General features: G+C 59.4%; 102 protein-coding genes (2 of these 102 running past the window's edge). 67 read left to right on the plus strand and 35 right to left on the minus strand.

Annotated features, from left to right (window positions below; genetic code table 11):
- Together ACZ0A4_RS00260 and ACZ0A4_RS00265 are read right to left on the minus strand one after the other, a co-directional pair.
- On the minus strand, window positions 1-174 hold the 5' portion of the coding sequence (locus tag ACZ0A4_RS00260) for a transporter associated domain-containing protein (RefSeq protein ID WP_463572603.1). The gene continues 1,068 nt to the left of window position 1, outside the view; the window shows 174 of its 1,242 coding nt (coding positions 1-174); the start codon lies at window positions 172-174; its stop codon lies off the left edge, out of view.
- Window positions 175-186: 12 nt separating this feature from the next.
- A complete protein-coding gene (locus tag ACZ0A4_RS00265) occupies window positions 187-999 on the minus strand; it encodes a cytochrome C assembly family protein (RefSeq protein WP_034154823.1) in 813 nt (270 codons plus the stop codon).
- 210 nt (window positions 1,000-1,209) lie between these two features.
- Here ACZ0A4_RS00265 and ffh point away from each other — a divergent pair, with 210 nt between their 5' ends.
- From ffh to ACZ0A4_RS00295, 6 genes are all read left to right on the plus strand, one after another.
- Entirely contained in the window at window positions 1,210-2,586 is a 1,377-nt protein-coding gene (gene ffh / locus ACZ0A4_RS00270; protein ID WP_007908988.1) for a signal recognition particle protein, read from the plus strand.
- A gap of 311 nt (window positions 2,587-2,897) precedes the next feature.
- Window positions 2,898-3,149: a 30S ribosomal protein S16 gene (gene rpsP / locus ACZ0A4_RS00275; protein WP_003185073.1), complete on the plus strand. Its 252-nt coding sequence runs from the start codon at window positions 2,898-2,900 to the stop codon at window positions 3,147-3,149.
- Between the two features lie 5 nt (window positions 3,150-3,154).
- Window positions 3,155-3,691, plus strand: a complete 537-nt coding sequence (rimM, locus tag ACZ0A4_RS00280) for a ribosome maturation factor RimM (RefSeq protein ID WP_463556940.1) — start codon at window positions 3,155-3,157, stop codon at window positions 3,689-3,691.
- A gap of 2 nt (window positions 3,692-3,693) precedes the next feature.
- Complete coding sequence (trmD, locus tag ACZ0A4_RS00285) at window positions 3,694-4,446, plus strand: tRNA (guanosine(37)-N1)-methyltransferase TrmD (RefSeq protein WP_008081628.1); 753 nt, start codon at window positions 3,694-3,696, stop codon at window positions 4,444-4,446.
- A gap of 45 nt (window positions 4,447-4,491) precedes the next feature.
- The gene (rplS, locus tag ACZ0A4_RS00290; RefSeq protein WP_003175895.1) at window positions 4,492-4,842 is read left to right on the plus strand and encodes a 50S ribosomal protein L19; all 351 of its coding nucleotides are present in this window, start codon (window positions 4,492-4,494) and stop codon (window positions 4,840-4,842) included.
- A gap of 150 nt (window positions 4,843-4,992) precedes the next feature.
- Complete coding sequence (locus ACZ0A4_RS00295) at window positions 4,993-5,406, plus strand: acyl-CoA thioesterase (RefSeq protein WP_038357747.1); 414 nt, start codon at window positions 4,993-4,995, stop codon at window positions 5,404-5,406.
- A gap of 118 nt (window positions 5,407-5,524) precedes the next feature.
- Here ACZ0A4_RS00295 and ACZ0A4_RS00300 read toward each other — a convergent pair whose 3' ends face one another.
- Window positions 5,525-7,333: a cation:proton antiporter gene (locus tag ACZ0A4_RS00300; protein WP_463572604.1), complete on the minus strand. Its 1,809-nt coding sequence runs from the start codon at window positions 7,331-7,333 to the stop codon at window positions 5,525-5,527.
- 108 nt (window positions 7,334-7,441) lie between these two features.
- Between ACZ0A4_RS00300 and xerD the strand changes: the two genes are divergently transcribed.
- The 7 genes from xerD (at window position 7,442) to ACZ0A4_RS00335 (ending at window position 14,746) form a co-directional block, all read left to right on the plus strand.
- Window positions 7,442-8,338: a site-specific tyrosine recombinase XerD gene (gene xerD, locus ACZ0A4_RS00305; protein WP_463572605.1), complete on the plus strand. Its 897-nt coding sequence runs from the start codon at window positions 7,442-7,444 to the stop codon at window positions 8,336-8,338.
- A 255-nt stretch (window positions 8,339-8,593) separates the two neighbouring features.
- On the plus strand, window positions 8,594-9,325 hold the full coding sequence (dsbC, locus tag ACZ0A4_RS00310; protein ID WP_007908974.1) for a bifunctional protein-disulfide isomerase/oxidoreductase DsbC: 732 nt from the start codon (window positions 8,594-8,596) through the stop codon (window positions 9,323-9,325).
- Between the two features lie 131 nt (window positions 9,326-9,456).
- A complete protein-coding gene (locus ACZ0A4_RS00315) occupies window positions 9,457-10,761 on the plus strand; it encodes a homoserine dehydrogenase (protein ID WP_007908972.1) in 1,305 nt (434 codons plus the stop codon).
- Between the two features lie 109 nt (window positions 10,762-10,870).
- Window positions 10,871-12,280 (plus strand): threonine synthase, encoded by a 1,410-nt coding sequence (gene thrC, locus ACZ0A4_RS00320; RefSeq protein WP_463572606.1) that lies wholly within the window; start codon window positions 10,871-10,873, stop codon window positions 12,278-12,280.
- Window positions 12,281-12,400: 120 nt separating this feature from the next.
- On the plus strand, window positions 12,401-13,774 hold the full coding sequence (locus tag ACZ0A4_RS00325) for a transporter substrate-binding domain-containing protein (RefSeq protein ID WP_463572607.1): 1,374 nt from the start codon (window positions 12,401-12,403) through the stop codon (window positions 13,772-13,774).
- Window positions 13,775-13,890: 116 nt separating this feature from the next.
- Window positions 13,891-14,298, plus strand: coding sequence for a response regulator (locus ACZ0A4_RS00330; RefSeq protein ID WP_463572609.1), 408 nt, complete (start codon window positions 13,891-13,893; stop codon window positions 14,296-14,298).
- 166 nt (window positions 14,299-14,464) lie between these two features.
- A complete protein-coding gene (locus tag ACZ0A4_RS00335) occupies window positions 14,465-14,746 on the plus strand; it encodes a DUF3509 domain-containing protein (protein WP_122598066.1) in 282 nt (93 codons plus the stop codon).
- Between the two features lie 176 nt (window positions 14,747-14,922).
- Here ACZ0A4_RS00335 and ACZ0A4_RS00340 read toward each other — a convergent pair whose 3' ends face one another.
- Complete coding sequence (locus tag ACZ0A4_RS00340; protein WP_463572611.1) at window positions 14,923-15,903, minus strand: TIGR02285 family protein; 981 nt, start codon at window positions 15,901-15,903, stop codon at window positions 14,923-14,925.
- On the minus strand, window positions 15,830-17,029 hold the full coding sequence (locus ACZ0A4_RS00345) for a CaiB/BaiF CoA transferase family protein (protein ID WP_463572612.1): 1,200 nt from the start codon (window positions 17,027-17,029) through the stop codon (window positions 15,830-15,832). Before ACZ0A4_RS00345 ends, ACZ0A4_RS00340 begins: the two co-directional genes overlap by 74 nt.
- 146 nt (window positions 17,030-17,175) lie before the next feature.
- On the opposite strand from ACZ0A4_RS00345, the gene ACZ0A4_RS00350 reads away from it, so the two are divergent.
- From ACZ0A4_RS00350 to ACZ0A4_RS00360, 3 genes are all read left to right on the plus strand, one after another.
- Window positions 17,176-17,718 carry a YaeQ family protein gene (locus ACZ0A4_RS00350; RefSeq protein ID WP_007908961.1) on the plus strand — a complete coding sequence of 181 codons (543 nt, stop codon included), beginning with the start codon at window positions 17,176-17,178 and terminating at the stop codon, window positions 17,716-17,718.
- A 55-nt stretch (window positions 17,719-17,773) separates the two neighbouring features.
- On the plus strand, window positions 17,774-19,483 hold the full coding sequence (recJ, locus tag ACZ0A4_RS00355) for a single-stranded-DNA-specific exonuclease RecJ (RefSeq protein ID WP_463572613.1): 1,710 nt from the start codon (window positions 17,774-17,776) through the stop codon (window positions 19,481-19,483).
- Window positions 19,484-19,767: 284 nt separating this feature from the next.
- On the plus strand, window positions 19,768-20,874 hold the full coding sequence (locus ACZ0A4_RS00360; RefSeq protein WP_150792447.1) for an NADH:flavin oxidoreductase/NADH oxidase: 1,107 nt from the start codon (window positions 19,768-19,770) through the stop codon (window positions 20,872-20,874).
- A gap of 111 nt (window positions 20,875-20,985) precedes the next feature.
- On the opposite strand, the gene ACZ0A4_RS00365 is transcribed toward ACZ0A4_RS00360, so the two are convergent.
- Window positions 20,986-22,614 (minus strand): glucan biosynthesis protein D, encoded by a 1,629-nt coding sequence (locus ACZ0A4_RS00365; protein ID WP_116028700.1) that lies wholly within the window; start codon window positions 22,612-22,614, stop codon window positions 20,986-20,988.
- A 400-nt stretch (window positions 22,615-23,014) separates the two neighbouring features.
- Between ACZ0A4_RS00365 and ACZ0A4_RS00370 the strand changes: the two genes are divergently transcribed.
- Window positions 23,015-23,200 (plus strand): hypothetical protein, encoded by a 186-nt coding sequence (locus ACZ0A4_RS00370; RefSeq protein WP_007908956.1) that lies wholly within the window; start codon window positions 23,015-23,017, stop codon window positions 23,198-23,200.
- Between the two features lie 49 nt (window positions 23,201-23,249).
- On the opposite strand, the gene ACZ0A4_RS00375 is transcribed toward ACZ0A4_RS00370, so the two are convergent.
- Window positions 23,250-23,762, minus strand: a complete 513-nt coding sequence (locus ACZ0A4_RS00375; protein ID WP_463572614.1) for a BRO-N domain-containing protein — start codon at window positions 23,760-23,762, stop codon at window positions 23,250-23,252.
- Between the two features lie 347 nt (window positions 23,763-24,109).
- On the opposite strand from ACZ0A4_RS00375, the gene ACZ0A4_RS00380 reads away from it, so the two are divergent.
- Complete coding sequence (locus ACZ0A4_RS00380; RefSeq protein WP_007908952.1) at window positions 24,110-24,691, plus strand: ComF family protein; 582 nt, start codon at window positions 24,110-24,112, stop codon at window positions 24,689-24,691.
- Window positions 24,692-24,696: 5 nt separating this feature from the next.
- Window positions 24,697-25,254 (plus strand): hypothetical protein, encoded by a 558-nt coding sequence (locus tag ACZ0A4_RS00385; protein WP_007908951.1) that lies wholly within the window; start codon window positions 24,697-24,699, stop codon window positions 25,252-25,254.
- A gap of 58 nt (window positions 25,255-25,312) precedes the next feature.
- Here the strand turns inward: ACZ0A4_RS00385 and ACZ0A4_RS00390 are convergent, their stop codons facing one another.
- The 8 genes from ACZ0A4_RS00390 to ACZ0A4_RS00425 all read right to left on the minus strand — a co-directional run bounded on the left by ACZ0A4_RS00390 (window position 25,313) and on the right by ACZ0A4_RS00425 (window position 35,411).
- Window positions 25,313-26,797 carry an APC family permease gene (locus tag ACZ0A4_RS00390; protein WP_463572615.1) on the minus strand — a complete coding sequence of 495 codons (1,485 nt, stop codon included), beginning with the start codon at window positions 26,795-26,797 and terminating at the stop codon, window positions 25,313-25,315.
- A 225-nt stretch (window positions 26,798-27,022) separates the two neighbouring features.
- A complete protein-coding gene (locus ACZ0A4_RS00395; protein ID WP_463572616.1) occupies window positions 27,023-28,447 on the minus strand; it encodes a gamma-aminobutyraldehyde dehydrogenase in 1,425 nt (474 codons plus the stop codon).
- Between the two features lie 167 nt (window positions 28,448-28,614).
- Window positions 28,615-29,424, minus strand: coding sequence for an ABC transporter permease (locus ACZ0A4_RS00400; RefSeq protein ID WP_158955870.1), 810 nt, complete (start codon window positions 29,422-29,424; stop codon window positions 28,615-28,617).
- Window positions 29,414-30,334: an ABC transporter permease gene (locus ACZ0A4_RS00405; protein WP_400754107.1), complete on the minus strand. Its 921-nt coding sequence runs from the start codon at window positions 30,332-30,334 to the stop codon at window positions 29,414-29,416. Before ACZ0A4_RS00405 ends, ACZ0A4_RS00400 begins: the two co-directional genes overlap by 11 nt.
- 16 nt (window positions 30,335-30,350) lie before the next feature.
- A complete protein-coding gene (locus tag ACZ0A4_RS00410; protein WP_463572618.1) occupies window positions 30,351-31,388 on the minus strand; it encodes an ABC transporter ATP-binding protein in 1,038 nt (345 codons plus the stop codon).
- A gap of 284 nt (window positions 31,389-31,672) precedes the next feature.
- Window positions 31,673-32,824, minus strand: coding sequence for a putative ABC transporter substrate-binding protein YdcS (gene ydcS, locus ACZ0A4_RS00415; RefSeq protein WP_463572619.1), 1,152 nt, complete (start codon window positions 32,822-32,824; stop codon window positions 31,673-31,675).
- Between the two features lie 83 nt (window positions 32,825-32,907).
- The gene (locus tag ACZ0A4_RS00420; protein ID WP_186612452.1) at window positions 32,908-34,365 is read right to left on the minus strand and encodes a gamma-aminobutyraldehyde dehydrogenase; all 1,458 of its coding nucleotides are present in this window, start codon (window positions 34,363-34,365) and stop codon (window positions 32,908-32,910) included.
- Window positions 34,366-34,496: 131 nt separating this feature from the next.
- Complete coding sequence (locus ACZ0A4_RS00425; protein ID WP_007967749.1) at window positions 34,497-35,411, minus strand: LysR family transcriptional regulator; 915 nt, start codon at window positions 35,409-35,411, stop codon at window positions 34,497-34,499.
- Between the two features lie 176 nt (window positions 35,412-35,587).
- Here ACZ0A4_RS00425 and ACZ0A4_RS00430 point away from each other — a divergent pair, with 176 nt between their 5' ends.
- From ACZ0A4_RS00430 to ACZ0A4_RS00500, 15 genes are all read left to right on the plus strand, one after another.
- Complete coding sequence (locus ACZ0A4_RS00430; protein WP_463572620.1) at window positions 35,588-36,310, plus strand: tellurite resistance TerB family protein; 723 nt, start codon at window positions 35,588-35,590, stop codon at window positions 36,308-36,310.
- 298 nt (window positions 36,311-36,608) lie between these two features.
- On the plus strand, window positions 36,609-38,231 hold the full coding sequence (locus ACZ0A4_RS00435) for a methyl-accepting chemotaxis protein (RefSeq protein ID WP_463572622.1): 1,623 nt from the start codon (window positions 36,609-36,611) through the stop codon (window positions 38,229-38,231).
- Window positions 38,231-38,767, plus strand: coding sequence for a chemotaxis protein CheW (locus tag ACZ0A4_RS00440; protein WP_141128858.1), 537 nt, complete (start codon window positions 38,231-38,233; stop codon window positions 38,765-38,767). The genes ACZ0A4_RS00435 and ACZ0A4_RS00440 overlap by 1 nt, the downstream gene beginning before the upstream one ends.
- Window positions 38,764-40,035 (plus strand): CheR family methyltransferase, encoded by a 1,272-nt coding sequence (locus ACZ0A4_RS00445; RefSeq protein ID WP_463572624.1) that lies wholly within the window; start codon window positions 38,764-38,766, stop codon window positions 40,033-40,035. Before ACZ0A4_RS00440 ends, ACZ0A4_RS00445 begins: the two co-directional genes overlap by 4 nt.
- Window positions 40,032-40,715, plus strand: a complete 684-nt coding sequence (locus ACZ0A4_RS00450) for a chemotaxis protein CheW (RefSeq protein WP_463572625.1) — start codon at window positions 40,032-40,034, stop codon at window positions 40,713-40,715. Before ACZ0A4_RS00445 ends, ACZ0A4_RS00450 begins: the two co-directional genes overlap by 4 nt.
- Window positions 40,712-43,000, plus strand: a complete 2,289-nt coding sequence (locus ACZ0A4_RS00455; RefSeq protein ID WP_463572626.1) for a response regulator — start codon at window positions 40,712-40,714, stop codon at window positions 42,998-43,000. The genes ACZ0A4_RS00450 and ACZ0A4_RS00455 overlap by 4 nt, the downstream gene beginning before the upstream one ends.
- Window positions 42,997-44,007: a chemotaxis-specific protein-glutamate methyltransferase CheB gene (cheB, locus tag ACZ0A4_RS00460; RefSeq protein ID WP_463572627.1), complete on the plus strand. Its 1,011-nt coding sequence runs from the start codon at window positions 42,997-42,999 to the stop codon at window positions 44,005-44,007. The genes ACZ0A4_RS00455 and cheB overlap by 4 nt, the downstream gene beginning before the upstream one ends.
- Window positions 44,008-44,055: 48 nt before the next feature.
- Window positions 44,056-45,057, plus strand: coding sequence for a response regulator (locus ACZ0A4_RS00465; protein ID WP_141128853.1), 1,002 nt, complete (start codon window positions 44,056-44,058; stop codon window positions 45,055-45,057).
- Between the two features lie 348 nt (window positions 45,058-45,405).
- Window positions 45,406-46,501 (plus strand): peptide chain release factor 2 gene (gene prfB / locus ACZ0A4_RS00470; RefSeq protein WP_102900567.1). Its coding sequence is split into 2 segments (ribosomal slippage): window positions 45,406-45,477 and window positions 45,479-46,501, totalling 1,095 coding nucleotides; the frame shifts between segments, so codons are not numbered across the junction.
- A 113-nt stretch (window positions 46,502-46,614) separates the two neighbouring features.
- Window positions 46,615-48,117 (plus strand): lysine--tRNA ligase, encoded by a 1,503-nt coding sequence (lysS, locus tag ACZ0A4_RS00475; RefSeq protein WP_016983551.1) that lies wholly within the window; start codon window positions 46,615-46,617, stop codon window positions 48,115-48,117.
- A gap of 105 nt (window positions 48,118-48,222) precedes the next feature.
- The gene (locus tag ACZ0A4_RS00480) at window positions 48,223-48,936 is read left to right on the plus strand and encodes a TetR/AcrR family transcriptional regulator (RefSeq protein ID WP_463577467.1); all 714 of its coding nucleotides are present in this window, start codon (window positions 48,223-48,225) and stop codon (window positions 48,934-48,936) included.
- A 162-nt stretch (window positions 48,937-49,098) separates the two neighbouring features.
- Window positions 49,099-49,653: a hypothetical protein gene (locus ACZ0A4_RS00485; RefSeq protein ID WP_463572629.1), complete on the plus strand. Its 555-nt coding sequence runs from the start codon at window positions 49,099-49,101 to the stop codon at window positions 49,651-49,653.
- A gap of 51 nt (window positions 49,654-49,704) precedes the next feature.
- Window positions 49,705-50,955 (plus strand): flavohemoglobin expression-modulating QEGLA motif protein, encoded by a 1,251-nt coding sequence (locus ACZ0A4_RS00490; protein ID WP_171057349.1) that lies wholly within the window; start codon window positions 49,705-49,707, stop codon window positions 50,953-50,955.
- A gap of 164 nt (window positions 50,956-51,119) precedes the next feature.
- A complete protein-coding gene (locus tag ACZ0A4_RS00495) occupies window positions 51,120-52,025 on the plus strand; it encodes an alpha/beta hydrolase (protein ID WP_463572630.1) in 906 nt (301 codons plus the stop codon).
- On the plus strand, window positions 52,022-52,351 hold the full coding sequence (locus tag ACZ0A4_RS00500) for a hypothetical protein (RefSeq protein WP_016983545.1): 330 nt from the start codon (window positions 52,022-52,024) through the stop codon (window positions 52,349-52,351). Before ACZ0A4_RS00495 ends, ACZ0A4_RS00500 begins: the two co-directional genes overlap by 4 nt.
- A 278-nt stretch (window positions 52,352-52,629) precedes the next feature.
- Here ACZ0A4_RS00500 and ACZ0A4_RS00505 read toward each other — a convergent pair whose 3' ends face one another.
- The 3 genes from ACZ0A4_RS00505 to ACZ0A4_RS00515 form a co-directional block, all read right to left on the minus strand.
- Window positions 52,630-53,418, minus strand: coding sequence for a lipotoxin F family OmpA-related protein LptF (locus tag ACZ0A4_RS00505; RefSeq protein ID WP_038357819.1), 789 nt, complete (start codon window positions 53,416-53,418; stop codon window positions 52,630-52,632).
- A 54-nt stretch (window positions 53,419-53,472) separates the two neighbouring features.
- The gene (locus tag ACZ0A4_RS00510) at window positions 53,473-53,877 is read right to left on the minus strand and encodes a DUF4398 domain-containing protein (protein ID WP_463572631.1); all 405 of its coding nucleotides are present in this window, start codon (window positions 53,875-53,877) and stop codon (window positions 53,473-53,475) included.
- Window positions 53,878-54,255: 378 nt separating this feature from the next.
- Complete coding sequence (locus ACZ0A4_RS00515; RefSeq protein ID WP_016983304.1) at window positions 54,256-54,600, minus strand: hypothetical protein; 345 nt, start codon at window positions 54,598-54,600, stop codon at window positions 54,256-54,258.
- 213 nt (window positions 54,601-54,813) lie between these two features.
- Between ACZ0A4_RS00515 and ppc the strand changes: the two genes are divergently transcribed.
- The 7 genes from ppc to ACZ0A4_RS00550 all read left to right on the plus strand — a co-directional run bounded on the left by ppc (window position 54,814) and on the right by ACZ0A4_RS00550 (window position 62,141).
- Entirely contained in the window at window positions 54,814-57,444 is a 2,631-nt protein-coding gene (gene ppc / locus ACZ0A4_RS00520) for a phosphoenolpyruvate carboxylase (protein WP_463572632.1), read from the plus strand.
- Window positions 57,445-57,744: 300 nt separating this feature from the next.
- A complete protein-coding gene (gene adk, locus ACZ0A4_RS00525; protein WP_463572633.1) occupies window positions 57,745-58,395 on the plus strand; it encodes an adenylate kinase in 651 nt (216 codons plus the stop codon).
- Window positions 58,396-58,488: 93 nt separating this feature from the next.
- Window positions 58,489-59,163, plus strand: coding sequence for a tRNA (adenosine(37)-N6)-threonylcarbamoyltransferase complex dimerization subunit type 1 TsaB (gene tsaB, locus ACZ0A4_RS00530; RefSeq protein ID WP_463572634.1), 675 nt, complete (start codon window positions 58,489-58,491; stop codon window positions 59,161-59,163).
- A gap of 257 nt (window positions 59,164-59,420) precedes the next feature.
- Window positions 59,421-59,732 carry a hypothetical protein gene (locus ACZ0A4_RS00535; protein ID WP_102900558.1) on the plus strand — a complete coding sequence of 104 codons (312 nt, stop codon included), beginning with the start codon at window positions 59,421-59,423 and terminating at the stop codon, window positions 59,730-59,732.
- On the plus strand, window positions 59,732-60,592 hold the full coding sequence (locus ACZ0A4_RS00540; protein WP_463572635.1) for a DUF72 domain-containing protein: 861 nt from the start codon (window positions 59,732-59,734) through the stop codon (window positions 60,590-60,592). Before ACZ0A4_RS00535 ends, ACZ0A4_RS00540 begins: the two co-directional genes overlap by 1 nt.
- A 32-nt stretch (window positions 60,593-60,624) precedes the next feature.
- Window positions 60,625-61,446 carry an isocitrate lyase/PEP mutase family protein gene (locus ACZ0A4_RS00545; protein WP_463572637.1) on the plus strand — a complete coding sequence of 274 codons (822 nt, stop codon included), beginning with the start codon at window positions 60,625-60,627 and terminating at the stop codon, window positions 61,444-61,446.
- 2 nt (window positions 61,447-61,448) lie between these two features.
- Window positions 61,449-62,141, plus strand: coding sequence for an extensin-like domain-containing protein (locus ACZ0A4_RS00550; RefSeq protein ID WP_463572638.1), 693 nt, complete (start codon window positions 61,449-61,451; stop codon window positions 62,139-62,141).
- 3 nt (window positions 62,142-62,144) lie between these two features.
- On the opposite strand, the gene ACZ0A4_RS00555 is transcribed toward ACZ0A4_RS00550, so the two are convergent.
- Entirely contained in the window at window positions 62,145-62,765 is a 621-nt protein-coding gene (locus tag ACZ0A4_RS00555; RefSeq protein WP_455807622.1) for an energy transducer TonB, read from the minus strand.
- 92 nt (window positions 62,766-62,857) lie between these two features.
- On the opposite strand from ACZ0A4_RS00555, the gene ACZ0A4_RS00560 reads away from it, so the two are divergent.
- Complete coding sequence (locus tag ACZ0A4_RS00560; protein ID WP_463572640.1) at window positions 62,858-63,640, plus strand: class I SAM-dependent methyltransferase; 783 nt, start codon at window positions 62,858-62,860, stop codon at window positions 63,638-63,640.
- Window positions 63,641-63,772: 132 nt separating this feature from the next.
- On the opposite strand, the gene ACZ0A4_RS00565 is transcribed toward ACZ0A4_RS00560, so the two are convergent.
- On the minus strand, window positions 63,773-64,408 hold the full coding sequence (locus ACZ0A4_RS00565; protein WP_463572641.1) for a TetR/AcrR family transcriptional regulator: 636 nt from the start codon (window positions 64,406-64,408) through the stop codon (window positions 63,773-63,775).
- Window positions 64,409-64,502: 94 nt separating this feature from the next.
- Here ACZ0A4_RS00565 and ACZ0A4_RS00570 point away from each other — a divergent pair, with 94 nt between their 5' ends.
- The 3 genes from ACZ0A4_RS00570 (at window position 64,503) to ACZ0A4_RS00580 (ending at window position 69,976) form a co-directional block, all read left to right on the plus strand.
- Window positions 64,503-65,603 carry an efflux RND transporter periplasmic adaptor subunit gene (locus tag ACZ0A4_RS00570; RefSeq protein ID WP_463572643.1) on the plus strand — a complete coding sequence of 367 codons (1,101 nt, stop codon included), beginning with the start codon at window positions 64,503-64,505 and terminating at the stop codon, window positions 65,601-65,603.
- Window positions 65,604-65,609: 6 nt separating this feature from the next.
- The gene (locus ACZ0A4_RS00575; protein ID WP_463572645.1) at window positions 65,610-68,678 is read left to right on the plus strand and encodes an efflux RND transporter permease subunit; all 3,069 of its coding nucleotides are present in this window, start codon (window positions 65,610-65,612) and stop codon (window positions 68,676-68,678) included.
- A gap of 1,040 nt (window positions 68,679-69,718) precedes the next feature.
- On the plus strand, window positions 69,719-69,976 hold the full coding sequence (locus ACZ0A4_RS00580; protein WP_463572647.1) for a DUF6124 family protein: 258 nt from the start codon (window positions 69,719-69,721) through the stop codon (window positions 69,974-69,976).
- 60 nt (window positions 69,977-70,036) lie between these two features.
- Here the strand turns inward: ACZ0A4_RS00580 and ACZ0A4_RS00585 are convergent, their stop codons facing one another.
- From ACZ0A4_RS00585 to plsB, 3 genes are all read right to left on the minus strand, one after another.
- Window positions 70,037-70,726, minus strand: a complete 690-nt coding sequence (locus ACZ0A4_RS00585; RefSeq protein WP_122843237.1) for a DUF4197 domain-containing protein — start codon at window positions 70,724-70,726, stop codon at window positions 70,037-70,039.
- A gap of 40 nt (window positions 70,727-70,766) precedes the next feature.
- On the minus strand, window positions 70,767-71,165 hold the full coding sequence (locus ACZ0A4_RS00590; RefSeq protein ID WP_016985112.1) for a YbaY family lipoprotein: 399 nt from the start codon (window positions 71,163-71,165) through the stop codon (window positions 70,767-70,769).
- A gap of 133 nt (window positions 71,166-71,298) precedes the next feature.
- Window positions 71,299-73,800, minus strand: a complete 2,502-nt coding sequence (gene plsB / locus ACZ0A4_RS00595) for a glycerol-3-phosphate 1-O-acyltransferase PlsB (RefSeq protein ID WP_463572648.1) — start codon at window positions 73,798-73,800, stop codon at window positions 71,299-71,301.
- A gap of 237 nt (window positions 73,801-74,037) precedes the next feature.
- Here plsB and ACZ0A4_RS00600 point away from each other — a divergent pair, with 237 nt between their 5' ends.
- On the plus strand, window positions 74,038-74,247 hold the full coding sequence (locus tag ACZ0A4_RS00600; RefSeq protein ID WP_007908870.1) for a cold-shock protein: 210 nt from the start codon (window positions 74,038-74,040) through the stop codon (window positions 74,245-74,247).
- 127 nt (window positions 74,248-74,374) lie between these two features.
- Here ACZ0A4_RS00600 and ACZ0A4_RS00605 read toward each other — a convergent pair whose 3' ends face one another.
- The 4 genes from ACZ0A4_RS00605 to ACZ0A4_RS00620 form a co-directional block, all read right to left on the minus strand.
- A complete protein-coding gene (locus ACZ0A4_RS00605; protein ID WP_007908869.1) occupies window positions 74,375-74,752 on the minus strand; it encodes a hypothetical protein in 378 nt (125 codons plus the stop codon).
- 75 nt (window positions 74,753-74,827) lie between these two features.
- The gene (locus tag ACZ0A4_RS00610) at window positions 74,828-75,637 is read right to left on the minus strand and encodes a putative RNA methyltransferase (protein ID WP_400755049.1); all 810 of its coding nucleotides are present in this window, start codon (window positions 75,635-75,637) and stop codon (window positions 74,828-74,830) included.
- On the minus strand, window positions 75,637-76,788 hold the full coding sequence (dapE, locus tag ACZ0A4_RS00615; protein WP_463572649.1) for a succinyl-diaminopimelate desuccinylase: 1,152 nt from the start codon (window positions 76,786-76,788) through the stop codon (window positions 75,637-75,639). The genes ACZ0A4_RS00610 and dapE overlap by 1 nt, the downstream gene beginning before the upstream one ends.
- Before the next feature lie 238 nt (window positions 76,789-77,026).
- A complete protein-coding gene (locus ACZ0A4_RS00620) occupies window positions 77,027-79,618 on the minus strand; it encodes a glycosyltransferase (RefSeq protein ID WP_463572651.1) in 2,592 nt (863 codons plus the stop codon).
- A gap of 219 nt (window positions 79,619-79,837) precedes the next feature.
- Here ACZ0A4_RS00620 and tcdA point away from each other — a divergent pair, with 219 nt between their 5' ends.
- Window positions 79,838-80,650 carry a tRNA cyclic N6-threonylcarbamoyladenosine(37) synthase TcdA gene (gene tcdA, locus ACZ0A4_RS00625; protein ID WP_371857765.1) on the plus strand — a complete coding sequence of 271 codons (813 nt, stop codon included), beginning with the start codon at window positions 79,838-79,840 and terminating at the stop codon, window positions 80,648-80,650.
- Window positions 80,651-80,767: 117 nt separating this feature from the next.
- Here tcdA and ACZ0A4_RS00630 read toward each other — a convergent pair whose 3' ends face one another.
- The 4 genes from ACZ0A4_RS00630 to ACZ0A4_RS00645 all read right to left on the minus strand — a co-directional run bounded on the left by ACZ0A4_RS00630 (window position 80,768) and on the right by ACZ0A4_RS00645 (window position 83,954).
- Window positions 80,768-81,172 carry a SufE family protein gene (locus ACZ0A4_RS00630; RefSeq protein ID WP_463572653.1) on the minus strand — a complete coding sequence of 135 codons (405 nt, stop codon included), beginning with the start codon at window positions 81,170-81,172 and terminating at the stop codon, window positions 80,768-80,770.
- Window positions 81,169-82,374, minus strand: coding sequence for an aminotransferase class V-fold PLP-dependent enzyme (locus tag ACZ0A4_RS00635; RefSeq protein WP_463572654.1), 1,206 nt, complete (start codon window positions 82,372-82,374; stop codon window positions 81,169-81,171). Before ACZ0A4_RS00635 ends, ACZ0A4_RS00630 begins: the two co-directional genes overlap by 4 nt.
- Before the next feature lie 149 nt (window positions 82,375-82,523).
- Window positions 82,524-83,558 (minus strand): 2,3,4,5-tetrahydropyridine-2,6-dicarboxylate N-succinyltransferase, encoded by a 1,035-nt coding sequence (dapD, locus tag ACZ0A4_RS00640; RefSeq protein ID WP_141128834.1) that lies wholly within the window; start codon window positions 83,556-83,558, stop codon window positions 82,524-82,526.
- A 33-nt stretch (window positions 83,559-83,591) separates the two neighbouring features.
- Window positions 83,592-83,954 (minus strand): ArsC family reductase, encoded by a 363-nt coding sequence (locus ACZ0A4_RS00645; RefSeq protein WP_003222107.1) that lies wholly within the window; start codon window positions 83,952-83,954, stop codon window positions 83,592-83,594.
- A gap of 292 nt (window positions 83,955-84,246) precedes the next feature.
- Between ACZ0A4_RS00645 and ACZ0A4_RS00650 the strand changes: the two genes are divergently transcribed.
- On the plus strand, window positions 84,247-85,878 hold the full coding sequence (locus tag ACZ0A4_RS00650) for a Na+/H+ antiporter (RefSeq protein ID WP_463572655.1): 1,632 nt from the start codon (window positions 84,247-84,249) through the stop codon (window positions 85,876-85,878).
- Here ACZ0A4_RS00650 and ACZ0A4_RS00655 read toward each other — a convergent pair.
- The 4 genes from ACZ0A4_RS00655 to map form a co-directional block, all read right to left on the minus strand.
- The gene (locus ACZ0A4_RS00655) at window positions 85,871-86,563 is read right to left on the minus strand and encodes a M12 family metallopeptidase (protein WP_463572656.1); all 693 of its coding nucleotides are present in this window, start codon (window positions 86,561-86,563) and stop codon (window positions 85,871-85,873) included. The genes ACZ0A4_RS00650 and ACZ0A4_RS00655 overlap by 8 nt on opposite strands.
- 205 nt (window positions 86,564-86,768) lie before the next feature.
- Window positions 86,769-87,968 carry a succinyldiaminopimelate transaminase gene (dapC, locus tag ACZ0A4_RS00660; RefSeq protein WP_463572658.1) on the minus strand — a complete coding sequence of 400 codons (1,200 nt, stop codon included), beginning with the start codon at window positions 87,966-87,968 and terminating at the stop codon, window positions 86,769-86,771.
- 44 nt (window positions 87,969-88,012) lie between these two features.
- On the minus strand, window positions 88,013-90,715 hold the full coding sequence (locus tag ACZ0A4_RS00665; RefSeq protein ID WP_463572660.1) for a [protein-PII] uridylyltransferase: 2,703 nt from the start codon (window positions 90,713-90,715) through the stop codon (window positions 88,013-88,015).
- A gap of 41 nt (window positions 90,716-90,756) precedes the next feature.
- Window positions 90,757-91,539, minus strand: a complete 783-nt coding sequence (gene map / locus ACZ0A4_RS00670) for a type I methionyl aminopeptidase (RefSeq protein WP_016985097.1) — start codon at window positions 91,537-91,539, stop codon at window positions 90,757-90,759.
- 373 nt (window positions 91,540-91,912) lie between these two features.
- On the opposite strand from map, the gene rpsB reads away from it, so the two are divergent.
- From rpsB to ACZ0A4_RS00765, 19 genes are all read left to right on the plus strand, one after another.
- Window positions 91,913-92,650, plus strand: coding sequence for a 30S ribosomal protein S2 (gene rpsB, locus ACZ0A4_RS00675; protein ID WP_003222119.1), 738 nt, complete (start codon window positions 91,913-91,915; stop codon window positions 92,648-92,650).
- Window positions 92,651-92,842: 192 nt separating this feature from the next.
- On the plus strand, window positions 92,843-93,706 hold the full coding sequence (tsf, locus tag ACZ0A4_RS00680; protein WP_007908856.1) for a translation elongation factor Ts: 864 nt from the start codon (window positions 92,843-92,845) through the stop codon (window positions 93,704-93,706).
- A gap of 209 nt (window positions 93,707-93,915) precedes the next feature.
- Complete coding sequence (pyrH, locus tag ACZ0A4_RS00685; protein ID WP_003222124.1) at window positions 93,916-94,659, plus strand: UMP kinase; 744 nt, start codon at window positions 93,916-93,918, stop codon at window positions 94,657-94,659.
- Window positions 94,656-95,213 carry a ribosome recycling factor gene (frr, locus tag ACZ0A4_RS00690; protein ID WP_007908855.1) on the plus strand — a complete coding sequence of 186 codons (558 nt, stop codon included), beginning with the start codon at window positions 94,656-94,658 and terminating at the stop codon, window positions 95,211-95,213. The genes pyrH and frr overlap by 4 nt, the downstream gene beginning before the upstream one ends.
- A gap of 14 nt (window positions 95,214-95,227) precedes the next feature.
- Window positions 95,228-95,983: a polyprenyl diphosphate synthase gene (uppS, locus tag ACZ0A4_RS00695; protein ID WP_034156332.1), complete on the plus strand. Its 756-nt coding sequence runs from the start codon at window positions 95,228-95,230 to the stop codon at window positions 95,981-95,983.
- Window positions 95,983-96,789: a phosphatidate cytidylyltransferase gene (locus ACZ0A4_RS00700; RefSeq protein WP_038357900.1), complete on the plus strand. Its 807-nt coding sequence runs from the start codon at window positions 95,983-95,985 to the stop codon at window positions 96,787-96,789. The genes uppS and ACZ0A4_RS00700 overlap by 1 nt, the downstream gene beginning before the upstream one ends.
- On the plus strand, window positions 96,786-97,976 hold the full coding sequence (ispC, locus tag ACZ0A4_RS00705; RefSeq protein ID WP_463572661.1) for a 1-deoxy-D-xylulose-5-phosphate reductoisomerase: 1,191 nt from the start codon (window positions 96,786-96,788) through the stop codon (window positions 97,974-97,976). The genes ACZ0A4_RS00700 and ispC overlap by 4 nt, the downstream gene beginning before the upstream one ends.
- Before the next feature lie 54 nt (window positions 97,977-98,030).
- Window positions 98,031-99,383 (plus strand): sigma E protease regulator RseP, encoded by a 1,353-nt coding sequence (rseP, locus tag ACZ0A4_RS00710; RefSeq protein ID WP_463572663.1) that lies wholly within the window; start codon window positions 98,031-98,033, stop codon window positions 99,381-99,383.
- A 74-nt stretch (window positions 99,384-99,457) separates the two neighbouring features.
- Window positions 99,458-101,833 carry an outer membrane protein assembly factor BamA gene (gene bamA, locus ACZ0A4_RS00715; protein ID WP_141128828.1) on the plus strand — a complete coding sequence of 792 codons (2,376 nt, stop codon included), beginning with the start codon at window positions 99,458-99,460 and terminating at the stop codon, window positions 101,831-101,833.
- 45 nt (window positions 101,834-101,878) lie between these two features.
- Complete coding sequence (locus ACZ0A4_RS00720) at window positions 101,879-102,382, plus strand: OmpH/Skp family outer membrane protein (RefSeq protein WP_007908849.1); 504 nt, start codon at window positions 101,879-101,881, stop codon at window positions 102,380-102,382.
- Between the two features lie 3 nt (window positions 102,383-102,385).
- Window positions 102,386-103,441 carry a UDP-3-O-(3-hydroxymyristoyl)glucosamine N-acyltransferase gene (lpxD, locus tag ACZ0A4_RS00725; protein WP_463572664.1) on the plus strand — a complete coding sequence of 352 codons (1,056 nt, stop codon included), beginning with the start codon at window positions 102,386-102,388 and terminating at the stop codon, window positions 103,439-103,441.
- 106 nt (window positions 103,442-103,547) lie between these two features.
- Entirely contained in the window at window positions 103,548-103,988 is a 441-nt protein-coding gene (fabZ, locus tag ACZ0A4_RS00730; RefSeq protein WP_003222142.1) for a 3-hydroxyacyl-ACP dehydratase FabZ, read from the plus strand.
- On the plus strand, window positions 103,985-104,761 hold the full coding sequence (lpxA, locus tag ACZ0A4_RS00735) for an acyl-ACP--UDP-N-acetylglucosamine O-acyltransferase (RefSeq protein ID WP_141128826.1): 777 nt from the start codon (window positions 103,985-103,987) through the stop codon (window positions 104,759-104,761). The genes fabZ and lpxA overlap by 4 nt, the downstream gene beginning before the upstream one ends.
- Window positions 104,762-104,763: 2 nt before the next feature.
- Window positions 104,764-105,894 carry a lipid-A-disaccharide synthase gene (gene lpxB, locus ACZ0A4_RS00740; protein WP_463572666.1) on the plus strand — a complete coding sequence of 377 codons (1,131 nt, stop codon included), beginning with the start codon at window positions 104,764-104,766 and terminating at the stop codon, window positions 105,892-105,894.
- Window positions 105,895-105,905: 11 nt separating this feature from the next.
- On the plus strand, window positions 105,906-106,532 hold the full coding sequence (gene rnhB / locus ACZ0A4_RS00745) for a ribonuclease HII (protein ID WP_007908845.1): 627 nt from the start codon (window positions 105,906-105,908) through the stop codon (window positions 106,530-106,532).
- A 76-nt stretch (window positions 106,533-106,608) separates the two neighbouring features.
- A complete protein-coding gene (gene dnaE / locus ACZ0A4_RS00750; RefSeq protein ID WP_463572667.1) occupies window positions 106,609-110,130 on the plus strand; it encodes a DNA polymerase III subunit alpha in 3,522 nt (1,173 codons plus the stop codon).
- A 139-nt stretch (window positions 110,131-110,269) separates the two neighbouring features.
- Window positions 110,270-111,217 (plus strand): acetyl-CoA carboxylase carboxyltransferase subunit alpha, encoded by a 948-nt coding sequence (locus ACZ0A4_RS00755; RefSeq protein WP_158960639.1) that lies wholly within the window; start codon window positions 110,270-110,272, stop codon window positions 111,215-111,217.
- A 147-nt stretch (window positions 111,218-111,364) separates the two neighbouring features.
- The gene (tilS, locus tag ACZ0A4_RS00760) at window positions 111,365-112,693 is read left to right on the plus strand and encodes a tRNA lysidine(34) synthetase TilS (protein ID WP_463572669.1); all 1,329 of its coding nucleotides are present in this window, start codon (window positions 111,365-111,367) and stop codon (window positions 112,691-112,693) included.
- Window positions 112,694-112,967: 274 nt separating this feature from the next.
- Window positions 112,968-113,468, plus strand: the start of a protein-coding gene (locus ACZ0A4_RS00765; protein WP_463572671.1) for a CTP synthase. Its footprint extends 1,131 nt past the window's final position; the window shows 501 of its 1,632 coding nt (coding positions 1-501); it begins with the start codon at window positions 112,968-112,970; its stop codon lies off the right edge, out of view.

A 113,468-nucleotide genomic window follows, 5' to 3' on the forward strand; every position in this document is an offset into this window, starting at 1 on the left:
GATCAGGCTGGCGAGCGGGAAGCTCAGCTTCGCCAGCGGTTTATCACTGGCGCGCGAGGCGGTGCGTTGCGCGAGCAGGTGCTGCTGCGCGATTTCGACGGCGGTAAACAGCCCCGACCATAAAATCAGCAGGACAAATACCGCGAGCATCGGCCCTATGGGCAAACCGTCCATTTATGCCGCCCGTCAGATGTGCAGGATGTATTCACGAACCAGTTTGCTGCCGAAATACGCCAACATCAGCAGGCAGAAACCGGCGAGGGTCCAGCGAATCGCCTTGTGGCCGCGCCAGCCAAGACGATTACGGCCCCAGAGCAGTACGCTGAAGACGATCCACGCCAGGCAGGCCAGCAGGGTTTTGTGCACCAGATGCTGGGCGAACAGGTTCTCGACGAACAGCCAGCCAGAGATCAGCGATAGCGACAGCAGCGTCCAGCCAGCCCAGAGGAAGCCGAACAACAGGCTTTCCATGGTTTGCAGCGGCGGGAAATTCTTGATCAGCCCGGACGGGTGCTTGTGCTTGAGCTGGTGGTCTTGCACCAATAGCAGCAAGGCCTGGAACACTGCGATGGTGAACATGCCGTAGGCGAGGATCGACAACAGAATGTGCGCGAGGATGCCCGGCTCTTCGTCGATGATCTGCACCGTGCCGGTGGGCGCGAACTGCGCCAACAACACCGTGATCGCACCGAGCGGGAACAGCAGCACCAGCAGGTTTTCCACCGGAATGCGCGAGCAGGCGATCAGCGTCAGCGCGATGACCGCCGCAGCGATCAGGCTCGAGGCGCTGAAGAAATCAAGGCCCAGACCGATCGGCGTCAACAAGTGAGTGAGCAGGCTGGCGGCGTGGGCCACTACGGCGAGCGCGCCGAGGCTGACCAGCAGGCGCTTGTTCGCCTTGGCGCCGGTGGCCAAGCGGGTGCTCTGATAAAGGGTCGCAGCGGCATATAGAAGGGCGGCGGCGAGGGTGGTCAATAAGCTGGGTGACAAGGGGAGCATAAATCCTGTTAGGCAAGCCCGAAAGGGGCTGAGTTTGGCATAGAACCGCCATCGCACGAAAGACTCAGGAAGCTGACAGCGAGGTGTCCGCCAGCCGCAGTCTTCGCTATAATCCGCGACCTGCCCACGCCGCAGGCTCGCCGAGCACATGTTGATTCCGGTCTGGGCCGCCATTATCCCGGTCTACACAGGGCCTGAAAGGATCGCGCAATGTTTGAAAACTTAACCGACCGTCTCTCGCAGACGCTGCGCCATGTCACCGGCAAGGCGAAGCTGACCGAGGACAATATCAAAGACACCCTGCGTGAAGTGCGCATGGCGTTGCTCGAAGCCGACGTCGCCCTGCCGGTGGTCAAGGACTTCGTCAATTCGGTCAAGGAGCGCGCTGTCGGCACCGAGGTGTCGCGCAGCCTGACGCCGGGCCAGGCGTTCGTGAAGATCGTCCAGGCTGAACTCGAAAGCCTGATGGGCGCGGCCAACGAAGATTTGAACCTGAGCGCCGTGCCACCTGCCGTGATTCTGATGGCCGGTCTGCAGGGCGCCGGTAAAACCACCACTGCCGGCAAACTGGCGCGCTTCCTTAAAGAGCGCAAGAAGAAGTCGGTCATGGTCGTGTCGGCGGACGTTTACCGTCCTGCGGCTATTAAACAGCTGGAAACCCTGGCCAACGACATCGGCGTGACGTTCTTCCCGTCCGACCTGAGCCAGAAGCCGGTGGACATCGCCACCGCCGCTATTAAAGAAGCAAAACTGAAATTCATCGACGTGGTCATCGTCGATACCGCCGGTCGTCTGCACATCGACGAAGAGATGATGGGCGAGATCAAGGCGCTGCACGCCGCGATCAACCCGGTCGAAACCCTGTTCGTGGTTGACGCCATGACCGGTCAGGACGCCGCCAACACGGCCAAGGCCTTCGGTGATGCACTGCCGCTGACCGGTGTGATCCTGACCAAGGTCGACGGCGATGCCCGTGGCGGTGCCGCTCTGTCGGTGCGCGCCATCACCGGTAAGCCGATCAAGTTCATCGGTATGGGCGAGAAGAGCGAAGCGCTTGATCCGTTCCACCCTGAGCGTATCGCCTCGCGCATTCTCGGCATGGGCGACGTGCTCAGTCTGATCGAACAGGCCGAAGCGACCCTCGACAAGGACAAGGCCGACAAACTGGCCAAGAAGCTGAAGAAGGGCAAGGGCTTCGACCTCGAAGACTTCCGCGATCAGCTGCAACAGATGAAAAACATGGGCGGCCTCGGCGGGCTCATGGACAAACTGCCGAGCATCGGCGGCGTCAACCTGTCGCAAATGGGCAATGCCCAGAACGCCGCAGAGAAGCAATTCAAACAGATGGAAGCCATCATCAACTCCATGACCCCGGCCGAGCGCCGCGACCCTGAGCTGATCAGCGGTTCGCGCAAGCGCCGGATCGCCATGGGTTCCGGCACGCAGGTGCAGGACATCGGTCGCTTGATCAAGCAGCACAAGCAGATGCAGAAGATGATGAAAAAATTCTCCGCCAAGGGCGGAATGGCGAAAATGATGCGCGGCATGGGCGGAATGTTGCCCGGCGGCGGCATGCCAAAGATGTGAGGTGTCCCGTCTCACCCATTCTGCTCACCAAAAGTGAGCGAAATGGGTGAGACAGGACACCAAGACTTCGCCGGTCGTCGCACCGGCGTAGACCCTGCAAGGACGCAGGATCAACAGCAAACCCGCACTCGGCGGGAGCTGACTGGCCGTTTTCATCGACGGCTCTATATGCAGATCTGCACGGCATGCCATAGGCGCCGGAAAAAGTCATTTGCAAAAGTCCGGATATTCCTTAGAATATGCGGCCTTTCGGGCACCCATGCCCGCTGTGCATTTAGATTTGCAGCACCGACTACAGGAACGATGTTCACATGCTAACAATCCGTCTTGCCCTTGGCGGCTCCAAAAAGCGCCCGTTTTACCACCTGACCGTAACCGACTCGCGTAACCCGCGTGACGGCTCCCACAAAGAACAGGTTGGTTTCTTCAACCCTGTTGCCCGTGGTCAGGAAATCCGTCTGTCCGTGAACCAAGAGCGCGTAGCCTACTGGCTGAGCGTTGGTGCACAGCCTTCTGAGCGTGTTGCTCAGTTGCTGAAGGAATCTGCAAAGGCTGCGGCCTGAGCAATATGAACGCGACGCCTGCTGTTGCCGATGATTTGATCGTTATTGGCAAAATTTATTCTGTTCATGGCGTTCGCGGCGAAGTGAAGGTTTATTCCTTTACTGATCCGACTGAAAACCTGTTGCAGTACAAAACCTGGACGCTCAAGCGCGAAGGCAATGTCAAACAGGTCGAGCTGGTCAGTGGACGCGGGAGCGACAAGTTCCTGGTCGCAAAGCTCAAGGGTCTCGATGATCGTGAAGAAGCTCGTCTTCTGGCCGGTTATGAGATCTGCGTGCCGCGCAATCTGTTCGCTGAATTGACCGACGGTGAGTACTACTGGTACCAGCTGGAAGGTCTGAAGGTTATTGATCAACTGGGGCAATTGCTCGGGAAAATCGATCATCTTCTGGAAACCGGCGCCAATGATGTAATGGTAGTCAAGCCTTGCGCTGGCAGCCTGGATGATCGCGAACGCCTGTTGCCCTACACGGAGCAATGCGTGTTGGCCATCGACCTGGAAGCGGGCGAGATGAAGGTGGATTGGGACGCGGACTTCTAAGCGTGGCTAACTTGCGCGTAGAAGTGATCAGTTTGTTTCCCGAGATGTTTTCCGCCATCGGCGACTACGGCATCACCAGTCGTGCGGTCAAACAGGGGCTCTTGCAGCTGACCTGTTGGAATCCGCGAGATTACACGACGGATCGGCATCACACTGTCGACGATCGCCCGTTTGGCGGTGGTCCGGGCATGGTGATGAAGATCAAGCCCCTGGAAGATGCTCTGGTTCAGGCCAAGGCAGCAGCCGGGGAGGCGGCGAAGGTGATTTACCTGTCCCCCCAAGGCCGTCAACTGACTCAGTCGGCGGTACGCGAGCTGGCACAATCGGATGCATTGATCCTGATTGCCGGCCGCTATGAAGGCATTGACGAGCGCTTTATTGAGGCTCATGTCGATGAAGAGTGGTCGATTGGCGACTATGTACTGTCTGGCGGCGAGCTGCCGGCCATGGTCCTGATCGATGCGGTTACACGACTGCTGCCTGGAGCTTTAGGGCATGCGGATTCCGCTGAGGAAGATTCCTTTACGGATGGTCTGCTGGATTGCCCGCACTACACCCGACCTGAGGTGTATGCGGATCAGCGTGTTCCCGACGTGTTGCTGAGTGGCAATCACGCGCATATCCGGCGTTGGCGTTTACAGCAGTCCCTTGGTAGGACCTTTGAACGACGCGCCGATCTTCTGGAAAGCCGCTCGCTTTCTGGAGAAGAGAAGAAGCTGCTCGAGGAATACATCCGCGAGCGGGACGATAGTTAACAACGTATCGATGGTAGATCGAACGATTTACCTTAGGAGCACAGCATGACCAACAAAATCATCCTTGCACTCGAAGCAGAGCAGATGACCAAAGAAATCCCTACCTTCGCCCCAGGCGACACTATTGTCGTTCAGGTGAAAGTGAAGGAAGGCGATCGTTCCCGTCTGCAAGCGTTCGAAGGCGTTGTAATCGCCAAGCGTAACCGCGGCGTGAACAGTGCGTTCACCGTTCGTAAAATCTCCAACGGTGTTGGCGTAGAACGTACTTTCCAGACCTACTCCCCGCAGATCGACAGCATGGCTGTTAAACGTCGCGGTGACGTACGTAAAGCCAAGCTGTACTACCTGCGCGACCTGTCGGGTAAAGCAGCTCGCATCAAGGAAAAACTGGCTTAAGTCCAGCTTCCGATGCAGAAAAAAGCAGCCTACGGGCTGCTTTTTTGTTGCCCAAAATTCCCCCCTGTAGGAGCTGCCGAAGGCTCGGGCTGCGATCAGACGATCTTTTGATCTTGCTTGTATTCGGCAGCCAGATATCGAGTCTATTTCATGACCACCCGCGACCAGGAAATCGAACGCCGCACCGAACTCTCGGTGACCCGCGTGACCAAGGCTGTCTTCCCGCCGACCACCAACCACCACAACACCCTGTTCGGCGGCACTGCGCTGGCGTGGATGGACGAAGTTTCCTTCATCACCGCCACTCGTTTCTGCCGTTTGCCGCTGGTAACCGTGTCTACCGATCGCATCGACTTCAACCACGCGATCCCGGCGGGCTCGATCGTTGAGCTAGTGGGGAAAGTGATCAAGGTCGGCAACACCAGCCTCAAGGTCGAGGTGGAAGTGTTTGTCGAGAGCATGAGTTGTGATGGTCGCGAGAAGGCGATTCATGGGCAGTTCAGCTTTGTCGCCATTGATGATGACAAGCGGCCGGTGCCGGTGCTGCCGGGTTTTGCGGCTTGATCTGATACCGGGTCGCGCCATTCGCGAGCAAGTTCGCTCCCACAGGTTTTGTGTTGGACACAAATGTTGTGTTCACCCCGATCACTGTGGGAGCGAGCCTGCTCGCGAAAGCGTCAGATCAGGCGCCACTGGCCTCAGGCTGAATCAACGCCAACAGCGTCCACCCCGACCCCGGCTTCACCGCCGTCTCCGGCGTCACCACGTGCACCCAACCACTGTCATCACGCATGAACAGCAACGTCGCACGACTACCATGCAGCGCCTGGTAGTCCTCCCAGCCAAAACCATCAGTCAATGTCGTGCTGTACAACTCGGCGCCCTGGCCCATCTGACTGGCCAGTTTCGCGTAGGTAAACGCCTCGCTACCGAGCTGATTGCCTCGATGTTCCAGACTCGCCCGATGTTTATCGCTGCGCCGACTCTCATGACCACTGGCCAGACCAAACAAGCGCTGATGGCCGAAGTCATGACGAAAGCGCATCGCTGCCAAGGTATTGAGTTCACCCGACGGCGACAGCGCCAGCAAATGCCCCAGCCCGACCAGATCCAGATGGGCATCGGCATGCTGCGAAGCCGGGTTGCCGAAATACGTCGGCAAGCCTTCCATGCGCGCCACACGAATGTTTTCCCAACTCGAATCCGTCAGCAGCACGCGGCTGCCCAGCTGCTGCAGCGACTTGCCCAGCTCCCTTGCCGGGCCGTTGGCGCCGACGATCAGGAATCCACTCGGCGCCGGTTCGGCGACCTTCAGCAGGCGTGCCAGCGGTCGCGCCGTGGCGCTTTGCAGCACGACGGTGCCGATGATCACGGCAAAGGTCAGTGGCACCAGCAGCAGCGCGCCTTCATGTCCGGCTTCGTGCAGGCGAATCGCGAAAATTGCCGATACCGCGGCCGCAACAATCCCCCGTGGCGCAATCCAGCACAGCAACGCACGCTCCCGCCAGCTCAGGCTTGAGCCAGTCGTGCTGAGCAACACGTTCAGTGGCCGGGCGATCAGCTGAATCACCAGCAGCAGAATCAACACCAGTGGCCCGAGGCCGATCAAGGCGTACAAGTCCAACCGGGCCGCCAGCAAAATGAACAAACCGGAAATCAGCAGCACGCTGAGGTTTTCCTTGAAGTGCAGGATATGCCGCACATCCACGCCCTTCATGTTCGCCAGCCACATGCCCATCAGCGTGACCGCCAGCAGGCCGGACTCGTGCATCACTTCGTTGGCAGCAATGAAAATCCCCAGCACCGCGGCCAACGACGCAAGGTTGTGCAGGTATTCCGGCAACCATTGCCGACGAATAATCGTCCCCAGCACCCAGCCACCGACAATCCCGAACACTGCGCCGCACAGAATCACTCCGCCGAATGTAAACAGACTCTGCTTGAGCCCATGGCCCTCGGCGCTGGCAATGATGAAGCTGTAAACCACCACGGCGAGGAGGGCGCCGATCGGATCGATGACGATACCTTCCCAGCGCAGAATATTGGCGATCGAGGTTTTCGGCCGTACCACACGCAGCATCGGCACGATCACCGTCGGGCCGGTCACCAGCGTCAGGCTGCCGAAGAGGATGGCCAGCATCCAGTCGAATCCGAGCAGATAGTGAGTGGCGACCGCGATAACCACCCAGGTCGAGATCGCGCCAAGAGTCACCAAACGATGAACGACGCTGCCAATCTCCTTCCATTCCGACAGGTGCAGGGTCAGGCTGCCTTCGAACAGAATCAGCGCCACGGCCAGCGATACCAGCGGCATCAGTAGCGGCCCGAACATTTCCTGTGGGTCGAGCCAGCCCAACACCGGGCCGACCAGAATGCCGGTCAGCAACAGAAACAGAATCGCCGGCAGCTTCAGGCGCCAGGCCAGCCATTGGCACCCCAGCGCCGCCGCGCCTATCCCGCCAAATGCCAATAGAATTTGCTGCTCGTTCATTGATGCTCCCTGTTCCTTGAAATTGCGGGCTATGAAAGACTAGCGCCCATTCCTACAGTTCACTCTACATTTGCGCACAGTCCATGAGGCTGTGTGTCTTGAGCGCCCATGCCTGCTATCGACAATCCACTGATTGACCAATTCCTCGACGCGTTATGGCTGGAAAAAGGCCTGTCCGACAACACCCGTGGCGCCTATCGAAGCGATCTGGCGCTGTTCAATGGCTGGCTGCAGGAGAAAAACCTGGAGCTGATCAACGCCGGCCGTGAGCTGATCCTCGATCATCTGGCCTGGCGCCTGGAGCAGAATTACAAACCGCGTTCCACGGCGAGATTTCTCTCCGGTGTGCGTGGCTTTTATCGCTATCTTCTGCGGGAAAAGATGATCATCGTTGACCCGACCTTGCGCGTGGATATGCCGCAACTGGGTCGGCCGTTGCCCAAATCCTTGTCGGAAGCCGACGTCGAGGCGCTGCTCAAGGCACCCGATCTGAGCGAAGCCATCGGCCAGCGTGATCGCGCCATGCTTGAGGTGTTGTACGCCTGCGGTTTGCGGGTGACCGAACTGGTCAGCCTGACACTGGAACAGGTCAATCTGCGCCAGGGCGTGCTGCGGGTGATGGGCAAGGGCAGCAAGGAACGGCTGGTGCCGATGGGCGAGGAGGCGATTGTCTGGATCGAGCGCTACATGCGTGACGGTCGCGGCGAATTGCTCGGTGGCCGCCCCAGCGATGTACTGTTCCCCAGTCAGCGCGGCGAGCAGATGACCCGCCAAACCTTCTGGCACCGGATCAAGCATCAGGCCAAGGTCGCCGGGATCGGCAAGTCACTGTCGCCGCATACCTTACGTCATGCGTTTGCCACACACCTGCTCAACCACGGCGCGGATTTGCGTGTGGTGCAGATGCTGCTCGGCCACAGCGACCTTTCCACCACGCAGATCTACACCCACGTCGCCCGCGCCCGTTTGCAGGATCTGCACGCCAAACACCACCCGCGCGGCTGAACAAGAATTCCTGTGGGAGCGAGCCTGCTCGCGAAGAGGGCGTGTCAGTCAGCGTTCATTTAGCTGACACACCGCTTTGGCGAGCAGGCTCGCTCCCACAAGGATCTGTGCAGTCCTGAAAGTGTGGCGACAGGCGCATTCGGCCACCGTGGGCTTATGTGTTAGGCTTTGCCGGTTTGCACGATGGACGGTTATGACCCGGTGTTCCGGCACGGGCGTTCTGATCGTTCCATTTGTCCGCCTTCAGGAGTTCTCATGCGTCTGACCCAGATTTTCGCCGCCGCAGCCATTGCGTTGGTCAGCACCTTTGCCGTCGCCGATGACGCGGCCGACAAAGCCATTCGTCAAAGCCTGGAAAAACTCGAACTCGAGGTTCCGGTCGAAAGCATCAGCGCCAGCCCGTTGCCGGGCATGTACGAAGTCAAGCTCAAGGGCAGCCGCGTGCTATACGCCAGCGCCGATGGCCAGTACATCGTGCAGGGCTACCTGTTCCAGCTCAAGGACGGCAAACCGGTCAACCTGACCGAGAAGACCGAACGCCTGGGCATCTCCAAACTGATCAACGCTATCCCGGTGGCCGAAACCGTGGTGTACCCGGCCGTGGGGGAGACCAAATCGCACATCACCGTGTTCACCGATACCACCTGCCCGTACTGCCACAAGCTGCACGCCGAAGTGCCTGAGCTGAACAAGCGCGGCATCGAAGTGCGTTATGTCGCGTTCCCGCGCCAGGGTTTGAACTCGCCGGGTGACGAGCAACTGCAAGCCGTGTGGTGCTCGAAAGACAAGAAAGCGGCCATGGACAAAATGGTCGATGGCAAGGAAATCAAGGCCGCCAAGTGCGATAACCCGGTTTCCAAACAGTTCGCCCTCGGTCAGTCGATCGGCGTGAACGGCACACCGGCCATCGTTTTGGCTGACGGACAAGTGATTCCGGGCTACCAGCCTGCGCCACAAGTCGCCAAACTGGCGCTGGGCGCGAAGTAAATTCGCATCGTCACGGTCAGCCGTGACGATCATGGTCCGGCAGCCACATTGCCGGGCCATTAATAGAGAGCCGCGAGCACGCGGTTGTTTTCCGGCCGACCCCGCGTCGGCCGTTTTATGGGGAGTTCACAGTGAATCCGGTCAAAGTAGGCATCTGTGGGTTAGGGACCGTCGGTGGCGGTACCTTCAACGTACTTCAGCGCAACGCCGAGGAAATTGCTCGTCGTGCCGGGCGTGGAATCGAAGTGGCACAAATTGCCATGCGCACGCCAAAGCCTCAGTTCCAGACGACCGGTATTGCGATTACCAACGATGTCTTCGAAGTGGCCACGAACCCTGAGATCGACATCGTCATAGAGCTGATGGGCGGCTACACCGTTGCCCGCGAGCTGGTACTCAAGGCCATCGAGAATGGCAAGCATGTGGTCACCGCGAACAAGGCTCTGATTGCCGTTCACGGTAATGAAATTTTCGCCAAGGCTCGCGAGAAAGGCGTGATCGTGGCGTTCGAAGCGGCCGTGGCCGGTGGCATTCCGGTGATCAAGGCGATCCGTGAAGGCCTGTCCGCCAACCGCATCAACTGGGTGGCCGGGATCATCAACGGTACCGGTAACTTCATCCTCACCGAAATGCGCGAGAAGGGCCGTACCTTCGAAGACGTGCTGGCCGAAGCTCAGGCACTGGGTTACGCCGAAGCCGATCCGACCTTCGACGTTGAAGGCATCGACGCGGCGCACAAGCTGACGATTCTGGCCTCCATCGCCTTCGGTATTCCGCTGCAATTCGACAAGGCTTACACCGAAGGCATTACCAAGCTGACCACCGCTGACGTCAACTACGCCGAAGCGCTCGGCTACCGCATCAAGCACCTCGGCGTGGCGCGCAGCACTGCCGCCGGCATCGAGTTGCGCGTGCACCCGACGTTGATCCCGGCTGATCGCCTGATCGCCAACGTCAACGGGGTGATGAACGCGGTAATGGTCAACGGTGACGCCGCAGGTTCGACGCTGTTCTACGGCGCTGGCGCCGGCATGGAGCCAACCGCTTCGTCGGTGATCGCCGATCTGGTCGACGTAGTTCGCGCCATGACCTCCGACCCGGAGAACCGCGTGCCGCACCTGGCCTTCCAGCCGGACTCGCTGTCGGCCCACCCGATCCTGCCGATCGAAGCCTGTGAAAGCGCTTACTACTTGCGCATTCAAGCCAAGGACCATCCGGGCGTACTGGCTCAGGTGGCGAGCATCCTCTCGGAGCGCGGCATCAACATCGAGTCGATCATGCAGAAGGAAGTCGAGGAACACGACGGTCTGGTGCCAATGATCCTGCTGACCCACCGCGTTGTCGAGCAGCGCATCAACGATGCCATTGCCGCCCTCGAAGCGCTGGCCGGCGTCAATGGTCCGGTTGTACGGATCCGCGTCGAGCACCTGAACTAAACAGAAGCAGCTGCAAGCTTCGAGCTGCAAGCGGCAAGAGAAAAGCGGTTTGGCTTTTACTTGCAGCTTGTAGCTCATAGCTTGAAGCTCAAACCGAAGGTTTGAAATCATGCGTTATATCAGTACCCGCGGCCAGGCACCGGCCCTGAATTTCGAAGACGTCCTGCTGGCCGGTCTCGCGACCGACGGCGGTCTGTACGTTCCGGAAAACCTGCCACGTTTCACCCAGGAAGAAATCGCTTCCTGGGCCGGCCTGCCGTATCACGAACTGGCTTTCCGTGTCATGCGCCCGTTCGTCACCGGCAGCATTCCGGACGCCGATTTCAAAAAGATTCTCGAAGAAACCTACGGCGTGTTCTCGCACAGCGCCGTGGCGCCGCTGCGTCAGCTGAACGGTAACGAATGGGTGCTGGAGCTGTTTCACGGCCCGACCCTGGCGTTCAAGGACTTCGCCCTGCAACTGCTCGGTCGTCTGCTCGACTACGTGCTGGAAAAGCGCGGCGAGCGCGTAGTGATCGTCGGCGCCACCTCCGGTGACACCGGTTCGGCTGCTATCGAAGGCTGCAAGCACTGCGAAAACGTCGACATCTTCATCCTGCACCCGCACAACCGCGTGTCCGAAGTGCAGCGCCGGCAGATGACGACGATTTTCGGCGAGAACATCCATAACATCGCCATCGAAGGCAACTTCGATGACTGCCAGGAAATGGTCAAGAACAGCTTCGCTGACCAGAGCTTCCTCAAAGGCACGCGCCTGGTCGCAGTGAACTCGATCAACTGGGCGCGGATCATGGCCCAGATCGTTTATTACTTCCATGCGTCCCTGCAGTTGGGCGGCCCGGCGCGTTCGGTGTCGTTCTCGGTGCCTACCGGCAACTTCGGCGACATCTTCGCCGGTTACCTGGCGCGCAACATGGGCCTGCCGATCAACCAGTTGATCGTCGCCACCAACCGCAACGACATCCTGCACCGCTTCATGAGCGGCAATCAGTACGTCAAGGAAACCCTGCACGCCACGCTGTCGCCGTCGATGGACATCATGGTCTCGTCGAACTTCGAACGCCTGCTGTTCGACCTGCACGGTCGCAACGGCGCAGCGATTGCCGGCCTGATGGACTCGTTCAAGCAGGGCGGCGGTTTCAGCGTCGAACAAGAGCGCTGGACTGAAGCGCGCAAACTGTTTGACTCACTGGCCGTGGACGATGCGCAGACCTGCGAAACCATCGCCGAAGTTTACGAGCAGACCGGCGAAGTGCTGGATCCGCATACCGCCATCGGCGTCAAGGCTGCACGCGAATGCCGTCGTAGCCTCGATATCCCGATGGTGATTCTCGGCACCGCGCACCCGGTGAAATTCCCGGATGCGGTGGAGAAAGCCGGTGTAGGAAAAGCGCTCGAACTACCTGCACATCTTTCTGATTTGTTTGAGCGAAACGAGCGTTGCACCGTTCTGCCAAACGAGCTGAAAGCCGTGCAAGCCTTTGTCAGCCAGCATGGCAACCGCGGCAAGCCGCTTTAAGCCACCAAAAGCTGTCACATTTTGAAGCCCGTCTCCTGACGGGCTTTTTTGTTTGTGCTGCCACACTGCTCGGGTTTTCACCCACGAAGGACGGGTGAGTCGATCACGAAGGAAGTGGCAATGCTGTTTTATAGAGGTTTGAAACCGGCACTGGGTGTGTTGTTTATGTTCGGATTATTGGCGTTGGTGCGCTGCAGCGTGGCGGCGCAACTGGCGCTGCACGACGATGCCGGGGGGGCCAGAATCCAGCCCATCGAACTGGCTGCACACGAGCGTCAATGGATTCGCGACAACCCCAAAGTGACGGTGACGTCGGTGCAGTATCCGTTGTATCTGTTTCAGGATGAGCACGGGCAGTGGAGCGGCTTGAACAACGACGTGCTCAAGCGCGTGACGGCGATGACCGGGCTGCAGTTTGTGCATCAGGAGTCTTTTTCCACCGATCACATGCTTGAACGTCTGGAGAGCGGAGCGGCCGATATCAGTACGACCCTGGCCATGAGCGAGGAGCGCAAGGCATTCCTGGATTACAGCCACGCGTTCGGTGGTGCGGGCTGGGTGTTTGTCGGCCGCGCTGACGCACCTCGGCTGGATGCCTTCGAGCAGTTGAGCAAACGGGTGCTGGTGCTACCGGCCCGGCATGCGCTGGAAGACATGATCAGGCGTGACTTTCCCTCAATCGAGATTCGCTCTGTCAAGACCTACGCCGAAGCGCGGGCGCTGGTTGAAAGCGGTGAGGCCTACGCCACCATCGAAAACGAAATTGGCGCGCAGCTTTACCCGCTGGGTTTGCTCAAGGTCGGCGGTCTCGTCGAAGGCAAATGGGAGGCGGATAACCTGGCCGTGCGCAAAGGCATGCCAGTGCTGCTGAGTATTCTCAACAAGGCCCTTGAGGCGTTTCCCGCAGCCGAATTGCGGGCGATCCGCCTGAAATGGCTGGAAGGTATTGCACCGGCGCCCGTACCCTCAGTCTGGCAGCAGATGCTTGAATGGGGTTGCTGGGGCATGGGCGGGCTTGGCGTGTTCGGTCTGTTGTCGTTGATATGGAATCGGCGTCTGACCGCCGTGATCAAACTGCGGCGCGCGGCGGAAAAGGATCTGGGCGATCAACTGGCATTTCAGCATGCATTGATCGACTCCATGCCGGATCCTGTGTTCGTCCGTGATCTGCAAGGGCGGCTGATCATGTGCAACCGCAGTTATGAGGAGGCGCTCTCGGTTCGACTGGATCAGGTGCTGGGGCGGCTGCTGATTGAAGTCAACGCGTTGCCCGAAGCCACGGCGCTGATGTTGCACGACGAGTTCATGATGCAATTGCGCACGCGCAAGTCGCGCTTCAGCAAGCGACGATTGCAATTCAACAACGGCCCCCGCGAGGTCTATCAGTGGACGGTGCCGTTCTACAGTGCCGACGGCAAATTGCGTGGGCTCTTGGGCGGCTGGACGGACATCACCCAGCGTCGCGCAGAGAGCGGGTGCCGATGTCCGCATTGAAGATGGGAAATGTCCTATACGACGCGGCTACTTTTCCGATGGGAGGCTTAGGACGGCTGCCCTAGAGTGACAACCACTGCGGTGAGAATCCGCGATTGTCGCTTCAGAGGTCGCTCATGCGCTCGCTTAAAGTCCTGATACTTGAACCCAATCCGTTCCAGCTGATGGCATTGCATCAAATGCTCAATGCCATTGGTATCTATGACGTACTGACGGCGCCGTCGCTGGCCTCGGCCCTGTCTTCACTGGGCCATCGCGGCGTGGTCGATATCGCCATTTGCGATCCGCAGCTCAAGGGCGGCGATGGCCTGGCGCTGATCCATCATCTGGCGATTCAGCAGGAGGCACGCGCGCTGATCCTGCTGGGAACGGTCGCGCCAAGCCTGCTGAACGATCTTGAACCCTTGCTGAGCGAACACAGAATGCGGCTGTTGGGCCGCCTGCAAACCCCGGTGTCGGCCGTACTGATGCGCGGTTTGCTCGACAGCTACCTGATCGCCGCGTCGCCATCCGTGCGGGTTTGACGGGGACGGTTATTTTTCTGTCATCTTCGCCGTGCATGCTCTGACAGACCGGTGACACTCCAGGAACGGGGCAGTCGGTATGCAGAACTTTCTTCTCGGGCCGGTGGTCATTTATTGTGAACACGCCCCAGGCACACAGTTTTCGGACTATTGAGTGGAGATCGAGATGGAAAGTATCAGTCTATTGCTCGGTGAGGCTCTGAGCCCGTATCAGGTTTCGTTGTCTCCAAGCGGTTCCCATGGCGAATGCCTGGTGACCTTGAAGAACAGTCACGGCGCCATCGTGGTGGAACGCGAATTCAATCAGGCACAGTTGACCGACAAGCGCCAGTTGACCGATGTCGTCGACGGTTTGCATCGCGACGTTCTGATCGCTGAAGGACGGCTGGAGCCTTGTGTGATCGCGGCCTTGCGCAACGCAGCACTGGACAAACGTGCGGCGCTGTAAAGATGAAATATTTTTTGTGGGAACCTTCCTGCATCCCTGTCAGTCAGACCACGTAACAGCAGGATCAAGCATTGTGCTCCGGTGCTTGTCGCTTGCTGCTACGGGTCTTTTTATAGGCCACGTTTAACCCCGAGTCGTCTCCCCACTTCTCGGGGTTTCTTTTGTCCGGCGTTTGCTTATTGCGCGGCCTGATGTTCGAAAAACCTGCGGGCTTCCTGCAGATAATCCTCACGTCTGTCAGGATCCAGCCATGCAGCGTAGAGCTGATTCAGGTGTTCATGCGGCAGGGTGCGCAGCAGATGATTGATCTCGCTGATCGCCTGACGGCCTTGCGTGGTGTCGGAACAGGCGACGTAGCCTGACAAATACTTTCCGTTGCCCTGAATCGGATAGAACTCCAGTTCATCTTCATTGATCTGTGCCTGTTTCGCCTGATAGCGAATCTCCGGCCAATAGCCCAACACCACCTGCAACCGACCGAGGCGCTGCATCGACAGAAGATTGCTCAGCGCATCGTTGCCGTAATGCGCCGTCAGCGCACCGCTGGGCGCTTGATGCAAAAGGGTGTCGATGAACTCGCCGTAGCTGCGTTCCGCCACCACACCGACTTTGCGCTCCGTAGCGGCCAGCAGCGCCGACAGATCCACTTCACCGTCGACCAGATACGGTTCGAGCACCGAGCGATCTTGCTGGCGCACCACCAGGCCGTTGCTCACGGCGCGAATCGCGGGGATCGAATACGCCACCCACTGCGCGCGCTCCTTGTTCCACAGCAGCGCGGGGTCACAGGCAAACGGGTTTTCATGGAGCATCTGCAGACCACGGGCGCGATTGACCCGCATCAGCGTGTGTTCGTATTGCGGCATGCCGGCGATCAACAACGGCATCAGTTGGTCGATCACGCCCTGGCCCTTTTTCGGGCCTTCGAAAATGGTCAGTGGCGGCAAGTCGCGCAGCAGCCAGATCAACGTCGGTTTAGCCTGCGCCTCGGTCGACACTGCGAGCAAAAACAATAAGCCAAATAGCCGCCACGTCCACCAATGGTGGGCGCGGTTGGCGTGCGATGTCTGCCGGTGTTTCAGCTTAAATGGCTCCGTCTTCGCGCAGCTTGGCGATCTGTCTCTCGTCGTAGCCAAGGTCGTGAAGTACCTGCGCATTGTGTTCACCCAGTTGCGGTCCGACCCATTCTGAACTGCCCGGTGTCTCAGAGAGTTTCGGCACGATGCCCGGCATCTTGAAATCTTTGCCGTCGGGCAGCTTGGCGTGCAGGAACATCTCTCGGGCCAGGTACTGCGGATCGTTGAACATGTCCTCGGCACTGAAGATCCGGCTGGCCGGGACATCGGCCTGATTGAGCAGGTCGAGCACGCTTTGCAGCGGCAGCGAATGGACCCAGCGATCAATCACGCCATACAGTTCGTCGCGGCGATTATCGCGCCCGTCGTTGCTGGCCAGTGTCGGATCATTGGCCAGGTCTTCGCGGCCGATGATCAGCATGAAGCGTTTGAAGATCGCGTCACCATTGGCGCCGATCTGCACATGCTTGCCGTCAGCGCTGGTGTGAATCGAAGAGGGCGTGATGCCGGGCATGATGTTGCCGGTGCGCTCGCGGATAAAACCGAACACGTCGAATTCCGGCACCATGCTTTCCATCATTGCGAAAATCGCTTCATACAGCGCCACATCGACTACTTGGCCGAGACCACCGTTGACCTCGCGATGACGCAGGGCCATCAGCGCACCGATCACGCCCCACAGCGCGGCTATCGAATCGCCGATGGAAATGCCGGTGCGCACCGGCGGTCGGTCCTCGAAACCAGTGATGTAGCGCAAACCGCCCATGGACTCCCCCACAGCACCGAAGCCCGGCTGATCCTTCATCGGCCCGGTCTGGCCGAAACCGGACAGACGCACCATCACCAGTTTCGGGTTCAAGGCGTGCAGGGTTTCCCAGCTCAGGCCAAGCTTTTCCAGTACGCCGGGGCGGAAGTTCTCGATGAGGATGTCGGCTTCGCTGAGCAGTTTTTTCAGGATCGCCAAGCCGTCAGGGTGTTTGAGGTTTAGCGTCAGCGACTTTTTGTTGCGCGCCTGGACAAACCACCACAGCGACGTGCCTTCGTACAGTTTTCGCCATTTCCGTAGGGGATCACCGCCGTCTGGCGACTCGATCTTGATCACTTCGGCACCGAACTCGCCGCAAATGCGCGAGGCAAACGGCCCGGCAATCAATGTACCCAATTCAATGACTTTCAGACCCGAGAGCGGTTTGCTGGTGAACGGCATGCGAAATCCTGTAGGGCAAGGCTGAACGGATACAGCGTTTTAACATAGCCGGCTGTCAGACGCCGCAGGTTGATCGCCATCAATTCGATGATTGCCTACCGCATCGGTTAGACTTGCCGACTTTCCTCGTATCAAGAAGCCCGTTCATGGCCCAGCCGTCCACTACCTACAAGTTTGAACTGAACCTCACCGACCTCGACCGCAGTGTCTACGAGAGCGTCAAGCAGACCATCGCCCGTCACCCTTCGGAAACCGAAGAGCGCATGACCGTGCGACTGCTGGCCTACGCGCTCTGGTACAACGAGCAGTTGTCGTTTGGCCGTGGTCTGTCAGACGTGGACGAACCTGCGCTGTGGGAAAAGAGCCTGGATGATCGTGTTCTGCACTGGATCGAAGTCGGCCAGCCAGACGCCGATCGTCTGACCTGGTGCTCGCGTCGTACCGAACGCACCAGCCTGCTCGCCTACGGCAGCCTGCGCGTTTGGGAAACCAAGGTGATCCCGGCGATCAAGAATCTGAAAAACGTCAACATCGCTGCGGTTCCGCAAGAAGTGCTGGAAACCCTGGCCAAGGACATGCCCCGCGTTATCAAGTGGGACGTGATGATCAGCGAAGGGACGATCTTCGTCACCGACGATCGTGGTCAGCACGAAGTCCAGTTGCAATGGCTGCAAGGTGAGCGCGGCTGATCCCGCGTCACCACCGCAATAATCCCACGTAATCAAGAGAAGTCTCCGTCACCCCATGCGTATCGAACCTCGTCAACTGCCTGCCACTCTGCCTTTTCTCGGTGATCTGCCGCCGCTGCTGACCCGCTTGTACGCGGCGCGGGGCGTGCAGTCCGAGGCGGAGCTGGACAAGAGCCTGGCGCGATTGATTCCGTTCCAGCAACTCAAGGGCATTGATGCGGCTGTGGACCTGCTGGTGACGGCGCTGGAGCAACGCCAGCGCATTCTTATCGTCGGCGACTTCGATGCGGACGGCGCGACGGCCAGCACCGTTGGCATGCTCGGCTTGCGTTTGCTCGGTGCAGCGCATGTTGATTATCTGGTGCCGAACCGTTTCGAATATGGCTATGGCCTGACCCCGGAAATTGTCGAGGTCGCACTGACCCGCGAACCGCAATTGCTGATCACCGTCGACAACGGCATCTCCAGTGTCGAAGGCGTGGCAGCAGCCAAGCGTGCGGGCCTGAAAGTCTTGATCACCGACCACCACTTGCCCGGCGATGAACTGCCACTGGCCGATGCGCTGGTTAACCCGAACCAGCCCGGTTGCGAATTTCCGAGCAAGGCGCTGGCTGGCGTCGGGGTGATTTTCTACGTGTTGATGGCGTTGCGCGCGCGTTTGCGCAGCCTCGGCTGGTACGAGAGCAAGCCGCAACCGAACATCGGTGAACTGCTTGATCTGGTAGCGCTGGGCAGCGTCGCTGACGTGGTGCCGCTGGACGCCAACAACCGGATTCTGGTGCATCAGGGCCTCGAACGAATTCGCGCCGGTCGCGCACGGCCGGGGATCAAAGCGATTCTTGAAGTGGCCAAGCGTGACGCTGCACGCATTACATCCACCGATCTCGGTTTCATCGTCGGCCCGCGCCTGAATGCTGCCGGACGGCTGGATGACATGAGCCTGGGCATCGAATGCCTGCTCACCGCCGACGCCAATCAGGCCCGGGAAATGGCCGCACAACTGGACGGCATGAACCAGGATCGTAAATCCATCGAGCAGGGCATGCAGCGTGAAGCGTTGGCGCAGCTCAAGGACTTGCCGGTCGAGTCGATGCCGTTTGGTTTGTGCCTGTTCGATCCCGAGTGGCACCAAGGCGTCATCGGCATCCTCGCCTCACGTATGAAAGAGCGTTATTTCCGTCCGACCATTGCCTTTGCCGATGCGGGCGATGGTTTGCTCAAGGGCTCGGGGCGTTCGGTGCAAGGCTTCCACATTCGTGATGCCTTGAGCGTGGTAGCGGCGCAGCATCCAAACCTGATCGCCAAGTACGGTGGCCACGCGATGGCGGCCGGTCTGACCTTGCCGCAGGAGAATTTTCCGCTGTTCGCCGAGGCTTTTGACGCTGAAGTGCGTAGGCAACTTCGCGAAGAAGACCTCACCGGACGCATGCTGACCGATGGCACGCTGGCGGTTGAAGAGTTCCACCTCGAACTGGCGCGCGCCCTGCGCCACGCCGGGCCTTGGGGACAGCACTTTCCGGAGCCGCTGTTTCATGGGGTGTTTCAGTTGGTTGAGCAGCGCGTGGTTGGCGAGCGGCACCTCAAAGTGGTGCTGAAGAGCGAATGTGGCTCGGTAAAACTGGATGGCATTGCGTTTGGCGTTGATCGCGATATCTGGCCGAATCCGACGATTCAGTGGGTTGAGCTGGCTTATAAGCTCGACGTTAACGAGTTTCGGGGCAATGAGACCGTTCAATTGATGATTGCCCACATCGAACCGCGTTGACGCCATTCGCGAGCAGGCTCGCTCCCACATTTTGGAATGCATTCCCCTGTGGGAGCGACGGTGCGACGATTCGACTTGCTCGCGAAAGCGTCCGTTCACACACTGAATCACTCTGAACCCTCCCTCATCCCCGGTTGTCGACTAGGCTCTAAGCACTGCTTGATTGGCCTTGTGACGTCTTGTCGAATTTTTTGCCCGCGGGGGCGGGTGCTGCACTTTTCCTGTCACTCGTCGACTATTCAAACAGAACCCTGGAGCCTGCCCACTGATTTGAGAGGTGCCCCATGAGTCTGCTGCTTGAACCCTTCACCCTGCGCCAACTGACCCTGCCCAACCGCATTGCCGTCTCACCGATGTGCCAATACTCCAGCGTCGACGGCCTGGCCAACGACTGGCACCTGGTACACCTCGGCAGCCGCGCCGTGGGCGGTGCGGGTCTGGTATTTACCGAAGCCACAGCCGTCACGGCCGACGGGCGGATCACCGCCGAAGACCTGGGCCTGTGGAACGACGAACAGATCGAACCGCTGCAACGCATCACCCGCTTCATCACGTCCCAAGGCGCAGTCGCCGGCATTCAATTAGCCCACGCCGGGCGCAAGGCCAGCACCCATCGGCCGTGGATCGGCAAGCACGGCAGCGTCAAACCCGATGATGGCGGCTGGACCCCGGTCGGGCCGTCGCCGATTGCCTTTGATCCGCAACACACGCAACCGAAACAGCTGGATGAGGGGCAAATCGCCGACGTCATTCAGGCGTTTGTCGATGCCGCAAAACGAGCGTTGACGGCAGGTTTCAGCGTGGTTGAGGTGCATGCCGCGCACGGTTATCTGTTGCATCAGTTTCTTTCGCCGCTGAGCAATCAACGGCGGGATCAGTACGGTGGTTCTTTTGAAAATCGTATTCGTCTGGTGCTGCAAGTCACTGAAGCGGTGAGAGCGGTCTGGCCAGAGGAGTTGCCGGTGTTTGTCCGCGTGTCGGCCACTGACTGGGTTGAGGATGGCTGGAACCCGGATGAAACCGTGGAGCTGGCGCGACGCCTGCACACCTTGGGCGCGGACCTGATCGATGTGTCGTCGGGTGGGACGGCGGCCAACGCGGAAATTCCGGTCGGGCCGGGTTATCAGACGCGCTTCGCCGAACGTGTGCGCAAAGAGTCAGGCATCGCCACCGGCACTGTGGGAATGATTACCGAGCCGGCGCAGGCCGAGCACATTCTGCGCACCTGTCAGGCCGACATCATCTTCCTCGCCCGGGAGCTGCTGCGTGATCCGTACTGGCCGCTGCATGCCGACGATGATCTGGGGGGGCGCAAAGCGGTGTGGCCGGCGCAGTATCAGCGTGCGACGCATCGGGATCAGCCGATTCATGAGTCTGATTTGCGCGATTAAGTCAGTCGAGATAAAGCAAAAAGCCCCGGTCAGTGATGGCCGGGGCTTTTTTCGTCTGGTTGTTCTTTGTTGCCATGCCAGCGATGAGGCCTGTGCAGGCGCCTCAAATCATCAAGGGTACTTACGCTTGTCCGGCGCCGGCGGGAAATACTGGTACAACCAGGTCTCGCTCAACGTGCGGTCATTGGTGCGAATAAACAACCGCAGCTCCACCGGCTCCACGCTGTCATTGGTCGGGTACCAGTCAAACAGAATCCGGTAACCCTTGATGTCATCCAGCACCAGCACGCTGAAATCCTGCACTTTACCGTTCGAGCACGTCACCACCGGCTCGATCCCGGTGCCCTGCGGCAGACGATCCAGACCGCCACCGGTAAAGTCCACAGCAAAGCGACGCGCCCACACCGGCGGATAATGCTCGCCCGGGGCCCAGCCTTCGACGAAACCACCCATGCCGGAACGGGTCGCCTGCACTCGCGCCAACGGCGTACTCACCGGCGGCAGAGCGCTCCAGTAAAGCTTGTAGCCGTAGTTCAGCGAATCCCCGGCAGCCACCGGTTTTTTCGGTGTCCAGAACGCCACGATGTTGTCGAGAGTCTCGCCAGTGGTAGGAATTTCCAGCAGATCGATAGAGCCTTCGCCCCACGCCGTGGTCGGTTCGACCCAAAGGCTCGGACGCTTGCTGTACCAGTCGACAGTGTCCTGATAATTGGCGAACTCGTGGTCGGTCTGTACCAGACCAAAACCTTTTGGATCGGTGTCGGCAAACGCATTGAATTGCAGGGTCGCCGGGTTGTTCAGCGGACGGCAGATCCACTCGCCGTTGCCGCGCCACATCGCCAGACGATCCGAGTCGTGGATCTGCGGGTGGATGGTGTCGCACATGCGGCGCTCGTGAGTGCCGCAACTGAACATACTGGTCATCGGCGAGATGCCCAATTGCTCGATCGCCGTGCGCGCATTGATGTGTGCATCGACTTCCATCACCACGCGCTCGGCCTGGCAGTCGATGTCGAAACGGTAAGCACCAGTGGCACTCGGCGAATCGAGCAGGGCATACACCACAAATCGGGTGGCGTTCTTGTCCGGTGTCTCGAACCAGAACTTGGTGAAGTCAGGAAATTCTTCGCGTTTCTTCGCGTACGTGTCGATCGCCAGGCCGCGCGCCGAGAGGCCATATTGGCCAGTGGCGTCTACCGCACGAAAATAGCTGGCGCCGAGGAACGACAACACATCGTGACGATCCAGCTCCGGCGCTTTGAACAGCTTGAAGCCGGCAAAACCGAGGTCACCCTTGAGCTGCTGGGTGTCGACTGAAGTGTTTTCATAGTTGAACAGTGCCGGGCGGAAATGCACTTCGCGGGCAGTGCGCGTCTTGGCGTCGACGCTGTACATGCGCACCGGCTGACGGAACCCCATGCCGACGTGGAAGAACTGCACGTCCAGCTGACCCTTGTTTTCCTTCCACAGCGAATGCTCGCCGTCGTAGCGGATCGCGTTGAAGTTCTGCGGGGTCATGGTCGCCAGGGTTGGCGGCAGCACCTGTTTGGTGTCCTGATAGGCGCTGCCAGCCAGTTGCTTGGCCTGGCGCTTCAGCGCTTCGAAGTCGAAGGCCTGAGCCTCGCCATCGGCGGCGCCGCCATTGGCCGCCCACGCACGGCTGGCCAGCAGGCCAGTGGCCGAAAGACCGGTGTAAGCCGCAATGGCCATGGACGCTTTGAGCAAATTCCTGCGGTGCATAAATACAACCTGTCGTGTGCAATCCCGCGCCGTTCCTGGCACGTGCTGGATCAGAAATAACGGTTCGGACAAGCCTTCGGCCAAACGCAACGGACTATTAACAGATGCCCGCTAGCTTAAACGGTTCGCTCGCAATGCAAAATTCGTTGATTCACCGCGCCAGTGTGTCAATGAAACAAGACATGTCGGTTAAAAATCTGACAGCGCGTTCTGATTTACACGGCATATCTGCTTTTTTCGACTAATTACTCTAAAAACCGCTTTTCAGCGTCGATTTAATTTCTATTCTATGGGCATGACCGGTGCGACCCATCTGACCGGTAGGGCACACGGCGCTGCTGTAAGGGGCAGGGCGATGTGGTGGTTTAGCAATTCTTTGAAGTATTGAAGGACATCGTCCATGGCAAAAATACAAGGGATCACCGACATGCTGGGCATCTTTCCCTGCCTGGGCAGCGGCCGCAAAAGGCGTCGGCTCAGCTCTGACGAAGTGAAGCTGGTTGAGCGATATCGGGAGCTTTCGGAGAATGACCGGATTGCGATGCGGTATCTGGTGGATGCGATGCGGAGTGTTTCGCGGTTTTGAGTGGAAATAAAAAGGGGCGGACTGAAAGGTCCGCCCCTTTTTATTTGGATCAGCTACACGTTCCCAGGACTGGATACGGCCGCTGGCCGCGCATCAACTCCGGCACATCCCGCCATTTGACCCACGCCTGCTGTTGCCAGTGCAGCAGCGGCACGGTAACGCCTGCCCAATGCATTGAGCTCAAGCTCGGGTGGTTTTCCACAGGGCTTGATTGGGTTTCGCGCAGCATCGGGATGACTTCATGGCTCAGCCATTGGCGCAGGTGTCGGTTTTCCGGGACGAAGTGATGGACGAGCAGGGCGAACAGGCCGGATTCGCTGACCATCGCGCAATCGATGATTTCGCCGTCCCGACGCAGAAGGACATGGCGACGCTGGTCGGGATCGAGTTTCAGAGTAAGGCGTTCGTTCAGCGGATAGCCCATCAAGCGACCGAGATCCTGAACACAGAACCAGGTTTCGTGATCTTGCATGAAGGCGTGGAGGAAACGGTTGTGGCGGGTGAAGACGATGGGGGTGAAGAAAGCGGAGCTTTCAGAAGGAATTTGTACGTGGTTAGGCATTTTTCGACTCCAATATTGAGAATAGAGCCGCCACTCAAATGAGTGCGGTCACGCCGTTTTGATATTTACTCCGGCTCCGACACCGGGCCGCTGATTTCGCTGCCGAGAGAAAGCCTATCGGCTAGCCACCTACTACGCCAAGTCGGCTCTATCGATACCTTCTGTAGGAAAGAGGATTTATCTCTGAGGGTCGTATCTGTAGGAAATGCCTGTTTTTGCATAGGTGCCAGCGAGCCCGTCCCTAACCAGTGTTTTTTCCGTTATTTGTTTGAATCTTGCGCATCGCTGCAGATGCTCGGCCCTTGGTTTCAGGGCTCAAAGGATTGTTAGGAATAACGGAGAATTCAATGAAGGTGTCTCTCAAGCAGATCAACGGCCCTTGGGATCAGGGCTGGGTGCTGGACAAACACATGGTAAGTAGTACCTTTCTTGGCAACGATGATCGCGGACACCCATGCTTCGATAATCAGCGCACTGAGATTGGCGAGGCGACCTACCGGCTCAAATACCAGAAGGACTGGACTCAGGTCAGCCCACTTGCTCAGGCAGTAGCGACAAATGTCTTCCCAAAACTGGATCAGGTCGGGTTTGTAGTGCCTATGCCTGCTTCAAATATTCGTCAGCGACAACCGGTAACTGAGGTTGCCCAGGCGTTGGGACGAATTATCGGTCGGCCGGTTTTCTCGGATTTGCTTCGAAAAGCGACCACGGGAAAGTCGCTCAAGGATTTGCATTCGAAAGCAGACAAGGTTGCTGCGATTGGAGACAGTTTCAGCGTCAATGATGAAATCACCACTGATGGGCGCTGGAATGTTTTGGTTGTAGATGATTTGTTTGATAGCGGGGCGTCCATGGACGCGGCCTGCGCTGTTTTGCGTAAATATCCGAAGGTAGGGAAAATTTACGTCGCAGCGCTAACTTGGAAGTGAATTCAATGACGACTGTATTTATTGCCGGCTCTATCAACATCAAGAACCTTGATCCGAAGGTTAAAGAGCGCATCAATAATATCGTAGCGTCAGATTTTGAGGTGGTGGTGGGTGATGCTGGGGGCGCCGATACCTCCATTCAGGAGTACCTGCTGAGTCTCGAACGATCCAGAACCACGGTGTTCTGCAGCGGTTCGGCGCCGAGGAACAACCTAGGGCACTGGCCCGCCAGAACAGTCGACTCCAAGCATTCCAAAGGGTCGAGAGCTTTCTTCACCGAGAAAGACGTCGTCATGGCCGAAGCGGCTGACTACGGCTTGATGATCTGGGATGCAAAGAGCACCGGTACGCTCAGCAACGTCATTGAATTGTTGTCGAGAAAGAAGAAGTCGCTTGTTTTCGTCAACAAGGAAAAGCAATTCAAAGTAGTCGGAGACGTTAGTCAGCTCGAAGAGTTGATTGCATTCATGTCCGATCACGCCAAGCAAAAAGCCAATGAAAAAATCAAACTGTTCGACCGTATTTCCCTGTTGAAGCACGATCAGGCAGAGCTTTCTTTTTGATGATGTTTCACGGCTTGCCTGAACCCCGGCACCTTGTCGGTGCCGGGATCACAGGCTCTTAGCGACTCACCTTCCACGCATCCCCAGCCGGCGCCTTGCCATGGTCATACGGCTTGCCAATCCACATGTAAACCAAGCCCAAGCCAATCACGATTGCGGTGCTCAACACCATCGCATAGTTCACGTACCACGCCGCATCCGGCGTACGTGGCCAGGCCATGTTGATGATTGCGCCAATGCCATACACCAGCGCGCCGATGTTCACTGGCCAGCCCCAGGCGCCGAGGGTGAATTTGCCGCTCGCTTTCCAGCCTTTGCTGCGGGCGTACAGCGCGGCCAGCACGATCATCTGGAACGCGAGGTAGATGCCTATGGCGGCGAAGCTGACGATGGTGGCCACGGCGTCTTGCATGAAGAAGCCGAGGGCGATGATCAGGGCCGGCAGGACGCCGGACACGAACAGTGCGGCAACCGGTACTTGGGTGGTAGGAGAAATCTTTTTCAGCAGTCGGCTGCCGATGACCATTTCATCGCGAGCGTAGGAGTACAGCAGACGGCTCGCCGCGGCTTGTAGGCTGATGACGCAGGAGATGAAAGAAATCATCACCACGCCCATCACTACTTTCGAACCGACCGGGCCGAAGGCGTTGTTGAGGATGGTGGTGACCGGGTCTTTGTCGGTGCCGTTGATCACGGCTTGCATGTCCGGCACGGCGAGGATCAGCGCCAGGCAGGCGAACATCGCCGCGATGCCGCCGATGTAGATGGTCATGCGCATGGCCACCGGGATTTTCGCGCTCGGGTTCGGGGTTTCTTCGGCGACGTCGCCGCAGGCCTCGAAGCCGTAGTAAAGGAACATCCCTGCCAGCGAAGCAGTGAGGAAGGCCGGCAGGTACGAGCCGTCGACGCTGATGTCGAAGGTGTTGAACAGCACGCTCAGCGGTTGATGGCGTTCGAACACCAGCAGGTAAACGCCGACGATCACTGCGCCAACCAGTTCGCAGAGGAAGCCGAACATGGCGATGCGCGCCAGCACTTTGGTGCCGCTGAGGTTGACCAGTGTGGCGAACAGGGTCAGCACCAGCGCGATGACGATGTTGGTGTTGTTGCTCGGCTCAAAACCGAGCATGGCGGCCAGATACGGGCCAGCGCCGACGGCGACCGCAGCGATGGTGACGCAGAGGGCGATGGAGTAGATCCAGCCGACCATCCATGCCCATTTCTTACCGACCAAGCGGCGTGCCCAAGGGTAAACGCCGCCGGAAATCGGGAACTGCGAGACCACTTCGCCGAAGATCAGGCACACCAGCAATTGGCCGCAACCGACCAGCAAGTAGGCCCAGAACATCGGTGGGCCGCCAGCGGCGAGGCACAGGCCGAAGAGGGTATAAACCCCTACGACCGGTGACAGATAAGTGAAGCCCAAAGCGAAGTTTTCCCACAGGCTCATGCTGCGGTTGAAGTTCGAGGTGTAGCCCAGTTTGCGCAGTTGTTCGGCATCGCTGTCGGCAACGGCTGTGGCGAGATCGGGTGAGGAACTCATGTGTGTTTGCTCCGTGAAATCGGCAGATTTCGGATGGCCGGGGCCGTGGCGGGGCTTTGTGGGCGCCGCCCGGGTCGGTAGTTATTGTTTTGGTTTCGGTGAAGCCTGGTGGTGGATCGCCGACATCGTCCGTGTGTCGCGGAAAAGATCGCAGCCTGCGGCAGCTCCTACAGAAGAGCGGCGTCCATCATGTAGGAGCTGCCGCAGGCTGCGATCTTTTCGCTGTTAATGCTTGAACATCACATGCCGAACCGTGGTGTAGTCCTCCAGCCCGTACATGGACATGTCCTTCCCGTAACCGGACAATTTCTGACCGCCATGGGGCATTTCGCTGACGAGCATGAAGTGCGTGTTCACCCACGTGCAGCCGTACTGCAAACGCGCCGACATGCGGTGCGCACGTCCTACATCTGCCGTCCACACAGAGGACGCAAGGCCGTAGTCCGAATCGTTGGCCCACTCCAGCGCCTGCGCTTCATCGGTGAACTTGGTCACCGAAACCACCGGCCCAAACACTTCGCGACGAACGATTTCGTCGTCCTGCTGCGCATCGGCCAACACCGTCGGTTCAAAGAAGAAACCATTGCCCTCGACAGCCTTGCCGCCAGTGATCAAACGAATGTGCGACTGCGCCACAGCACGCTCGACAAACCCGGCAACACGGTCGCGATGTTGCGCAGTGATCAGCGGCCCCAGTTCAGTCGACGGATCATCCTGCAAACCGTATTTGATGCTGCCGACCGCTGCGCCGAGCTTCTCGACGAACTTGTCGTAGATGCCTTGCTGCGCATAGATCCGGCACGCGGCAGTGCAATCCTGCCCGGCGTTGTAGAAACCGAAGGTGCGAATGCCATCCACCGCAGCATCGATATCGGCGTCATCGAAGATGATCACCGGCGCCTTGCCGCCCAACTCCATGTGCATGCGTTTAACGCTGTCGGCAGTGCTGGAAATGATGTTGGCGCCCGTGGCGATGGAGCCGGTCAGCGAAACCATGCGCACTTTCGGATGGGTGACCAACGGACTGCCAACGGTAGGACCGCGACCAAATACCAGATTGAGTACACCGGCGGGGAAGATTTTCGACGCCAGTTCGGCCAGACGCAATGCGGTCAGCGGGGTTTGTTCCGACGGTTTGAGCACCACGGTATTACCGGCAGCCAGCGCTGGGGCGATTTTCCAGGCGACCATCATCAGCGGGTAGTTCCACGGCGCGATGGAGGCGATCACGCCGACCGGGTCGCGACGGATCATCGACGTGTGGCCCGGCAGGTATTCGCCACCGGCCGAACCGCTCATGCAACGGCTGGCGCCGGCGAAGAAACGGAATACGTCAGCAATCGCCGGAATCTCGTCGTTCAGCGCGGCGTTGTAGGGTTTGCCGCAGTTGTCGGATTCCAGTTTGGCCAGTTCTTCGCCGTGGGCTTCGATGGCGTCGGCGAGTTTGAGCAGCAGCAGCGAACGGTCTTTCGGTGCGGTTTGCGACCAGTCGGCGAAGGCGTTATCGGCGGCGCGCACGGCGGCGTCGACCTGAGCTTCAGTGGCTTCGTTGATCTCTACCAGCACTTCGCCAAGCGAAGGGTTGAGCACCGGTTGCGCCGGGCCTTCGCCATTGACCAGTTGGCCGTTGATCAAGAGTTTGGTTTGCATGCTTTTGTCCTCTTTGTAGCAATTGTTATTTTTCTGAAGAAACCGAAACCCTGTGGGAGCGAGCTTGCTCGCGAAGGCGGTGTGTCAGTCGACATCAATGTTGAATGTCTTGGCCTCTTCGCGAGCAAGCTCGCTCCCACAGGGGAAAGTGGATATCGGTTAGATATTCATTTACCGCCGCTACCGGCGACGCTCTCGCCACCACGTGTCAGGTAATACGCGCCGAGAATCGGCAGCATGGTCACCATCATCACCAGCATCGCGACGACGTTGGTCACTGGCACATCCCGTGGCCGGCTCAGTTGGTTGAGCAGCCACAACGGCAACGTGCGTTCATGCCCGGCGGTGAACGTGGTAACGATGATTTCGTCGAACGACAGCGCAAACGCCAACATGCCGCCCGCCAGCAAGGCCGAACCGAGGTTCGGCAGGATGATGTAGCGAAACGTCTGCCAGCCATCGGCGCCGAGGTCCATCGAGGCCTCGATCAGACTGTGCGAAGTACGGCGCAGGCGGGCGATAACATTGTTGTAGACGATCACCACGCAGAAGGTCGCGTGGCCGACGATGATGGTGAACATCCCCGGCTCGATCCCCAGCGTTTTGAACGTCGCCAGCAGCGCGATCCCGGTGATGATCCCCGGCAACGCAATCGGCAAAATCAGCATCAGCGAAATACCCTGTTTGCCGAAGAAATCACGGCGATACAACGCTGCCGATGCGAGCGTGCCGAGCACCATCGCAATCAACGTGGCGATCGCTGCGATCTGTAGTGAGAGCTTGATCGACTCCAAAACATCCGGCCGCGAGAACGCCACACTGAACCAGTGCAACGTGAAGCCCTTCGGCGGAAAACTGAACGCGGCTTCCTCGGTGTTGAAGGCGTAAAGAAAGATGATCAGGATCGGGAAGTGCAGAAACACCAACCCGCCCCAGGCTGCGATCTTTAAGCCTAATGATGCTTTCTCAGAGCGCATCGAAAGCCCCCAGTCGTTTGACGATGGACAGGTAAACCGCGATCAACACAATCGGCACCAACGTAAACGCCGCTGCCATCGGCATGTTGCCGATCGCACCTTGCTGTGCGTACACCATGCTGCCGACGAAGTACCCCGGCGGCCCGACCAGTTGCGGCACGATGAAGTCGCCCAGGGTCAGCGAAAACGTGAAGATCGAACCGGCGGCGATGCCTGGAATCGACAGCGGCAAAATCACCTGCATAAAGGTCTGACGTGGCTTGGCGCCAAGGTCTGCGGAGGCCTGCAACAGCGATGGCGGCAGACGTTCCAGCGACGCCTGAATCGGCAGGATCATGAACGGCAGCCAGATATAAACGAACACCATGAACCGCCCCAGATGCGAGGTCGACAAGGTGCTGCCGCCCACCCCGGGAATCCCCAGAATGAACTGCAACACCGGCTCCAATCCCAAGTGCTGCACAAACCACTGCGCCACGCCGCCCTTGGCCAACAGCAATGTCCACGCATACGCTTTGACGATGTAACTGGCCCACATCGGCATCATCACCGCGATGTAGAAAAACGCCTTGGTCTTGCCTGTGGTGTAGCGCGCCATGTAGTAGGCAATCGGGAACGCGACGATAGCGCTGGCGATCGACACGACGATGGCCATGCTCAACGTGCGCAGGATGATGTCGAAGTTCGATGGCTGAAACAGCGCGGCAAAATTCGCCAGGGTCAGGTCAGGGGTGACCGCCATGGTGAAGTCGTCGAAGGTGTAGAAACCCTGCCACAACAGCACCAGCAACGAGCCGAGATAGATCGCGCCAAACCACAGCAGCGGCGGTACCAGCAGCATCGAAAGATATAGATTCGGCTTGCGGTAGAGCAGGTTGGAAAACCTGCGCAATGGCGGCGATGTTGTCATCGCGAGCGTGCTCATGTCACACCCCGCTCGCCACGGTGTCGTGCAGCGCAATCATCGCTTCCCGCGCCCAACGCGCGCTCAGGCGCTGGCCGGTCTGATGCTGTGCGCTGCTGTCGATCCACTGATTGTTGGCGTGGCTGATGCTCAGGGTCTGGCCGTTTTCCAGCTTCAATTCATAGCGCGTGGCGCTGCCCTGATACTGGATATCGTGGAGCAGACCGCTGACTTCGATCTCGTGACTGGCCAGCGGGCCTTCGGCGAAACGCACGTGTTCCGGACGGATCGAAAATGGCTGCGGATGGCCGCTGATTTGGCGGGCCAGATCGCCGCGAATCACGTTCGAGGTGCCGACGAATTCAGCGACAAATGTAGTGGTCGGTTTCATGTACAAATTGCGTGGCGTGTCGACCTGTTCGATGCGGCCCTTGTTGAACACGGCGACACGGTCGGACATCGACAGCGCTTCGGTTTGATCGTGAGTGACGAAGATGAAGGTGATGCCGAGCTGGCGTTGCAGCTTCTTCAATTCGCTTTGCATTTGTTCGCGCAATTTCAAATCGAGCGCGCCCAGAGGTTCATCGAGCAACAGCACGCGCGGGCGATTGACCAAGGCGCGGGCGAGGGCCACGCGCTGGCGCTGACCGCCGGACAATTGCACAGGTTTACGCGCGCCATAACCGCCGAGGGCGACCATGTCCAAGGCTTCTTCGGCGCGTTTATGACGCTCGGTTTTGCCGACGCCTTTGACCTTTAAACCGTAGGCGACGTTGTCGAGAACGTTCATGTGCGGGAACAGTGCGTAATCCTGAAACACCGTGTTGACGTCACGTTGATACGGCGGCAACCCGGCCGCTTCGGCGCCGTGGATACGGATCGAGCCGGCGCTCGGTTGTTCGAACCCGGCGATCAGGCGCAGGCAGGTGGTTTTGCCCGAGCCGGATGGGCCGAGCATGGAAAAGAACTCGCCGTCCTCGATATCGATGGAAACCCGGTCAACGGCTTTTACGTCGCCGAACTGCCGGGAAACGTTGGTGAACTGGACTGCAAGCGTCATGGTGCGGTGCTCCAAAAAGGCGAAGGCCGTCGCAGCGGCCCTGCCTGGACTTCTGAAAAATCTGAAACGTTTTACGGTTTGCTTAACTCACACCTTCGGCGGACGAGATGCGATCCGCTTTTAGCTCCCTCTCCCTCTCCCTCCGGGAGAGGGCGGGGGGTGAGGGTGGCTTTATTGGCCGTTGCTCTGAGATCAAGGGCAAGGTCAAAAGCTACCCCCTCACCCCAGCCCTCTCCCCCAGGGGGGCGAGGGGGAAAGGGAGCTCGACCGAGTTGCTCCCGGGCTTAGCGGCCGCCCATGATCGCGATGTAGTCCTGGGTCCAGCGGCTATACGGCACAAACTTGCCGCCTTCAGCCTGCGGGGTTTTCCAGAAGGCGATCTTGTCGAACTGGTCGAAACCGTTGGTCTTGCAACCTTCAGCGCCGAGCAATTCGCTCTCCTTGCACGCCGCCGGCACCGCTGGCAATGAACCAAACCACGCCGCCACATCACCTTGGACTTTCGGCTTCAGCGACCAGTCCATCCACTTGTACGCGCAGTTCGGGTGCTTGGCCTCGGCGTGCAACATGGTGGTATCAGCCCAGCCCGTAGCGCCTTCTTTCGGAATGGTCGAAGCGATCGGCTGCTTCTCGTTCATCAAACCGTTGACCTGATACGGCCACGCGCTCGACGCGACCACGCCTTCGTTTTTGAAATCGCTCATCTGCACCGTGGTGTCATGCCAGTAGCGGTGGATCAACGGCTGCTGCGCGCGCAGCAGGTCGAGCACGGCTTTGTATTGATCTTCGGTGAGTTGGTACGGGTCTTTGATGCCTAGTTCAGGCTTGGTCGATTTCAGATACAGCGCCGCATCGGCGATGTAGATCGGGCCGTCATAGGCCTGCACGCGGCCCTTGTTCGCTTTGCCGTCGGGCAGATCCTGCGCGGCGAACACCACGTTCCAACTGGTCGGCGCGGTTTTGAACACGTTGGTGTTGTACATCAACACGTTCGGGCCCCACTGGTACGGGGTGCCGTAAGTCTGCTGGTTGACCACGTACCACGGCGCGTCTTTCAGGCGCGGGTCGAGGGTGTTCCAGTTCGGAATCAACGCGGTGTTGATCGGTTGCACACGCTTGCCGACGATCAACCGCAGCGAGGCATCGCCCGAAGCGGTGACCAGGTCGTAACCGCCCTTGGCCATCAGGCTGACCATTTCGTCGGAGGTTGCAGCGGTCTTCACATTGACCTTGCAGCCGGTTTCCTTTTCGAAACCGGTGACCCAGTCGTAAGCCTTGTCGCTCTCGCCACGTTCGATGTAGCCCGGCCACGCAACGATATCCAGCTGACCCTCGCCAGCGCCGACAGCCTTCAGCGGCTCGGCAGCTTGCAGGCTGGCACTGGCCAGCAGGGCCGTGGTGATTGCACTGAGCAGTGCGGTCTTGTGCACGAACATGGTTGAACCCTCTTCTTTAAATTATGGTCGGGGCAGTTGTGAACGCAGTGAAGCATGCCGTTAACGGCTTGTTATTAGCGTAGTCAGAGATGCTGGCCGTGGCGGGCCATGATGTGCCGCACCACGCTGTAGTCCTGCAGCGAATCACTGGACAAGTCTTTGCCGTAGCCGGAGCGTTTCAGCCCGCCGTGGGGCATCTCGCTGACCAGCATGAAATGGCTGTTGATCCACGTGCAGCCGTACTGCAAGCGCGCGGCGACTTGCATCGCCTTGTCCAGATTCTGCGTCCACACCGACGAGGCGAGGCCGTATTCCGAATCATTGGCCCAGTCGACGGCTTGCGCGAGTTCGTCGAAACGGGTCACGGTGACCACCGGGCCGAACACTTCGCGCTGGACGATTTCGTCGCTCTGTTTGCAACCGGCGAGCAGCGTCGGTTGGTAGTAGAAACCGGCGCCGGAATGCACCGCCGCACCGGTCACGCGTTCGATGTGCGGCTGACCGAGGGCGCGCTCGACGAAGCTGGCCACCCGATCGCGTTGGCGGGTGCTGATCAGCGGGCCAATCTCGTTGTCAGCGTCACGTTTGCCGGCGAAGCGCAGGCTGCTGACGGCGGCGCCGAGTTCGGCAACCAATTTGTCGTGAATCCCGGCCTGCGCGTAGATCCGGCACGCGGCGGTGCAGTCCTGGCCGGCGTTGTAGTAACCGTAAGTGCGCACGCCGTCGACCACGGCCTGGATATCGGCGTCGTTGCAGACGATCACCGGGGCTTTGCCGCCGAGTTCGAGGTGCGTGCGTTTCAGGGTTTTTGCGGCGGCCTGGAGGATTTTCTGCCCGGTGACGATATCGCCGGTCAGCGAGACCATGCGCACTTTCGCGTGGCCAACCAGATGGCTGCCGACGCCTTCGCCGCCACCGCAGATGATGTTGATCACCCCGCGCGGGAGGATTTCAGCCAGCGCTGGCGCCAGGGCGAGGATCGACAGCGGCGTGTGTTCGGAGGGCTTGAACACCAGCGTGTTGCCGGCGGCGAGGGCCGGGGCGATTTTCCACGCGGCCATCATGATCGGGTAATTCCACGGCGCAATCGAGGCGACCACGCCAATCGGATCGCGACGGACCATGCTGGTGTAGCCCGGCAGGTATTCGCCGCTCAACTGACCAGTCTGGCAACGCACCGCGCCGGCGAAGAAACGGAATACATCGACGGTCGCCGTCAAATCGTCCTGACGCGCCAGGTGCAACGGCTTGCCGCAGTTCAGCGATTCGAGACGGGCGAGGTGATCGGCGTGTTTTTCCACGGCATTGGCGATGTCGAGCAGCAGGTTGGAACGTTGCTGCGGCGTGGTGCGCGACCATTCGGCGAAGGCGCGGTGGGCGGCGAGGATGGCGGCTTCGACTTGCTCGGTGCTGGCCTCGGCGATGTGCGTGAGGATTTCACCGGTGGCGGGGTTGAGAATCGGCTCGACGAAACCTTCCCCGGCGACCAATTCGCCATCGATCAACAACGCGGTACACATCGGGGTTTGCGCGCCAGCCATTTTCCGCGATCTCTTTTCTTGTGTGGCCATTGTTGCTCACTGAAACCGGGAGCCGACCGTCTTATAGATGCAGCAAGACTAGTGCGCGGCTCCGAGGTCGACAAATGCTAAATACTGAAGTCAGCGTTCGATTAAATAGATGGCTTGCGTCCGCCGTGGGGTTGCTCACGGGCCACGGTCAGGAATGGATCGACGAGAGCGGGGCGCGCAGTGCCACGGCGCCAGGCCAAACCTACGTCCAGCGTCTGATTGAGGTCGGCGATGGGCCGCGCTTCGATGATGTCGCCTTCCAGTGACCATGGGCGATAGGTCATGTCCGGCTGGATCGACACGCCCAAACCGGCGGCGACCAGACTTCGCACGGCCTCGGTCGAGGCGGTTCTCAAGGTGATTTTTGGCTGCAGCCCGGCGCCGCGCCACAGCCGCTGGGCGTTGCGATCCATTTCATCGACGTTGAGTTGAATCAACGGTTCGCGGGCGACGTCAGCGAGATTGATGCTGTCGTGTTCCAGCAATGGGTGCTGCGCTGGCAGCCACAAACGGTGCGGCGAGTGGGTCAGCACTTCGGTCTGCAAGGCGTGGCGGTCTTCGAGGTTGGAGAGGATCAATACGCCGACATCGATCTCGCCACTGACCAGCAAATGCTCGATGTAAGGGCGCTCGTCCTCCATCACTCTGATTTCGACATTGGGGTACGCGCGCTGAAAACGCGTGAGCAGATCCGCCAGGTAATAACCGGCGACGAGGCTGGTCACGCCGACGATCAACTGCCCGGCGACCTGATCGGTACTTTGTTGCAGGCTGCGCTTGGCGTTATCGACGGTCGCAAGAATCAAGTGCGCCTGGCGTAGGAATTGATGACCTTGGTGCGTAAGGGTCATGCCTTTGGCGTGTCGACTGAACAGACTGACGCCGATTTCCTCTTCCAGTTGCTGAATGGCCAGGGTCAGGGTCGACTGGGAAATGAACGCGGTTTGCGCGGCGGCGGAGATCGAACCGGTCTCGGCTACGGCGATAAAGTGACGGATCTGACGCAAGGTCATCATGAGACAGGTACCCAGTGCGCGGATTTTATAGATTGGCCTGAGTGTATATCTATTTTCCCGAACGGCTTGGGCGTACCGAGCAACATCTGGAAGCACACTCGCAAGCAGCGCAGGGGCACTTTCGAACTAGGCTGAGGGCCTTATAGATCCGGATAACCCCTGTTTGGAGGCGGAACATGAACACCCGTGGATTGCTCGATCAACTGCTCAAGTCCGGCCAGGATCTGTTGCAGAACAAGGCTGGCGGAACACAGAACAAACCGGCTGCCGGTGGCTTGGGCGGTTTGCTCGGCGGCGCTTCAGGCTCCGGTGGCCTCGGCAGCCTGCTGTCCGGGGCCGGCGGCGGGGCGTTAGCGGCGGGCGCGATGGGTTTGCTGCTCGGTAACAAGAAAGTGCGCAAGGTCGGCGGTAAAGTCGCGATCTACGGCGGGCTGGCCGCGCTGGGCGTACTGGCCTACAAGGCCTACGGCAACTACAACGCGCAAAAAGGCACGGCCCCACAGGGTGAACCGCAAACCCTCGACCGCTTGCCACCGGCGCAAGCCGAGCAACACAGCCAAGCCATTCTCAAAGCGCTGGTAGCCGCTGCCAAAGCTGATGGCCATATCGATGATCGTGAACGCCAACTGATCGAAGGCGAATTCACCAAACTCGATAACGACCGGGAACTGCAACACTGGCTGCACGCCGAACTCAACAAACCCCTCGACCCGACCGACGTCGCCCGAGCTGCGAGTACGCCGGAGATGGCGGCAGAAATGTACATCGCCAGTGTGATGTTGGTGGATGAGGAAAATTTTATGGAGAAGTCATACCTCGATGAACTGGCGCGCCAGTTGAAACTGGAGCCGGGGTTGAAGGTGGAACTGGAAAAACAAGTGCGCATCGCATCGGTGTAAATCCGGCTGGCCCCTTCGCGAGCAAGCTCGCTTGCTCCCACAGGGTGTTGCGTACCAAGGTGGGAGCGAGCTTGCTCGCGAAGGCATTTTTCCGCCGCGCAGCGACAGCCATGACCGATCCATCGCCCCTTTTTGCTATTACCCCACTGGCACGGCAACCCCGAATTGTCGGACAGTCCCACCCCAGAGCCTTCCCGCCAATCCCGCCGGACAGGCCCGAGGGTTAAAAAGCGTCTTATAAATGAAACACCGCCCTCGGCTATACTCCCCGCATTTCGACTAGGCACGAGGAATCACTGTGAAGAACTGGACGTTGCGCCAACGCATTTTGGCGAGCTTTGCGGTGATTATCGCCATCATGTTGCTGATGGTCGTCGTTTCCTATTCACGGCTGTTGAAGATCGAGGCCAGTGAAAACAGCGTGCGAGATGACGCGATTCCCGGCGTCTATTACAGCTCGATGATTCGCGGCGCGTGGGTCGACAGCTATCTGCAGACTCAGGAACTGCTCGGGCTCAAGGAAGGCCAGGGGATTTCCAGCGAGGACGCGGCGGACTACGAGGCGTTCGAGGCGCGTCTGCAGGAGCAGATGGAGAACTATCGCAAGACCATGGCGACCGACGAGGATCGTCTCGAGTTTGCCGCGTTCGAGAAGTACCACGACGCCTACATCCAGATTCAGAATGCCGTGCTGGACCTGCACAAGCGCAATCTGGAAGCGGATGCGGTGAAGATGTTCCACGAAAAGCTCACGCCCGCCTGGTATTCCGGGCGCATGAAGCTCAACGACATCATCGGCGAAAACAAGAAGGTCGCCGATCAGGCCATGAACAATATCGACGATGCCGTGGCCGCCGCCAAAGTCAGCATGTTCATTTCCCTGTTGGTTGCCGTTCTGGCTGCCGGCCTGTGCGGTCTGTTGTTGATGCGCGCAATCATGGCGCCGATGAACCGCATCGTGGAGATCCTCGAAACCATGCGCACCGGCGATCTCAGTTCACGTCTGAACCTTGAGCGCAAGGATGAGTTCGGCGCCGTCGAAACCGGCTTCAACGACATGATGACCGAGCTGACCGCGCTGGTGTCCCAAGCCCAGCGTTCGTCGGTGCAGGTGACCACCTCGGTGACCGAAATCGCCGCCACCTCCAAGCAACAGCAGGCCACCGCTACCGAAACCGCAGCGACCACCACCGAAATCGGCGCAACGTCCCGTGAGATCGCCGCCACTTCGCGGGATCTGGTGCGCACCATGACCGAAGTCTCCACCGCTGCCGATCAGGCTTCCGTGCTGGCAGGCTCCGGCCAGCAAGGTCTGGCGCGCATGGAAGACACCATGCACTCGGTGATGGGCGCGGCCGATCTGGTCAACGCCAAACTGGCGATCCTCAATGAGAAGGCCGGCAACATCAACCAGGTGGTGGTGACCATCGTCAAAGTCGCCGACCAGACCAACCTGTTGTCGCTCAATGCCGCGATTGAAGCCGAGAAGGCCGGTGAATACGGCCGTGGTTTTGCCGTGGTTGCCACCGAAGTGCGGCGACTTGCAGATCAGACCGCTGTCGCCACTTACGACATCGAGCAAATGGTCCGCGAGATCCAGTCGGCAGTGTCGGCGGGTGTGATGGGCATGGACAAGTTCTCTGAAGAGGTGCGCCGGGGCATGTCCGAAGTGCAGCAAGTCGGCGAACAGCTGTCGCAGATCATCCATCAGGTGCAGGCGCTGGCGCCGCGGGTGTTGATGGTTAACGAAGGCATGCAGGCCCAGGCCACCGGCGCCGAGCAGATCAACCATGCGCTGGTGCAGTTGGGCGACGCCAGCAGCCAGACGGTCGAGTCGCTGCGTCAGGCCAGTTTCGCCATCGACGAACTGAGCCAGGTGGCCGTCGGGCTGCGCAGTGGCGTTTCGCGATTTAAAGTCTGATGAGCGACATCATCGCCAAACGCGGCGCTGCGCCAGTGGCGAAGCCGGCGTTGTTTCTGCTGTTTCGCATCGGCAGCGAGCGTTACGCCTTGCGCGCTACCGAAGTGGCGGAGGTGCTGCCGCGCCTGCCGTTGAAGCCGATTGCCCGGGCACCGCAATGGGTCGCCGGGGTGTTCGCCTATCGTGGCGCGGTAGTGCCGGTGATTGACCTCAGTGCGTTGACCTTCGGCCATCCCGCTGAGGCGCGCACCAGTACGCGGCTGGTGCTGGTGAATTACCAGCCTGAAGAGTCGCAACCGGCGCAATGGCTCGGGCTGATTCTCGAACAGGCCACCGACACCCTGCGTTGCCATCCGCAGGAATTTCAGCCTTATGGCCTCGACAACCGCGAGGCGCCTTACCTCGGCCCGGTGCGCGAAGATGCCCAGGGATTGGTGCAGTGGGTGCGGGTCAAGGACTTGCTCGATAACGCCGTGCGCGCCTTGCTGTTCCCCGATCCGCCGCTGAATCCGGCGCAGCTTGAGGCGCAGTCATGAGCAGCGATCAGCGCTTTTTCGACTTCCTCAAGGAACGCATCGGCCTCGATGTTACATCGGTGGGTCCGGCGATCATTGAGCGCGCCGTGCGCCAGCGCACAACACTTTCGCAAGCCGCACATGCCGATGAGTACTGGCAGTTACTGCAAGGCTCGCGGGACGAACAGCAGGCGCTGATCGAAGCAGTGATCGTCCCGGAAACGTGGTTTTTCCGTTACCCGGAATCCTTCGCCACGCTGGGCAAACTGGCGCGCAATCGCCTGGCCGAGCTGAACAACATGCGTGCGCTGCGTATTCTCAGCCTGCCATGTTCAACCGGCGAAGAACCCTATTCGATCGCCATGGCCTTGCTCGATGCCGGGCTCAAACCGCATCAGTTCAAGGTCGATGGCATGGACGTCAGCCCACTGTCGGTGGAGAAAGCGCTGCGTGCGTTGTATGGCAAGAATTCGTTTCGCGGTCAGGATCTGGACTTTCGCGACCGGCATTTTACGTCTGAGCAAGAAGGCCATCGAGTCAATGACGATGTGCGTGAGCAGGTGCGTTTGCAGGTCGGTAATGTGCTCGATCCGACGCTGCTGGCCAGCGAGCCGGCGTTCGATTTCGTGTTCTGCCGCAACCTGCTGATCTATTTCGATCAGCCAACGCAAAAACTGGTGTTCGAGGTGCTCAAACGCCTGACTCATTTCGACGGCGTGCTGTTTATCGGCCCGGCCGAGGGCAGTCTGCTCGGACGTTTGGGCATGCGTTCAATCGGTATCCCGCAGTCGTTTGCGTTCAGTCGCCACAGCGATCCGCACCCCGAGCCGTTGCCAACGCCCAAGCCCGTCGTGGTGCCGGTCAGCCAACCGCCTCGCAGCACGCCGCCAGCACCGGTGCGCACTCGACCGTTTGCCGCCGTAACGCCACTGCCGACCGCCAGCAAAAGCGCCAACCCGGACGCGGCGACCCTGCTGGCCAACATCGCTGCATTGGCCAATGAAGGCAAAAGTGCCGAGGCCCGCGCTGCCTGCGAACAGTATTTGCGCAGCCACGAGCCGGTGGCCCAGGTGTTTTACTGGCTCGGCCTGCTCAGCGATGTCGCCGGCCTGACCCTCGAAGCGCAGGGTTTCTATCGCAAAGCGTTGTACCTCGAACCGCAACACCCCGAAGCGTTGATGCACCTGGCTGCGCTGCTACAGGCTCAGGGCGATACGGCGGGTGCCAGACGATTGCAGGAGCGCGCCGCCCGCAGCGGCCGCACCGCCGACAGTGAGCGTAAACGATGATCGCGTCCGACACCTTTAACGTCACCCACGAAGATGCCCGGGCCATCGATGATTGCTGGAACCGCATCGGCATTCATGGCGAAAAGTCCTGCCCGCTGCTGGAAGAGCATATTCATTGCCGTAATTGCTCGGTGTATTCCGCCGCCGCCACGCGCCTGCTTGATCGTTATGCGTTGCAGCAGGATGAGCGTGATCCGGTGGCGATCGCCGTGGAAAGCGATGTGAAAACCCGCTCGCTGTTGATGTTCCGTCTCGGCGAAGAATGGCTGGGGCTGGCGACGCGCAGTCTCGTTGAGGTCGCACCGCTGCAGGCGATTCACTCGTTACCGCACCAGCGCTCGCGCGCCTTGCTCGGCGTGGCCAATGTGCGCGGCGCGCTGGTGGCGTGCCTGTCGCTGGTCGAACTGCTCGATCTGGATGGCAACGCCGCGCCGGCCACGGGGGCGCGAATCATGCCGCGCATGCTGATCATCGCCGCCCATGGCGGACCGGTGGTGGTGCCGGTGGATGAAGTTGACGGCATTCACGCCATCGACGAGCGCATTCTCGATGCCGCCTCGCAGTCCGGCGCGCAAGCCAGTGCCAAATACACCCGTGGCGTTCTGCAATATCGCGGTCGCAGCCTGCGTTGGCTGGATGAAGAACAGCTGTTGTCCGCCGTGACCCGGAGCCTCACATGACCCCCGAGCAAATGCGCGACGCCTCGCTGCTCGAGCTGTTCAGTCTCGAAGCCGAAGCGCAGACCCAAGTCCTCAGCGCCGGGCTGCTGGCGCTGGAGCGTAATCCGACCCAGGCCGATCAACTGGAATCGTGCATGCGCGCGGCGCACTCGCTCAAGGGTGCGGCGCGGATAGTCGGTATCGACAGCGGCGTCAGCGTCGCTCATGTCATGGAAGATTGTCTGGTCTGCGCGCAGGAAGGGCGGTTGTTGCTGCGGCCCGAGCACATTGATGCGTTGTTGCAGGGCACCGATTTGCTGATGCGCATCGCCACGCCAGCGAATGCGCCGCAAGCGAGCGATATTGAAGCTTATGTGGCGTTGATGGCGGGTTTGCTCGATCCGTCGGCACCGCCGGCAACGCTGATTGCACCGCCGATGGCCGAATTGCAACTTGAAGCGCCGCCGGTCTTTGAACCCGCGCCAGCTCCGGTCATGGACGCGCCGGTCGAGCCCTCCGAGCCGACGCCACGCAAAAGCAAACGCTCCACCGAAGGTGGTGAGCGTGTCTTGCGTGTCACCGCCGAGCGCCTGAACAGCCTGCTCGATCTGTCGAGCAAATCGCTTGTGGAAACCCAGCGGCTCAAGCCGCATCTGGCGACCATGCAACGCCTCAAACGCATGCAGAACAACGGTCTGCGGGCGCTGGAAAATCTTAACGTCCACCTCAAGGAGCACGCGCTGAGCCTTGAAGCGCTGGAAGCCTTGGAAGACGCGCGCCGTTTGCTCGCCGAATCCCAGCAGCTACTGAGCGAGAAAAACGCCGAGCTGGACGAATTCGCCTGGCAGGCCAGTCAGCGTGCGCAAGTGCTCTACGACACGGCGTTGGCCTGTCGCATGCGACCATTCGCCGATGTCCTCACCGGTCAGGTGCGCATGGTCCGCGATCTGGGCCGCAGCCTTGGCAAACAGGTACGCCTGGAGATCGAAGGCGAGAAAACCCAGGTCGATCGCGATGTGCTGGAAAAGCTCGAAGCGCCGCTGACCCATTTGCTGCGCAATGCCGTCGATCACGGCATCGAAACCCCGGAACAACGCCTGCTAAAAGGCAAATCCGAAGAAGGCCTGATCCGCCTGCGTGCCTCGCATCAGGCCGGTCTGCTGGTGCTGGAATTGAGTGATGACGGCAACGGCGTCGATCTGGAAAAGGTCCGCCGCAGCATCATTGAGCGGCAGTTATCCCCAGCGGAAACGGCGGCGCAGTTAAGCGAAGAAGAACTGCTGACGTTCCTGTTCCTCCCCGGTTTCAGCTTGCGTGACACCGTCACCGAAGTGTCTGGCCGGGGTGTCGGCCTCGATGCCGTTCAACACATGGTCCGCCAGTTGCGCGGCGCCGTGGTGCTGGAACAGACGGCGGGCGAGGGCAGTCGCTTCCATCTGGAAGTGCCGCTGACCTTGTCGGTGGTGCGCAGTCTGGTGGTGGAAGTCGGCGAAGAGGCCTACGCCTTCCCGCTGGCGCACATCGAACGCATGTGCGATCTGGCCCCGGAAGACATCGTGCAGGTCGAGGGCCGTCAGCATTTCTGGCACGAAGGCCAGCACGTCGGGCTGGTCGCGGCCAGCCAGTTGCTTAACCGTCCGGCCAGCCAGAACAGCGGCGAAACTCTCAAAGTCGTGGTGATCCGCGAGCGCGATGCGGTTTATGGCGTTGCCGTGGAGCGCTTCATTGGCGAGCGCACGCTGGTGGTCTTGCCACTCGACGAGCGTCTGGGCAAAGTGCAGGACATCTCCGCCGGGGCCTTGCTCGACGACGGTTCGGTGGTATTGATTGTCGACGTCGAAGACATGCTGCGTTCGGTGGACAAACTGCTCAATACCGGGCGCCTTGAACGCATCGCACGCCACGGCAATCAGGCCGCAGAAGCTGCGCGTAAACGGGTGCTGGTGGTCGACGACTCGCTGACCGTGCGCGAGCTGCAACGCAAACTGCTGCTCAATCGCGGCTACGACGTCGCGGTGGCGGTGGACGGCATGGATGGTTGGAACGCACTGCGTTCGGAGGACTTCGATTTGCTGATCACCGACATCGACATGCCGCGCATGGACGGCATCGAGCTGGTCACCCTGCTGCGCCGCGACAATCGTCTGCAATCGCTGCCGGTGATGGTCGTGTCGTACAAGGATCGGGAAGAGGATCGCCGCCGTGGACTCGATGCCGGGGCGGACTATTATTTAGCCAAAGCCAGTTTTCATGACGACGCCCTGCTCGACGCAGTGGTCGAGCTTATCGGAGGAGCGCGGGCATGAAGATCGCAATCGTCAACGACATGCCCATGGCGGTGGAGGCACTGCGCCGGGCGCTGGCTTTCGAACCGGCGCATCAGGTGGTCTGGGTCGCCCGCAACGGCGCCGAAGCGGTGCAACTGTGCGCCGAAAACACCCCGGATCTGATCCTCATGGATCTGATCATGCCGGTGATGGACGGCGTCGAAGCCACCCGCCGGATCATGGCTGAAACCCCGTGTGCCATCGTCATTGTGACGGTCGATCGCCAGCAGAACGTGCACCGGGTCTTTGAAGCCATGGGCCACGGCGCGCTGGACGTGGTCGATACCCCGGCCCTCGGTGCCGGTGATGCTCGGGAAGCCGCGGCGCCATTGCTGCGCAAGATCCTCAATATTGGCTGGCTGATCGGCGACAAGCCGCAACGTTCGCGTCCGGCACCGACGGCCCAGCGCAGCTCTGGTTCATGTCAGCGGCTGGTGGCGATCGGCTCATCCGCAGGCGGGCCGGCGGCACTGGAAGTGCTGCTCAAAGGCTTGCCGAAGGATTTTTCGGCGGCCATCGTGCTGGTGCAGCATGTCGATCAGGTCTTCGCTGCCGGGATGGCCGAATGGCTGGCCAGCGCCAGCGGCCTCGATGTGCGCCTGGCCCGCGAAGGCGAACCGCCGCAAGCGGGCGCGGTGCTGCTGGCCGGCACCAACCACCATATTCGCCTGTTGAAAAATGGCACGCTGGCCTACACCGCCGAGCCGGTCAACGAAATCTATCGGCCCTCGATCGACGTGTTTTTCGAGAGTGTCGCCAGTTATTGGAATGGCGACGCCGTCGGGGTTTTATTGACCGGGATGGGACGCGACGGGGCGCAAGGGCTTAAGCTCATGCGCCAACAGGGCTACTTGACCATCGCGCAGGATCAGCAAAGCAGTGCGGTGTACGGCATGCCCAAAGCCGCTGCGGCCATTGATGCTGCCGTTGAAATCCGTCCACTGGAAAAGATAGCGTCACGATTGCTGGAGGTTTTCCCAAAATGAACAGGTTTATCCGCAATCCTGACCCCCGCAGTACTCAGGTGACCGCCCATGAATGACTTACAGATCGACGACATTAAAACCGACGAAAACGCCGCCATGGTGTTGTTGGTGGACGATCAGGCGATGATTGGCGAAGCCGTGCGCCGTGGGCTGTCGAATGAAGAGAATATCGACTTTCACTTTTGCTCGGACCCTCATCAGGCAATCGCCCAAGCCGTGCGGATCAAACCGACGGTGATCCTGCAGGACCTGGTGATGCCCGGCCTCGACGGCCTGAGCCTGGTGCGCGAATACCGCAATCACCCGGCGACCAAGGACATTCCGATCATTGTCCTGTCGACCAAGGAAGACCCGCTGATCAAAAGCGCGGCGTTCTCCGCCGGGGCCAACGATTATCTGGTGAAACTGCCGGACACCATCGAACTGGTGGCGCGCATTCGCTATCACTCGCGCTCTTACATGACGCTGTTGCAACGCGATGCCGCGTACCGCGCGCTGCGGGTCAGTCAGCAGCAATTGCTCGACACCAATCTGGTGTTGCAACGCCTGATGAACTCCGATGGCTTGACCGGGCTGTCCAACCGCCGCCACTTTGACGAATACCTGGAGCTGGAGTGGCGCCGTTCGCTGCGTGATCAGAGCCAGTTGTCGTTGTTGATGATCGATGTTGATTACTTCAAGTCCTACAACGACAGTTTTGGTCACGTTGAAGGCGATGAAGCGCTGCGCAAGGTCGCCACGGCGATCCGTGATGCCAGCGCGCGACCATCGGACCTGCCTGCGCGTTATGGCGGTGAAGAGTTTGTGCTGGTGTTGCCGAACACCTCGCCGGGTGGTGCGCGGCTGGTTGCAGAGAAATTGCGTCAGACCGTGGCCGCGCTGAATATTCCGCACAACGCACCGGCTGAAGGCGCGAGCCTGACGATCAGTATTGGTCTGGCAACGATGGTGCCGCAGGCGGGCAGTGATTGCCGGTTGCTGATTTCGGCGGCGGACCGGGGCCTGTACCTGGCCAAGAACAACGGGCGTAATCAGGTCGGGATCGAGTAACGGCTTTCCCCTCATCGGAACGCCGCCCGCCCAGCCCTCTCCCGGAGGGAGAGGGGCCGACCGAGGTGTCTTTGGTCCTACATCGACCTGAAAGACCTCGGCGATTATGGATCTGTAAGCTTGGCACTTCCGGATTCAGCAAAGCCCTTTCACGTCGGCGTACCTCCCGAATATCCCCCAAACGGTCCCCTCTCTCTCCGGGAGAGGGCTAGGGTGAGGGCTGTCAATCTCGACTCACACAGAAACCTCAAGCCATTCACCCCCGGAGCCGCCAGACGGGCTGCCGTCACAGCCTGATTACGTTATACTCGCCGGCTTTCAAAAGTTCGCCAACGAGTGCTGCCCGTCATGGAAATCAACCCGATCCTGAACACCATCAAGGACCTGTCCGAGCGCTCCGAAACTATTCGGGGGTATCTTTGACTACGATCAAAAGCATGAGCGTCTGACTGAAGTCAATCGCGAGCTTGAAGATCCGAGCGTCTGGAACAAACCTGAATACGCCCAGGAACTGGGTCGCGAGCGCGCCGCGCTGGCACAGATCGTCGATACCCTCGACGAACTGAACGGCGGTCTGGCCGATTGCCGCGACCTGCTGGACATGGCCGTCGAAGAAAACGACGAAGGCGCAGTGGGCGATGTCGTCGCCGAGCTGGCCCGTCTCGAGGAAAATCTGGCCAAGCTGGAATTCCGCCGCATGTTCAGCCATGAAATGGACCCGAACAACGCGTACCTGGACATCCAGGCCGGCTCCGGCGGCACCGAAGCCCAGGACTGGGCCAACATCCTCCTGCGCATGTACCTGCGCTGGGCGGACAAGCGTGGCTTCGACGCGACCATCATGGAACTGTCGGCCGGTGAAGTCGCCGGTATCAAAGGTGCGACCGTGCACATCAAGGGCGAATACGCCTTTGGCTGGCTGCGTACTGAAATCGGCGTGCACCGTCTGGTGCGCAAGAGCCCGTTCGACTCCGGCAACCGTCGCCACACCTCGTTCTCCGCGGTGTTCGTCTCGCCAGAGATCGATGACAAGGTCGAAATCGAAATCAACCCGGCAGACCTGCGGATCGACACCTATCGTTCCTCCGGTGCCGGTGGTCAGCACGTAAACACCACCGACTCGGCCGTACGTATCACTCACGTACCGACCAACACCGTGGTCAGTTGCCAGAACGAACGTTCCCAGCACGCCAACAAGGACACCGCCATGAAAATGCTGCGGGCCAAGTTGTACGAGCAGGAAATGCAGAAACGCAACGCCGCGTCGCAAGCGCTGGAAGACACCAAGTCGGATATCGGCTGGGGTCACCAGATTCGCTCGTACGTGCTTGATGCGTCGCGGATCAAGGATCTGCGCACCAACATCGAACGCAGCGACTGCGACAAGGTACTCGACGGTGATATCGACGAATACCTGTATGCCAGCCTGAAGTCCGGGCTGTAAAAGACGCATTACAGGATCGGCTTATTCAAGCCGATCCCTGTAGGAGCCAGCCTGCTGGCGATCCCCGAGCCGCAAGGCCCGGGGGCAACGAACCTGATGGAATATCTAAAGACATGAGCGACCAACAACTCGACCCGCAAGCCCTGCAACAGGAAGAAAACTCCCTGATCGCCCTGCGCAAGGAAAAGCTGGCTGCCGAGCGCGCCAAGGGCAACGCCTTCCCGAACGACTTCCGCCGCGAAAACTACTGCGAAGATCTGCAGAAGAAATACGCGGACAAGACCAAGGAAGAGCTGGCAGAGGCTGCAATCCCGGTCAAGGTTGCCGGTCGCATCATGCTCAACCGTGGCTCGTTCATGGTGATCCAGGACATGACCGGTCGCATCCAGGTCTACGTCAACCGTAAAACCCTGTCGGAAGACACCCTGGCCGCGGTGAAAACCTGGGACATGGGCGACATCATTGCTGCCGAAGGCACCCTGGCGCGTTCCGGCAAGGGCGACCTGTACGTTGAAATGACCAGCGTGCGTCTGCTGACCAAATCCCTGCGTCCGCTGCCGGACAAGCATCACGGCCTGACCGACACCGAGCAGCGCTACCGTCAGCGTTACGTTGACCTGATCGTCAACGAAGAAGTGCGCCAGACCTTCCGCGTACGTTCGCAAGTGATCGCGCACATCCGCAGCTTCCTGATGAAGCGCGACTTCCTCGAAGTCGAAACGCCGATGCTGCAGACCATTCCGGGCGGCGCGGCGGCCAAGCCGTTCGAAACCCACCACAACGCGCTGGACATGGAAATGTTCTTGCGTATCGCGCCTGAGCTGTACCTCAAGCGGCTTGTTGTTGGCGGGTTTGAAAAAGTGTTTGAGATCAACCGCAACTTCCGTAACGAAGGCGTTTCGACTCGTCACAACCCGGAATTCACCATGTTGGAGTTCTATCAGGCTTACGCCGATTACGAAGACAACATGGACCTGACCGAAGAACTGTTCCGTGAACTGGCGCAGCTGGTACTGGGTAGCACCGACGTGCCGTACGGCGACAAGGTGTTCCACTTCGGCGAGCCGTTCGTGCGTCTGTCGGTGTTTGACTCGATCCTCAAGTACAACCCTGAGCTGACCGCCGATGATCTGAACGACATCGACAAGGCCCGCGCCATCGCCAAGAAGGCCGGCGCCAAGGTGTTGGGCTTCGAAGGTCTGGGCAAGCTGCAGGTGATGATTTTCGAAGAGCTGGTCGAGCACAAGCTGGAACAGCCGCACTTCATCACTCAGTACCCGTTCGAAGTGTCGCCGCTGGCCCGTCGTAACGACGACAACCCGAACGTCACCGACCGTTTCGAGCTGTTCATTGGTGGCCGTGAAATCGCCAACGCCTACTCCGAGTTGAACGACGCGGAAGACCAGGCCGAGCGCTTCATGGCGCAGGTGGCCGACAAGGACGCCGGCGACGACGAAGCCATGCACTACGACGCCGACTTCGTGCGCGCGCTGGAGTACGGCATGCCGCCAACGGCCGGTGAAGGCATCGGCATCGATCGTCTGGTGATGTTGTTGACCAACTCGCCGTCGATCCGCGATGTGATCCTGTTCCCGCACATGCGACCGCAAGCGTAAACGTTTCAGTTGAAAAGCCGCCTAAAACAGGCGGCTTTTTATTGCCTGTCTGGTACAAATGTATCAATTGGTTACTTTTGAAATAGCAGAGGAAGTCCAGTCGTGATGGTTGCAATCGCTCAAGAAGGTGCAGCGGGTATCGCCACTGCGGTCGCTGAAAGTGTTCAGTACCAGGGTCGCAAGGCCAGCCGACAGGGCAGTGAGCAGCGTCGACAGGACATTCTCGACGCCGCGATGAGGATTGTCGTGCGCGACGGCGTGCGTGCCGTGCGCCACCGCGCCGTGGCTGCCGAGGCCGGCGTGCCGCTGTCTGCGACTACCTACTACTTCAAGGACATCGATGACCTGCTCACCGATACCTTCGCCCAGTATGTGGAGCGCAGTGCGGCGTACATGGCCAAGTTGTGGGTCAACAATGAAGGTCTGTTGCGTGAGATGGTCGTCAGTGGCGACGGCAGCCCGGAGTCGCGCTCGCAATTGGCTGACGACATTGCGCGGTTGATGGCTGACTATGTTCACCGGCAATTGCTTAACCGGCGCGAGCATTTGATGGCCGAGCAGGCATTCCGTCAGGAGGCGCTGCTCAACCCGCGTCTGGCAATTCTGGTGCGTTCACATCAGCAGATTCTGTTGCAGGGCACTTGCCAGTTGTTTCAGGTGCTGGGCTCGCGCGAACCGCAACAGGATGCCAAGGTGTTGACGGCGATTATCGGACGGATGGAATATCAGGGCCTGCTCAACGACGCCGAGCCTTTGGCCGAAGAGGACATGCTCGGTATTCTGACGCGCTACATGCACCTGGTGCTCGCGTCCGTCTGATTCTCTGGGAGAAACACCTTACCCTGTGGGAGCGAGCTTGCTCGCGAAGACGGACTGACATTCAACATTAATGTTGGCTGTGCTGACGCTTTCGCGAGCAAGCTCGCTCCCACAGGTTCAGTGGTGTATTCATGGGCGGCGAATGTTCATAGGGAGTATTGAATGAAAGCCTGGCGTGGCGTGCTGATCGCCTTGTCGTTCCTGCTGCTCAGTGGCTGTCTGGTGACCTTCAAGGAACCCTTGGCTGCAAGTGACCCGGCGCCCAAGGGCTTGCTCGGCAAGTGGTCGAGCACCAATGCCTGGGGCGAGCCGATGAACCTTGAGCTGACGCGGCTGGGCAACGATCGCTATCAGGCCGTTACGTACTTCAAGGCCAAACCCCACGAACGCGAAGCCTATCCCTTCACCGTGTCGCGCCACGGCAACCGCTGGTATCTGTCGGCGAAAGTCCCGGCGCAGTACGGTGGCCACTTCACCATCGCCGGTTTCGAGCTCACCGACACACACGAACTGGTGGTTTACAACCTCGATCTCGAGCAGATCAATCAAGCGATCAAACAGAAAGCCCTCGACGGTCAGGCCTTCCAGACCGACGATGGCGACGGCGTGCATGTCGACAGCAACCTCGACAAGGTCTTTGCTTACCTTGACGATCCGGCCAATTCCGATGTCTTCGTTGAAGCCGTACGCTACCAGCGCCAGACCCGCACCAAATAATTCAGTGTTCTACAGGAGTTTCGGGTGGACGATTACCAGCAGACGATACGCATGTTGTCCGACCGCATTGTGCTGGCGCAGACGCCGATCCGTGTGCTCGATGCGGTCAAGTGGGACGAGAACATTCGCAAGGGTTTCCTCAAGGCCAAAGGCAAGGAAATGCCGGCGATCGACCGCGACTACTACCTCAATCGGCCGCTGAGTTTCGATTCGAGCAAGGTCAAACTGGAATTCCAGAACATCGAGCGCGATATCACCCGCCAGCTCGGCCAGTTCAACCCGGTCGGGCAGATCATGCGGCGCATGTGCAAGGAATATCGCATGGTGGTGCGCATGCTCGAAGCGCGCGGCACCGAGGATTTCGGCCTGATCTCGCAAGAGTTGTACGGCGCCGCTTCCGATGCCTTCCACGCCGGTGACCCGACCCTGGCCGACCTCGGCCTGATGATGTCTGACTACCTGAACAACATCGATGGCCGTGGCGATTTGAAGGATGAGCCGAAAACCCTCACCGCCAAAGACGCCGTGCACTTGCTGCAAACCCGTTTGAACAAAGTCTTCGGTGAGGCCGAGGAAACCATTCGCGTGTTCGAGTCCGACGGCATTGTTGCCGACGCCGCAGCGGGCGCCGATTACATCAAGATCCGCACCGACGCGATGTTCAACGACCGCGACGTGCGCGCTCTGGAAGTCCACGAGGGTCTGGTCCACGTCGGCACCACGCTCAACGGTCTCAATCAGCCGATCTGCACCTTCCTCTCCAAAGGTCCGCCCTCGTCGACGGTGACCCAGGAAGGCCTGGCGATCCTGATGGAAATCATCACTTTTGCCTCCTACCCGAGTCGTCTGCGCAAACTGACTAACCGCACTCGCGCGATTCACATGGTCGAGGAGGGCGCGGACTTCCTGCAGGTGTTCGAGTTTTTCCGCGAGCAGGGTTTTGAAATGGCGGAAAGTTACGGCAACGCCAGTCGCGTTTTCCGTGGATCGACGCCGACCGGTCTGCCATTCACCAAAGACTTGTCCTATCTCAAGGGCTTTATCATGGTTTACAACTACATTCAGTTGGCCGTGCGTAAGGGCAAGCTTGAACAGATTCCGTTGTTGTTCTGCGGCAAGACCACGCTGGAAGACATGCGCACCTTGCGCCAGTTGGTGGATGAAGGGTTGGTGGTGCCGCCGAAGTATCTGCCGGATCAGTTCCGCGATTTGAACGCGTTGTCGGCGTGGATGTGCTTCTCCAACTTCCTCAACCATTTGAGCCTGGACCGGATCGAAGCGGATTACTCCAACATCCTCTAGACCACACACAATTCCTGTGGGAGCTGGCTTGCCAGCGATTGCAATCTGTCAGTCAATATTAATGTTGGCTGACCCGCCGCCATCGCTGGCAAGCCAGCTCCCACAAGGTTTTTTATTGCCACAATTATTGTGTTCCAACCTGAATTTTTGCGAGGTTTCACCGGATGAGAATCCTCGGCATCTTCTGCCTGCTCCTGACCCTCGGCGGTTGCAGTTCGCTGCTGTTCTACCCCGAGCCAGGGCAGATCTTCACCCCGGAAAAAGCCAAACTCCAATACCGCACCGTCACGCTGGTCACGGCGGATGGCTTGAAGCTCAACGCCTGGTGGCTGCCGGCCAAACCTGGTGTCGAGGTCAAAGGCACCGTGCTGCACCTGCACGGCAACGGCGGCAATCTGCCGATGCACCTCGGTGGCAGTTGGTGGTTGCCGAAGAACGGCTATCAAGTGCTGTTGGTGGACTATCGCGGCTATGGCTTGTCCGAGGGCGAGCCGAGTTTGCCGGCGATCTATCAGGACATCGACGCCGCGTTCGCCTGGCTCGACAAGGCGCCGGAAGTCAAAGGCAAACCGCTGATCCTGCTCGGCCAAAGCCTCGGCGGTTCAATGGCCGTGCATTGGCTGGTGCAGCATCCCGAGCGGCAAAAACAGCTGAAAGCGCTGGTGCTCGACGGCGTGCCCGCCAGTTACCGCAGCGTCGGCCAATATGCGCTCAGCACTTCGTGGCTGACCTGGCCATTTCAAGTACCACTGTCGTGGCTGGTGCCGGACAGTGACAGCGCAATCAACTCGATGCCGCAACTCAACAGCGTGCCGAAGCTGATCTTCCACAGCATCGACGATCCACTGGTGCCGCTTTCCAACGGCATCCGTCTGTATCAGGCTGCGCCGCCACCGCGTGTGCTGCAACTGACCCGTGGCGGCCATGTGCAGACCTTCGGCGATCCCGTGTGGCGCCAGGTCATGCTGCGCTATCTGGACGATCCCGAGCATTTCAACGGCCTGCGCCGCCTCGGCGAAATCCCCAATTACCCGACACCCCCGAATTCTGAAGATGAGAGTCCGCAATGAGTGAAGAACGTAACGCCATCCCGCTGATCATCACCGGTATCTGCAGCATCCTCGGCACCGTCGGGGCGCTGTGGTACTACGGTTACCTGCACTTCGCCAAGCCCGAGGATGCGTTGCTGCTCAACGAGTTCACCATGCTCAAGACTGTGCCGGGCGAAGACTACAAAGTTTCGCTCGACCCAGCGCCGCAAGTGGCGCAGTGCATCGATGGCGTGCTGGTGTTGTTCGATACCGAGCAGAAAGGCTTGACCGGTGTACTGATCAACGCGCAGAAAAAAGCTGTGCGCTGCATGGGCGAAGAGACCCCGCAGAAGCTGCAAGAGTGATTCTGCAGGTTCAGCCCTCACCCTAACCCTCCCGAAACGTCGGACCGCCCAGAGGGAGAGGGGACTGACCGAGGTGTTCTTTCGCTATCACCGACGCAAAAGAGAGTGTCGACTATGGATTCGGCAAAGCACTCCCAGGTCGACGCAGCTATTGAATATCCCCCAATCGGCCCCCTCTCCCTCGGGAGAGGGCTGGGGTGAGGGGCTGCGATTTCAGCTCCCACAAAAAAGCCCCGCCGGACTGAGTCAGGCGGGGCTTTTGCGTTACAGCAGGGCGCTTAGTTCGAGCTGACCGCCGAACGTGGCATCACTGGCTGGTTGTCGTTGGAAATGGTCACTTCCACGCGACGGTTCATCGCACGGCCAGAAACACTGCCGTTTTCGGCAACCGGGTATTCCTTGCCGTAGCCTTGGGTGACGATGCGCGCTGGATCAACGCCCATTTTCACCAGTGCGGTACGCACGGAGTTGGCGCGACGCTCGGACAGCGACTGGTTGTGGCTGGCAGTACCGGTGCTGTCAGTGTAGCCCTCGACGATCACTTTGCGATCCGGGTTTTCCTGGAGGAATTGCGCCAGTTTGTTGATGTTGACCAGACCGCTGGATTTCAGGTCGGCACGGTCGGTGGCGAACAGCACATCACCGAAGGTCACCAGCGTACCGCGATCGGTCTGCTTGGCGTTCAGGCTGTCCTGCAGCTGTTTGATCTGCTGATCGCGTGCATCCAGACGCGCCTGGGCACGTTGGGCGGCAGCGTTCTTCAGATTGTTTTCAGCGGTGCGCAGGGCGATGGTCTGCTTGGCCACTTCCACACGCTGGTTGGTCAGGTAGGCCAGTTGGTCGACCTTGGCCGCGTCTTGCTTGTCCAGATAAGCCTTGTCGGCCTTGTCCAGGTAATCACTGGCGTCTTTGGTTTCCAGCGCTGCGACTTTGCTGGCTTGCGGGTTGGCTTGCAGGCCGGCGTAGTTGGTGCGCGCCTGTTCCAGGTTCGGGTTAGGCGGGGTAGAGCAGGCAGCCAGAGCGACACTTGCGGCCAGAAGAGCGGGGATCATCAGTTGCTTACGCATAATTTTCGTCCTTTCTATCGATAAAAGTTTCAGCGTTGCTATCGGGATGCGCGCTTACTGCACGGTGCGCTGACTTTCCTGACGCAGTTCCTGAACACCTTTCTGGGAATCCTTTACGGCTTGTTCAGCCTTGGCGGCCTGAGCCTTGCGTTCGGCGACGCGAGCGTCCCACTCGGCTTGCTCGGACAGGGTGCGCGCCTCGTCATACTTCTTGTCGTGCATGGCGATTTCGGCTTGTTTCAGCTTGTCCTGCGCCTGCTTCATCTCAACCGCAGCGAACTCGGTACCGCCGGCGCTGACGGCGCTGTTCACGGCCGATTGGGTCACGGCGTATTGCTCGGTCGGTGGGTTGCCGGCGCAACCGACCAGCACGAAGCTGGTGCCGATCGCCAGAGCGGCCAGTTTCAGACCGCGCAAGTGTGCAAATGTGGTTTGGTTTTTCATGGTCTTCAACTCCATTAGGCATCTCCTGAAAACAACTGAATCCATCCTGGTCGAGGAGCCGAAAGCGTCGTGTGAAAGGCGTTTTTGAAACGCTCGTTCCAGGCGTGGTTACTGGTTCCGACCGGAGGCGTTTTTCAAAAGTTCAGAAAAGATGGCCTATCGCCAAAATAATTTTTGACCGAATGGACAAGGCTCTAGAGCGGGAACTTTGACGGGGTGGAGCGGTACGCGCGTGTGTTTCTAATACCGGAAATACCTCGATTTTTTAGCCAAAAATACAGTCAATGTGGGAGCGAGCCTGCTCGCGAAAGCGGTGTGCCAGTCACCATCAATGTCGACTGATATACCGCTTTCGCGAGCAGGCTCGCTCCCACAGTTTTTGACTAGGTTGTGTCAGTGTTTTTGCTTGCCTTCAACAGCAGACAGGTCATGCAAATGCCGCCGCGACAGCGCCAGAAAACGCGGCGTAGGCCCGACATCCTCATACAACGGATCACCTTCCTCATCCGTCGCCACCACCGTCGAGCCCTTCACATACGGCAGGCTCGCTTCAAACTCTTCAAGGGCTGCGCCAATCAGTTCGCCGAGCAGTTCTTCGGCATGCCGTTTGGGGTACATCTCGGCAATCGCCGCCAAGCGCGCAGCGGCTTCGACGTCCAGATGAATCGTGTAGCCAGTGTCGGTCAGGCGACCCTTGGCGTTTTCTTCCCAATGCTGGGCGAGTTCACGAATTTTCATGATGACCTCATTTCGCGCCTGCTCATGGCAGGCCTGGGTGAGTGTCCGGCAGCGCCGGCGGCAAGCCGTTGTACGGCTTACTGTTGAGACTAGCTTTCGCCCGCAAGGTTTAACGTCCCTTCGTCGGCTGCTTGTAAGAAGCGTCGTAGAGCGGCACTCTCTAGGTCATGCACTCGTTTCTAAGCCGTCCGGATTACTGCTGGGGAATTGCTGATGACCGATATTGATGCACGCTTGCGCGAAGACGTTCACCTGCTCGGAGAGCTGTTGGGCAACACCATTCGAGATCAGTACGGCGAGGCTTTCCTCGACAAGATCGAGCAGATTCGCAAAGGCGCCAAGGCCGATCGCCGTGGCTCGATGGACGCTGAACTGAGCGCCAGCCTCAATCAATTGAGCGAAGACGAATTGCTCCCGGTGGCGCGGGCGTTCAACCAGTTTCTTAACCTGGCGAACATCGCCGAGCAGTATCAGTTGATCCATCGTCGTGAAGAATCGCAGCCGGCGCCGTTCGAATCCCGCGTGCTGCCGGAGTTGCTCGCCCGTTTGCGCAACGAAGGCCACAGCGCCGAATCGCTGGCCCGGCAATTGGCGCGGCTGGAAATTGAATTGGTCTTGACCGCGCACCCGACCGAAGTGGCGCGGCGCACGCTGATCCAGAAGTACGACGCGATCGCCGGGCAACTCGCAGCCCAGGACCATCGCGACCTGACCAGCGCCGAACGTGAACAGATTCAAAACACCCTGCAACGATTGATCGCCGAAGCCTGGCACACCGAAGAAATCCGCCGCACGCGGCCGACGCCGGTCGACGAAGCCAAGTGGGGTTTCGCGGTGATCGAACACTCGCTGTGGCAAGCGATCCCCAACCATATGCGTAAGGCCGACAAGGCGTTGCATGAAGCGACCGGCCTGCGTCTGCCCTTGGAAGCGGCGCCGATTCGCTTCGCGTCGTGGATGGGCGGCGACCGTGACGGCAATCCCAACGTCACCGCTGCGGTGACCCGCGAAGTATTGCTGCTGGCGCGCTGGATGGCCGCCGATTTGTACCTGCGTGATGTCGATCAACTCGCTGCCGAACTGTCGATGCAACAGGCCAGCGATGCCCTCAAAGCCAAGGCCGGCGACAGCGCCGAGCCCTATCGTGCGGTGCTCAAACAGCTGCGTGAACGTCTGCGTGCGACGCGCAACTGGGCGCATGCCGCACTGACCGCACCGACGCCAGCGCCGTCTGATGTGCTGAGCAACAACCGTGATCTGCTCGATCCGCTGGAGCTGTGTTTCAACTCCCTGCACGAATGCGGCATGGGCGTGATTGCTGACGGTCCATTGCTCGATTGCCTGCGTCGCGCGGTGACCTTCGGCCTGTTCCTCGTGCGCCTCGATGTGCGTCAGGATTCGTCGCGACACAGCTCGGCGATGACCGAAATCACCGATTACCTCGGTCTTGGTCGCTACGAAGACTGGGACGAAGAGCAGCGCATCAGCTTCCTGACCCGTGAACTGAACAATCGCCGACCACTGCTACCGGCACATTTCAAACCGTCGGCCGACACCGCCGAAGTACTCAACACCTGCAAGGAAATCGCCGCCGCCCCGGGCGCCTCGCTCGGTTCCTATGTGATCTCCATGGCCGGCGCTGCTTCCGATGTGCTCGCCGTGCAACTGTTGCTCAAAGAGTCTGGTGTGCTGCGGCCGATGCGTGTGGTGCCGCTGTTCGAAACCCTCGCCGACCTCGACAACGCCGGGCCGGTGATGGAGCGGCTGTTGCTGCTGCCGGGTTACCGCGCACGGCTGCAAGGCCCGCAGGAAGTGATGATCGGCTACTCCGACTCGGCCAAGGACGCTGGCACCACGGCGGCGGCCTGGGCGCAATATCGGGCGCAGGAACGTTTGGTGGAAATCTGCCGCGAGCAGCAAGTTGAATTGCTGTTGTTCCATGGCCGCGGCGGCACTGTGGGCCGCGGTGGTGGCCCGGCCCACGCGGCGATTCTGTCGCAGCCACCGGGATCGGTGGCGGGGCGCTTCCGTACCACCGAGCAGGGCGAAATGATTCGCTTCAAATTCGGCCTGCCGGACATCGCCGAGCAAAACCTCAATCTGTATCTCGCCGCCGTGCTGGAAGCGACGTTGTTGCCGCCGCCGCCACCGACGCCTGAGTGGCGTCATCTGATGGACGAATTGGCCGCCGACGGTGTCAACGCTTACCGCCAGGTGGTGCGGGAAAATCCGCAGTTCGTCGAGTATTTCCGTCAGTCCACACCGGAGCAGGAATTGGGCCGTTTGCCGCTCGGCAGTCGTCCGGCCAAGCGTCGCGCCGGCGGCATCGAAAGCCTGCGGGCGATCCCGTGGATCTTTGGCTGGACGCAAACGCGGTTGATGCTGCCGGCGTGGCTCGGTTGGGAATCGGCGTTGAGCAAAGCGCTGGAGCGCGGCGAAGGCGAATTGCTCGGACAGATGCGCGAGCAATGGCCGTTCTTCCGCACCCGTATCGACATGCTCGAAATGGTTCTGGCCAAGGCTGACGCGGACATCGCGTTGTCCTACGATCAGCGTCTGGTGGAGCCGGACTTGCTGCCGTTGGGCGCGCAGTTACGCGACCTATTGTCGCAGGCGTGCACCGTGGTGCTCGGCCTGACCGGGCAGTCGCAGTTGCTGGCACATAGCCCAGATACCCTTGAATTCATCCGTCTGCGCAACACCTACCTCGACCCGCTGCATCTATTGCAGGCCGAGTTGCTGGCCCGTTCGCGACAGCAGGATGTCGAGCAGGGCAGCCCGGTGGAACAGGCGTTGCTGGTGTCTGTGGCGGGGATTGCCGCCGGTTTGCGAAATACCGGCTAACGTTTTTGTCGTGGCGCGCGGCACCGGACACAAACGCCGGATGCCACTTTGCCTGACGAGGGGAAGTGCCGCCAGGCGACAGTTAATGATGGGGTTGCGACTTGGGTTACCGCGTCGCAAGGTCGCGGGGGGCGTCGGTTTCTCCGACTTTTGGCGTCTTGTGTGGGCGCAGCCTGCTGTGTATCTTGATCAGCCTTTGGCCGTTTGTGCGGCCACGACCCGTATTTTCAGGATTCGTCCCAAGCGGCGAATCCTTTGTTTTGTAAAAGCTTTTTATAAAAAAATTGAGGAGCACATCTAATGCGCGTCATTCTGCTGGGAGCTCCCGGGGCCGGTAAAGGTACTCAGGCTAAGTTCATCACCGAAAAATTCGGCATTCCACAAATTTCCACTGGCGACATGCTGCGTGCAGCGGTCAAGGCTGGCACTCCACTGGGCGTTCAAGCCAAGAGCATCATGGATGCCGGCGGCCTGGTGTCGGATGACCTGATCATCGCACTGGTTCAGGATCGTATCGCTCAGCCAGACTGCGCCAACGGCTTTCTGTTCGACGGCTTCCCGCGCACCATTCCGCAGGCTGAAGCACTGGTTTCTGCCGGCGTCGAGCTGGATGCAGTGGTTGAAATCGCTGTTGAAGACGAAGAAATCGTTCAACGCATCGCCGGTCGTCGTGTTCACGAAGCCAGCGGCCGCGTTTACCACATCGTCTACAACCCGCCGAAAATCGCCGGCAAAGACGACATCACTGGCGAAGAGCTGGTACAGCGCAAGGACGACACTGAAGAAACCGTGCGTCATCGCCTGTCGGTCTACCATTCGCAGACCAAGCCGCTGGTGGCGTTCTATCAGAGCCTGTCCGCGAAAAACGCTGGCAAGCCTAAGTACAGCCACATCCCGGGCGTTGGTTCGGTCGATGCGATCACCGCCAAGGTGCTGGCCGCGCTGAGCTGAAAAGTCTGAACCGCAGCATCATCCACGGCCCGCTTGCGGGCCGTAGTTGTTTATACTGACGCACTTTTCCCCACCCCTGTTTTGGAAACATCGATGAGCACCTTGCTGGCCCTGGACACCGCGACTGAAGCTTGCTCCGTTGCCTTGCTGCATGACGGCAAGGTCTCGAGCCATTACGAGGTGATCCCGCGCCTGCACGCGCAGAAGCTGCTGCCGATGATCCAGCAACTGCTGGCCGACGCCGGCACCACGTTGCAGGCGGTCGACGCGATTGCTTTCGGTCGCGGGCCGGGTGCGTTTACCGGTGTGCGGATCGCCATTGGTGTGGTGCAAGGTCTGGCGTTCGCGCTGGATCGTCCGGTGCTGCCGGTGTCCAACCTTGCCGTGTTGGCCCAGCGCGCGTTGCGTGAGCATGGTGTGAGCCAGGTCGCGGCGGCCATCGATGCGCGGATGGATGAAGTGTATTGGGGCTGTTACCGCGAGACTGAGGGGGAGATGCGTCTGGTCGGTGCCGAAGCGGTGTTGCCACCGGAAGTCGCGGCGCTGCCGGCCGATGCCAGTGGCGACTGGTTCGGTGCTGGCACCGGTTGGGGGTATGCCGAGCGCATTGCGGTCAATCTGACGGGTTCCGACGCCGGCATGCTGCCCCACGCCGAGGACCTGCTGACCCTGGCGCGTTTTGCCTGGGAGCGCGGCGAGTCGATCCCGGCGGACGATGCGCAACCGGTTTACTTGCGCGATAAAGTCGCCACCCCCAAGGCCCGCTGATTCACCACTACACCTGTGGGAGCGAGCCTGCTCGCGAAGGCGTCCGGCCAGTCAATATCAATGTTGAATGTGCTGGCCTCTTCGCGAGCAGGCTCGCTCCCACAGTGGACAGTGCGCTGCCAGAAGTCTGCCAATCGTCAGTTTCTAACCCCTCGCTTTAAACCTTTTGCGCTTTATGTGTTCTAGTTATCACTCGGCGGTTTGCTAAGTCGGTCAAGTGCCGCTAAATTGCCATCATCGATACCGAGCATGAATTTATGCGTATAGACGGCCTTTCCTCTCAGTCCTACCCCATCAAGCGCAAGCCTCGCAAAGGCCATGTGACTGTGGATGAGTCCGTCGACGATATCGACGGTGAGATCGAATTTCCGACTGAAGAGCAACTGGCTGCCCGTGCTGCCGCCAAAGCTGCCGCGCAACGCCTGAGCAATCTGCCCGCCCGCCAACAAGACATGATCTACCACCGTGCGATGAAAAAAAGCGTAGCGATGGCCTTGGCCAGCTACCTGAGCACCGCCGGTTTTGTCGATTGGGATGCAGACGTGCTGGGCCTCGATCTGTACATCTGATGGATCTGCCTTACTACCTCGGTTGCCCGTCCTGGAGCGAAAACGCCTGGCGCGAGTATCTGTACCCGGTAGACGCCAAAACCTCCGATTTCCTCGGCCTCTATTCCCAAGTGTTCAACGCCGTTGAAGGCAACACGACCTTCTACGCAAGTCCTTCGCCTGCCACGGTTCAGCGTTGGGCCGAAGTTATGCCCGAACACTTTCGCTTCACCGCTAAATTTCCCGGCGACATCAGCCACAGCGGTGATCTGCGCGAGCAACTGACCGCCGCCGAAACCTTCCTGCAATTACTCAAACCACTCGGTGAGCGCGTCTCGCCGCTGTGGCTGCAATTGTCGAAGAGCTTCACGCCACACCGACTGCCGGAACTGGCGGCATTTATCGATGCGCTGGATTGCCCGTTGGCAGTGGAAGTGCGCCATGAACAGTTCTTCGTCAAGGGCGAGAGCGAACGCTTGCTCAATCGGCTGCTGCTGGATCGTGGCGTTGAACGCATCTGCCTCGACCCGCGTGCGCTGTTCAGCTGCCTGTCGACCGAATCTTCGGTGATCCACGCGCAATCGAAAAAGCCGCGAGTGCCGACGCGTCCGGCAGCCTTCACTCAATTCCCGCAAGTACGCTTCATTGGTCATCCAGAGTTGAAGGCCAACGACACGTTCCTCGTGCCGTGGGTGGCGAAAATCGCCGAGTGGATCGAAGAGGGCCGTACGCCGTATATCTTCCTGCACACCGCCGACAACCTCCTTGCGGCGAAACTGGCGCAACGTTTTCACGCACAACTGATGCAACGTTTGCCTGGCCTGCCATCGCTGCCTGAGCTATACAGAGAACCCGCCGCGGAGCAACTTGGCCTGCTCTGAAACGGATTCTTGTCTTGCCCAGGAGCCTGCCGATGGACGCCCAGACCCGTAAAGCTCACACCTTCAAAGCCCTGCATGAACAACCGGGGATTTTCGTCATTCCCAATCCGTGGGATGCGGGGTCGGCGAAAATGCTCGCCAGTCTCGGCTATCAGGCCTTGGCAACCACCAGCGCCGGTTATGCGTTTTCCCAAGGCAAGGCCGATGGTGCGTTGAGTCTCGACGAGACCCTGACCAATGTCCGCGCGATTGTCGCGGCAACCGATTTGCCGGTGGCGGTGGATCTGGAAAACGGTTTCGCCGATGACCCGGCCGAGGCTGCGAAAAGCCTGATTCGCGCAGCAGAGGCGGGTGCGGTCGGGGGCTCGATCGAAGATGCGACGGGCCGCGCGGATGCGCCGATCTATTGCTTTGAACACGCCGTGGCACGTATCGAAGCGGCCGTCGCCGCCGTGCGCACGCTGCCATTCCCCTTCATCCTGACTGCCCGCGCAGAAAACTACCTGCACGGCAATCCCGATATCAACGACACCATTCGCCGCTTGCAGGCCTTCGCCGAGGCCGGCGCTGACGTGTTGTACGCGCCAGGTTTGCGCAGCGCCGAAGAAGTGCTGGCAGTGGTGCGCGCAGTGGCGCCGAAACCGGTCAATGTGCTGATGTCCGGTGGCTTGAAACTGACCGTGCAGGAACTGCAAGACATTGGGGTACGGCGGATCAGTACCGGTTCGGCCTTGGCGTTGGCAGCGTTCGGCGAGTTCTTCCGCGCCGCTGAGGAGATCCAGCAGTCCGGCACCTTCGGCTTTACCTCGCAGTCGATGCCGTACGCCAAGGCCAATCAGTTTTTCAAAGGCTGAACATGGGGCGGTGGATATTCTGGCTGCTGCCGTTGATGATTGGCGGCGCCGCGGTCAGTATCTGGCGCGGTTGGCTGGACGTGCCGGCGCAGTGGAATCCGTGGGCACCGCTGGATGTGAAAGCCGAGCCCAATTGGCTTACCGGCTACAAGCTGATGCGCTTGCGCAGCGATCCTGAACTCTGCACCCAAGCGTTAAGCAGCTCCGATCTGCGCGTCACACGTCAATCCGACAGTCCTGACGCCAAATGTCCGCTAATCGGCGCCTTGCGTGTACAGGGCGGCGAGGTGGCGCTGAGCAGCAGTTTCCTCGCCAGTTGTCCGTTGGCGGTGGCCTACGCGATGTTCGAACGCCATACCCTGCAACCCATCGCGCAATCCGCTTACGGGCAGAAAGTCGCGCGTATTGATCACCTCGGCAGCTTCGCCTGCCGCAATGTCTACAATCGCGAGAGCGGGGCGCTCAGCCGTCATGCAAGTGCTGATGCGCTGGACATTGCCGGGTTTCGCCTGGCCGACGGTCGCAGCATCAGTGTGCTCAGGGACTGGCCGAAGCAAAATCAGGACGCGCAGTTTCTGCGCCAGGTGCGCGACGGCGCCTGCGAGGCGTTCAGTGTGGTGTTGAGTCCAGATTACAACGCCGCCCATCGCAATCACTTTCATGTCGATGTCGGGCGCTGGAGCGTGTGTCGCTGAGGTTTAAGCGGCGAGGCGCAGGTTCTGCAGAACGATCGGGCGGGCCCAGCCGTTATCGAAGTCCAGCGCCTTCTGTTGCTCGACGATTTCTTCCGGCGGGAACGGCGGATAAGGCTTTTGCAGCAGGTCCAGATCGAACTCGGCAATCGGAAGGTACAGTGGTTTCTTCTGCGGTGCCGGGCCAGGTTCTGGTGTTGGCTGGCCGTTGTTGATCACCACCGGACGCACCCAGCTGCTGTCGAAATCCTGTTGCTCCTGCTGAGCTTTCAGCTCTTCTGGCGGGAACGGTGGGAATGGCTTGTCGAGCAAGTCCATTTCGAACTCGGCGATCGGCAGGAACAGCGGCTCTGGCGGGCGCACTTCGGTTTCCACCACATCGCACTCGCGCTGGCTGACGATGTGCGCGTGCAGCTCGCTGCCGATGGTCGGTTCTTCCGGGCTGCTCAGGTCAACCGGCGGAAATGTACCGCAGGCAGGCACCACTTCACTCGTCTGTTCGGCCATCGCCTGGGCAAAGAAATCCTGCCACAGGTGACTGACGCCGCTCAGTGCTTGAGTGTTGTGACGGCTAAAGTCGCCATGGGGCGAAATGTAGCCAATCGATGTGGGAAGAATGCCTGACATTTTTTTCGGTTGACGCTCAGCTCTGGCAAAATGCGCGTTGAATGAGTTATCGGCGGTTTTTGCCGCTCCTTGAATTTTTGAGCGTGTTTTCCATGATTGAGCAACCCGCGGCCTGCCGCATCCATGTCGAAGCCCTCGGCGCGACGTTTGAAGCGCAAGCCGGGCAGTGGGCCGAGCGTCTCGGCCTGCCGCGTGAAGTGGCGGACGGCGAGTTTGCCTTGCAGGTCGGCGAGCAGGGTTTGCAGCTGCAACAGCTCGGCCCGGACGCACCGGGGCCGGTGCGCGTCGACTTCGTTGAAGGCGGCGCGGCACATCGGCGCTTATACGGTGGCGGCAGCGGGCAGATGATCGCCAAGGCGGTTGGCATCACCCAGGGCGTGCGCCCGCGGGTGCTGGATGCCACGGCGGGGTTGGGTAAGGATGCGTTCGTGCTGGCCAGTCTCGGTTGCCAGATGAGCCTGATCGAGCGTCAGCCGCTGATTGGCGCGTTGCTGGAAGATGGCCTGGCGCGCGCGGCGGAGGATTTCGACGTGGCGCCGATTGTGGCGCGGATGACCCTGCTCAAGGGCAATTCCATCGAGGTCATGCAGAACTGGGAAGGCGAGCCACCGCAGGTGATTTATCTCGATCCGATGTTTCCGCACCGTGAGAAGACCGCGCTGGTGAAGAAGGAAATGCGTTTGTTCCGGCCGTTGGTCGGTGATGATCCGGATGCGCCGGCGTTGCTCGAAGCCGCGTTGGCGCTGGCGACGCACCGGGTGGTGGTCAAGCGACCGCGCAAGGCACCGTGCATCGAAGGGCCGAAGCCGAGTCATGCGCTGGATGGTAAATCGAGCCGGTATGACATCTACCCGAAGAAAGCGCTCAAACCCTAAGACTGAGTCGCGCCAATCGCTGGCAAGCCAGCTCCCACAGGGTTTTGTGGTGTGTACATGATTTGTGATCACACCCCAATACTTGTGGGAGCTGGCTTGCCAGCGATGGCGTCAGTGCCGACACCGCAGAAATCAGGGCCGATAGGCGCGCATAAACAATCCCACCACTTCCTCAATATGGCTCTCCGAAGCCTCTTCACTCAACGGCTCCCCGCAGCCATACAACAAGCGAAAATTCCCAGCACCCTTGATCAGGCAAAAGAAATGCTCGGCTGCATTGCGCGGCAGGTCGATGATCAGCACGCCGCTGTCATGAATCTGCGTCAGTAACCGCTCCATGCCCTGCACCATGCGCTGCGGCCCGGCCTCGAAGAAGATCAGCGACAGTTTCGGATCCTGAACCCCCAGCGCCATGATCAAACGGTGCAGATTCACCGACTCATCGCTGTTGATCAGGTGATGAAAGCCTCGGGCAATGTTCAGCAACACATTTTCCACGGCAATGCCTTCGGGCAATTCGAAGAACAATGGCGGCAATTGCTCCTCGCATTTGGCCACCACGGCGGCGGAGAACAGCGTCTCCTTGTCGTTGAAATGGCTGTAGACCGTCAGCTTCGACACGCCAGCCTCGCTGGCGACCGCGTCCATGCTGGTGTTGGCATAGCCATGACTCAGAAACAGGATTTTCGCCGCATCGAGGATCGCCTGGCGCTTGGCCAGATCCTTGGGGCGGCCCGGGCCGTTTGGAGCTGAAAGATTGTTCGACATTCTTCGCTTTTAATACTGGACTGGTGAGTTTGCTATTAATAACATACCCGTCAGTATAATTATTCCAAGCACCATTAGCGAAAGGTCCGTCACCATGTTCCGCCATGCGTTGTCCCTCGCGTTGCCAGTGAGTCTGGCGTTCCTTTTGTCAGCGTGTGGTCAGGAAGAAGTGACGCAAGTCACCGTGCGCCCGGCCATGGTGGTGCAGCCAGAGCCTTCTGCGCAGGCGATGGAAAGTTATCCGGGTGAGGTGCGCGCCCGTTACGAACCGGATCTGGCGTTCCGTATCGGCGGCAAAGTCAGCCGACGACTGGTCGATGAGGGCCAGCGGGTGAAGGCCGATCAGCCACTCGCCGAACTCGATCCGCAAGACGTGCGCCTGCAACTGGAAGCCACCCGCGCTCAGGTCGCCGCCGCTGAAGCCAATCTCAATCTGGTGCGCGCCGAGCGCGATCGCTACAAAACCTTGATGGATCGGCAGATGGTTAGTCGCTCGGCTTACGACAACGCCGAAAACCTTTACCGCTCCGGCGAAGCCCGCCTCAAACAAATCAAAGCTGAATTCAACGTCTCGACCAATCAGGCCAGTTACGCAGTGCTGCGTGCGCCGCAGGATGGCGTGGTGGCCAAACGTTCGGTCGAAGTGGGACAAGTGATTGCCGCCGGGCAAACCGTGTTCACCCTCGCCACCGACGGCGAGCGCGAAGTGCTGATCAGCCTGCCGGAGCAGAGCTTCGGCCGCTTCAAGGTCGGTCAACCCGTGACGGTCGAACTGTGGACCCAACAGAATCAGCGCTTCGCCGGACAGATCCGCGAACTGTCGCCCGCCGCCGATCCACGCTCGCGTACCTTCGCCGCACGCATCTCCTTTACCAGCGGCAAAGTCCCGGCCGAACTGGGCCAAAGCGCTCGGGTATTTGTGCAATCGGCCGACAGCGTTTCCCTGTCGGTGCCGCTCTCGGCACTCACCGCGGAAAACGGCGCGACCTACGTTTGGGTCGTCAACGGCAACAACACCTTGAAGAAAACTCCAGTGCGCATCGGCCCGTTCGGCGAGAAAAACGTGCCGGTGCTCGAAGGCTTGAACGCCAGCGACTGGGTGGTCGCGGCCGGCGTGCATGTGTTGCTCGAAGGGCAGCAGGTGCGTCCGGTGGATCGCTCCAACCGTGTGGTCAATCTGGCGGACAAGGAGTAAGCCCCGATGCGCTTCAACCTTTCCGAATGGGCGCTGCGTAATCGCCAGATCGTACTGTTCCTGATGCTTTTGCTGGCCATCGTCGGCGCCTTGTCCTACACCAAACTCGGCCAGAGTGAAGACCCGCCGTTCACCTTCAAGGCCATGGTCATCCAGACCCGATGGCCGGGGGCGACCGCGCAGGAAGTCTCGCGTCAGGTCACCGAACGCATCGAAAAGAAACTGATGGAAACCGGCGAATACGAACGCATCCTCTCGTTCTCGCGCCCCGGTGAATCGCAAGTCACGTTCATTGCCCGTGACTCGATGCACTCCAAGGAGATTCCCGACCTCTGGTATCAGGTGCGCAAGAAGGTCAGTGATATTCGCCAGACCTTGCCGCCGGATATTCAGGGGCCGTTTTTCAACGATGAATTCGGCACCACGTTCGGCAATATCTATGCGCTGAGTGGCGATGGTTTCGATTACGCGGTGCTCAAGGATTACGCCGACCGCATCCAGATCCAGCTGCAGCGGGTCAAGGATGTCGGCAAAGTCGACCTGCTCGGTTTGCAGGACGAGAAAATCTGGGTCGAGCTGTCCAACGTCAAACTGGCGACCCTCGGCTTGCCACTGGCGGCGGTGCAACAGGCGCTGCAAGAGCAGAACGCGGTATCGACCGCCGGGTTCTTCGAAACCGGTAACGAGCGTTTGCAGCTACGGGTATCGGGGAATTTTCAGACGGTCGAGGAGATAAAAAACTTCCCGATCCGCGTCGGCGATCGTACGTTTCGGATCTCCGATGTTGCCGATGTGCGTCGCGGGTTCAACGATCCACCGGCGCCGCGCATGCGCTTCATGGGCGAAGATGCGATTGGTCTGGCCGTGGCGATGAAGGATGGCGGTGACATTCTGGTGCTCGGTAAAGCGCTGGAGGGCGAGTTCTCGCGCATCCAGAAAAACCTTCCGGCCGGCATGCAATTGCGCAAGGTTTCCGACCAGCCGGCGGCGGTGAAAACTGGAGTCGGCGAGTTCGTCCAGGTGCTGGTCGAGGCGCTGGCGATTGTCTTGCTGGTGAGCTTCTTCTCCCTCGGCGTGCGTACCGGCATGGTGGTGGCGCTGACCATTCCGCTGGTGCTGGCGATGACCTTCGCCTGCATGTATTACCTCGGCATCGGCCTGCACAAGATCTCCCTTGGCGCGTTGGTGCTGGCGCTGGGCTTGCTGGTGGACGACGCGATCATCGCCGTGGAAATGATGGCGATCAAAATGGAGCAGGGCTTCGATCGCATCCGCGCGGCGAGCTACGCCTGGACCAGCACCGCGTTCCCGATGCTCACCGGGACATTGATTACCGCCGCAGGTTTTTTGCCGATTGCCACCGCGCAGTCCGGCACGGGCGAATACACCCGTTCGATCTTTCAGGTGGTCACGATTGCGTTGCTCGCTTCGTGGGTGGCGGCGGTGATGTTCGTGCCGTATCTGGGGGAAAAACTCCTGCCGGATCTGGCGAAAATTCATGCGGCCAAACATGGCACTGGCGATGGTCAGCCGGATCCGTATGGCACGCCGTTTTATCAGCGGGTTCGGCGTCTGGTCGAGTGGTGCGTGATGCATCGCAAGACCGTGATCGTGCTGACGGTCGGGTTGTTTATCGCCTCGGTGGTGTTGTTCCGCTTCGTCCCGCAGCAGTTCTTTCCGGCTTCCAATCGACTGGAGTTGATGGTCGATCTGAAGCTGGCTGAAGGCGCTTCGCTGGCCAACACCACCGGTGAGGTCAAACGGCTGGAGGCGATGCTCAAGGATCATGCGGGCATCGATAATTACGTGGCTTATGTCGGCACCGGATCGCCGCGTTTCTATCTGCCGCTCGATCAACAACTGCCAGCGGCGAGCTTCGCCCAGTTTGTGGTGTTGGCGAAGACCATCGAAGAGCGGGAAGCGCTGCGCACCTGGTTGATTGAAACGCTGAACGAGCAGTTCCCGGCGCTGCGCTCGCGGGTGACACGACTGGAGAACGGCCCGCCGGTTGGTTATCCGGTGCAGTTCCGCGTGACCGGTGAACACATCGAAGAGGTTCGTGCGTTGGCGCGCAAGGTGGCGGCCAAGGTTCGCGAAAATCCACATGTGGTCAATGTGCATCTGGATTGGGAAGAGCCGAGCAAGGTCGTGTACCTGAATATCGATCAGGATCGCGCCCGGGCGCTGGGCGTGAGCACGGCGAATCTGGCGAAATTCCTGCAGAGTTCGTTGACCGGGTCGAGTGTCAGTCAGTATCGCGAAGACAACGAATTGATCGAGATTCTGCTGCGAGGCACGGTGCATGAGCGCACTGAGTTGTCGTTGCTGCCGAGTCTGGCGGTGCCGACGGATAACGGCCGCAGTGTGGCGTTGTCGCAGATTGCCACGCTGGAATATGGCTTTGAGGAAGGGATTATCTGGCACCGCAATCGGCTGCCGAACGTGACCGTGCGCGCGGATATTTATGGCAAGGAGCAGCCGGCGACGTTGGTCAAGCAGATCATGCCGACGCTGGATTCTATTCGTGCCGAGTTACCGGATGGTTATCTGTTGGATGTCGGCGGCACGGTGGAGGATTCCGAGCGTGGGCAGAAGTCGGTGAATGCCGGGGTGCCGATGTTCATTGTCGTGGTGCTGACGCTGCTGATGGTGCAGTTGCGCAGTTTTTCGCGCACGGCGATGGTGTTTTTGACGGCGCCTTTGGGGTTGATCGGGGTGACGCTGTTCTTGATGGTGTTCCGTCAGCCGTTCGGGTTTGTGGCGATGTTGGGGACGATTGCGCTGTCCGGGATGATCATGCGTAATTCGGTGATTCTGGTGGATCAGATCGAGCAGGATATTGCCTCGGGGCTTAAGCCTTGGCAGGCGATTATCGAGGCTACGGTTCGACGCTTCAGGCCGATTGTGTTGACGGCGTTGGCGGCGGTTTTGGCGATGATTCCGTTGTCGCGCAGTGTGTTTTTTGGGCCGATGGCGGTGGCGATTATGGGGGGGTTGATTGTTGCGACGGCGTTGACGCTGTTGTTTTTGCCGGCGTTGTATGCGGCTTGGTTCAGGGTTCGCCGGGAGGTTTGATCTGCGTTTGACGTGGCGGCCTTCGGGCCGACCATGTTCTTGGGGTTTGGGTGAATATCCGTTTCTGCGGGCGCTGTCGCTGGCGGTTTCGCTTTTACAGCGAGTCCCTTTGGCAAACGCCCCAAAGGAACCAAAGGTCTGTGCCCTGACGTTCGGCCCGCTCGCTGGGGCTCGGGGTTCCTTCGCTCCGGGATCGATCCGGGGGCATCGCTTCCGGTTTGCTTCGCTGCACCTCCTTTCGATGTGTTCGACTTCGTCGAACGGCGCTGCGCGCCTACCCCCGGATCAATCCCTCCACTCAGCCTGCCGACGGGCCTTCAGATCAAAAGCTGTACTCGAGCTAACGCTCATTGTGTTGAGTGGTGAGGAGCAGAAGCGAGTTGCTCTGGCTCTTCTGTGGGAGCGAGCCTGCTCGCGAAGGCGGCCTGACAGCCGACCTGTTTCTTGCAGATGTACGCAATCCAACTGTAGGAGCGAGCCTGCTCGCGAAGGCGGCCTGACAGCCGACCTGTTTCTTGCAGATGTACGCAATCCAACTGTAGGAGCGAGCCTGCTCGCGAAGGCGGCCTGACAGCCGACCTGTTTTCTGCAGGTGTACTCAGTTCAACTGTGGGAGCGAGCCTGCTCGCGAAGGCGGCCTGATAGCCGACCCGTTTTTTGCAGGTGTACTCCATTTAACTGTAGGAGTGACCCTGCTGGCGATGACGATCGGACAGGCAAAGTTGTTTAGCCAAGTTACGAAAACACAGAACCTTCCCACAAGGTTTTCAGGTTGTCCGTCGGAAGCGCGATCTCTAGGCTAGGTCTGTCGCTGCAAAAATCAGCGACCGGGTTTCGCAGCCCGGTTAAACTTCAGACGCACAGCGTCCACCATCCGAAAGCGGGCGCTTTTTTATGCCTGTGTCATGGCGGTTGTGCGCGGGATACCTTCGGGTATGCCGGGTGCCTGAAGTCCCGGTCTGCGAACCTGCGTACAGCTGCCACCTAACTTTCGTTTCGCAGCGAACGGTGGTGGCTCCACTACTTCAGGAGATTTCGCCATGTTCAAAACCACACCCAATCCCCCCCAACCCGTCAGCCATCCCAGCACAATTTTTACCGTCCTTCCCGAAGTCGATTCCGAAACATTACTCACTCACGCCTGTGAAACCCTGGCCTCAGCCAACATCATGGCCAGCGAACTGGCGTTCACCCTGAATGGCCCGACGTGTAGTCAGCTTCTGGGTATTCAGCAGATGATTTCCCTCGCTGAGCTGTCGGTGAATCGCGTCCTCGATCAAGTCGATCCGCAAAACTGACGCCCACAAAAAAGCCCGCTGAACCGGTGAAGGTCAGCGGGCTTTTTGTCGTTCAGCACATTACAACGTGCCGAACACCTTCTTCGCCAGGCTGGTCGCCGCAGCAGCCGGGTTCTGGCGGATGGTTTCTTCCTGTTTGCCAATCATTTCGAACAAGCCATTCAGCGCCTGCTCGGTCACGTAATTCTCAACATTGGCGCTCTTCGCATCAACAACGCCAAATGCAGCAGCCTGACCCGCGAACGAGTTGTACTTCTGCGCTACGCCAACCTTGTCAGTCGCCTGTTTGACGATCGGCAGGAACTTGGTGCGGATCTGTTCGCGGCTGGATTTGTCGAGGTATTGCGTGGCTGAATCCTTGCCGCCGCTGAGGATGCCTTTGGCGTCTTCCACGCTCATTTTCTTCACGGCGTCGACGAGGATTGGCTGGGCCTGAGTCACGGCGGATTCCGCAGCCTTGTTCATGGCGGTTTCCAGTTCTTCAACCTGAGCGCCCATGCCGAAGGCTTTCATCTTGCTCGCGGCTTTGCCGAGTTTGCCCGGCAGTTCGATCTTCACGTCCGGGTTGTTGCTGAACCCGCCGGGTGTGCCCAGTTGCTTGACGGCGATTTGTGCGCCTTGGGTCAGGGCATCCTTGAGGCCGCCGGTGGCATCTTTTTGTGACAGGTCGCTGAGCGACAGGGCCAGCGCGCTGGCGGAGATCATCAGGCCTGCGCACAGGCCGGCGAAGCGAAGGGTAGGGCGGAGCATGGCGGCTTCCTTTTTGCGGAAAAGGGTTGCGGAAAATGAATTAACGAACGGCGTCGACGCGAATTTTCAGCGGTTGCGGATCGTTGCCGTCGAGTTGCACGGCGTGGTTTTCGGTGGTGATGAACATCAGCTCACCATTGACCTCGATGCGCGCGCTGACCGAGTAACGATGGCCAGGTTTGACCTGGGCCGGATCGTAGCTCAGGTGGAAGGGCAGCGGCACCTGGCCTTTGACCGGGCCTTTTTGCTCGTCCAGCACCACGGCTGGCGCGTCGGCCAATGAAACGTCTTGCAGGCTGACGCTGAGGGTCGCGCTCGGTGGCAGGGCGATGCGTTGCAGATAGAACACTTCACCGTCGAGGCCGACCTTGCCGGCAGGGGTGGTCGATTGGCAGGCGCTCAGCAATGTGGCGGCGGCGAGCAGAGTCAGTTTTTTCATCGGAAGTTCTCCTTTTCAATGGGGGAGCGAGCTTGCTCGCGAAGGCGGTGTGTCAGTCGACTTTAACAGTGACTGAAGCAATGCCTTCGCGAGCAAGTCGAATCGTCGCACCGTCGCTCCCACAGGGTTTGCATCAGGTCTCGGGTGAGGCGACGACCTGATCTGCAGCATCTTCACTGCGATGCAGCGCGACCTGACGGATCGACAAACGAATCTCCGCCGGCAGCACGCGTTTGGCCGCACCCTCAGCCAGCTCGCCGAGCAGTTCGTGATAACTCAGTTTGCCGGCCTCGTCACGACGCAGCACGTCGAGGTCGAGCATCGTCTGGATGAAGTGACGGAACAGGCTCTTGTCAAAGAACTCCGGGGCGTTGAGGCCGTGGAGGATAGACAGGCGTTGAGCCATGACCGTGCAGAGGTCTTCCAGTTCTTCGGCGCTGATGCTGTTCTGGCCGCTGTTGAGCAGCAAGGACACGGTCATGTAGAAGCGCTGCAAGGTCTGGGCGATGCTTTTCGACAGCAGAGTCAGCAGGACGAAATGTCGCGAGCTTGGCGCTGGACGCAGGTACACATCCTTCTCGAAACGCAGCAAACCTTGCTCGACGAACGCTTCCAGCCACTGATCGACTACGCCGTCGAGTTCGTCCAGCGTCCAGCGAATGAACAGCTCCGACTGCAAGTACGGATACAGCGCACGGGTATAGCGCAGGATCTGTTCTCGGCTCATGCGCGAGGCGCTCTGGAAGAAGCTCGCCAGCAGCGCCGGCAGGGCAAAGATGTGCAAGACGTTGTTGCGGTAGTAGGTCATCAGGACGGCGTTTTGCTCATCCAGATAGAGAATCTTGCCCAGCGCATCGTTCTGCTCGGCGAGCAGGTCCATGTCCTTCACGTGCTCGATCAGCGCACGACCATCGCCTTCCGGCAGTGTGGTGTGCGGCGAGTACGGGACTTTGCGCAGGAGCGCCAGGTACAGATCCAGCACCCGCGCCATCGCGCGATCGTCCAGCGCCAGCCGCGTGGTCGACAGCAGCGCGAGGGCGACAAGGTTGACCGGGTTGATCGCCGCCGCTTCGTTCAAATGCTGCGCGACTTTTTCGCCGAGGCGGTTGGTGGTTTCGTTCAGCCACGCCGGTTTGTACTGCGGGCCGAGTTCCTGCTGGCGCCAGTCCGGTTGCTCGGCGTCGAGGAATTCCGCCAGTTTGATCGGCTCACCGAAATTCACCGCAACCTGACCGAAGCGTTGCTTGAGTGCGCCGATGACTTTGAAAATGTCGAAGATCGATTCTTTCTTCTTGCTCGCGCCACGCAGTTCGCCGAGGTAGGTGCGACCTTCCAATACGCGTTCGTAACCGATGTACACCGGCACAAACACGATCGGCATGCGCGACGAACGCAGGAAACTGCGCAGGGTGATCGCAAGCATCCCGGTTTTCGGTTGCAGCATGCGCCCGGTGCGCGAGCGGCCGCCCTCGACGAAGTACTCGACCGGGAAACCTTTGGTGAACAGCGTGTGCAGGTATTCGTTGAACACCGAGGTGTACAGTGGATTGCCCTTGAACGTGCGGCGCATGAAAAATGCGCCGCCACGGCGCAGCAGGCTGCCGATCACCGGCATGTTCAGGTTGATCCCGGCGGCGATGTGCGGCGGAGTCAGGCCGTTGCGGAACAGCAAATACGAGAGCAGCAGGTAGTCGATGTGGCTGCGGTGGCATGGCACGTAGATCACTTCGTGACCCTGCGCGACTTTCTGCACGCCTTCGATGTGGTTGACTTTGATGCCGTCGTAGATCTTGTTCCAGAACCAGCTCAGCACCACTTCGAGGAAACGGATCGCGGTGTAGGTGTAGTCCGAGGCGATCTCGTTGCCGTAGCGCAGGGCCTGGGCCTTGGCTTTTTCCGCGGAGATGTTTTCGCGCTCGGCTTCGTCGAGGATCGCTTGCTTGACCAGCGGCTGGTTGAGCAGGCCTTTGACCAGGTTACGGCGGTGGGAAATGTCCGGGCCGATCACCGCCGCTTTCAGATTGCGGAAGTGCACCCGCAGGATCCGCTGGGCCATGCGCACGGTGCGTTCGTGGCCCTTGTTGTGCTCGATCAGTTCACGCAGGTGGATCGGCGCGGAGAACTGCACTCGGGTTTTACGGCCGAGGACGATGATGCTCAGCAAGCGACGCAGGCGCCCGGTGACGGCCCAGCTGTCGGCAAACAACAGCTTCCACGGACTGTTTTCGCTGTCCGGCGATTGGCCCCAGAACACGCTGACCGGAATGATCTGCGCGTCTTCGGCCGCGTTTTGGGTGAGGGCGCTAACCAATCGGGTCAGCGTCGGCGGTGCGCCGCGTTTGTCCTGGCGACCGAGCCAGTCGGGATCCGGCGTCAGGTAGAAAAACGCCGCCGGTTCGATCAGCGAACCCACCGACACCGGCAGCACCGGGCGCGGCAGCCCGGCCTTGGTGCACTCGGTGTCGAGCACGGCCAGATCGGTCAGCGAAGGGTTTTGCAGGACGTAGAACACCGGACGACTGCGGTCGAGGTTGAGGGTGAACGACGACTGGTTGATCGTCTCCGAGCGAACCCAGAGGTACAACAGTCGGCGCAAGGTGCCAAACACAAGACGGCGGAACGGGGAACGGGTCATACGGCTTCTGCGTGAGTGAATAAAACCGAGCGTTTGCTCGGGAGGGCGACAGTTTGCCGTATTCACCGAAAATCGGCAAAAAAGCGGCGAAGTAATCTCCAGTTGAGACTTTCCGCGCCTGTCATATACTCGGCGGTCTGTCGCCGGGGCCCTTTATGGACGTCGGACACAGGCTGACGTTCCTCTAAGGCTTTCCTGCGAAAAGCCTGTTCAATAATAAAAAAGGAGTATGAACAGATGGCAACACGTGAAACCGGCAACGTGAAGTGGTTCAACGACGCCAAGGGTTACGGCTTTATCCAGCGCGAAGACGGGGTGGACGTGTTCGTGCACTACCGCGCGATTCGCGGCGAAGGGCACCGGTCGCTGACTGAAGGCCAACAGGTTGAGTACGCGGTGATTACCGGCGAGAAGGGTTTGCAGGCTGAGGATGTTGTAGGCCTGTAAGTCGCTGAAAACCACTGTGGGAGCGAGCCTGCTCGCGAATGCGGTGTATCAGTCACCATTCATATCGACTGACACTACGCATTCGCGAGCAGGCTCACTCCCACATTTGTATCCGCGTTGCCTGTTGTTACGCCGTTTTCCAGGTGATTTCTTCTTCACCGTCTGCGCTGATGCGCATCCAGCGATCTGCCGTTTCCTCACCTTCTTCCTCGACCCACGTCCCCGGCGCGCAACGCACTTCCACGTTCAGCGCAGCAAACGCGGCGCGGGCGCAGGCGATGTCGTCGTCCCACGGAGTCTGGTCGCTTTCCAGGTACAAGCTGTTCCACTTGCCCACGGCTTTCGGCAGCCAGGTCACTGGCACGTTGCCGGCCTTGCATTTGTAGGTCTGGCCTTTCTGTACCCAGTCACTGCACGGGCCCAGCGCGGCGCCCAGCCAGGCCGAAATGGCCTTGTGGTCGACGTCGGCGTCTTTCAGGTAAATCTCGATGTCCGGTTGGCGCATGGATGTCCTCACTGCGGGTCTGAAAAATCCATTCGCGGATTTAGCCGGCCCCGGGCACTCGCCCGAGACCAAAAGTTATTGAAGAACGAAATAATCGTAGCGCATCGACACGGTGGTCTCGAACGGCTCAGCCTGTTCGATCACCGCTGCGCGACGCTCGGCACTGGCGCGCCAGCCGTGGGGCGTCATCGCCAACAGGTTGGCGCGATCCTCGGGCTTGTCCAGCGTCAGCTTGAATTCCAGGGTTTCACTGTGCGCCAGCGCCATGCCTTCCGGCACCAGGGCCAGATGCTTGTCGTCGGTGTATTCGCGCACTTCGTCGTACAGGCGTTCGCGCAGTTCCATCAGATGGCCGCTGGTCGGACCGACTTTCATCAAACCGCCGCCAACACTGAGCAGGCGCTTGGCTTCTTCCCAGTCCAGTGGACTGAAAACGCTGGCGAGAAACTGGCAACTGCCCGACGCCAACGGCACCCGGGCCATGCTGGCGATCAACCAGCTAATCGCCGGATTGCGTTTGCAGGCGCGTTTGACCGCTTCGCGGGAGATGTCCAGCGCGTAGCCATCAGCGTTCGGCAGGGCCTCGGCGATCTGCGCGGTGTAATAACCCTCGCCACAACCGATATCGACCCAGCGCTCCGGCGCATAACTCGCTGCCAGTTCGGCCAGACGCTTTGCGACCGGCGCGTAATGGCCGGCGTTGAGGAAGTCGCGACGCGCTTCGACCATGGCCTGGTTGTCGCCAGGGTCGCGGCTGTTTTTGTGCTGCACCGGCAGCAGGTTCAGGTAACCCTGCCGCGCGCGGTCGAAGCGGTGGCCGGCGGGGCAGACCACGCCGTTGTCCACCGCATTCAGCGGTTCACTGCAAATGGGGCAAGCGAGCATCAGGCGAGCAACTTGATCATTGTCTGGTAGTAGATCTCGGTCAGTACGTCGAGATCCGCCGCCAGCACGCGTTCGTTGACCTGGTGAATGGTCGCGTTGACCGGGCCCAGTTCAACCACTTGCGTGCCCATGGTCGCGATGAAACGACCATCGGAGGTGCCGCCGCTGGTCGACGCCTTGGTCTCGCGACCGGTGATCGCCTTGATGCTCGCCGACACCGCGTCGAGCAGCGCGCCCGGTTCGGTGAGGAACGGCAGACCGGACAGCGCCCAGTCGATGTGCCAGTCCAGATCGTGCTTGTCGAGAATATCGGCCACGCGTTTCTGCAGGCCTTCGACGGTCGATTCGGTAGAGAAACGGAAGTTGAACACCGCCACCAGATCACCCGGAATCACGTTGGTCGCGCCAGTACCGGAGTTGACGTTGGAAATCTGGAAACTGGTCGGCGGGAAGAAATCGTTGCCGTGATCCCAATGCTCGGCGGCCAGTTCGGCCAGCGCCGGAGCGGCGAGGTGGATCGGATTTTTCGCCAGATGCGGGTAAGCGACGTGGCCCTGAATGCCTTTGACGGTGAGCTTGGCGCCCAGCGAGCCGCGACGGCCGTTTTTCACCACGTCGCCAACCAAAGTGGTGCTCGACGGTTCGCCGACGATGCACCAGTCCAGACGCTCGTTACGCGCGGCAAGGCGTTCGACCACAGCCTTGGTGCCGTGGTGCGCCGGGCCTTCTTCGTCGCTGGTGATCAGGAACGCGACCTTGCCCTTGTGGTTCGGGTAGTCGGCGACGAAGCGTTCGGCGGCGACGGTCATCGACGCCAGACTGCCTTTCATGTCTGCCGCGCCACGACCGCAGAGCATGCCGTGTTCATCGATTACGGCGTTGAACGGATCGATCTGCCACGCGGTCACCGGACCGGTCGGCACCACGTCGGTGTGGCCAGCGAAGCACAGCACCGGGCCATCGTTGTTGCCGTGGGTCGCCCAGAAGTTATCCACATCTTCGATGCGCATCGGCTCGAGCGTGAAACCGGCATCGCCCAGGCGCTGCATCATCTGCTTCTGGCAATCGGCGTCGACCGGCGTCACGGACGGACGGCGAATCAGGTCGATGGCGAGTTGGAGGGTCGGCGAAAGGTCGGCGTGGGCCGTCATGGAAAACTCCGGGAGCTTGAAATTGGGCTGGGGCCAATGTGGGAGCGAGCTTGCTCGCGAAAGCGGTGTATCAGGCAACATAAGGGTTGAATGTTACAAAGCCTTCGCGAGCAAGCTCGCTCCCACAGGGATTGGGTTCGGTCAGTTACACCGGTTATCACGCCAAGCCCCGCAAAATGGCGGTTATCTTAAAGCAAAACGGCGGCCATTGGCCGCCGTTTAGTGCATCGATGAGGATTTAGACGACCGGCGCCGGCTCAGGCGCAGCGGCCGGTTTGGGCAGCGACGACAGGAACGCCATGATCAGCGCCGCCAGATACGGCAGCGACTGCACCAGCAACATCACTACCCAGAAGCGCATGTCGTTGCTTGGCATGCCGTTGACCAGGAAGATCCCGAGCGCCGCGCCCCACAACAACAGCATGATGAACAGCTCTTCCCGCGCCTCGGAAATCGCCACCCAGAAGCCATGGTTGTCGGCATTTTTCGGCGTGCGGAAGAACGGAATGCTGCTGGTGAAGAAGCCGTACAGCACCGCTTTGGCGATGGTGTGCGACAACGCCAGCCCGGCCAGCGCCGCGCAGAAGGCATCTTTCAGGTTTACGCCGACGGCGCGACGATAAAGGAAGATGATCTTGCCGACCTTGAACACGAACAGTGCCAATGGCGGAATTGCAAAGATCAGCAGCGGCGGATCGACCCGTTGCGGCACGATGATCATCGCCGCCGACCACAACAGCGCGCCGACGGTGAAGAAGATGTTCATGCCGTCCGCGACCCACGGCAACCAGCCTGCGAGGAAGTGGTAACGCTGGCCGCGTGTCAGTTCGGTGTCCTTGCCGCGCAGCAGGCTGGCGGTGTGGCGTTTGATGATCTGGATCGCGCCGTAAGCCCAACGGAAACGCTGTTTCTTGAAGTCGATAAACGTATCCGGCATCAGCCCCTTGCCGTAGCTGTCGTGGTAATACGCTGCCGACAGGCCTTTCTCGAACACGCGCAGGCCGAGTTCGGCGTCTTCACAGATGCACCAGTCGGCCCAACCCAATTCTTCCAGCACCGAACGGCGGGTCATGGTCATGGTGCCGTGCTGAATGATCGCGTCACGATCGTTACGGGTGACCATGCCGATGTGGAAGAAGCCTTTGTATTCGGCGTAGCAGAGCTTCTTGAAGGTGCTCTCGTTCTGGTCGCGATAATCCTGCGGCGACTGCACCACGGCGATTTTCGGGTCGGCGAAGTGCGGCACCATGTGCTTGAGCCAGTTCGGGTGCACGCAGTAATCGGAGTCGATCACCGCGATCACTTCGGCGTCCTTGGCGGTGTGTGGAATCAGGTAGTTCAGCGCGCCGCCCTTGAAACCGGCCAAGGGCGAGACGTGGAAGAACTTGAAGCGCGGGCCGAGGGTTTCACAGTAGTCGCGCACCGGCTCCCACACCGCCGGATCCTTGGTGTTGTTGTCGATGATCAGGACTTCGTAGTCCGGATAATCCAGCGCGGCGAGGGCGTCGAGGGTCTGTTTGACCATCTCCGGCGGCTCGTTGTAGCACGGCACGTGGATCGAGACTTTCGGGCGATAGCTGGAGTCGCCCTCGACCGGCAGGAACTCGCGCCGACGCTTGTGAATCCACACCGCTTCGGCCAGCTCATGCGCCTCCGTCAGCAAGACGATAAATACCCCAAGCGCACCGAGCGCCAAGAGGAAGCCCACCGTCAAACTGAACCACGTGCTGTATTGCAGGCTGTAGTCGTAACCGATCCACACCAGCACCGACCCGCAAAGGAACGCGATAAAGGTCAGGAAGATTCGCCCACGCTGACGCAGGGCCGAGCCGTCGATCATCAGCAAGGTCAGCGACAGCAGCGCCAGCACCACCGAACCGATGGCCAGTACACGCCATTGCGGGATCGCGACCACCGGGCCTTCGAAGTTGAATTTCTGCTGGCGCGCGGCGTTGAACACGCCCCAGTACGCGCCGACCGAACCTTCATCGCTGGCCTTCCACGGCTGGTCAAACGCTTCGATCACGAAGTAGTTGAAGCCTTGGCGGTTGAGCTTGTTGACCAGGTTACGCAGGTAGATCGCCTGATCTGCCGGCGACGCATCGGCGCCACCGCGCATGCGACCGTTGCTCGGCCAGCCCACTTCGGAAAGCAGCAGCGGTTTTTTCGGGAACATCTTTTTCAGGTCGCGGGCACGGTCGAACACGAACTGGCCGGCCTTGTCGACCGGGATGAACTCCCAGTACGGCAGAACGTGGGCGGCGATCAGGTCAACGTGCTTGGCCAGCTCTGGATGTTCTTCCCAGACGTGCCATTGCTCGGAGGTGGTCACCGGCACTTTCACCGCAGCGCGCACTCGATCGAGCAACACGCTCAGCTCTTGGGCGGTGATTTCCTTGCGGAAAATCGCTTCGTTACCGACCACCACGCGCACCACACTGCGCGAAGTGTTGGCCAGTTCGATGGCGCGGGTGATTTCCCGTTCGTTGCGTTCCTGGTCCGGGCTGATCCAGATCCCCAGCGTCACGCGCAGGCCGAATTCTTCAGCCAGTTTCGGGATGTCTTGCAGCGAACCGTCGACCGAGTAGATACGGATGTTGTCCGTCAGCTTGCTCATGATCTCCAGATCGCGGCGCATTTCGTCGTCAGTCGGGTACTGATCCTTCTGCGGATATTGTCCCTGCTGGAAAGGCGAATAGGAGAAACCGGAGATCTGCTCCGGCCAGTTCGGCGCGGAAACCGGGCGATTGATCAGCGCCCAGAAACCGGTGAACAGGGCGGCGATTGCCAGAACCACCACCAGGTTGAGTCCAAATTTACGCGATGACATAGCTATTTCGGGTTCCAAAGGCTGTGGAACGAAGGATCGGTCGGCTAGACGCCCGAGGGGCGCGCATCCTACACCGGCAGTTCGCAAGTCGTACATCAGACAGGGAAATGCCCGACATTGGGCAGCCGACTTTGACTTAAGTTCTTACACTTGTAGCTGATGTTTAGAACTTGTCGCCGCGTAGCCCTATAATGCGCGCCGGTTTTTGGGGTAATGGTCATGAGTACAGAAGATCCGCGGTTTGCAGGCATCGCCCGTTTGTATGGCATTGAAGGCCTGGAGCGCTTGCGCGCGGCCCATGTGGCGATCGTCGGCGTCGGTGGCGTCGGTTCCTGGGCGGCGGAAGCCATGGCTCGCTGTGGCGTCGGCGAGATTTCGCTGTTCGACCTCGATGACGTCTGCGTCAGCAACGCCAACCGCCAGTTGCATGCGCTGGACAGCACCGTCGGCAAGCCCAAGGTCGAAGTGATGGCCGAGCGTCTGCGCGGGATCAACCCGGATTGCACCGTGCACGCGGTGGCGGATTTCGTCACCCGCGAGACCATGGCCGAATACATCACGCCGAACATCGACTGCGTGATCGACTGCATTGACGCGGTCAACGCCAAGGCTGCGCTGATCGCCTGGTGCAAACGCCGCAAGATCCAGATCATCACCACTGGCGGTGCGGGCGGGCAGATTGATCCGACGCTGATCCAGGTCTGCGACCTCAACCGCACATTCAATGACCCGTTGGCCTCGAAAGTACGTTCGACGTTGCGTCGTGATTATGGTTTTTCGCGCACCGTGACCCGTCATTACAGCGTGCCGTGTGTGTTTTCCACGGAGCAACTGCGCTATCCGAAGCCGGATGGCAGCATTTGTCTGCAGAAGAGTTTTGTTGGTGACGGGGTGAAGCTGGATTGCGCAGGCGGGTTTGGCGCGGTGATGATGGTCACGGCGACGTTCGGGATGGTGGCTGCGACCAAGGCTGTGGACAAGATTGTGGCAGGTGTTCGGCGTCCGGCTGACCGGGTCAAACCTCAGGTTTAATCTGTGTGGCTGATGGCCCCATCGCTGGCAAGCCAGCTCCCACAGGGTTCTATGGTGTTCACAGACAAGGTGAATCCACTGAAACACCTGTGGGAGCTTGCTTGCCAGCGATGGCGATTAACCGGCCAGCTCATTCATTCGCTGGAGCACGGCATTGAGGCCATTGCTGCGCGATGGCGATAGCTGGCGCGAAAGGCCTAGCTGATTGAACCAGTCCGGCAAATCAACCTGCTGCAATTCAGCGGCCGACAAGCCGTTAACCCGCAACAGCAACAACGCCACCAACCCGCGAATCATCCGCGCATCGCTGCTGGCGCTGAATTGCCAGTGACCGTCGTGCAGTTCGCCAACCAGCCACACCTGACTCTCACAGCCATGCACCCGATTAGCGTCGCACTTGTCCGTGTCATCCAGCGGCGGCAGACGATCACCAAACTGCATCAACAACCGCGCCCGTTGTTCCCAGCCGGCTGCGTTCTGAAAAGTCTGCAGCGCCTCTGCCGCTGCGACCGGCAAGCTCATCGCAACAACTCCAATGCCTGATCCAGTGCTTCAAAGAAGCGCTCCAGATCCTCGGAATCGTTGTACAGCGCCAGCGACACACGAATCGCCCCGGCCAGTTCGAAGCTTTTCAGCAGCGGCATCGCGCAGTGATGGCCGGCGCGCACGGCGATCCCTTGCTCAGTCAGCAAGTGTGCCAGATCAGCGTTATGCACACCCTCGACGACAAAGCTCGCCAGCGCCAGTTGCGGCTTGCCGAGCAGACGAATGCCGTTACGCGCCGCGAGTCCACGCAGTAGATAGTCATGTAGCGCGGCTTCATGGGCAGACACCGCGTCCTGATCCAGACCCGCCAGATAATCCAGCGTCGCGCCAAGGCCGATGACACTGGCAATCGGCGGCGTACCCGCCTCGAAACCCAGCGGCGCAGGGCGGAAGCGCGAGTCGTGATAGTTGGCTTCCAGCACCATCTCACCGCCGAACTGCCAAGGCTTCAACCACTCCAGCGCAGCGTTGCGCCCGAACAGCACGCCGAGGCCATCGGGGCCATAGAGCTTGTGGCTGGAAAACACATAAAAGTCGCAACCCAGCGCCTGCACGTCATGCCGACCATGCACCACGCCTTGCGCGCCATCGACCACGGTTAGCGCGTTCTGCGCCTTGGCCATGCCCAGCAACGCCGGCAATGGCTGCCATGCGCCGAGCACGTTGGACAACTGACTGACCGCCAGCAAGCGCGTGCGCGGGCCGATCAGATGCACAGCGGCAGCGAGGTCGATCAGGCCGTCAGCATCCAGCGGCAGGATCACCAGTTTCAGATTGCGCCGTTGCGCCAGTTGCTGCCACGGCAGCAGGTTGGCATGGTGCTCCAGGGCGCTGATGACAATTTCATCGCCCGGGTGGAAAAGATGTTCGAGGCCATAGGCCAGGAGATTCAGCGCACTGGTGGCGCCGTGGGTAAAGATGATCTGCCCACTGTCACCGGCATTCAGCCACTGGGCAACCTTGAGCCGACTGTCTTCGAACGCCTGCGTCGCGTGAGCGCCGGGCAGGTGTTGCGCGCGATGCACATTGGCTGCGCCATTGGCGTAGTAATGCGTCAGCGCGTCGAGCAGGGCCTGCGGTTTTTGCGCGGTGGCGGCGTTGTCCAGATAGGTCTGGTCTTGCCGTTGCAGTGCGGCGATGGCCGGGAAATCGGCACGCCAGGGGGAGGGAATCATCATCTGTTCAGCCCTGTGAACTTGGGCGGGTATACACCGAACCTTGTGGGAGCGAGCTTGCTCGCGAAAGCGTCGTGTCATTCAGCGATGTTGTTGACTGACCGCACGCCTTCGCGAGCAAGCTCGCTCCCACAGGGGGATCGTATGGCTGCTTAGTTGTGAGCGTGCAGCGCTTCGTTCAGTTCGATCGCCGATTTGTGGGTCTTGCATTCCACAGCGCCGGTTTCCGAATTGCGACGGAACAGCAGGTCAGTCTGACCGGCCAGCTCACGTGCCTTCACGACTTTAACCAGGTTGTTGTTTTCGTCCAGCAGCGCAACCTTGGTGCCAGCCGTCACGTACAGGCCCGACTCAACAGTGTTGCGATCGCCCAACGGAATACCGATACCAGCGTTGGCGCCGATCAGGCAGCCTTCGCCAACCTTGATCACGATGTTGCCGCCGCCCGACAGAGTGCCCATGGTCGAGCAACCGCCGCCCAGATCGGAACCCTTGCCGACGAATACGCCAGCGGAAACGCGGCCTTCGATCATGCCCGGGCCTTCGGTGCCGGCGTTGAAGTTGATGAAACCTTCGTGCATCACGGTGGTGCCTTCTCCGACGTAAGCACCCAGGCGCAAACGTGCGGCATCAGCGATACGCACGCCGGCCGGAACCACGTAGTCGGTCATTTTCGGGAACTTGTCCACCGAGAACACTTCCAGCAGCTCACCGCGCAGACGGGCTTCCAGTTGCATTTCGGTCAGTTCGCTCAGGTCGATGGCGCCCTGGCTGGTCCACGCAACGTTTGGCAGCAGCGGGAAGATCCCGGCCAGGCTCACGCCGTGCGGCTTGACCAGGCGGTGCGACAGCAGGTGTAGCTTGAGGTAAGCCTCAGGGGTCGAAGTCAGCTGTGCGTCTTCTGCCAGCAAAGTGGCGACCAGCGGCTTGTGGCTTTCCGCCAGACGAGTCAGCAGTTTGCCTTGCACGGCGTCGATGCCTTTCACGGCTTCAGCCAGTTGTGCAGCCTGGGCGGTGGTGAAGGTGATGGCCTGGTTGCCTTCGGTGTAACCGAGGATTGGCGCAACCGCGGCGACCAGTTCGGCCGAAGGATTGAGTAATGGCTGTGCGTAGAACACTTCCAGCCATGCGCCTTGACGGTTCTGAGTGCCGACACCAAAGGCGATGCTGAACAGGGAATTGGACATGTAAATACACCTCTACAAAGAGTGACGGGCTGCTTACTTCAGAGCGGCCGCGTAGATATCTGGCTTGAAGCCAATCAGGGTTCGGTCACCGAGATCGAGCACCGGGCGCTTGATCATCGAGGGTTGAGCGAGCATCAGTTCGATGGCTTTCGACTGGTCGAGATCGGCTTTGCGTTCGTCGTCGAGTTTGCGAAAGGTCGTGCCTGCGCGGTTCAACACCGTTTGCCAGCCGTGTTCGTCACACCATTGGGTCAGGTGCTCACGGTCGATGCCGGCGGTTTTGTAATCGTGAAAGTCGTAGCTGACAGCGTGTTCATCGAGCCAGGTGCGCGCCTTTTTCATGGTGTCGCAGGCTTTGATGCCGAAAAGGTGCAACGTTTTACTTGAAACGGTCAAGGAATCGCCCCCTTTGCAGGTGCTGGAAAAAAATGGTGACGGATTATGCCATGACCAAACGGTTTCGTCGGCCACGGTTGTCGTAACGCTGCAAAACCTGTGGGAGCGAGCCTGCTCGCGAAAGGGCCGTTTCAGTCAATATCAGTGTTGAATGATCCACCGCATTCGCGAGCAGGCTCGCTCCCACACGGGGACTGCGTTCCGACAGTGCGACATAGGTGCAACGGTCAGACACAGCCTAAGCGGCTAATATGGCAGTTCAACGCTGTCGATTGTCTGAGATTTCCGCTTTATGCAAACCGCCTACACCGTTCTGATCCTGCTGATGCTGGTCAGCGTCTCGCGTCTGGTCGGTCGGGTCATCCCGCTGCCGCTGCCTCTGGTACAAATCGCCGCCGGTGCCTTGCTCGCCTGGCCAACGCTCGGTCTGCACGTAGCGCTGGACCCGGAGTTGTTCCTGTTTCTGTTCCTGCCACCGCTGCTGTTTTCCGATGGCTGGCGTATGCCCAAGCGCGAGTTCTGGCATCTGCGCGGACCGATCCTGACGCTGGCCGTGGGATTGGTGCTGTTTACAGTGGTCGGCGCCGGTTACTTCATTCACTGGTTGTTGCCGGCAATTGCGTTGCCGGTGGCATTTGCCCTGGCCGCTGTGCTGTCGCCGACTGACGCGGTGGCGGTTTCGGCGATTTCGCAGAACCGCTTGCCGACACCGCTGATGCACATCCTGCAAGGTGAGGCGCTGATGAACGATGCGTCGGGCCTGGTGACTTTCAAGTTCGCCTTGGCCGCAGCCATCACCGGCGTGTTTTCGCTGACCAACGCCAGCCTGACCTTTGTCGTCGTAGCACTGGGCGGACTGGCGGTCGGTGTGGCCTTGAGCTGGCTGGTCGGACGCCTGCGTGCGTGGATGATCGCGCGCGGTTGGGACGATCCGGCGACTCACGTGGTGTTCATGCTGCTGTTGCCGTTTGCCGCGTATGTCTTGGCCGAGCGCCTCGGCGTCTCGGGCATTCTGTCAGCGGTCGCGGCGGGGATGATGCAGAGCTGGCTCGATCTGTTGCCCCGGCAGACCAGCACTCGCTTGCTCAACCGCAGCGTCTGGTCGTTGCTGGAGTTTGCCTTCAACGGTCTGATCTTCCTGCTGCTCGGCCTGCAATTGCCGGACATCATCAAAGCCGTGGTCAGCCACGAGCCGACGTTGTGGCCGACGCTGTTTTATCGCTGTCTCGATGTCGTGGCGATTTTCCTCGCCTTGGTGCTGTTGCGGTTTATCTGGGTACAGAGCATATGGCGCTTGTCGGTACTGTTGCGACGTTGGCGCGGGAAGGGCGATCTGACCCAAGTGCCGACCGCGCGCTCTTGCTGGCTGCTGACCGTCGGTGGTGTGCGCGGGGCAGTGACACTGGCGGGTGTGATGTCGGTGCCGATGTTGATGGGGGCGGATGCGTTTCCCGAGCGTGATTTGCTGATCTTCATCGCCGCCGGGGTGATTCTGCTGTCGCTGGTTTCAGCCTGTATCGCGCTGCCGCTGTTGTTGCGAGGCATCGAGAAAAGTCCGGATGACAAACGGCGCCAGGAAGTCCGCGACGCGTGGCGTAAAACCGCAGAGGCGGCGATTCACGCGCTCGAAACCGAGGAAACTACCCCGCAGGACGCTGCTCAAGCCGCGCTGTCGGCCGAGTTGAAAGCGCGGATCATGTCCGAGTATCGCCATCAGCTCGATGTCTTCAACGATTCCGCCGAAGCCCAGGCCTTGGCGTTCCAGATGGATCTGCTTGAGCGTCGCCTGCGTCTGAAGGCACTAAGGGCGCAACGCCTGGAGCTCTACAGCCTTAGTCGCCATCACCAGATCGGTGATGACGTCCTCAGAGAAGTGTTGGCCGATCTGGATTTGAGTGAGGCCAACTTGGGACAGATCAAATAACCTGGGCCCGATAATCAATGGCGGGATAACTTTGCCTGGCCAGGCGTTTATCCCTGTCACTGAGTTTCAGGTTGAAGGCAATCTCGAAGTTGCCGTGGGTCATAAAGTTTGCTACCGGATAATGCATGATGGAAAGGCGGTCGTATTCTCCTCTGGAAGTCATGTCGCAACTGTCGAGGCGGAATATATTCAGTTCAATTTCATCAGGGTTCCAGCCCTGAATTTCCCTGAAGTGCTCGTACACAGCTTCTATATTCCATGGAATATTGGCATCGGGATGCAGATGAGCATGATGAAACCCCAGTGCATGTCCGAACTCATGCAGCAGCGTGGCTTCAAACAGCGGGTTTTGCGGATCAGTCTGAATGACCAGCGTAGGTTCTTCGGGATCGAGTTCCAACGCTTCGGTGCCGACTGCCGACCAGTTCGCTTCGCCGTTGAGGGCGATACGGATCTGTCCCTGGCCTTGTTCGACCAAAGCAAATGTCAGGCTGACAAAGGGTTCCCATTGACGAATTATCCGTTCGACCCGGTAGGCCAATTCCTCGGGTAAATCTTCCATGAACGAAAAAGTTACCATGCTGGCGTTGTCCCATAACCGGTTGGAATAGGCGATAGAACGCTTGTGACGTTCTCCTGAGTTGAAGTTGCGACTGCGCATTTTGACGAAGGGGTAGTGGTGCATGATCAATATCCATATTGATTTACGAGGTGCTTATAGTGGTGCCCGGAAGTATTTTTCTGAAACGATAGGCCGCGACTGTTAGTTACAGTCACTGTTCATCTGAAGACTATCTTTGGAGAGGACGGGTAGGAAGCCGGTAATTGCCTGGATATGTATCGCGGTGATAAAACCGCGCGCCAGATTGCCTGGCGCGGGCCAATACGGCTTATTGCTGACGGGTGATAAAGGCGCGAATCCGTTCGGCGGCTTCGACGCATTCTGCCAGCGGTGCAACCAGCGCCATGCGTACACGGCCAGCGCCCGGGTTGACGCCATCGACATCACGGGACAGGTACGAGCCCGGCACCACGGTCACGTGCTCCTGCTCAAACAGATCGCGGCAGAAAGCGGCGTCATCACCCTGTACGTTCGGCCACAGGTAGAAGCTGCCATCAGGGCGCTGCACATCCATCACCGGGCTGAGGATCTCCAGCACTGCGTCGAATTTTTCGCGGTACAGCGCGCGGTTGGCGCGCACATGGACTTCGTCGTTCCAGGCAGCGACGCTGGCCAATTGCGTTTGCACCGGCATCGCACAGCCGTGGTAGGTGCGATAGAGCAGGAAACCCTTGAGGATGTCAGCGTCGCCGGCGACAAAACCGGAACGCAGGCCCGGCAGGTTGGAGCGCTTGGACAAGCTATGGAACACCACGCAACGCTTGAAGTCGTTGCGGCCCAGTTCGACGCAAGCCGTCAGCAGGCCAGGCGGTGGTGTTTGCTCGTTGAAGTAAAGCTCGCTGTAGCACTCGTCGGCGGCGATCACGAAGTCGTATTCGTCAGCCAGGGCGATCAGTTTTTTCAGCACATCGACCGGAATCAGCGCACCGGTCGGATTGCCTGGCGAGCACAAAAACAGAATCTGGCAGCGCTTCCAGATGTCTGGCGAAACAGCATCGAAATCCGGGTTGAAGCCGTTCTCGTCCAGGCAAGGCAGATAGTGCGGCTTGGCCCCGGCGAGGAACGCTGCGCCTTCGTAGATTTGGTAGAACGGGTTCGGGCTGACCACGAGTGCGTCATCGCCACGGTTGACCACGGTCTGGGTGAACGCGAACAGTGCTTCGCGGGTGCCATTGACCGGCAGCACGTTGCGCGCCGGATCGATCCAGCCGCTCGGCACGCCGAAACGACGCTCGCACCAGCCGGCAATCGCTTCGCGCAGCGCGGGAATGCCAAGGGTGGTCGGGTACACCGCCATCTGATCCAGACTGTTGGCCAGCGCTTCGGCGACAAAGCTCGGCGAGCGGTGTTTCGGCTCGCCGATCGACAGGGCGATCGGGCGTTTTTCCGGGTTCGGTGTCACGGTGCCGAGCAGGGCGCGGAGCTTCTCGAACGGGTAAGGCTGGAGCTGGTTCAAAGCGTTGTTCATGGGGGCTGGGTCTCGTGCTAAGCCATTTGAATCCGTGCGCGCCATCAGATGCTGAGGCGCGAAAGCTTGATATCGGGTTCCTGATTGACGCTCAGTTGCTCAACGATCGCATCCTGCAAGCGGCTGCACAGCAGCGGGTCGGACAACGGTTGGTTGTGCGCGTCGGTGATGAAGAACACGTCTTCCACCCGCTCGCCTAACGTCGCAATCTTGGCGTTCTGCAGCGACAGGTCGAACTCGAGGAAAATCCCGCCGATCCGCGCCAGCAGTCCCGGGCGGTCGGGTGCGGTCAATTCCAGCACGGTCACCGGTCGCTGGGCATCGTTGTGAATCGTCACCTGTGGCGCAAAGGCGAAATGCTTGAGCTGGCGCGGCACGCGGCGCTGGATGATCGTCGGGTAATCGTCCGGATTGCGCAGGGCTTCGGTCAGGCCTTCACGGATCTGCTTGACCCGCGCCGGGTTGTCGCCGATCGACTCGCCTTCGTTGTCGAGCACGATGTAGGTGTCGAGGGTGAACTGGCTGCTCGAGGTGATGACCCGGGCGTCATGAATGTTCAGGTTGAGCTGGTCCATCGCAGCCACGGTCACCGCGAAGAAGTCGTGCTGGTCCGGTGCATAAATGAAGATCTGCGTACCACCCTCGAACTCGCGCTGGGTGGTTTCCTTGATCAGCACCAAAGGTCCGCCATCGACCGGTTGCTGCAGGATTGCATCGCTATGCCAGGCCACGTCGCCGGCGGTGTGGCGCAGGAAATAGTCATCGCCCAACTGCGCCCACAACTGCTCGACGTCGTCCGGGTCGGTGCCGCCGCGCACCAGAATGTCCAGCGCAGCGCTTTGGGTCTGGCGGATCTGCTCTTCGCGATCCACAGGATTTTCCAGGCCACGGCGCAAGGCGCGTTTGGTCTCGGTGTAGAGCTGGCGCAACAGACTGGCGCGCCACGAATTCCACAGTGTCGGGTTGGTCGCGTTGATGTCGGCCACAGTCAAAACGTAGAGATAATCGAGGCGGGTTTCGTCGCCGACAGCCTGAGCGAAATCGTGGATCACCTGTGGGTCGGACAAGTCCTTGCGTTGGGCGGTGGTCGACATCACCAGATGGTTCTGCACCAGCCAGACGATCAGGCGACTGTCCCACACTGGCAACTGATGGCGCTGGCAGAACGCCTCGGCATCGACCGCGCCGATTTCCGAGTGATCGCCATGCCGGCCTTTACCGATGTCGTGGTACAGGCCGGCCATGTAGATCAGTTCGGGTTTGGGCAGTTTGGCCATCAGCTTGGCAGCCAGCGGAAATTTTTCCGAGACCTGGGTGTACTGCAGTTTGCGCAGGTGTTTGATCAGGTTCAGCGTGTGCGCATCGACCGTATAAATGTGGAACAGGTCGTGCTGCATCTGTCCGACGATAAAACCGAACTCCGGCAGATAGCGCCCGAGAATGCCGTAACGGTTCATCCGGCGCAGGTTGCGGTGGATGCCGATCTTGCACTTGAACAGCTCGATGAACAGGCTGGTGTTGCGAATATCGTTGCGGAAATTGTCGTCGATCAGGTGACGGTGCTCGCGCAACAGACGAATGGTGTCGGCGCGCACGCCTTTGATTTCCGGCTGCTGAGCCATCAGCACGAAGATTTCGAGCATGGCGAACGGCGTGCGGCGGAACACGTTGTCGTTGCGTGCTTCGATATAGCCGTCATGGAGCTGGAAGCGCGAGTTGATCGGCTGCGGCGGCGCTTCGTCTTCCGGCGCGAGGATGACTTCCTCGAAATGCTGGATGATCAGATCGCTGAGCTGGGCAATGCTCATCACCACGCGGAAATACTGCTGCATGAAGTTTTCGACGGCCTGTTTGGCGTCGTCACCTTCAAAGCCGAGAAGCCCGGCAATGGTGCGCTGATGATCGAACAGCAAGCGGTCTTCGGAACGGCCCGCGAGCATGTGCAGGGCGTAACGCACTTTCCAGAGAAATTCCTGGGAGGAGGCGAGCAGGGCGTTTTCGCTTTCGACCAAAAAACCCTCGCCAGCGAGGGCGCGCAGGTTAAGAGTGCCGTACTGACGCCGGGCCACCCAGAGAATCGTCTGAATATCCCGCAGGCCGCCGGGCGAGCCTTTGACGTTGGGTTCCAGGTTGTATTCGGTGTCGTTGTATTTGTGGTGGCGGGCCTTCTGCTCGGCGCGCTTGGCCAGGAAGAACTCCTTGGCCGGCCACATGTGGGCGGTGCTGGTGACGTCGAGCATGCGCTGACGCAGACGCTCGGGGCCGCAAATGGTGCGGCTTTCCATCAGGTTAGTGACCACAGTCAGGTCGGCGCGCGCCTCTTGGGCGCATTCGTCGACAGAGCGAACGCTCTGACCGACTTCCAGGCCAATGTCCCACAGCAACGTGAGAAAACGCTCGATGGAATCGCGGAAAACTTCGTGATCGGCGCTGTCCAGCAGGATCAGCAAATCAATGTCGGAATACGGGTGCAACTCACCACGACCGTAGCCGCCGACCGCGACCAGCGCGATGTCGGCGTCTTCGCTCCAGTTGAACTGCTCCCAGGCCTTTTGCAGAATGTTGTCGACGAACCAGGCACGGTCTTCGATCAGACGGCGAATGTCGCGGCCCTGGCGAAAACGCGTGTCGAGTACCTCGCGAGCCTGGCGGATCGCCTTCTTGAACGCCGCGATAGGACTCGCTTTGAGGGCCAGTTCAGCCTGGAACTGGCCGCGGTCGAAGAGTTCGGGATCCACCTGCGGCATCGATTGGCTTTCCTTCTATAAGGCTGGGAGCGTTTGCTGGATCAGGCCGAGATGCGCGGGATGGTGTCGTCGGCGCGCAGGGTGAAGATCTCGTAGCCGGTGTCGGTGACCAACAGGGTATGTTCCCACTGAGCCGACAGCTTGCGGTCTTTGGTGATAGCGGTCCAACCGTCGCCCAATACTTTGGTGTCGGCCTTGCCCTGGTTGATCATCGGTTCGATGGTGAAGGTCATGCCGGCTTTCAGTTCCATGCCGGTGCCGGCACGGCCGTAGTGCAGGATCTGCGGCTCTTCGTGGAAGACCTTGCCGATGCCGTGACCGCAGAACTCGCGAACCACCGAGAAACCGTTTTTCTCGGCATGCTTCTGGATCACTTCACCGATGTCGCCGAGACGGCAGCCAGGTTTGACGATCTCGATCGCTTTGTACATGCATTCCTGGGTGATCTGCGACAGGCGTTCAGCCCAGACAGGCACTTCGCCGACATGGAACATGCGGCTGGTGTCGCCGTGGTAGCCGTCCTTTATCACGGTCACGTCGATATTCAGGGTGTCACCGTTTTTCAGCGGCTTGTCATTCGGAATGCCATGGCAGACCACGTGGTTGATCGAGGTGCAGATCGACTTCGGGTAGCCCTTGTAATTGAGCGGGGCAGGGATGGCTTGCTGCACATTGACGATGTAGTCGTGGCAGATCTGGTTCAGCTCATCGGTGGTGACACCCGGTTTGACATGTTCGGCAATCATTTCCAGCACATCGGCGGCCAGTTTGCCGGCGACACGCATGCCAGCGATGTCCTCGGGGGTTTTGAGGTTGACGGTCATACAGGCTCTCTCTGCGCTCGGCGGCGCTTGCTGATACGAATAGGGTGGCAGGTGTTCGATTGGCGACCCTGAAAAACGCGATTCTAACAGACGCACGGCGCAATTCAGCGCCCGCGTGCATCGCTTCTCTCTATACAATGGTGCGTTCGGGGCCGATTCCAAGGGGGCTGCGCCCATGTCCTTGGTGCGAATACAGATTCCGGGTTCCGTTTCTGCGCACCCTGTGGTATAAAATGCGCCGCTTTCCGGGGATACCCCGAAAAGCTTAAATCCACACACGTGTCGACACGATGACCTGGGTGCTTTTGGCTTTATGCCACTGGTTGGTCATTGGGATACGTGGAGGCCAAACCCGACTTATTAAGGAACTATCATGTCCCAAGTCAATATGCGCGATATGCTGAAGGCCGGTGTGCACTTCGGTCACCAAACCCGTTACTGGAATCCGAAAATGGGTAAGTACATTTTCGGCGCGCGTAACAAGATTCACATCATCAACCTTGAAAAAACCCTGCCAATGTTCAACGAAGCTCTGACTTTCGTAGAGCGTCTGGCCCAGGGCAAAAACAAGATTCTGTTCGTCGGCACCAAGCGTTCCGCTGGCAAGATCGTTGCTGAAGAAGCAGCACGTTGCGGTTCGCCGTACGTCGATCACCGCTGGTTGGGCGGCATGCTGACCAACTTCAAAACCATTCGTGCTTCCATCAAGCGTCTGCGTGACCTTGAAGTTCAAGCCGAAGACGGTACTTTCGCCAAGCTGACCAAGAAAGAAGCGCTGATGCGCTCCCGTGATCTTGAGAAGCTGGATCGTTCGCTGGGCGGTATCAAGGACATGGGCGGTCTGCCAGACGCACTGTTCGTGATCGACGTTGACCACGAGCGCATCGCGATCACCGAAGCCAACAAACTGGGCATCCCGGTAATCGGCGTTGTCGACACCAACAGCAGCCCGGAAGGCGTTGACTACATCATCCCAGGCAACGATGACGCAATCCGCGCTATCCAGCTGTACATGGGTTCGATGGCTGACGCAGTAATCCGTGGTCGCAACAATGTTGCTGGCGGCACTGTAGAATTCGCAGCTGAAGAAACTCAGGCTGCAGCTGAGTAATTAACGCCCTGGCGTTGACTCAGTAAGCAAAAAGGGGGCTTGGCCCCCTTTTTGCCACCTCGAAAACCATTTGTCGGCGGCGCAGCTACAGCTTCTGTAACGTGCAGCAGCTACAAGGTGGGGTTCGGGACGAATTGAACGCCCGTTCGATCGGGTGGAATGGTTGAAAACCTATCCAAGAGGAATTTGAAAATGGCAGCAATTACTGCAGCGTTGGTTAAAGAACTGCGCGAGCGTACCGGCGAAGGCATGATGGATTGCAAGAAAGCCCTGGAAAAGGCTGACGGCGACATCGAAAAAGCCATTGATGACATGCGTGCTTCGGGCGCAATCAAGGCTGCCAAAAAAGCTGGCAACGTTGCCGCTGAAGGCGCCATCGCTCTGAAAGAAGACGGCAAATCTGCTGTTCTGCTGGAAGTGAACTCGCAGACCGACTTCCTGGCTCTGCAGGACGACTTCAAGGCATTCGTTGCTGAAAGCATCGAAAAAGCCTTCGCCGACAAGCTGACTGATGTTGCTCCACTGATCGAGGCTCAAGAAGCTGCTCGCCTGGTACTGGTCGGCAAGGTTGGCGAAAACGTCAACATCCGTCGTCTGGTTCGCGTAGAAGGCGACGTTGTTGGTGGCTACCTGCACGGCAACAAGATCGGTGTTGCAGTTGTTCTGAAAGGCGGCAACGTTGAACTGGCCAAAGACATCGCTATGCACGTAGCGGCCAGCAACCCTGAGTTCCTGCTGCCATCGGAAGTTTCGGCTGAAGCGATCGAGCGCGAAAAAGCTGTGTTCCTGCAGCTGAACGAAGAAAAAATCAAAGGCAAGCCAGAAAACATTGTTGAAAATATGGTCAAAGGCCGTATCAGCAAGTTCCTGGCTGAAGCAAGCCTGGTTGAGCAGGCGTTCGTCAAGAACCCTGAAATCAAGGTTGGCGAGCTGGCCAAGAAGGCCGGTGCTGAAATCGTTTCCTTCACCTACTTCAAAGTAGGCGAAGGCATCGAGAAGCCGGTCGACAACTTCGCTGAAGAAGTTGCTGCCCAGCTGGCTGCCGCCAAGCAATAAGACGGTTTTCCAACTGTCGCCCGAAAGAGGCTGCCCGCTTACGCGCGCAGCCTCTTTTCAGATGGGGGAGCCAGTTTTTTATTGGTTTCCACTTGGAACTGACTTACAAAGCCATGTTCCGATGGCGCTGAAGCAGCGCCAAGCTAGAGTGAACGCCAGCTGTAAACAGCTCGCAAAGAATTTTAAATACGCCGCAGGAGAGATTCGCAATGGCTCAGCAGGGCAGTGGTTATCAGGCTCGCTATAAACGCATTCTACTCAAGCTTAGCGGCGAGGCCCTGATGGGCTCGGAAGAGTTCGGGATCGATCCAAAGGTATTGGATCGCATGGCGCTGGAGGTCGGCCAACTGGTCGGTATCGGCGTTCAGGTCGGTCTGGTGATCGGCGGCGGCAACCTGTTCCGTGGCGAAGCCCTGAGCAAAGCCGGTATGGATCGGGTGACAGGCGACCACATGGGCATGCTGGCCACTGTGATGAACGCCCTGGCCATGCGCGATGCGCTGGAACGTGCCAATATCTCGGCCATCGTCATGTCGGCTATTTCCATGGTTGGCGTGACTGATCACTACGATCGCCGCAAAGCCATGCGTCATCTGAACTCCAAAGACGTCGTGATTTTCGCAGCCGGTACCGGCAACCCGTTCTTCACCACGGATTCGGCAGCCTGTCTGCGTGCAATCGAAATCGATGCCGATGTCGTGCTCAAAGCGACCAAGGTTGATGGCGTCTATACCGCAGACCCGTTCAAAGACCCGCATGCCGAGAAGTTCGATCATCTGACTTATGATGAAGTGCTGGATCGCAAGCTGGGCGTGATGGATCTGACCGCTATTTGCCTGTGCCGCGACCACAAGATGCCGCTGCGCGTATTCAACATGAACAAGCCCGGTGCCCTGCTGAACATCGTCCATGGCGGCGCTGAAGGCACCCTGATCGAGGAAGGTCAACAATGATCAACGAAATCAAGAAAGACGCTCAAGAGCGCATGCAGAAATCCCTGGACTCTCTGGCCCACGCATTTGGTCAGATTCGTACCGGCAAGGCTCACCCAAGCATTCTGGGTAGCGTGATGGTGCCGTACTACGGCGCAGATACCTCCATCACCCAAGTGGCGAACATCACTGTAAAAGACTCGCGCACCCTGCAAGTCGTTGCGTTCGAGCGCAATATGCTCGCAGCGGTCGACAAGGCAATCCAGAGCGCAGGTCTGAACCTCAACCCGACCAACCTGGGCGAGTTGTTGCTGATTTCCATGCCTGCCCTGACCGAAGAAACCCGCAAGGGCTTCACCAAGCAGGCGCGCAGTGCCGCCGAAGACGCCCGTGTTGCCGTGCGCAACATTCGTCGTGATGCCCTGGGCGAGCTGAAGAAGCTGGTCAAGGATAAAGAAATCAGCGAAGACGAAGAGCGTCGTGCCGCTGCCGATATTCAGAAGCTCACCGACAAGGCCGAGGCTGATATCGACACGGCTACCAAGCAAAAAGAAGCGGATCTGATGGCCGTATAAGGTTCGAGCTTTTAATGGACAAGACCAAGCAGACTGCGCCGTCCGCGGTGCCGCGCCATGTCGCGATCATCATGGATGGCAACAATCGCTGGGCGAAAAAACGCTTTATGCCGGGTGTCGCCGGGCATAAAGCGGGCGTGGATGCTGTGCGTGCCGTGATCGAGGTGTGCGCCGAGGCCAAGGTCGAAGTGCTCACCCTGTTCGCGTTTTCAAGTGAGAACTGGCAGCGCCCGGCCGATGAGGTCAGTGCCTTGATGGACTTGTTCTTCAAGGCATTGCGTCGTGAGGCCAAGCGCCTCAACGACAACAACATCAGCCTGCGCATCATAGGCGATCGTTCGCGCTTTCATCCGGAGCTTCAGGCAGCAATGCGTGAAGCTGAAGCGATGACGGCGGGCTCCAACCGCTTCATCCTGCAGATCGCCGCCAATTACGGTGGTCAGTGGGATATTGCGCAAGCTGCACAGCGTCTGGCGCGTGAAGTCCAGGCCGGACACTTGCGTCCGGAAGACATCACCCCGGATCTGTTGCAAACCTGTCTGGCGACCGGCGATCTGCCGTTGCCAGACCTGTGCATTCGTACCGGTGGCGAGCATCGCATCAGCAACTTCCTGCTGTGGCAACTGGCTTATGCCGAGTTGTACTTCTCCGACCTGTTCTGGCCGGACTTCAAACACGATGCCATGCGCAATGCGCTGGCCGATTTCGCTTCGCGCCAGCGTCGCTTCGGTAAAACGAGCGAACAGGTCGAAGCTGGAGCCCGGGTTTAATGCTTAAACAACGAATCATCACTGCGCTGATCCTGCTGCCGATTGCCTTGTGCGGGTTTTTCCTGCTGGAAGGCTCCGGTTTTGCCTTGTTCATCGGTCTGGTCGTGACTTTGGGTGCCTGGGAATGGGCGCGTCTGGCTGGTTTCACCGGGCAAGCGTTCCGCGTGGGTTTTGCCGCCGTGGTCGCGTTCATGTTGTTCATCATGTACATCCTGCCCGGGCTTGCGCCGTGGGTGCTGGGAGCGTCTGTATTGTGGTGGGCGGCGGCGACCTGGCTGGTGCTGACCTATCCGCGCTCCAGCGTGCATTGGTCCAGTGCGGCAACCAAACTGGTCATCGGCCTGCTTATTTTGCTGCCGGCCTGGCAAGGTCTGGTGCAGATCAAGCAGTACCCGCTGGGTAACTGGCTGATCATGGCTGTGATGGTGCTGGTCTGGGGTGCCGACATCGGTGCCTACTTCTCTGGTCGCAAGTTCGGCAAGCGCAAGCTGGCCCCGCAAGTCAGCCCGGGCAAGAGCTGGGAAGGCGTCTACGGCGGTCTGGCGCTAAGCCTGCTGATCACCGCGATTGTCGGCCTGGTGCGTGACTGGACTGTCGCCGAGCTGCTTAAAGGCTTGATCGGCGCTGCGCTGATCGTCTTCATCTCGGTTGTCGGCGACCTGACTGAAAGCATGTTCAAGCGTCAGTCCGGCATCAAGGACAGCAGTAATCTGCTGCCCGGTCATGGTGGCGTGCTTGATCGTATCGACAGTCTGACTGCCGCAATTCCAGTGTTTGCGGTGCTGCTGTGGATGGCTGCACCGTGAGTCGCCCTCAACAGATTACCGTTCTGGGCGCGACGGGCTCGATCGGCCTGAGCACGCTGGATGTTATTGCTCGTCATCCTGAGCGTTATCAGGTCTTCGCTTTGAGTGGTTTCACGCGCCTGAGTGAGCTTTTCGCTTTGTGCGTGCGTCACGTGCCGCAATTTGCCGTGGTGCCAGAAGCTACCGCCGCACGCGGCTTGCAGGACGACTTGCGAGCCGCCGGTTTGCCGACCCGTGTATTGGTGGGGGAGGAGGGCCTGTGTCAGGTCGCTGCTGCTCCAGAAGTCGATGCGGTGATGGCAGCGATCGTTGGGGCGGCAGGTCTGCGTCCGACCCTGGCGGCCGTTGAAGCCGGCAAGAAGATTCTCCTCGCCAATAAAGAGGCGCTGGTGATGTCCGGCGCCTTGTTCATGCAGGCGGTGCGCAAGAGCGGTTCGGTGTTGCTGCCGATCGACAGCGAGCACAACGCGATCTTCCAGTGCATGCCACAGGATTTTGCCCGTGGACTGAGCTGTGTCGGTGTCCGTCGGATTTTGCTCACAGCCTCTGGTGGTCCGTTCCGACAGACGCCGATGAGTGAACTGGCGCATGTTTCACCTGATCAGGCGTGTGCGCACCCGAACTGGTCCATGGGGCGCAAGATTTCGGTCGATTCGGCCAGCATGATGAATAAAGGTCTCGAGCTGATCGAGGCCTGTTGGTTGTTTGATGCAAAACCCTCGCAGGTTGAAGTGGTGATTCACCCGCAGAGCGTCATTCACTCGCTGGTCGATTATGTCGATGGCTCGGTGTTGGCGCAGTTGGGCAATCCTGATATGCGGACGCCGATCGCCAATGCCTTGGCCTGGCCGGAGCGCATTGATTCTGGCGTGGCGCCGCTGGATTTGTTTGCTGTCGCGCGTCTGGACTTCGAAGCACCGGATGAAGAGCGTTTCCCTTGTCTGCGTTTGGCACGGCAAGCTGCCGAGGCTGGCGACAGTGCGCCGGCGATGCTCAACGCAGCCAACGAGGTGGCGGTGGCAGCGTTTCTCGACGGACGGGTTCGTTACCTGGAAATCGCGAGTATCATCGAGGAGGTCTTGAGCCTCGAACCGGTCGTTGCGCTGGCAGATCTCGATGCCGTGTTTACGGCTGATGCCAAGGCGCGAGCTCTGGCTGAGCAATGGTTGAAGCGCCACGATCGATAGAATTTGCTACACAATGGCTACAGGCGGCACTGAACAGGATTGCGGAGAAAGTAGATGAGCGCGCTCTATATGATTGCCGGCACCCTGATCGCCTTGGGTGTGCTGGTCACCTTTCACGAATTCGGCCACTTTTGGGTCGCGCGTCGCTGTGGCGTCAAGGTTCTACGTTTCTCTGTAGGCTTTGGCATGCCGTTATTGCGCTGGCACGACAAGCAAGGCACCGAGTTTGTGGTTGCCGCGATTCCGTTGGGCGGCTACGTCAAAATGCTCGACGAGCGTGAGGGTGAGGTTCCGGTCGATCAGCTTGATCAATCGTTCAATCGCAAATCCGTGCGTCAGCGTATCGCCATTGTTGCGGCCGGCCCCATTGCCAACTTTCTTTTGGCGCTGGTGTTCTTCTGGGTGTTGGCCATGCTCGGCAGCGAGCAGGTGCGTCCGGTCATCGGTGCGGTTGAGTCCGGCAGCATCGCCGCCAGCGCCGGGTTGAGCGCAGGCCAGGAAATCGTCGCTATCGATGGTGAGCCTACTACCGGTTGGGCGGCCGTCAATCTGCAATTGGTACGACGCCTTGGTGAAAGCGGTTCTCTGCAATTGCTGGTGCGTGAGCAGGGTTCGACTGCGGATACGCCGCGTGAGCTGAAGCTGGACAATTGGCTCAAAGGCGCTGATGAGCCGGATCCGATTCGCTCGCTGGGTATTCGCCCGTGGCGCCCGGCGTTGCCGCCGGTACTTGCCGAGCTTGATCCGAAAGGTCCGGCCCAGGCCGCAGGCCTGAAGACTGGCGATCGTTTGCTGGCACTCGACGGTCAGGCGCTGAATGACTGGCAGCAGGTGGTCGATACCGTTCGTACGCGTCCTGATACCAAAATCATGCTGCGCATCGAGCGCGACAGTGCTCAAATCGACGTCCCTGTGACCTTGGCGGCGCGTGGTGAAAGCAAATCACCAAGTGGTTATCTGGGCGCGGGCGTGAAAGCAGTCGACTGGCCGCCGGAGATGATTCGCGAGGTCAGTTACGGGCCGTTGGCGGCGATTGGCGAGGGTGCTCGTCGCACTTGGACCATGAGCATTCTGACGCTCGATTCACTGAAGAAAATGCTGTTCGGCGAGCTCTCGGTAAAAAACTTGAGTGGACCGATAACCATTGCTAAAGTGGCGGGCGCTTCTGCCCAGTCGGGCGTCGCTGATTTCCTGAATTTCCTTGCTTATCTGAGTATTAGCCTGGGGGTTCTGAATTTGCTGCCCATTCCTGTACTGGATGGGGGGCATTTGTTGTTTTATCTGATCGAGTGGGCGCGTGGTCGTCCCTTGTCGGATCGGGTGCAAGGTTGGGGGATACAGATCGGTATCAGTTTGGTGGTCGGGGTGATGTTGCTTGCTCTGGTCAACGATCTGGGTCGACTGTAACGCTTCGCTGAATTGCGAATCTGCCGCATTTTGCGGCAGTTTGTTTATTGCCAGTTGGAATAAGAAAGGACTTCATGAAACGTCTGCTGCTAACTGCGGTTCTCACCGTATTGATGATCGCCGAAGTTCACGCCGAGTCCTTCACTATCTCTGATATTCGCGTCAATGGCCTCCAGCGGGTCTCCGCGGGTAGCGTCTTTGGTGCCTTGCCGTTGAACGTCGGTGAGCAGGCGGATGATCGTCGCCTGGTGGAATCCACTCGTGCGTTGTTCAAAACCGGTTTCTTTCAAGATATCCAGCTGGGCCGCGAAGGCAACGTTCTGGTCATCACGGTCGTCGAGCGTCCGTCGGTCGCCAGTATCGAAATCGAAGGCAACAAGGCGATCTCGACTGAAGACCTGATGAAAGGTCTCAAGCAATCCGGTCTGGCCGAAGGCGAGATCTTCCAGCGCGCCACCCTTGAAGGCGTGCGTAACGAACTGCAGCGTCAGTACGTCGCGCAAGGTCGCTACTCGGCTACGGTCGATACCGAAGTGGTATCGCAGCCGCGTAACCGCGTCGGCCTGAAAGTGAAAATCAACGAAGGCACCGTTGCGGCCATTCAGCACATCAACGTGGTGGGCAACACGGTTTTCCCTGAGGAAGACCTGACCGACCTGTTCGAGCTGAAGACCACCAACTGGCTGTCGTTCTTCAAGAACGACGACAAGTACGCCCGTGAAAAACTGTCCGGTGACCTGGAACGTCTGCGTTCCTACTACCTGGATCGTGGCTATATCAATATGGATATCGCTTCGACGCAGGTGTCGATCACCCCGGACAAAAAACACGTCTACATCACTGTCAACGTCACCGAAGGCGAGAAGTACACCGTACGTGACGTCAAGCTCAGCGGTGATCTGAAAGTCCCTGAAGATCAGGTCAAGTCCTTGCTGCTGGTGCAGAAAGGTCAGGTGTTCTCGCGCAAGCTGATGACCACCACGTCCGAACTGATCACCCGTCGTCTGGGTAACGAGGGTTACACCTTCGCCAACGTCAACGGCGTACCGCAGCCGCACGATGATGATCACACTGTAGACATCCTTTTCGCTGTTGATCCGGGCAAGCGCGCCTACGTCAACCGCATCAACTTCCGTGGCAACACCAAGTCCGAAGACGAAGTGCTGCGTCGTGAAATGCGTCAGATGGAAGGCGGCTGGGCTTCGACTTACCTGATCGACCAATCCAAGACCCGTCTTGAGCGTCTGGGCTTCTTTAAAGAGGTCAACGTTGAAACTCCGGCTGTTCCGGGTGTCGACGACCAGGTTGACGTGAACTATGCCGTTGAAGAACAGGCTTCCGGTTCGATTACCGCCAGCGTCGGTTTCGCCCAGAGTGCCGGTCTGATCCTCGGTGGTTCGATCACCCAGAACAACTTCCTCGGTACCGGTAACCGCGTCAGCATCGGTCTGACCCGCAGCGAATACCAGAGCCGCTACAACTTCGGCTACGTTGACCCGTACTGGACCGCCGATGGCGTGAGCCTGGGTTACAACGCGTTCTATCGCACCACTGACTACAAAGACCTCGACGTCGACGTAGCAAGCTATGCGGTAGACAGCCTGGGTGCCGGCGTTAACGTTGGTTACCCGATCAGCGAGACTTCGCGTCTGACGTTTGGTCTGTCGGTTCAACAGGACGAGATCAAGACCGGTACCTACACCGTTGACGAGATTTTCGACTTCGTTAACAAGGAAGGCGACAAGTACCTGAACTTCAAGGCCTCGGCCGGCTGGTCTGAATCGACCCTGAACAAAGGCGTACTGCCGACCCGTGGCCGTTCCCAGAGTCTGACCCTGGAAACCACAGTGCCTGGCAGCGACCTGTCGTTCTACAAGCTTGATTACCGCGGTCAGCTGTTCCAGCCGATCAGCGAGAACTACACCCTGCGTCTGCATACCGAATTGGGTTACGGCGACGGTTATGGTTCGACTGACGGCTTGCCGTTCTATGAAAACTACTATGCTGGTGGTTTCAACTCGGTACGTGGCTTCAAGGACAGCACCCTTGGCCCGCGCAGTACGCCGAGCCGTGGCACCAACCCGGGTACGCTGGCCGACCCGGACCAGGATCCACTGCCGTTCGGTGGTAACGTCCTGATCCAGGGTGGTGTCGAGGTTCTGTTCCCGTTGCCGTTCGTGAAAGATCAGCGCTCCCTGCGTACCTCGGTATTCTGGGATGTCGGTAACGTGTTTGACTCCAAGTGCTCGGACACTACCAATGCCAACGGTACCAAGTCGAACACGCAGTGCAACGACATCAGCCTGAGCAACATGGCCAGTTCCGTGGGTGTGGGCGTGACCTGGGTCACCGCACTGGGTCCTCTGAGCTTCGCGTTGGCCATGCCGATCAAGAAACCGGATGACGCTGAAACTCAAGTGTTCCAATTCTCCCTCGGCCAGACGTTCTAAGCGTCTGACCCAAGATAACGACAATGGATTTTGTAGGAGTGCATCGTGCGTAAGTTGACTCAATTGGTTCTCCTGGCCTCCTTGATGGTGGCAGGCCCGGCATTTGCCGACATGAAAATTGCCGTTCTGAACTATCAGATGGCTCTGTTGGAGTCCGACGCTGCGAAGAAATACGCCGTGGATGCCGAGAAGAAGTTTGGTCCGCAGCTGACCAAACTTAAGACCCTGGAAAGCAGTGCCAAGGGTATTCAGGATCGCCTGATGGCCGGTGGCGATAAAATGCAGCAAGGTGAGCGTGAGCGTCTGGAGCTGGAATTCAAGCAAAAGGCCCGTGACTTCCAGTTCCAGTCCAAGGAGCTGAACGAAGCCAAAGCCGTTGCTGACCGCGAAATGCTCAAGCAGCTGAAGCCGAAGCTGGATAGCGCAGTGGAAGAAGTCATCAAGAAAGGTGGTTTTGACCTGGTGTTCGAGCGTGGCGCAGTGATTGATGTCAAACCTCAGTACGACATCACGCGCCAGGTTATCGAGCGCATGAATCAGCTGAAGTAACCCATGACCGTGACTATCAAGCTCGGCCAGTTGGCCGAGTTCCTCGGCGCCACCTTGCGTGGCGACCCTGAGACGCAAATTACTGGGCTAGCCACTTTGCAAGAGGCTGGCCCAGCTCAGTTGAGCTTTCTGGCAAACCCTCAATACCGCAAATACCTGGCCGGCTCGCAGGCAGCAGCCTTGCTGCTCAAAGAAGCTGATGCCGAAGGTTTTGCCGGTAATGCTTTGGTGGTGCCTGATCCTTATCTGGCTTACGCGCGTATCTCTCACTTGTTCGATCCCAAGCCGAAAGCCACTGCGGGTATCCATCCGTCAGCGGTCATTGCGGCGGACGCCATGGTTGATCCTACTGCCAGCATCGGTCCTTTTGTAGTGATCGAGGCCGGCGCGCGAATTGGTGCGCAAGTAACGCTGGGCGCGCATTGCGTTGTCGGTGCCCGCAGCGAAATCGGCGAGGGCGGCTGGCTTGCCCCGCGCGTGACGCTTTATCACGACGTGCGTATCGGCAAGCGTGTGGTGATTCAGTCCGGTGCCGTGCTCGGCGGTGAAGGCTTCGGCTTTGCCAATGAAAAAGGTATCTGGCAGAAGATCGCCCAGATCGGTGGTGTGACCATCGGCGACGATGTCGAGATTGGCGTGAATACCGCCATCGACCGTGGCGCTCTGGCCGATACCGTGATCGGTAACGGTGTGAAGCTCGACAACCAGATCCAGATCGCTCACAACGTTCAGGTTGGTGATCACACCGCCATGGCGGCGTGCGTCGGGATCTCCGGCAGCACCAAAATCGGCAAGCACTGCATGCTCGCTGGCGGTGTTGGCCTGGTCGGCCACATTGATATTTGCGACAACGTTTTCCTGACCGGGATGACCATGGTGACCCACTCGATTACCGAGCCGGGTGCCTATTCTTCCGGCACAGCCATGCAACCGGCGGCCGAATGGCGCAAAAGCGCGGCCCGCATTCGTCAGCTCGATGACATCGCGCGGCGTTTGAAACAGCTGGAAAAGCGCGTAGGGGAAGTGACCCCTGACGGCAATGCTTCATCAGATGGCTGATACCATTTCCATATCAAGTGTGCACAGCCTCTAGACTGCCTCCTTGATTTGCTAGAGGAGTGCGCGTCAGTCGCGCTCCCAATCTTTACATAGGCTTCCCCCCGAAATGATGGACATCAACGAGATTCGCGAATACCTGCCTCACCGTTACCCGTTCCTGCTGGTGGACCGGGTGGTGGAACTGGACACTGAAGGCAAGCGCATTCGCGCCTACAAGAATGTCAGCATCAATGAACCGTTCTTCAATGGTCACTTCCCTGCGCATCCAATCATGCCGGGTGTGCTGATCATCGAAGCGATGGCTCAGGCTGCCGGGATCCTCGGTTTCAAAATGCTTGATGTGAAGCCTGCCGACGGCACGCTCTACTACTTCGTCGGTTCCGACAAGCTGCGCTTCCGCCAGCCCGTGTTGCCGGGCGACCAGTTGATCCTTGAAGCCAAGTTCATCAGCTGCAAGCGTCAGATCTGGAAGTTCGAATGCCAGGCTTCGGTCGATGGCAAGCCGGTCTGCTCCGCAGAGATCATCTGCGCGGAACGCAAGCTATGAGTTTGATTGACCCTCGCGCAATCATCGATCCGTCGGCCGTTCTGGCCGACGGCGTCGAGGTCGGCCCGTGGTCGATCATCGGCGCTGGTGTGGAAATCGGCGAGGGTAGCGTGATCGGGCCGCATGTAATCCTCAAAGGCCCGACCCGCATCGGCAAGCACAATCGCATCTATCAGTTTTCCTCGGTAGGCGAAGACACGCCCGATCTGAAATACAAAGGCGAAGAAACCCGTCTGGTGATCGGTGACCACAACGTCATTCGTGAAGGTGTGACCATCCACCGTGGCACCGTTCAAGACCGTTCGGAAACCACCCTGGGCGATCACAACCTGATCATGGCCTATGCGCACATCGGGCACGACAGTGTCATCGGCAACCACTGCATTCTGGTCAACAACACGGCGTTGGCCGGCCATGTGCATGTGGATGACTGGGCGATCCTCTCCGGGTTCACCCTTGTTCACCAGTATTGCCACATTGGCGCGCACAGCTTTTCCGGCATGGGCACTGCCATCGGCAAGGACGTTCCGGCGTTCGTCACCGTGTTCGGCAACCCGGCCGAAGCGCGCAGCATGAACTTCGAAGGCATGCGCCGTCGCGGCTTCAGCGAGGACGCGATCCACACCCTGCGTCGCGCTTACAAAACCGTCTATCGCCAGGGCCTCACGGTCGAACAGGCGCTGGCTGAGCTGGCCGAACCTGCGGCGCAGTTCCCGGAAGTCGCAATATTCCGTGACTCCATTCAGTCGTCGACTCGCGGCATCACTCGCTGATCATGGCCAATCTGCGTATTGCGCTGGTGGCGGGTGAAGCTTCCGGTGACATTCTCGGCGCCGGTCTCATGCGCGCGCTCAAGGCTCAACACCCGGCGGTCGAGTTTATCGGTGTCGGCGGCCCGTTGATGCAGGCCGAGGGGCTGACCTCCTACTTTCCCATGGAGCGTTTGTCGGTCATGGGTCTGGTGGAAGTCCTCGGCCGTTTGCGAGAACTGCTCAAGCGCCGCAAGGACCTGATCGCCACGCTGATCGCCGCGAAGCCGGACGTGTTCATCGGTATCGATGCACCGGACTTCAACCTCAATATCGAATTGAAGCTGCGTCAGGCGGGGATCAAGACCGTCCATTACGTCAGCCCGTCGGTATGGGCGTGGCGCCAGAAGCGCGTGCTGAAGATCCGCGAAGGCTGTGATCTGATGCTGACACTGCTGCCGTTCGAAGCAAAATTCTACGAAGAAAAAGGCGTGCCGGTGCGGTTCGTTGGCCACACGCTGGCCGACACCATTCCGCTGGAGGCCGATCGCGCTGCGGCGCGTGCCGAGTTGGGTTTGCCCGACGGCCCGCTGGTGGCGTTGATGCCCGGCAGCCGAGGCGGGGAAGTGTCCCGGCTGGGGGCGCTGTTCCTCGATACCGCTGAACGACTGCGTGCGCTGCGCCCGGGTTTGCGCTTTGTCATTCCGTGCGCCAACCCGGAGCGCCGTGCGCAACTTGAAGAGATGCTCGCCGGCCGCGATCTGCCGGTGACCTTGCTCGACGGCAAATCCCATCTGGCGCTGGCCGCGTGCAACGCCGTGCTGATTGCCTCCGGTACCGCCACTCTTGAAGCGCTGTTGTACAAGAGACCGATGGTGGTGGCGTACCGCCTGGCACCGCTGACGTTCTGGATTCTCAAGCGCATGGTCAAGAGCCCGTACGTGTCGCTGCCGAACCTGCTGGCCCAACGTCTGCTGGTTCCAGAATTATTGCAGGATGATGCAACAGTCGAAGCACTGGCGCAGACCCTATCGCCATTGATCGAAGGCGGCGAAGAACAGACGCGCGGCTTTGATGAGATTCACCGCACACTGCGGCTGGATGCTTCTAATCAGGCGGCGGACGCCGTCCTCAACCTGATCGGTCAGACACGATGAGCAAGACAAGCATGCAGATGGGCCTGGATTTCACCCTGGTCGCCGAAGTTGAAGAACTGGTGGCGGGTGTCGATGAAGTCGGGCGTGGCCCGTTGTGCGGTGCAGTGGTGACGGCGGCGGTGATCCTTGATCCGAACCGGCCGATTCTCGGCCTCAACGACTCGAAGAAGCTCACCGAAGCCAAGCGCGAAAAGCTCTATGACGAAATCATCGAGAAATCCCTGAGCTGGTGCATCGCCCGTGCGGAAGTCGAGGAAATCGACGAGCTGAACATCCTCCACGCAACCATGCTGGCCATGCAGCGCGCCGTCGCTGGCCTGCACATCCAGCCGAAACTGGCGATGATCGACGGCAACCGCTGTCCGCAACTGCCGATGCGCGCCGAAGCGGTCGTGCAGGGCGACGGCAAGGTTCCAGCCATCGCTGCCGCGTCGATTCTGGCCAAGGTCAGCCGCGACCGCGAAATGGCCGCCTTCGAATTGATTTACCCGGGTTACGGCATCGGTGGCCATAAAGGCTACCCGACGCCCGTTCATCTGGAAGCGTTGGTGCGTCTTGGCCCGACGCCGATTCACCGGCGCTCGTTCGCCCCGGTGCGTCAGGCTTATGAAGCGCTCGAAGGCCTGACACAGGTTTAGTCGCAAGGCTGATGTTTTGTTCGAGGCCCGGTACAATCCGGGCCTTGTTGTCTCTATGTAACTGGACAGGATCACTATGCCGGCTTCATTCGTTCATCTACGCCTGCACACTGAATACTCCCTGGTCGACGGGCTGGTGCGGATCAAGCCGCTGGTCAAGGCGCTGACGGCCATGAACATGCCGGCGGTCGCGGTCACCGACCAGAACAACATGTGTTCTCTGGTCAAATTCTATAAAAACACCATGGGCGCGGGCATCAAGCCGATCTGCGGCGCCGACCTGTGGCTGTCGAACAAAGACTCGGACGCACCGCTGAGCCGGCTCAGTCTGTTGGTGATGAACGCCAAGGGTTATCGCAACCTCACCGAGTTGATCTCGCGCGGCTTCATCGAAGGCCAGCGCAACGGCATGATCATTGTCGAGCGTGAGTGGGTCGCCGAAGCCAACGAAGGCCTGATCATGCTGTCCGCCGCCAAAGAAGGCGAGATCGGCATGGCCATGATTGGCGGCAACCCGGCCGAAGCCGAAGCCTTGGCGCGTGAATGGATGGCGGTGTTCCCGGATCGTTTCTATCTGGAAATCCAGCGCACCAATCGTCCTAACGATGAAGAACAACTGCACGGCGCCGTAGCGCTTGCCGACAAACTCGGCGCGCCGCTGGTGGCAACCAACGATGTGCGCTTCATCAAGCAGGAAGACTTTGCTGCGCACGAAACCCGCGTGTGCATCGGTGAGGGCCGCGCCCTCGACGATCCGCGGCGCTCGAAGAATTACAGCGATCAGCAATACCTGAAAAGCGCCGAGGAGATGATCGAGCTGTTCAGCGATATTCCCGACGCGATTGAAAACACCGTCGAGATCGCCAAGCGCTGCAACATCGAAGTGAAACTGGGCACTCACTTCCTGCCCAACTTCCCGATTCCCGATGGCATGACCATCGACGAATATTTCCGCAAAGTGTCCTTCGACGGTCTCGAAGAACGCTTGGCGGTGCTGCTGCCCAAAGACACCACCGAAGATTACGAAGCCAAGCGTCAGGTCTACGTCGACCGCTTGAATTTCGAGCTGGATATCATCATCCAGATGGGTTTTCCCGGTTACTTCCTCATCGTTATGGACTTTATCCAGTGGGCCAAGAGCAACGGCGTGCCGGTAGGTCCTGGGCGCGGATCGGGTGCCGGTTCGTTGGTGGCCTACGTGCAGAAGATCACCGACCTCGACCCGCTGGAATACGACCTGCTGTTCGAACGTTTCCTTAACCCGGAACGGGTCTCGATGCCCGACTTCGACGTCGACTTCTGCATGGATGGTCGTGACCGGGTGATCGATTACGTGGCCGAGAAATACGGCCGCAACGCGGTAAGCCAGATCATTACATTCGGTTCCATGGCCGCAAAAGCGGTGGTGCGTGACGTGGCGCGGGTGCAGGGCAAGTCCTACGGCCTGGCGGATCGTCTGTCGAAGATGATTCCGTTTGAAGTCGGCATGACCCTGGAAAAAGCCTACGAGCAGGAAGAGATCCTGCGTGACTTCATCAAGGTCGATGAAGAGGCTGCGGAAATCTGGGAGATGGCGCGCAAGCTCGAGGGCGTCGTGCGTAACGTCGGTAAACACGCCGGTGGTGTGGTGATCGCACCGACCAAACTGACTGACTTCTCGCCGATCTATTGCGACGAGGCCGGTGACGGTCTGGTAACCCAGTTCGACAAGGACGACGTTGAAGCGGCCGGTCTGGTGAAGTTCGACTTCCTCGGTCTGCGCACGCTGACGGTTATCGACTGGGCGCTGAAGACCATCAACCGCGACCGCGCCAAGGTCGACGAGCCGCCGCTGGACATCGCGTTCATCCCGCTTGACGACAAGCCGACATACACGCTGCTGCAAAAAGCCGAAACCACCGCAGTATTCCAGCTTGAATCGCGCGGCATGAAAGAGCTTATCAAAAAGCTCAAGCCCGACTGTCTGGAAGACTTGATCGCACTGGTGGCCCTGTTCCGTCCGGGCCCGTTGCAGTCCGGCATGGTTGACGACTTTATCAACCGTAAGCATGGGCGCGCCGAGCTGGCGTATCCGCACTCCGACTACCAGTACGAAGGCCTCAAGCCAGTCTTGGCGCCGACTTACGGCATCATCCTGTATCAGGAACAGGTGATGCAGATTGCCCAGGTCATGGCCGGCTACACCCTCGGCGGCGCAGACATGCTGCGTCGGGCGATGGGTAAGAAAAAACCCGAAGAAATGGCCAAGCAGCGCGGCGGTTTCATTGAGGGTTGCAAGACCAACAATATCGACGCCGACCTCGCCGGTAACATTTTCGACCTGGTGGAAAAATTCGCCGGTTACGGCTTCAACAAGTCTCACTCCGCGGCTTACGGTCTGGTGTCGTACCAGACCGCCTGGCTGAAAACCCATTACCCGGCGCCGTTCATGGCCGCGGTACTGTCGGCGGACATGCACAATACCGACAAGGTCGTGACCTTGATCGAAGAAATTCGCACCATGAAGCTGCGCCTCGACGCGCCGGACGTGAATACGTCGGAGTTCAAGTTCACGGTGAACGATGAGGGCCGGATCATCTATGGCCTGGGCGCGATCAAAGGCGTAGGCGAGGGGCCGGTTGAGGCGATCACTGAGGCGCGTCTGGCAGGGCCGTTCAAGGACTTGTTCGATTTCTGCGCCCGGGTCGACCTCAAGCGCATCAACAAACGCACGCTCGACGGCTTGATCCGCAGCGGCGCTCTGGATCGCCTTGGCCCGTACTTCCGCGATGAGCAAAAAGCCTACCAGGCCAACATCGACCGCAACCGCGCGGTGCTGCTGACGGCCATGGAAGAGGCGATCAAGGCCGCCGAACAAACTGCACGCACTCAGGACAGCGGGCACTCGGACCTGTTCGGTGGACTGTTCGTCGAAGAAGACGCTGACGTTTACGCCAACCATCGCAAGGCCAAGGAGTTGACGCTCAAGGAGCGGCTCAAAGGGGAGAAAGACACCCTGGGCCTGTACCTGACCGGTCACCCGATTGATGAATACGAAGGTGAAATCCGTCGTTTCGCCCGCCAGCGCATCATTGATCTGAAACCGGCGCGAGATACCCAGACCGTCGCAGGCATGATCATTGCGCTGCGGGTCATGAAGAACAAGAAGGGCGACAAGATGGGGTTCATCACCCTGGATGACCGCTCTGGACGCATCGAGGCCTCGCTGTTTTCCGAGTCGTTCCATGCGGCGCAGTCGTTGTTGCAGACTGACGCGATGGTGGTCGTCGAAGGCGAGGTCAGCAATGACGACTTCTCCGGCGGCCTGAAGCTGCGGGTCAAGCGTGTGATGAGCATGGAAGACGCCCGGACCAACCTGGCCGAAAGTCTGCGTCTAAAGCTTCAGACTCAGGACTTGAAAGGCGATCAGCTACGCTGGTTGGGCGAGTTGCTCAAGCGTCATCGTGGCGCTTGCCCGATCACCATGGAATACACCAGCCCGGATGCCAAGACCTTGTTGCAGTTTGGCGAGACGTGGCGAATTGATCCGGCGGATGCCTTGATTCAGGCTCTGCGTGACCAGTTCGGGCGAGACAACGTCTTCCTCCAATACCGTTGACCGGTGAGTGCCATCATGGCGCTCGCCCGCAACCTGAATTTTTAATCTCGACCTCAGCGCGCCTCTCCCTTAAGGTAGGGCGCGAATAGACAACCGGCCGGCCCAAGCTCATTTGGGACACGACCCAAGACGGACGCCTATGAACCCGAATTTTCTAGATTTCGAACAGCCGATCGCCGACCTGCAAGCCAAGATCGAAGAGTTGCGCTTGGTCGGTAATGACAATTCGCTGAATATCGGCGATGAGATCTCCCGCCTGCAGGACAAGAGCAAAACGCTTACCGAAGACATCTTCGGCAAGCTGACCAGCTGGCAGATCGCACGCCTGGCGCGTCACCCGAAACGCCCGTACACCCTCGATTACATCCAGCACATTTTCACCGAGTTCGACGAACTGCACGGCGACCGTCATTTCTCTGACGACGCGGCAATCGTCGGCGGTATCGCCCGTCTGGAAGACCAGCCGGTGATGATCATCGGTCACCAAAAGGGCCGTGAAGTCCGCGAGAAAGTTCGCCGCAACTTCGGCATGCCGCGTCCGGAAGGCTACCGCAAGGCTTGCCGTCTGATGGAGATGGCCGAGCGTTTCAAGATGCCGATCCTGACCTTCATCGACACCCCGGGTGCTTACCCGGGTATTGACGCTGAAGAGCGCAACCAGAGCGAAGCGATTGCCTGGAACCTGCGTGTGATGTCGCGTCTGAAGACCCCGATCATTGCCACCGTTATCGGTGAAGGTGGTTCCGGCGGTGCATTGGCAATTGGTGTCTGCGATCAGCTGAACATGCTGCAATACTCGACCTACGCGGTGATCTCGCCGGAAGGTTGCGCTTCGATTCTGTGGAAAACCGCTGAAAAAGCGCCGGATGCTGCTGAAGCGATGGGTATCACCGCCGAGCGCCTGAAAGGTCTGGGCATTGTCGACAAGGTGATTGGCGAGCCTCTGGGCGGCGCGCACCGTGATCCGGCGGCTGCGGCTGCATCGATCCGTGCCGAGCTGAGCTCGCAACTGGCGATGCTGAAGAAGTTCGATAACGAAGCGCTGTTGAAGCGTCGTTATGATCGACTGATGAGCTACGGTCTCTGATCGAACGCCGATTCAGCTGACAATGCAAAACACTGTGGGAGCGAGCTTGCTCGCGAAGGCGTTATAACAGACAACGAAAATGTTGAATGTTGAACCGCTTTCGCGAGCAAGCTCGCTCCCACACTGGTTTTCGGCGAAGGTAAAGTTATGAGTCAGCCCTCGAGTGATTTTCCTTCACGGCTTCTGCACAACCTTGAGCCTTGGCGCAACGCCACTAATTGGCGTATCGCCTTCTCCGGTGGTCTCGACTCCACTGTTCTGCTGCATCTGCTCGCCCATCTCGCAAAATCCGAATCCCTCCCTCCACTCAGCGCTATTCATATTCACCACGGCCTCCAGGCTGCGGCTGACGCGTGGCCGCAGCATTGCCAGTCCGTGTGCGATGCGCTGGGTGTTCCGTTGCTGATCGAACGTGTGAAGGTGCAACCGGGGGCAAGCCTGGAGCGCGCAGCGCGGATTGCGCGCTACGCCGTGTTCGGTTCAATGACGCAAGCCAATGATGTGTTGCTGACAGGGCAGCATCGCGATGATCAAGCGGAAACGCTGTTGTTCCGGCTGCTGCGGGGGGCCGGTGTGCGCGGATTATCCGCGATGCCGCGACAGCGTCCGGTGGGGCAGGGGACGCTGATTCGTCCATTGCTCGATGTTTCCCGGGCCGAACTCGAAGCGTATGCGCAAGCTCATCAATTGAGCTGGATTGAAGACCCGTCGAATCAGGATCGGCAGTTCTCGCGCAATTACCTGCGGCATCAGGTCATGCCGTTGCTGAGCGAACGCTGGCCGCAAGCGCAGACAAGCATGGCTCGCAGTGCCGCGCATCTGCGTGAAGCTCAAGGGTTGCTGGATGAGCTGGCGCAGATCGATCTGACCCAAGCTGCTACGGCTCATGATTTCGAATGGCTGGGATTACCGTCTCTGGAGTTGGCGCCGCTGGCAGCGTTGTCTGCCGCCCGCCAGCGAAACGCCCTCAGTCACTGGCTTGAGCCGCTGACGCGCCTGCCTGACACCGACCACTGGTCGGGTTGGACGGATTTGTGCGATGCCGCTCCTGACGCGTCACCGGTCTGGCGTCTGGCCGATGGCGAGTTGCACCGCAGTGCCGGTCGTCTGTGGTGGCTCAGCGGTCACTGGCTACGCACGCCGATGATCGACGCCGAGTGGCGGATCCCATCGTCAGCGCTACGCTTGGCCGATAACGGACGTGTCATGTTCAGCGGGCAGACTCCCGTCGGGCCTTTGCAGATTGGCTATCGTCAGGGCGGTGAAGTGATGCATCTGGCGGATCGCGGCCATCGCGACCTCAAGCGTCTGCTCAACGAGCGCTCGGTGCCGGGCTTCGTGCGTGGCAGATTGCCGCTGCTGTTTCGCGGCGATGAATTGCTCGCAGTGGCGAACCTGCCGGGACTTGATGGCCCTGTGCTGGACGGCTGGAAATTGCATTGGCAGCCAACAGACGAAGATCAAGGTTTGAGCTGAAAGGAGCATTCCGGTAGACTACGCTCCCTTCTTGATACAACTTCTGTGGATTCGCCTGAATTGCAGGAGTTGCCGATTACCAAGCAGTCTTTGCTGGGCGATTCCAAAAAATGTGTAGCGAGCAACGTACCGGTGTTTCACCTGCCGGTCTGTCCCAACGCGGCGGTTTTTTTGAAAGGTGCACTGTGATTAATGCAGGTGATCGGGGGCTTCGGCCTTCCTTCGCTTTCCCCGGCGGCTCGTACCGCTTTAACGCAGACTTCTAGGGTTTTTCATGACGCGCTACATATTCGTCACGGGCGGTGTTGTTTCTTCATTGGGGAAAGGCATTGCATCGGCTTCATTGGCGGCCATCCTGGAGGCGCGGGGACTTAAGGTCACCATGCTGAAGCTGGACCCGTACATCAACGTCGACCCGGGCACGATGAGCCCGTTCCAGCACGGTGAAGTGTTCGTCACCCACGACGGCGCCGAAACCGACCTGGACCTGGGCCACTACGAGCGGTTCATCCGCACGACCATGACCCAGAACAACAACTTCACCACTGGCCGTGTTTACGAGCACGTGCTGCGCAAAGAGCGCCGTGGTGACTACCTGGGTGCGACCATCCAGGTAATCCCGCACATCACCGACGAAATCAAGCGCCGCATCATCAAGGGTGCCGGTGACGCTGACGTGGCGATGGTTGAAATCGGTGGCACCGTCGGTGACATCGAGTCGCAACCGTTCCTTGAAGCCATCCGTCAACTGCGTTTCGAAGTCGGCGCCAAGCGC

This window comes from Pseudomonas sp. AC172, assembly GCF_979258595.1.

Excerpts from the sequence above, each read along its gene's own strand:
- ACZ0A4_RS00445 (WP_463572624.1), top strand. The coding sequence starts at position 38,764 with ATGAGCAGCGATCAGCGCTTTTTCGACTTCCTCAAGGAACGCATCGGC.
- ACZ0A4_RS00510 (WP_463572631.1), bottom strand. The coding sequence starts at position 53,877 with ATGGAGTTGAAGACCATGAAAAACCAAACCACATTTGCACACTTGCGC.
- pyrH (WP_003222124.1), top strand. The coding sequence starts at position 93,916 with ATGGCTCAGCAGGGCAGTGGTTATCAGGCTCGCTATAAACGCATTCTA.
- ACZ0A4_RS00400 (WP_158955870.1), bottom strand. The coding sequence starts at position 29,424 with ATGCGCTCTGAGAAAGCATCATTAGGCTTAAAGATCGCAGCCTGGGGC.
- ACZ0A4_RS00425 (WP_007967749.1), bottom strand. The coding sequence starts at position 35,411 with ATGATGACCTTGCGTCAGATCCGTCACTTTATCGCCGTAGCCGAGACC.
- tsf (WP_007908856.1), top strand. The coding sequence starts at position 92,843 with ATGGCAGCAATTACTGCAGCGTTGGTTAAAGAACTGCGCGAGCGTACC.
- tilS (WP_463572669.1), top strand. The coding sequence starts at position 111,365 with ATGAGTCAGCCCTCGAGTGATTTTCCTTCACGGCTTCTGCACAACCTT.
- thrC (WP_463572606.1), top strand. The coding sequence starts at position 10,871 with ATGCGTTATATCAGTACCCGCGGCCAGGCACCGGCCCTGAATTTCGAA.
- ACZ0A4_RS00555 (WP_455807622.1), bottom strand. The coding sequence starts at position 62,765 with ATGTCAGGCATTCTTCCCACATCGATTGGCTACATTTCGCCCCATGGC.
- dsbC (WP_007908974.1), top strand. The coding sequence starts at position 8,594 with ATGCGTCTGACCCAGATTTTCGCCGCCGCAGCCATTGCGTTGGTCAGC.
- ACZ0A4_RS00585 (WP_122843237.1), bottom strand. The coding sequence starts at position 70,726 with ATGCTCCGCCCTACCCTTCGCTTCGCCGGCCTGTGCGCAGGCCTGATG.
- ACZ0A4_RS00360 (WP_150792447.1), top strand. The coding sequence starts at position 19,768 with ATGAGTCTGCTGCTTGAACCCTTCACCCTGCGCCAACTGACCCTGCCC.
- ACZ0A4_RS00540 (WP_463572635.1), top strand. The coding sequence starts at position 59,732 with ATGGATCTGCCTTACTACCTCGGTTGCCCGTCCTGGAGCGAAAACGCC.
- cheB (WP_463572627.1), top strand. The coding sequence starts at position 42,997 with ATGAAGATCGCAATCGTCAACGACATGCCCATGGCGGTGGAGGCACTG.
- ACZ0A4_RS00295 (WP_038357747.1), top strand. The coding sequence starts at position 4,993 with ATGACCACCCGCGACCAGGAAATCGAACGCCGCACCGAACTCTCGGTG.
- ACZ0A4_RS00565 (WP_463572641.1), bottom strand. The coding sequence starts at position 64,408 with ATGTCGAACAATCTTTCAGCTCCAAACGGCCCGGGCCGCCCCAAGGAT.
- rimM (WP_463556940.1), top strand. The coding sequence starts at position 3,155 with ATGAACGCGACGCCTGCTGTTGCCGATGATTTGATCGTTATTGGCAAA.
- ACZ0A4_RS00380 (WP_007908952.1), top strand. The coding sequence starts at position 24,110 with ATGAAGGTGTCTCTCAAGCAGATCAACGGCCCTTGGGATCAGGGCTGG.
- recJ (WP_463572613.1), top strand. The coding sequence starts at position 17,774 with ATGCGTATCGAACCTCGTCAACTGCCTGCCACTCTGCCTTTTCTCGGT.
- ACZ0A4_RS00330 (WP_463572609.1), top strand. The coding sequence starts at position 13,891 with ATGCGCTCGCTTAAAGTCCTGATACTTGAACCCAATCCGTTCCAGCTG.
- tsaB (WP_463572634.1), top strand. The coding sequence starts at position 58,489 with ATGAGCACCTTGCTGGCCCTGGACACCGCGACTGAAGCTTGCTCCGTT.
- plsB (WP_463572648.1), bottom strand. The coding sequence starts at position 73,800 with ATGACCCGTTCCCCGTTCCGCCGTCTTGTGTTTGGCACCTTGCGCCGA.
- ACZ0A4_RS00600 (WP_007908870.1), top strand. The coding sequence starts at position 74,038 with ATGGCAACACGTGAAACCGGCAACGTGAAGTGGTTCAACGACGCCAAG.
- ACZ0A4_RS00300 (WP_463572604.1), bottom strand. The coding sequence starts at position 7,333 with ATGAACGAGCAGCAAATTCTATTGGCATTTGGCGGGATAGGCGCGGCG.
- ACZ0A4_RS00365 (WP_116028700.1), bottom strand. The coding sequence starts at position 22,614 with ATGCACCGCAGGAATTTGCTCAAAGCGTCCATGGCCATTGCGGCTTAC.
- frr (WP_007908855.1), top strand. The coding sequence starts at position 94,656 with ATGATCAACGAAATCAAGAAAGACGCTCAAGAGCGCATGCAGAAATCC.
- lpxB (WP_463572666.1), top strand. The coding sequence starts at position 104,764 with ATGGCCAATCTGCGTATTGCGCTGGTGGCGGGTGAAGCTTCCGGTGAC.
- ACZ0A4_RS00575 (WP_463572645.1), top strand. The coding sequence starts at position 65,610 with ATGCGCTTCAACCTTTCCGAATGGGCGCTGCGTAATCGCCAGATCGTA.
- ffh (WP_007908988.1), top strand. The coding sequence starts at position 1,210 with ATGTTTGAAAACTTAACCGACCGTCTCTCGCAGACGCTGCGCCATGTC.
- ACZ0A4_RS00350 (WP_007908961.1), top strand. The coding sequence starts at position 17,176 with ATGGCCCAGCCGTCCACTACCTACAAGTTTGAACTGAACCTCACCGAC.
- dapE (WP_463572649.1), bottom strand. The coding sequence starts at position 76,788 with ATGACGGCCCACGCCGACCTTTCGCCGACCCTCCAACTCGCCATCGAC.
- ACZ0A4_RS00430 (WP_463572620.1), top strand. The coding sequence starts at position 35,588 with ATGAACACCCGTGGATTGCTCGATCAACTGCTCAAGTCCGGCCAGGAT.
- ACZ0A4_RS00405 (WP_400754107.1), bottom strand. The coding sequence starts at position 30,334 with ATGACAACATCGCCGCCATTGCGCAGGTTTTCCAACCTGCTCTACCGC.
- rplS (WP_003175895.1), top strand. The coding sequence starts at position 4,492 with ATGACCAACAAAATCATCCTTGCACTCGAAGCAGAGCAGATGACCAAA.
- ACZ0A4_RS00485 (WP_463572629.1), top strand. The coding sequence starts at position 49,099 with ATGAAAGCCTGGCGTGGCGTGCTGATCGCCTTGTCGTTCCTGCTGCTC.
- ACZ0A4_RS00420 (WP_186612452.1), bottom strand. The coding sequence starts at position 34,365 with ATGGCTGGCGCGCAAACCCCGATGTGTACCGCGTTGTTGATCGATGGC.
- ACZ0A4_RS00650 (WP_463572655.1), top strand. The coding sequence starts at position 84,247 with ATGCAAACCGCCTACACCGTTCTGATCCTGCTGATGCTGGTCAGCGTC.
- ACZ0A4_RS00325 (WP_463572607.1), top strand. The coding sequence starts at position 12,401 with ATGCTGTTTTATAGAGGTTTGAAACCGGCACTGGGTGTGTTGTTTATG.
- dapD (WP_141128834.1), bottom strand. The coding sequence starts at position 83,558 with ATGTCCAATTCCCTGTTCAGCATCGCCTTTGGTGTCGGCACTCAGAAC.
- ydcS (WP_463572619.1), bottom strand. The coding sequence starts at position 32,824 with ATGTTCGTGCACAAGACCGCACTGCTCAGTGCAATCACCACGGCCCTG.
- ACZ0A4_RS00560 (WP_463572640.1), top strand. The coding sequence starts at position 62,858 with ATGATTGAGCAACCCGCGGCCTGCCGCATCCATGTCGAAGCCCTCGGC.
- dapC (WP_463572658.1), bottom strand. The coding sequence starts at position 87,968 with ATGAACAACGCTTTGAACCAGCTCCAGCCTTACCCGTTCGAGAAGCTC.
- ACZ0A4_RS00340 (WP_463572611.1), bottom strand. The coding sequence starts at position 15,903 with ATGCGCAGGTACTTCACGACCTTGGCTACGACGAGAGACAGATCGCCA.
- ACZ0A4_RS00490 (WP_171057349.1), top strand. The coding sequence starts at position 49,705 with ATGTTGTCCGACCGCATTGTGCTGGCGCAGACGCCGATCCGTGTGCTC.
- ACZ0A4_RS00440 (WP_141128858.1), top strand. The coding sequence starts at position 38,231 with ATGAGCGACATCATCGCCAAACGCGGCGCTGCGCCAGTGGCGAAGCCG.
- lpxA (WP_141128826.1), top strand. The coding sequence starts at position 103,985 with ATGAGTTTGATTGACCCTCGCGCAATCATCGATCCGTCGGCCGTTCTG.
- rseP (WP_463572663.1), top strand. The coding sequence starts at position 98,031 with ATGAGCGCGCTCTATATGATTGCCGGCACCCTGATCGCCTTGGGTGTG.
- xerD (WP_463572605.1), top strand. The coding sequence starts at position 7,442 with ATGCCTGCTATCGACAATCCACTGATTGACCAATTCCTCGACGCGTTA.
- ACZ0A4_RS00665 (WP_463572660.1), bottom strand. The coding sequence starts at position 90,715 with ATGCCGCAGGTGGATCCCGAACTCTTCGACCGCGGCCAGTTCCAGGCT.
- ACZ0A4_RS00590 (WP_016985112.1), bottom strand. The coding sequence starts at position 71,165 with ATGAAAAAACTGACTCTGCTCGCCGCCGCCACATTGCTGAGCGCCTGC.
- ACZ0A4_RS00550 (WP_463572638.1), top strand. The coding sequence starts at position 61,449 with ATGGGGCGGTGGATATTCTGGCTGCTGCCGTTGATGATTGGCGGCGCC.
- rpsB (WP_003222119.1), top strand. The coding sequence starts at position 91,913 with ATGTCCCAAGTCAATATGCGCGATATGCTGAAGGCCGGTGTGCACTTC.
- ACZ0A4_RS00500 (WP_016983545.1), top strand. The coding sequence starts at position 52,022 with ATGAGTGAAGAACGTAACGCCATCCCGCTGATCATCACCGGTATCTGC.
- bamA (WP_141128828.1), top strand. The coding sequence starts at position 99,458 with ATGAAACGTCTGCTGCTAACTGCGGTTCTCACCGTATTGATGATCGCC.
- ACZ0A4_RS00480 (WP_463577467.1), top strand. The coding sequence starts at position 48,223 with ATGGTTGCAATCGCTCAAGAAGGTGCAGCGGGTATCGCCACTGCGGTC.
- ACZ0A4_RS00620 (WP_463572651.1), bottom strand. The coding sequence starts at position 79,618 with ATGTCATCGCGTAAATTTGGACTCAACCTGGTGGTGGTTCTGGCAATC.
- ACZ0A4_RS00630 (WP_463572653.1), bottom strand. The coding sequence starts at position 81,172 with ATGAGCTTGCCGGTCGCAGCGGCAGAGGCGCTGCAGACTTTTCAGAAC.
- ACZ0A4_RS00570 (WP_463572643.1), top strand. The coding sequence starts at position 64,503 with ATGTTCCGCCATGCGTTGTCCCTCGCGTTGCCAGTGAGTCTGGCGTTC.
- lpxD (WP_463572664.1), top strand. The coding sequence starts at position 102,386 with ATGACCGTGACTATCAAGCTCGGCCAGTTGGCCGAGTTCCTCGGCGCC.
- ACZ0A4_RS00635 (WP_463572654.1), bottom strand. The coding sequence starts at position 82,374 with ATGATGATTCCCTCCCCCTGGCGTGCCGATTTCCCGGCCATCGCCGCA.
- ACZ0A4_RS00610 (WP_400755049.1), bottom strand. The coding sequence starts at position 75,637 with ATGCTCGCTTGCCCCATTTGCAGTGAACCGCTGAATGCGGTGGACAAC.
- ACZ0A4_RS00465 (WP_141128853.1), top strand. The coding sequence starts at position 44,056 with ATGAATGACTTACAGATCGACGACATTAAAACCGACGAAAACGCCGCC.
- ACZ0A4_RS00755 (WP_158960639.1), top strand. The coding sequence starts at position 110,270 with ATGAACCCGAATTTTCTAGATTTCGAACAGCCGATCGCCGACCTGCAA.
- ACZ0A4_RS00395 (WP_463572616.1), bottom strand. The coding sequence starts at position 28,447 with ATGCAAACCAAACTCTTGATCAACGGCCAACTGGTCAATGGCGAAGGC.
- ACZ0A4_RS00605 (WP_007908869.1), bottom strand. The coding sequence starts at position 74,752 with ATGCGCCAACCGGACATCGAGATTTACCTGAAAGACGCCGACGTCGAC.
- ACZ0A4_RS00455 (WP_463572626.1), top strand. The coding sequence starts at position 40,712 with ATGACCCCCGAGCAAATGCGCGACGCCTCGCTGCTCGAGCTGTTCAGT.
- ppc (WP_463572632.1), top strand. The coding sequence starts at position 54,814 with ATGACCGATATTGATGCACGCTTGCGCGAAGACGTTCACCTGCTCGGA.
- ACZ0A4_RS00390 (WP_463572615.1), bottom strand. The coding sequence starts at position 26,797 with ATGAGTTCCTCACCCGATCTCGCCACAGCCGTTGCCGACAGCGATGCC.
- map (WP_016985097.1), bottom strand. The coding sequence starts at position 91,539 with ATGACCGTCAACCTCAAAACCCCCGAGGACATCGCTGGCATGCGTGTC.
- tcdA (WP_371857765.1), top strand. The coding sequence starts at position 79,838 with ATGAGTACAGAAGATCCGCGGTTTGCAGGCATCGCCCGTTTGTATGGC.
- ACZ0A4_RS00450 (WP_463572625.1), top strand. The coding sequence starts at position 40,032 with ATGATCGCGTCCGACACCTTTAACGTCACCCACGAAGATGCCCGGGCC.
- adk (WP_463572633.1), top strand. The coding sequence starts at position 57,745 with ATGCGCGTCATTCTGCTGGGAGCTCCCGGGGCCGGTAAAGGTACTCAG.
- ACZ0A4_RS00335 (WP_122598066.1), top strand. The coding sequence starts at position 14,465 with ATGGAAAGTATCAGTCTATTGCTCGGTGAGGCTCTGAGCCCGTATCAG.
- ACZ0A4_RS00580 (WP_463572647.1), top strand. The coding sequence starts at position 69,719 with ATGTTCAAAACCACACCCAATCCCCCCCAACCCGTCAGCCATCCCAGC.
- dnaE (WP_463572667.1), top strand. The coding sequence starts at position 106,609 with ATGCCGGCTTCATTCGTTCATCTACGCCTGCACACTGAATACTCCCTG.
- uppS (WP_034156332.1), top strand. The coding sequence starts at position 95,228 with ATGGACAAGACCAAGCAGACTGCGCCGTCCGCGGTGCCGCGCCATGTC.
- ACZ0A4_RS00345 (WP_463572612.1), bottom strand. The coding sequence starts at position 17,029 with ATGCCGTTCACCAGCAAACCGCTCTCGGGTCTGAAAGTCATTGAATTG.
- ACZ0A4_RS00370 (WP_007908956.1), top strand. The coding sequence starts at position 23,015 with ATGGCAAAAATACAAGGGATCACCGACATGCTGGGCATCTTTCCCTGC.
- lysS (WP_016983551.1), top strand. The coding sequence starts at position 46,615 with ATGAGCGACCAACAACTCGACCCGCAAGCCCTGCAACAGGAAGAAAAC.
- ACZ0A4_RS00385 (WP_007908951.1), top strand. The coding sequence starts at position 24,697 with ATGACGACTGTATTTATTGCCGGCTCTATCAACATCAAGAACCTTGAT.
- ACZ0A4_RS00265 (WP_034154823.1), bottom strand. The coding sequence starts at position 999 with ATGCTCCCCTTGTCACCCAGCTTATTGACCACCCTCGCCGCCGCCCTT.
- ACZ0A4_RS00535 (WP_102900558.1), top strand. The coding sequence starts at position 59,421 with ATGCGTATAGACGGCCTTTCCTCTCAGTCCTACCCCATCAAGCGCAAG.
- ACZ0A4_RS00655 (WP_463572656.1), bottom strand. The coding sequence starts at position 86,563 with ATGCACCACTACCCCTTCGTCAAAATGCGCAGTCGCAACTTCAACTCA.
- ACZ0A4_RS00505 (WP_038357819.1), bottom strand. The coding sequence starts at position 53,418 with ATGCGTAAGCAACTGATGATCCCCGCTCTTCTGGCCGCAAGTGTCGCT.
- ACZ0A4_RS00375 (WP_463572614.1), bottom strand. The coding sequence starts at position 23,762 with ATGCCTAACCACGTACAAATTCCTTCTGAAAGCTCCGCTTTCTTCACC.
- fabZ (WP_003222142.1), top strand. The coding sequence starts at position 103,548 with ATGATGGACATCAACGAGATTCGCGAATACCTGCCTCACCGTTACCCG.
- ACZ0A4_RS00515 (WP_016983304.1), bottom strand. The coding sequence starts at position 54,600 with ATGAAAATTCGTGAACTCGCCCAGCATTGGGAAGAAAACGCCAAGGGT.
- ACZ0A4_RS00545 (WP_463572637.1), top strand. The coding sequence starts at position 60,625 with ATGGACGCCCAGACCCGTAAAGCTCACACCTTCAAAGCCCTGCATGAA.
- rpsP (WP_003185073.1), top strand. The coding sequence starts at position 2,898 with ATGCTAACAATCCGTCTTGCCCTTGGCGGCTCCAAAAAGCGCCCGTTT.
- ACZ0A4_RS00495 (WP_463572630.1), top strand. The coding sequence starts at position 51,120 with ATGAGAATCCTCGGCATCTTCTGCCTGCTCCTGACCCTCGGCGGTTGC.
- ACZ0A4_RS00700 (WP_038357900.1), top strand. The coding sequence starts at position 95,983 with ATGCTTAAACAACGAATCATCACTGCGCTGATCCTGCTGCCGATTGCC.
- rnhB (WP_007908845.1), top strand. The coding sequence starts at position 105,906 with ATGCAGATGGGCCTGGATTTCACCCTGGTCGCCGAAGTTGAAGAACTG.
- ACZ0A4_RS00410 (WP_463572618.1), bottom strand. The coding sequence starts at position 31,388 with ATGACGCTTGCAGTCCAGTTCACCAACGTTTCCCGGCAGTTCGGCGAC.